This is a genomic window from Microvirga medicaginis (genome assembly GCF_052658925.1).
The window spans coordinates 503,674-619,016 of sequence record NZ_JBQWEL010000001.1; the positions used below are offsets into that span (position 1 = coordinate 503,674).

The following is a 115,343-nucleotide window of genomic DNA, read 5'->3' on the forward strand; positions in this document are numbered from 1 at the left end:
ATGCTGTTCTCGTGGTACGTGGCGAACTTCGGCAGCTACAACGCCACCTACGGCTCGCTCGGCGCAGTGATCGGCTTCATGACCTGGATCCGGATCTCCAGCATCGTCGTGCTGTTGTGGGCTGAGCTGAACTCCGAAATCGAGCACCAGACCGCCAAGGACAGCACGGTCGGACCGGACAAGCCGATGGGCACCCGCGGTGCCACCATGGCCGACACGCTCGGGACGGCGAAGGCCTGAGCGGTCCGAGGCCGCTGCCCACGAGCAAAGAAGCCCCCTCGCCGGCGGGAGCCGGGAGGGGGACAGGATCCAGAGGGAGGAACAGCTCGGAAGTCTTCCTAAGATATCCGTTTAGGCGGCTTGGACCATAACCTGGGTAGAGCGTGGCTGCCGTTGAGAAGGGTGGGCCTTCCGTTGGGGCCATAGGCCGGGAGAACCCAATCCGGATCAAGCGCTCCATGGGCTCGTAGCCACACTCTGACCGAAAGTGCACTCGCCCAGCGGGGTCTCACGGGCGTCATCGTTCCAGTTTTCTTGTTTGGGCATGGCTCTGGCAGTGGTCCCCTTTGGCCCCCCAAATCCGACGAGGGAATCCCCATCCCGCCGCTCGGGCACCAATCTTTCGGTAAATCCAACATGCACACCTACTCTGCTCCGAGCTTAGCCTATGCGGCTTCAACCTCCTCACCGTCGTGGTCTTCGACAGCGTTGGCGTGCTGAACGCTAACGTGCGCAACGTGGTCGATAACGGTGGCAGGGTGGATTTAGGCGGAGGTAAGAGCATACCGAGCTAATTTGTGACCGCGCCAAAGGATCTGTACAGCAACAGGGCCTGTAAGCCCTAGAGCCTCACCCTCCTGCCAGAATACATCCGGCGGCTGCGCGACTTCGGCTTCATCCAATGAGAGGAGAAGATATGGACAAGGAAACGCTAGCTAAGGCTGGCCGCCTGCTTCTCGGCGCGGAATGGCAGCAGCCAATGGCGCGGCTGCTCGGGCCCCGCCATCCGGCTGGGAAGCGGGATAGCCTCGACCCGCGCCTCGTGCGGCGTTGGGCTGCCGGCGAGAGACCTATTCCGGCTTGGGTGTGGCCTGTCCTGGCGGCAATGCTGGAGCGGCGGCGCCGGTACTTTGAGGATCTTGCTGGGCAGTGCGCTAACGTCGCCGAAAGATTGCAGGCGAACGTGGCGGACCACCCGTACGCCTAGACCCGCCTCAAGCGGCGTATGCCTGCCTTTTGGAAAGCCCGTTAGGTTGTTGTCAGGCAGTTCTGTGGCCGAGACCGCCAATTACCCACCATAGAGTCCCTATGAGCAAGTAGAAGCTAACCAAGGTGGCACGAAACACGAGACTTTCAGCACCGTTCCGGCATGGTGTGCCCATCGCACACGTCGGAGACCGAGATGACCAAGAAGGTGACGCGGGAGCAAATTCTCCAACAGAAGGCACGGGCGGCCGAGGCCGAGGCGGCATGTGTCCGGATTGTGAAGGAAGGCAACATCAGCATGGGGACCGGTTGGGTCCGCTGGGTCCAGCTCCCGGATACGGCCTTGAGGCAGCAAGAGGAGTATCAAGAACGCACGAAGATGTGGGGCCTGCTGCGGCACGTAGAGGTAACCGATGAGCTGGACGATGCCTTGGTCGAAGAGGTCTTACGGCAGCAGCTTCGGGATATCCCCGAATACAACAGTGCTCGTGCATGGTGTGACCGCGTCAGGGCGCTGGGTGGCCCCCGCATTTCGGAGCAGTATCTGTGGGAGTTCGAGACGTACCAAAGGCGGATGACGCCCCGACTGCGCAGGGGGGCGGCAGTGTTCCAAGCTGCTTTCCTGGAACGGGCCACCGCTGCATAGCCCAAGGTGAATTCCTCACGTTGGATCCGATGAGACCACGTGCCTTCTGACAGATCATCGACATTGAGGCTCTACATGACTGCTCAATTCCACTTTCTTTGTGAAACGAGGATCGCCGTTAATGCGGCCATCCAGAAGGTCCACGACACCTATGAGCCCGTCAATGATGAATTGAACGCGCTCTTGAACCAAGCGTCCGCTAAACTTAGCGCTCGCTCCGCCGTACCGTTCTACGTCCAGGAGATTGAGTGGCGCATATGGGAGATCCGCCGGCTGTGCATCATTGCTGCGCGTGAGGCGCGCCGGGCAGTTGGTGATAGGTCCGAGGACTACTTCCCGATCATGGACCACAGCACGGTCCCCGAACTTGCTAAAGACTACGCGGCGGGTCGTGCTGCCGCTGAGAGAGATTATCAGCGGCTGCAGGAAGCCAAGAAACAGCGGAACGACGAACACGTTCCCGTAAAGTTCAGGATCACGCCTTGCCGACTCCGCTCCTCAGGGTCGACGACGGTCCGCCGCAGGGCATGGATGCAAGGCCGTGACACCCGTTGGCACGAGCTTCGACGCGACGACGAAGACTACAGACCCGGACGTCTTGGTGAGGATCTGCCATGAGTCGAAACGAGCCCCCAGCATCCTGCAGCAATGACCTCATGATGGAGAACACGATGTCCGGATACCCGGAAGAGATCTGGTCCACGGAAATATGGGAGGACGGGCGTGTATTCCGCCTGAAGAAGGAAGATTGGAGGACAGTGGCATATGAGCTCTCCGGCCCTGAGGGTCGCATCGCTGCTGGAACAACACGAGACAGAGAGGCTGCGCTAGAAGAGGCTAAGGGTTGGCTGGAGGCAAAGTTGGCCAAGGACCTAGACGATGATGAGCTTGGTCCTGCGTTCAACAAGGCGATGGCCGAGGGCAATGGGGTTCGTGCTGGGGCCATTCGTTATGAAGCATGGACCCGAATGTGCGACTATGAGCGGGAGTTGCAGAGTGCTCGCGAAGGTGTTGCCTGCAGAGCCTACCCGCCGGAAATCTTGGAGGAGTTCAGAAACCATCCCAAGTGGATCTCTGCACTTGCATCGATACCTGGCGTTCTGGACTACTAGGCTCCGGATACCTAATCTGCATCCGAAGCGCATTCGGATCCTGCAGCACTTGAGGACATGTCCACGCGGAAGCTCGCCGTACGCGTCCCGCGTGGCGGGCCAGATGCCGCGGATTTGCAGGTCGAGGTAGCCGGCCTGGCGCAGCATCAAGGAAATCAGCGCTGCCGGGCCGCGGGAGCCGCCGCGGTGCGCCGGGAGGAACTGGACGCCACCTAGCGTGAACGGGCTCGGCCGATCAAAGCCTTCGCCCATGGCCTCGACCGGGCGCACTTCCGCCATCTCGGCGACGTCTTTGATGGCGTCGACCAAGGCGGGGAGCAGGTCGTCCTTCAGGTAGGCATCGACGCTGGCGTCGAACGCGATGGTGTCGAGGGAAACGTCGATCTCAAGCATGCCCAGCAGGTTTCCCGCGGGCCGTGCAACGGCCAATCCTAAGGCCAAAACCGCTGGATAAGTCGGACTCGGAAAAACGATTCAGTTGATAGGAGTAACGGGGCGCTCAAGGGGGTGCCCTTTTTGACAACCTCGGACATGTCCGAGAAATCCACCCTTGCGCGGACACCCCGGTCACTACAAGTATAAGCTTGTCAGTACCGAGGAGGCCTTCCGATGCAGCGCCCGACCACCGTTATTGCAGGTGCCGCGATGACCCTGGCTTTGGCGGACGTCGCCCGCCAGCAGGCGGTCCGCGAAGCGCGGGCGGAGGCGGCCTCGCAGGCGAATGCCTTGGCGGCCGTCGAGCGTCTGGGCCGGGAACTCGCGGCTGAGCGCGCGGAGAATGCCCGGCTGCGCGAAGAGCTCGCACAAACCAAGGCCAGGGCATGCCGCGCCGAGGGCGCGCTGATCCGCCTGACCCGGCACTGACCGAATCCCCCAGACATGAAAAAGGCCCGCCGGTGAGCGGGCCTTTTGCTTCTTAGATGGCGAAGGCCGGCTCGCGCTCCGGCTGATCGTCCGGATCCTTGCGGCGCTTCAGCCCCCGGACGGCGGAAGCCTCAGCTGCGCGCGCTTGAGCCACCCGCAGCGGCATGACCGGCGGAAGGTCGCGGATCCGGTCAGCCGCCGATCCGGCGCGGACGTGCCGCTCGATCTGGTGAGGCATGAGCGTGGCGAGCTTCGCGCGCTCGCCATCGGTCAGGGTGGCGAGCCAAACTTGGATGTCCTCCGGCAGAGCGGACACGTCCATCGCCGGGTCTCTTGCATAATGCGCCGCGGCCACCCCGAGCGGGCTCCTGTGCGTCACGCCCGAGATCGCCGACTTGTCCTCAAGATGCTCGGCCACGATCTCGTCGGCCAGGGCCTCGGCCGCGCTGACTGGCGGTTGGATCGCGGGCGGCTTGGGCACGAGCGCCCAGGCGAGTTTCCCTGCTATGACGACCAATTGCCAGGCTACCCGGGTAGCCTCGGCAATCGCCCGGCCGACGGCGGCGAGAAATTTGCGCATGGGAACCTCCTCTTGAACGGCAGGGTCCCTCGGCCGTTGGCAAGGCACAACCTCACGCAGGCTGCTCGATGTCACGCCAGATGCGGTGTTCGAGTTCCGTCCTGATAGTCACCGGGTAAGACTGGTAGTGGCGCGCCCGGCGGTTGTTCTTCACGACATGGCAATGGACGGTCTGCGCTAAGGCCAGCGCGTCTACGCTCCCTGGAGCCTGGTCGACCTCATCACCCGGTACGGTGGCAAGGGCCGGATCGGTCTCTCTGAAACGATCGGGAATTTCGGATCGCTCGGCGACTGGATCCCGGTGCCTGCCGGGCAGGAGCCCCACGGCATCGTGCTCACGCTCGGCGACAACGCCGTCCTTGAGGCCTGCGATTCCGCACCGGCCGACATCTCCGGCTCGATCGCGTCGGACCGCTCCGAGCCCCAGTTTGCGGTCTTCCCTGCCGCGAACACCCCGAAGCACCTGCGGGCGGTCAAGGTCACCCGCGACTAGTCCCTCGCTCGGCATATGGCGCAGCAGTTCCGCGGCGAGGTCCTCAAGGTCATGGACGTGGACGCGATGATGGCGCAGCAGCGCATCCAGCTTGCCCGCGAGAACGCCGGCAAGGTCTTCCTCGACCCAGCCACGAAGATCGAGGAGGCCTGATCATGGGGTATCACTCCGAACCGACACCGTACATTGATGACTTCCTCCCGGCCGATGGCCAAGAGCACGTGACGGTCACGATGCGTTCGGCCACCGGGAAAACCGAACGCATGATCGAGCTCACCCGGCGCAGCGCCAAGGACATCCTGGGCCGCATGGTGCTCGGCGAGGCCATGGTTGCCCTCCTGGAGGGGGAGCGGCCGCAGGCTAGGGATCCGCGTCGGGTGCGCCGGCGCCGGGCCGCCATGGAACGTAAGGGGAGAGGACAATGAGTGACACGATGGCTCAAGCGATCCGGGCAGCCGAGGGTTTCCTGGTCGAGGTCAAGACGCCCCGGCTGCCGGGTGGAAAGACGCCGGCCTGGCCGACCGACTGGCTGAAATGGCACGGCATCGTGGTCTCCCGCGCCGACGGCAACCGGTCGCGGCTACGCAGCCTCACGCTCGCGGCGACGCCTGAGGAACTGGACCGGTCGCAGGCGCTGCAGGCAGAGATCCTGGTGGTGGCGGAGGCCTCGCAGGCGGAGGCGGACGTTCTGGCAGCGAAGCGGTACTGAAAGGCGGACCAGGGACTTCCACCCTAGCCCGCCGCTTCATTCTAGGGCTCGTAGTCGAGCGAGAGCGCCTCTTTCAGCGTTGACAACAGCGTACGAGGCGCGGGCCGGTACACGTCCGGAAGCGTGATCGTTGCCGGGTGGCGGCCGGTCCCCCACCGGAGCGACTGGCCGTCTGCGAAGAACCGGGGGTAGAACGGCTCCGGCTTCCGATTCTCCACGACGGCCTCGCGCCGCGCCTGCTCTTCGGCCTGTGCGTTCGCCCACTTCGCGATGTTGGCCAAGTTGCCAGCGCTGAACGCCTCGGCCAGGGCATCCAGAAGGTCAAACTCGCGGGCGAGTTCGTCGACCTTCTCGGCAAGCTTTCTGAACCCCGTGCTGATTTGGCGAGAGGTCAGCCCGTCATTGGCGAGGGTGATCAGCTCCGCCCGTACTGCCTCGTGGATGGCCTCCAGGCGCGTGCTGATCGGAATGCCGTTCTTGAAGAACACGACGCCGTCGAGTGGGCCGACGTCGAGGTCGACGGATTTGTAGAGTTGCCACGGCTTTCCCGCCGCCTTGGTTTTCCGCCGCTCCTCTTCGAAGCGGTCGCCCAGGCGCTGCTTGCGCTCCCTCTCGGCAGCTTCGTCGCGCTCGATCTTGGTGACCTTGAGCCTCTCGTCCCGGCGGGCGACATCGGCGACGCCGACCGCGACGTATCCGAAGCCTTGGCGCCAGGATTTCATCAGCCGGTCATGGGTTTCGACTGCCGGGTCCGTTTTGAGGTCTGTGAAGTCTTGGAAGATCTTGGGGCGGGCCGCCATCAGGGCGCGGCGCCGGCGGGCGAGGCTCTGTCGCTCGAAGGCTGCCTCGAAGTCGATCAGGTCTTTTTCGAATTCCACGCCGTGGTGGGTGAGGGCGCAGTCGCGTCCCACGAGACGGCGGCCGGACCGGTACCGGACGACGATGCCTTTAAAGTGGTTGGGGTGTTTGCAGTATACGCACCGGACCCGCTCGCCGCGGCCCGCCATGTTGTATCTGAACTCGATCTCGGGATCCTCATCAGGCGGGGGAGGATCTTCGGTAATGCCGTCTAGGCTTTCAGGGTCGGAGGCGGTGAACTGGAAATTGAGGAGCATCTCCTCATTCATGCCACGCCAGGAGCGCTCGGCGCTCTGCTCGAAGAGTGTGTCGACCGTGTTTGTGCTCAAATAACATCCTTCCTAATGATTTATCCTCCCTCTGGTACCGTTTCTTTCTAGTTGAGCGCACGTAGTAACATAGGTGTGGATTCCTCGCAAAGTTATTGCCATCGGGATTCTGTGGATAACGGGGGCATAACGTGAACGGCGCACGAGGAGGTGAGGGCCCATCAAGGGGCCAAAGCTGGCCCCTGCAGCGCGGCGGCCGCAGCCACGAAGGGCTGGAGCCTGTCCCGTAGGATCGCGCAAAGCTCTGGGAACGGCGGCGTCTCGGTCTTGAACTTCTTCGCCGTCTTCTCCTTCTCCCAGTACAGTTCACGCCTGATCGCGTGATCGTGGGCGAGGGCAGCAATGGCGTCCGTCCCATACGGGATCGGCAAGTCGAAGGCCTCGAAGCTTTTCAACATAGCCGGCGCGCAGCGCTCCGGGTCTACGTCCGGGCGGCCGAGGAAGACGTAAAGATCGTACAGGTCGCACAGCCGGTGGTTCGCTGGGCCGTGGCGGACCAGGGCCTGCACCTTGTCGGCGACGACGTGGTTCCAGGCCGGCCTGCGGACCTTCAGCGGTGGCAGGTTCAATATCGACGGGACCGAGGCCTCGACCGTTTCCGCATAGTCGTGGCGGTCGTCGAACGTCACGTCCATCTTGATCTTGTACTGGGCGCCGCCGATGTGGGCCATGACCTCTACCGAGCCCCCGCCGAACTTGCTCGATTCCCGGACGTAACCGGACGCCATCATCGATATGAGGGACGGCGGACAGGACCTCCCGCATGATGGCCCGGAACTCCTCCATCGTGCCGCGGAACTTGGGGACGTTGAGGTCGATGTCGGTCGTTCCGCGCCCGGTGAGGGGCGTCGCATCCTCCGCAAGCATAATCAGGAAGCCGCCCTTTAGGATGAAGGTTTCGGACCAGCGGCTATCGAAGCAGCGCGCGATGAACCTCTCCATGGCGAAGCGCAGGCCGACCTTCTGGAGGTCCTGGCCGGCGGCGCGGGCGGCCTCCTGGAGGGCACGGAAGGACTTGAGGCCGGCATCGGTTTTCAGGGTCATGTCAGGACATCCGCGGGTTGGAGATCGCGGAGAAGTAGGCTTCGAGCCGGGGCTCGATCTCGCCAAGCACGCCGAAGCAATCAGCCAGGGACAGGAGCTCATCGCCGGTGACGCCCTCGTTGAGGGCGGTCGTCAGCGCCGCCCCGGTGTGGTACCGGGACGCCGAAAACCGAAACAGGTCGACGACGGTGCGGGCTGGCGAGGTGATGCGCACGGGCACCCCGAGGACCTGGCGCGTCTCGATGCCTTCAGTGAGGGCGTGCTCCTACCACTCGGGCATGCCGGTGTGGTCGGAGGTGTCGCCCTCGAAGCCAAGGACGCCGTAGGCTCCGTCGGACACAATGCAGTTCGGCGTATCCCAGCGGTCGTAGAAGTCGAGGCTATCACCAAAGAACACGGCTGTTTGCCCGTCCGACCAGTCTGAGGCATCGGGAGCGTTCTCCCGCGTGATCGCCTTGCCGCGGCCCACGGTCGAGGTGGCCTCCCGGCGACGCCTCTTGGTCGCCGGCGTGCCGTCGGCAGGCTCGGTGACGGGGGCCTCTGATGTGGGCGGCAGGTCTGTGATTTCGCTCATTGCGGGACGATACCTAGAGGGAAGACGACCGTCATGCGGGAAGCATCCGTGCGGAAGGTTTTCCACCGGCGGATGTCTCATATTGCTTATGAAGGTCTCAATTTTCTTACCAGGGGCTGCTCCGGTCTCAAATCGCCGACTGATGCAGATCGATTACGGGCGCTGCAAATCCGTTACGCAGCGTCCGCCATGATGCAAAACGATTACGCGCACTTGGCCAGGGCGTCCTCGTCGGCACCCTGGCCGCCCTCCGGACACGCGGGCGGCAGCGTCGCCATGCGGGCACGGATCTGGTCGAGCGAAACCGGCCGGAAATCCCACGCGTCGACGCCGACGTCCGAGCTCTGCGAGCAGCCGGGCAGGGCGCCGTGGGAATGGCCGTACAGGTGCAGCGCCCCCCTCTTCATCTGGTTCCAGACCCTCAGCCCATAGTGGAACAGGACGAGCCGCTGCCCGTCGACCGTGAGCTCCTTGTAGTCCTGCTGCGAGAGCCAAGGCATCCGGACCCCGAGCCTCTCGTGGTTTCCCTTGACCAAATGCTTGCGTCCCTTGAGGCTTTCAAAGATCTGCCGGGCATATTCTTCCGAGCACCGGTACGCAAAGTCGCCCAGGCACCACACCTCATCGTTGGTGCCGACGACCTCGTTCCAGCGCGCGACCATCTCCCGGTCCATCTCCTCGACGGACGAGAAATGCAGGTCGCGCCGGCAGTGCATGGTCGGCTTCAGGATGCCGGCATGTCCGAAATGCCCGTCGGCCGTGAAGAACGTGGCCATGCGGCCCTCCTTTGGAACTGAACCCGAGACACTGCCATGACCGATTCGCAGCTGCAATCAATGCGTTAGCCCGTCCCAAACAAATCCCTGGGCGGATCCCCGCGCTGTGGATAACCGGTCATCCACAAGGACAGTGCTGCCAATCCTTCGGGGCGCTTGAACGGTCCAGCCAAGTCCAGTACGCGTGCCGGCTAACCGCTGATCACATCGTTTCCATCTCCGGTTTGCACATGGTTCTGGCCGCGGGCACGTTCTTCTGGCTCGTGCGTGCATTCTTGGCGCTCAGTCCGAGACTTGCGCTGCTTTGGCCGGTGAAGAAGATCGCAGCGGTTGCCGCCATGATCGGCGCCACGGCCTATTGCATCTTTTCGGGCTCGGACGTGGCCACCGAGCGCTCGCTCATCATGACGCTCGTGATGTTCGGGGCCGTTCTGGTCGATCGTCCCGCGCTGAGCCTGCGCAATCTCTCGATCGCTGCCCTCATCGTGCTCGCTCGTGAGCCTGAAGCGCTGCTGGGTCCGAGCTTCCAGATGTCGTTTGGCGCCGTCGCCGCGATGATGACGCTCGTGCCGTTGATGCAATGGCGAAGAGCGAAAGCCGGACCTGCAATGCTGATCGACAAGGTGCTCTCATGGGCTGGCCGGTCAGCTTTCGGCCTCGTGACGACAACGCTCGTTGCGAGCCTCGCCACGGCTCCTTTCGCGGCCTATCACTTCCAGAGTCTCAACCCTTACGGTCTCATCGGCAATGCGCTCGCTTTGCCGCTTGTGTCTCTCGTGGTGATGCCTGCCGCCGTTCTCGGCGTGCTCGCCTATCCCTTTGGTCTCGATGCGCCGGTCTGGAACGTCATGGGCATCGCTGTCGCAAAGGTGCTCGATGTCTCTGCCTGGGTCGGCGGCTTCAGCGGCTCGACTGTCGTGGTGCCGGCGCTCGGCACCGGCGCATTGGCGTTCCTCAGCGTGAGTCTTCTCGTGCTGACGATCCCAGCCTCGGACTTTCGGTGGCTTGCGCTTATTCCCGCAGGTGCTGGATTGGCCTTTGCAGCAACGCCGCATCGCTACGACATTTATGTTGACCGCGACGGGGCAGGGGCTGCAATCCGCAATGGACTTGGAGAGCTGACGCTCGTCGGAAAGCCTTCCGATTTCGTCGTGGAGCAATGGCTCAGGGCTGATGGAGACGGGCGTCGTTCCGACGATGCTTCACTCAGACAAGCGGCACGGTGTGACAGGCTCGGCTGCGTTGTGGAGATGGAAACGCAGCGCGCCATTGCTTTCGTTCATGAATTTTCAGCGTTCGGGGACGATTGCCACCGTGCGGCGATCATCATCACCCGGCTTGATGCGCCGTCGAACTGTGGAGCACCTGTGGTTCTTGACCGCAAGGCGCTCGCTGAGCGGGGCGCAACCGCCATTCGCCTGAACCCCGAGGCCGCGGAAATCCAGTCGGTGAAGAAGGGGCGGGAGGTTCTGCCATGGATGGCCATGGCAAAAGCATCGCTGCCTCCCACCCGGGAAAGACCGCGCTTGGCGCGGCCTGTACCCGAGCAGGATTTGCCTGAGGAAGAGATCAGTACCGGCGAACCAGACTGACGAGCTTGCCCTGAATCTTGACCCGATCAGGGCCAAGCACACGGGTCTCGTAGGCCTGGTTGGCGGCTTCCAGCGCAATCGAGGAGCCGCGGCGGCGGAAGCGCTTGAGGGTTGCTTCCTCGTCGTCGATCAGCGCCACGATGATGTCGCCCGTATTCGCCGTGTCCTGCTTGCGGATCACCACGAGATCGCCATCGAGAATGCCGGCTTCGACCATCGAATCCCCACGCACTTCCAGAGCGAAATGGTCCCCTTGAGAGAGGAAGTCGCCCGAGAGGGTAATGGAGTGGCTGCGATTCTGGATCGCTGAGATCGGCGTACCGGCGGCAATCCGGCCCATGACCGGGATCGTAGCCGTGTCGCGATAGCGCTCCTCGGCAACCGGCTGCGGTGCGGGCTTCTTGTCGGTGAGGCCGCCCTCGACCACGCTCGGCGTGAAGCGGCGCTGACCGGCGGCTGCACCGACGGATTCGGGCAGGCGGATCACCTCGAGCGCACGGGCGCGGTTCGGCAGGCGGCGGATGAAGCCGCGCTCCTCGAGCGCCGTGATGAGGCGATGGATGCCGGATTTCGACTTGAGATCCAGCGCATCCTTCATCTCGTCGAAGGACGGCGGAACCCCGGTTTCACGCAGCCGCTCGTGAATGAAGCGGAGCAATTCGTGCTGCTTGCGCGTGAGCATGACAGACCCTTACTGCTCCAGGAAAGGAGCGATTCTGGAAAACAAAGCAAGAACAGGGTAGTCGTTCCTGCTGTGTTCTGCAAGCCCATGCTCAAGATCCCGTGGTGATGGAGCAGAAATTGTCGGCCGAGGGGCGCCCAGGCAGCGACAGCCCCGCTCGCGGGAGACACGACGCATCCTCGCTGATCGGCGGCACTCAACTGCACCTGTGCCCAGCTGCGGCTTGTTCGCGTACGTGCCTCAACTGCCACTGCAATCTCTGATGCAACTGAAGCAGGATGTCATGCTCGCGCCGCAGATCTGTACGCCCACAACCGATTGCATTTGAGCAAGATAGCCTTGCAAATCTATATCGTTCTTCGCCTATGAGGCTGTCCATCTCCAGACCGCTGAACAGGCCCTTTGCCATTAGGGCAGGACTAAAAACTGAACAATTTCAAATGTCTATCCTGTTGACAGCGCGAAATGGATCAGCTCATCGGCTTTCAACTTCATTGATTGCTTATGTCTCGCCATGACTACTCCTGGATAGCAAAAGCATGAATCACAACAACCAGTAGTCGATTAAGTATTTTCGCGTTATATCGTTGCCTTGTTCCAGGTTGCGCCTATGTGTTACGTAATATTAAATCATTTCGCCTCGGCCTGCTTGGCTTTGGCGAACGTGCGTAGCGGCAAAGGCGAGGGACGTCACCATGAATAAGCCCGTTTTCGAGAACGTCATCGGCGAAAAGATCGACATCAGCAATGCGCTGGTGGATACGCTCGGCGGTGGAGCGGTCGAGACGGTCGTCAAAGACCGTCAGGCGCAGGAACAAGTTGCATTCGATGGGAACCGCGCGCCGGTTCTCGACGTGACGCAGGATCCGAACGAGGGAAGACGGTCGATTCAGGCGTTTCAGGCTGACGAGACCCATGCGGACGTTAAGGCCCAGGCTCCGGTTCCGTCCGAAACTTCTCCGTCCGACACTCCCGCGTTGAATGGTGAAACGGCCCCTGTCGAAGCGTCGTCCGATGAGATTCAGCTCACGGACAATTCGAGCGCGGCTGAAAATACCTCGATCTCCGATACGGCAGCTTTCGGTTTCGCACAGGATCCCGCGCCCCGTGGCGATGAAGGCGAGGTTTCCTCCTTGAGTGCCTCGTTCGCATCCATCACCGAGCCGGTCATGACGGCTGGTGGTGGGGGTGGCACCGGCGGAGAGCCGGAAGAACAGCCGCCGACAGATATCCGCTACTCCGGTCCCACGACGTTTGCGGAAAACCTCTATAAGACCGGTGATAAGCTCGGTGAGTTGTCGGCGAGCGATGCAAGCGGCATCAAGGATTACGCGATCTCCGGAAGTGCGGCTATCGGCCTTAGGAAGGTTGGCACGATCTGGGAATTATACGTTAAAGACGCTTCTCTGCTGAATTATGAGGCATATCCCGGCACGCACACGTTCGACGTGAACGTAACGGCGACCGACGTATGGGGCAATGCCAGCGCGCCGCAGCTCATCACCTTCACGTTGACGGACGTAGCCGAAGTCCCGACCAATCTGACGTTGTCGGGGGCGCCGATCAACGAAAATCCCCAGCTCGGGGCTTCCGTCGGGACTCTATCCGGAATCTCAAACGAAGGCGGCCCGCTTTTCTGGGAGTTCACCGGTAACGCAGGATCCGCGTTGCGCATCGTCAATAACGGGACAAGCAGCGCATACCTTGAGGTGGTCGATCCCACGGCTTTCGACTACGAGAGCCTGTCGAATGGCCAGTATAAATTCGACATGCGTGCGCGAAGCATGGAGGGCCAAAATTGGGCATCTGCGCAGTTCACCGTTGTGGTGAACAACGTGCAGGAGGATCCTTCGAACATTCGGCTCCTCAACATGCCGAACGGGCTGAGTATCTCTACGGTTTCGGAGAACGTTCAGCCAGGGCAGCGGTTTGCCTACATTTCTGTCGTCGACGACGCCGCAGACAAGCCAAATCTCGAGTACACGATAACGGGACAGGGTGCCGAGTACTTCGAAATCGAGCTTGATTTCTTTACTCGCGAGCCGTGGCTGAAGCTCAAGGACGGCATCGATATCGATGCTGCAACGCTGCAGCACATTTCCCTGACAGTTTCTGTCAGGGATCCCAATACAAATGTAACGGTCTCAAAGGGTTTCGGTCTGTTTGTCTCGAATGATAACGAGGCTCCGACCATCACCGTTGCGGAAGGCAAAGAGGGCACGACCGCGTCGACCATCGGCGACGTCGTGAAACCCTTCACGGGCGTCACGCTGGCCGATCCGGACGATCTTGATGTTCCAAGCGTTCCTAACACCCAGACGCTCAAGATTTCATTCGCTCAAATTCGCGGTGACCTGACCAATGCCGAGGCGGCCACCCGGGTCGAGGTCATCAATGGCGACAAGATCTATACGTTTCAAGGTACGGCGAGCCAACTGCAGACAATCCTGCGCGATATCGGGTTCGATCCTGCGAACAACGCTCCCGGCACCACGTCCTTCACTTTGTCCCTGACGGACGTTTTCGGCTTAAACGTCACCAACACGCAGGTCCATGTCGACGCGCTCGCCAATCATGCTCCGACCCTCTCCATCGATGCGGGCGATGAGCTGGTTTACCTGTCGGACGACGAGGCCGCCGCGCCTGCTTTCGGCAACATCTGGCTCGGAGACGAGGACAACAACGATCTCACGCTGACGGTCTCGTTCCTGGATGCCAACGGCGTCCTGAGCGGTACAGATGGTGGCGTGGATAGGGGCTTGTCCCCCGATGGCCTGACCCGGACCTTCGAGTTCCATGGCAAGGCGGCCGATCTCCAGCAGTTGCTGGCGCAGCTGAAATGGAACCAGACGGACGGTGTCCTCGGCAACACGCGCTTCACCTTGACCCTCTCCGACGGGATCACGACCGTCACGAACGACGCTCGCCAGGTGGTGATCGATCAGGCTCCCACGATCAGAATTGCGCATGGGACGGAGATCACTCCGGCCGTGGACAACGGCCCCGCGGTGAAGCCCTTCCGGGGCATTGACCTGGCCGATCGCGAGAACGACACGCTCATCGTGACCATCTACTTCGAGGATGCCCATGGTGTTCTCGCAGGAGCGACCGGTGCGACCACCACGGTCGTGGACGGGAGACGTGTCTACGAGTTCACAGGCAAGGCGAATGATATCGAAGCGATCCTGCGTCAAGTGACGTTCGATCCGCACAACGGCGTCGCCAACACGACGCAGTTCACCATCAGGGTCGATGACGGCAGGCACGCGCCGGTTCTGAGCGAGCAGATCCAGGTCGTCACCTCGACTGCAGCCGGCAGCGCCAACGCGGCACCGACGATCTACGTCGATCCGGAATTGGACACGATTCCAGCAACGGATACCGGGCCGGCCGTTTCACCGTTCCTGGGCGTGACCCTGCAGGATGCGGAGGACGATATCCTCACAGTCACAGTCTCCTTCAACCGCTATCTCGGTACATTGGTGGGAGCTTCCGGAGGAGTGATCTGGAATGACGACATCACCTATACCTTCAGAGGTACGGCTGCCGACATCCAAGACATTCTGCATGGCCTCCTGTTCAACCCTTCGGATGGTGAGGCCAATGAGACGACGTTCACCATTACGGTGAAGGACGACATTCACCAGGCAGTCAGCAACAATCAGATCAAGGTTGTCACGGAAGTTGCCGGCGGTCCCGGATCCAACCAGCCGCCGGTGCTGAACGTCATCGACGACTTTGAGACCATCCCGGCCACGGATACCGGCTCACCCGTGACCCCGTTCATGGGCATCGAGATACGGGATGCGGAAGACGACGATCTGGAGATCACAGTCTCGTTCCTGAATTCCCATGGCACCCTGGGCAATCTGGATACCTCGTCCGGCTTCTATGCCGGAACGGTTCTCGATGGCGACCTGCGGACCTATTCCTTCCATGGCAAGGCTCTGGCCCTCCAGAATTTCCTGCGCGGATTGACCTTCAACCCAACCGATGGCGTCGCGAACACGACGAACTTCTCGATTACGATCAAGGACACGCTGCACCAGGCCGTCGAAAACCATGACATCAATGTCGAGACTTCGGTAAGTGGCGGTGGCGGCTCGAACATCGCGCCCCTGGTCAGTGTCATACCAGGCTGGGAAACCACCGACGCTCAGGATAACGGTCCTGCCGTTTATCCGTTCTTGGGCGTCCGGATCAGCGATCAGGAGAACGATTGGCTGACGGTTACGGTGTCCTTCCAGGACAACAGCGGCGTGCTCGGCAACGCCGATCTCGGCACGAGCACATTGGTCAACGGCATTCGCACCTACACCTTCACGGGGCGTCCCGGCGATGTTGAGGCGCTTCTGCACCATCTGACCTTCAACCCCACCAATGACTCGGCCGTGGGCGGGCCTGTCTCCACGGGCTTCACCATCACGGTGAAGGACGATCTGCATCAAGCTGTCGGCAACAACCAGATCCATGTTGAGACGAGTCACGGTACCGGCTCCACGAACAATGCGCCGGTCATTTTCGTGCCCGGCACCGGCGAGACGCCTGCGACCGATACGGGCGCTTCCGTGTCGCCGTTCACAAACGTCACCCTGTCGGATTCCGATGGCGACGTCCTGACCCTGACGGTCTCGTTCCGCCAGACGGACGGTGATCTGATCAACACCGGCGCCGCCACCGGGATGTCGGTCTCCGGCGACACGATCACCTATACCTTCTCCGGGACGGCCGGTGTTCTCCAAACGATCCTGCGCGGACTGAGCTTCGACCCGGAAAACGGCGTGGCCAACACCACGATCTTCACCCTCGGGCTGCAGGACCCTTATCACGCGCCCGTGACCAACAGCCGCGTCAAGGTGGTGACCTCTCTGGCCACGCCTCCCTCGAACGACCCTCCGATGATCAGCGTCGCGGCAACCGAGAAGATCTGGAACATCTCCGATATCCAGAACGTGACTCCGTTCCATGGCGTCGATCTTTTCGATCGGGAGAATAACGACCTGACGGTGACGGTGTCGTTCCTCGATGTTCGCGGTGCTTTGACCATCGCGGCGGGAACCGGCGTGGCCGTGACCGACAATGGCGTGGGTCTCGGCGGCATTCGCAGCTTCACTCTCACCGGCAAGGCCGACGACATCGATCAGGTGCTGAAGGCGGCAAACTTCGACCCGGCGGACGGAATCTCGAACTCGACCAATTTCACCATTTCGGTGAAGGACGACTATCACCAGGCTGTCACCAATCAGGACATTGTCGTCAACTCCACGGCCGTCGGCGCGCCGTCGGCGCCGACATGGAGCAACAATCAGACTACAATCTCCATCGACGAGAACTCGACGGTTCTTCCGTTCCGGATCCAGGCTACCGACCCGAACGAAGATCCGATCCACTTCGTTCTTGTGCCCACGCAGGGCAGTCAGAACGGCCTATTCGTCCTCGATCCTGACGGTCAGATCCGGTTGGCACCGAGGGCACGGCTGGATTACGAATCCGGACCCACACTCAACATCTATGTGCGGGCCATCGATTCCAACGGCATGGAGGGCCCGGTTCAGAAGCTCACGATCAGGCTTAACGACATCGACGAGGCTCCGAACGCTCCGCTCGTCGAGGACGGCTACATCAGTGAGAATACGACCGGCTCCGTCACGGTGGCCACTGATTCGGAAGATCCGGAGCAGTGGGGCGTCACCTACGAGTGGGCGGACGGCGTTTCGGATACCCTGAAGGCCCTGTTCAATCTTGATCAGGAAACGGGTGAGATCTCCGTGGTATCTGCACTGAACCACGAGTCGCCCGATCTCCTTACTGACGGGACCAATCGCTACTACGAACTCAAGGTCGTGGCACGGGACGGGACCGACATGCAGGTCTCGGCGCCGACCCTTTTCAGGGTCAATGTTCTCGACGAGAACGAAGCGCTGACCGATGCGGTCTTCAGCGTCGTCTCCTCGATCAGCGAGAACGCGCCTGCCGACACGGTCGTTGCGAACCTCCTGAGAGTAGACGATCCGGATCTTCCCGGTCCGAACGAGAACTTCCGTTTCTCACTCGTGCAGTCCGACGGCACCGCTTATTCAGGTCCGTTCCGCATCGATCCTGCGAACGGTCAGATCAAAGTCTCCGGTACGCTTCCGGATGTGAGCGCCCCAACATCCGTTACTCTCCACGTCAAGGTCGCAGACCATGGCGGCGTCGGCGGCTACAGCATTGTCCGACCGGTGACTTTCACGATCAACCCTGCCAATCCGAACAACACGGCACCGACGATTGACGCTCCGACCGCGACCTTCACGATCGCGGACGACGAGAACGTCAATCTCGTGAAGCCGTTCGCGGGTGTCACCATCTTTGACCCCGATGCGACCGACACAATCACCGTGACGGTCACGATGATTGGGCAATTCGGCGGAAAATTCATAGATGCGGATGGTGTCGAGCACCTGGAGCAGACCTATTCCTTCAGCGGCACGCTGCAGGATGTCCTCAACAAGCTTCATAATCTGAAGTTCAATCCGACCGACCGGCCGGGGGCTCCGAACGGCATCGATTCCACGACCTTCCATATCGAAGTTCAGGACGGCCAGGGCGGATCGGTCAGCATCACGCCGAACATCAGGGTGGATTCCGTTCACGGCAACAATGCGCCGCCAGATGTCAGTGCTAACGGTCCGATCGAATGGACGACGCCTGACAATATCGCGGTTCCGGCCTTCCAGCACCTCGTCTTTACAGACCCGGACACCAACCCCGAGACAGGGCTGGTGACCGTGGAAATCTGGTATGATTCCGGCAACGGCGTTCTGGACAACATCATCGCCGGCGACCACGACCCGTTCAGTGGCCATTACTCGATCACGGGCACCCTGCTGCAGGTCAATGAGGCGGTTGCCGCGCTTCGGTTCCAACCATTTAATCGCCCGAATGGGACGGATCCCGTGACGACCGACTTCCTCGTGCGGATCACCGATGGTGGCAACGCACGTGACGAGATCACCGTGACGGTTCACGCGACCAGCAACGATTCTCCGACGGACGTTCGCCTGGGCGGCGGTGTCACCGATACGGTCGCCGAGAGCCTGGGCGTCGGCCAGGTGGTGGGCACGCTCACTGCCACGGACGAGAGCCCCTCAACACTGACCTATACCTTCGTCAGCGGTTTCGACGGGGCCGGTCACTTCGTGATCGACAACACCACCAAGCAGATCAAGGTGGCGAACGCGCTGAACTTCGAGGATGCGATCACGACCACGCAAGGGGCAGGCCTGGAGCAGGACGCGACCGGCAAATTCTATCGTCTCAAGGTGATGGCCAGCGACGGCGTGAACCAGTCCGCCCCGCAGGAGATCAAGGTCTACGTCACGGACGTGAACGAGGCACCGGACGTGGCCACAGGCAATGCGACGGTGGCGATCGCCGAGACAGCCGTCAACGGCGACGTGTTGGCCACCTTCACGGTGGCGGATGCGGACGCGAACGAGCAGTTCGTGTACGAGCTCTCGGGCGTTCCGGCCGCTATGGCGGGCGCATTTGCGGTCGATACGGTCAATAAGCGCATCGTAGTGGCCGACAGCAGCAAGCTTGCGGTGACGCAGAACGAGACCTTCACGCTCACCCTGACGGTGAAGGACAAGAACGGCGGTGCCGGCTTCCTGACCGACACCCAGGATTTCACCGTTACCATCCTCAACGGACCCGGTGATAGACCTCCGGTCGTCACCCCTCAAGAGATTAATGATGTTCCTGAGGATACCGGCGTAGGCTTCCCCATCGGGGCTCCTCTGAGCGCATCCGACCCTGATGGTGATGCGATCACCGGCTTCAGCCTCGTCGATCCGAACGTCCCGTTCGAAATCCGGCAATCCGGCTCAGAATGGTTCCTGGTGGTCGCCGGTCCGCTGGATTATGAGACAGCTCCGCACCACGACAATGTGACCGGCAGGAGCTGGTATGAGGTTCAGGTCACCGCGACAGCGGGAGGCCAGGCATCCGCGCCGCAGACCATAAGGGTTTACATCAGCGACGTGGAGCCGGATAACACGGCTCCGGTGATCACACTCGCGCCCAACGGCCGGCTGAACTGGACGGTGGATGACGACGCGGTGGTCGATCCGTTCCAGCATCTGAGCTTCTCCGATCTCGAGGATGGCGGGAACGATGACGATCCTAACACCTGGATCGAGGCCCAGATCTACTTCGAGATAGGCCAGGGGGACTTCGAGAACCTGCCGGATATGGCCAATTTCCCGGGCGCGATCCTGACCTATGAACCGGGAGGTAGCCAAGTCATCGTGAGGGGCACGGCCGACCAAGTGACGGCGATCGTCCGGGGCCTGCACTTCCACACCAGGCCGCGTCCAGACGAGCCGGACGATGCGTCGGAGATCACCCACTTCTACGTATTCCTGTTCGATACGATGGGAGCTTCGGCCATACGCGAGCTTACCGTCGATTCTCGGGCCGGTGATGCACATTACAACATGGCTCCGACGGACGTTCGCCTGGACGGCGGTGTCACCGATACGGTCGCCGAGAGCCTGGGCGTCGGCCAGGTGGTGGGCACGCTCACTGCCACGGACGAGAGCCCGACGGCGCTGACCTATTCCTTCGTCAGCGGTTTCGACGGGGCCGGTCACTTCGTGATCGACAACGCCACCAAGCAGATCAAGGTGGCGAACGCGCTGAACTTCGAGGATGCGATTGCGTCAGGCCTCGAGGAGGATGCGAACGGCAACAGGTTCTATCGTCTCAAGGTGATGGCCAGCGATGGCGAGAACCAGTCCTCGCCTCAAGAGATCTTGGTCTACATCACGAATGTGAATGAGGCTCCCACGCTCGCTGTGATGACGGGCGGTGTCATCGACGAAACCCTTGCGGAAGGCGAGGAAGTCGGGGAGCTGTTCGCGACCGATCCCGACGCGGGGGATAGCGTTTCGTTCCGCTTTGGGAATGGGACATTCATCAGTGATGACGGCGCATTCGAAATCGTCGGCAACAAGATCATTCTGCGAAACCCGCAGGCGATCCAGGTGACCAACCCCGATGGTGAGGACCGGGACTACGAGATCGTTGCCTACGACCAGCAGGGAGCGACGTCTACGACCGCCGTCACGATCCATATTAACGACGTGCCGCCGGTGAATGCCGCTCCGACCTTGTCGATCGCTCCCGGCACGGAGACGACGAACGCGACGGATAATGGAATGGCGGTGTATCCGTTCCGCGGCGTCGACCTGTCGGATGCGGAGAACGACAGTCTCACCCTGACGATCTCGTTCGCTGCGGCGGCGGGTGTGCTGGGCGGCACGACTGTGACGGGCGTGCTGTCGCCGGATGGCCAGACCATCGCCTACACCTTCACCGGCACGGCGAATACGATCGACGCGATCCTGCACGGACTGAGCTTCAACCCGAACAACGGTTCGGCGGCGGGCGGCCCGGTAGACACGCCGTTCACCATCTCCGTGACGGACAATCAGACGGGCCATGCGCCGGTGTTAGGTCAGGTTGTGGTGCACACAACCTCTGGCGACGACAGCGGTAACCTGGCGCCGATTCTGATGATTGCGCCGGGTACAGAGACGACGGCAGCGACGAGCGATGGTCCGGCGGTGTATCCGTTCCGCGGCGTGGATATCGCGGACGCCGACAACGACCAGCTCACGCTCACGATCTCCTTCGAGGCGAACGAGGGGCAGCTGAGTGGGGCAGGTCTGCCCACCACGTCGACGGTGACGAACGGCATCCGGACCTACGTGCTCACCGGCTCGGCGGACCAACTGGACGCAATCCTGCGCGGGCTCGCGTTCGACCCGGCGAACGGTACGGCGAACACGACGCCGTTCACCATCTCGGTGCAGGACTCCACCCATGCGCCGGTCACTCGTCAGGTCACGGTCGAGACGAGCACGGGTGGGGCAGGCACCACCAACGAGCCGCCGATGATCGCCATTGCCGACCACTCCACGGATGCGACGGATAATGGTCCTGCTGTGAGGCCGTTCCTCACGGTCGATCTGTCGGATGCGGAGGAAGACATCCTTACTCTGACGATCTCGTTCACCGACAGTCACGGCGTTCTCGGGAATACGAACGGCAATCTCGGAACAGTCAGCGGCGGCGTGCGGACCTTCGTCTTCACCGGTAACGCGGACGCGCTCGATGTCCTGCTGAGCGGCTTGACCTTCGATCCGGCTCCAGATCTGGCCGCTGCGGGTCAAGTGACGACCACCTTCACCATCGCGGTGCAGGATTCCACTCACGCCGCCGTGACCGACACCGTGAATGTGGTCACCCACCACGGTGGCGACCCGGATGGCGGATCCGGCAACGATCCGCTCGACATCACCCTGACGCCGAACTTCGTGGACGAGAACCTGGCTGACCGCGTGGTCGGCACCCTCGCGGCCATCGATCCGGATCTGGGCGACACCTTCACCTACAAGATCGTGCTGGCGGACGGCACGGAGGCTGATACGGACGGCCGCTTTGCGATCGCCAGCGACGGCATCTCCTTGAAGACCGTCGGGGGACTCGACTGGGAAAGCAGCGATCCGCTGCTCAAGACGGACTTCTTCGGCAAGTATTACGAGGTGACGGTTCGTGCGACGGACTCCACCAACCGTTCGCTGACGAAGACCCTCAAGGTCTATGTCACCGATACGGCGGACGATCCGTCGAATGCCGCACCGGTGATTGGCGGAGCCGATACCGATCTCTCGGTTCCGACCGAGGATAATGGCGTCGTCTTGCCCTTCGGCAACGTGACCTTCTCGGATACGGACAGCGACACCATCACGGTGACGATCGCTCTCGACTCGGCCAACGAAGGCTTCTTCGAGGGCTATTCAATCGGCAGCTACAATGAGTTGACCGGTGTCTACACGGTCTCAGGGTTGATCGCGGATGTTCAGAATGCGGTGCGCAATCTGCAGTTCCACGCCGTGGACCGTCCTGAGGATCCCGATGGGACGCCGGTGACCACGAACTTCAGCATTACCGTAAGCGACGGCAATTCCTCGGTGCGCAACACTCACATCAGCGTGGTGTCCACGGCGGTCGGTGATAGCGGGGGCGGAAACGAGGCCCCGACGGCGCCGACTTTGTCGCAAAGCTATGTCTTCGAGTTCGACACAGAGGGCACTTTGATCGGCAACCTTGAGTCGACTGATGGGAATGGGGATCCGATTGAGTACTGGATCATGGATGACCAGGGGCAATTGGTGAAGGATGACGGTCGCTTCAAGATCGTGAACAACGAGCTTCAGGTCTCGAATCCTCTGATGCTCGATGCAGAAGCGAATCCGTTTCACGACATCATCCTGGTTGCGACGGATAATAATGGAGGCGTCAGTGAGGTCGCCAATCATCAGATCAGTGTGCTCGACTGGATTGGTGAAGCCGTCACCGGCGATGATGGCGATAACCTGATCCTCGCCTTCCTGGGGAATGACAATCTCTCCGGTGGTATCGGCAACGACACCTTGTCGGCCGGCATCGGCCGTGACGTCCTGACAGGCGGAGACGGCGCCGACGTGTTCATCTTTGACACGGATGCGGCGGCGAACAACACCGACACGATTGTCGACTTCAAGGTCTCTGATGGCGATAAGATCCACCTGAAGTGGGACATCTTCAGATTGGGCAGCGGCAATGTGGGCCAGACGTTGAGTCTGGCGCAATTCCACGAAGGCTCGCCCACGTCCGAACTGTCGAGCACCACGCGTATCATCTACGAGAAGACGAGCACTGCGGCTCGGCTGTGGTACGATGGAGACGGCAGTGGGACTCGCTTCAGCGCTAAGCTGATCGCCACCTTTACGACCGAGAAGCCGGATCTCAGCATCACTGACTTCCTCATCATCTAGAACGAAGGTTCCGGGCTGAGATCCTCTCAGCCCGGAATCGGGGCCGTGACGGCCAGTCGTGAACTCTCTGTTGTCAGAGTGAAGCAACGCTGTTACGTTGCATCGACATTTATCTCAGTTCCGTATTCAAGGGGGCTTCCATGCCAAGAAATCTTACCATTACCCCTGTCAATCAATCCGTTAGCCTTGGTGTGAACAATGTCGGCTTTGCCGAAAACCATCCTGCCGGATGGGTCATAGCAAAGATTACCGGGTTTCCGGCCAATGAGACCAACATTGGTGGCTTGACCTTCACCCCTGATACGGCAAATGGCGCTCCAGGAACTGACAGTGGCCGCTTCACCGTGATCAAAGCTACAACCGCCGGTGCGGGCTGGAATATCGGCGACTGGGTTCTGGTGGTGGCCGATCCAACGAAGATCAGCTACGAAACGGAAGCTGGCCTCTTCAAGAACGCCTACAAGTTTGTCAGCTCGATGGGCTCGGTTGATAGCTATATTATCAACGGCCGGTGCTCGATCTCGGACGTCAACGATGCTCCTGAAAACGTTCAGGTAGCTAACGACACGATTGACGAGGAGCAGGCAGGGATCGCGATTGGCGTTCTGAGTTCCTTCGACCAAGACGACGATTGGTGGCAGGACCCGATTTCTGGAGAACGACCCCGGGTCTATTCCATCGACACCGGTCTCGACGGAGCGATGTTCGAGATTGATCCTGCGGATGGCAAGACGCTGAAGCTGAAGAGCGGTGTCGAGCTCGATTGGGAGACGATGACCAAGATCGTCAACGACCCTTCCGATCCCAAAAACGGGATGAAATACGTTGAAGTCATCGTCAGAGCGACGGATCAGGGTGGCTATGATGTGGATGGCGTTCCAACCGGCCAGGACGCGCAGTCAACGAGCAAGATTATCCGCGTTTACGCTAATGACGTAATTGAGGGCCCGGCGCCGACGCCCTCGGTTGAGTTCACCGGCACGACGGCGGTGACGGTTGCGGAAGGCACGGGGGCGGGCACGACCACCGTGACCTACACGCTGACCCGCACGGGCCAGGACCTGTCGCAGGCCTCGACGGTGAATTGGGCGGTGGCCGGCACGGGCGCCAACCCGGCGGATGCGGCCGACTTCGGCGGCACGCTGCCGAGCGGCACGGTGACGTTTGCGGCGGGCGAGAGCGTGAAGACGATCTCGTTCACGGTGGCGCGCGATGCGGTGTTCGAGCAGGCCGAAACCTTCCAGGTGAACCTGACGGCGGGCACGAACGCGGTGCTCGGGACGACCGCGACGGCGTCCGGCACGATCACCAACGACGACGCTAACGTTCCGCCGACGATCACGGCGCCGACGGCGGTGGGCTCGGGCACGATCGTGGGCGGCAACGTTCAGGTCAACGAGAACGCCGGCGCGGTTCAGATCTTCGACGTGAACGGTGTGGACACGGACGGCACGATCGTGGGCTACTCGCTCTCGTCGGGCACGGCCACGCCGCTTCCGGCCGGCGCGTTCACGGTTGACGCGAACGGCACGGTGTCGGTGAACACGGCGGCGCTGGGCAACATCACGGCGGACACGACCTACGTGGTGCGTGTGACGACCACCGACAACGAGGGCGCGACGGGCTTCCGCGACGTCAACGTGGTGGTGAAGAACGTGCCGCCGTCGGGCCAGACGCTTGGTCTGACGCTGGTCGGAACTGACGACTTCCCGGCTACGGATTCGGGTCCGAGCGTTGCAGCCTTCGGTGGTTTTACGATCACCGGGGACGGTACGCTCACCCTGAGGATCGCCTTCAACAACCTGCACGGCAAGCTCGAAAATACTGGGGGTGTCGAGCCTGAGGACAGCGGCGGGCAGTACATCTACACCTTCACGGGAACGAAGGAGGTATTGGAGCTTCTGCTCGACAACTTGAAGTTCAACCCGTCCAATCGGGCTATGGCCTCGGAAATCCCGGTGACGACGAACTTCGTCATCACCTTGGATGATGGCGACGCGGCGACGAACAATGCGGTCACCAACACGCAGCTCGATGTCGTCACCCAGATCATCGGCAACCATGCGCCCGTCGTGGATGTGACGGACGGCACCGGCGTGACCAAGATCGTCGATACCGGGCCGGACATCCGGCCCCTGCAGGGTCTCACCTTCTTCGACGACGAGTACGATACCCTGACCGTGACGGTGAAGTTCCTGAAGGATCATGGCGATCTGGTGATCCCGAACGGCATCAGTGTCGTCAAGAGCGTGACCACGATCAGTAACGTCGACTATTACATCTACACCTTCACCGGCGAAGCGGCGGCGCTCGAGGTGATGATGGACGTGGTCAAGTTCGATGCCGCGCCGGTCGCCGGGAATCCGGGCGCGATCCGGAGCACGGATTTCGAGATCACGGTCGATGACGATGCAATGGGCCGCACTCCGGTGGTCGAGCACGTGCAGGTCAAGGCGGTGGCCGGCAGGGCCGCCTTCACCAGCTTCATCGCGCCGCGCGAGCTGGCGGCGGCCGGCACCAAGGTCGGCGACCTCACGGCAGCCGATGCCGACAACAAGGCGTTCTCGTACCAGATCGTGCAGGCCGACGGCACGGCGGCGGCCAGTGACGGGCGCTTCAAGATCGGCGCCGACGGCAAGTCGATCGAGGTGGCGGATGGAACCAAGCTCGATTTCGAGCAGGTCAGGAGCTACGGGCTGAAGCTCAAGGTCACGATCGCCGACGGCGATCAGGATGCGAGCAACAATCTGTGGTTCCTGCAGGACGTCACGATCCAGGTGGCGGACTGGGTCAGCGAGAACGTGGTGGGCACGACCGGCAACGACCGGATCTACGCCAATCTCGGCAACGACGTCCTGAACGGCGGCAGCGGCCATGACACGCTCATGGGCGGGGTCGGCAACGACCGGCTTTATGGCGGCGCCGGCAACGATTGGCTCTATGGCGGGGCCGGCATCGACTACCTGTATGGCACCAAGGGCAGCGGCAGCCGGGACGTGTTCGTGTTCAACACGGCCCTGAACGCCAAGACCAACAAGGACTGGATCAAGGATTGGGAATACCAGTACGACACGATCCAGCTGGAGAACGCGGTCTTCAAGTCGCTCAAGATTCTAGGCAAGCTGAGCAGCAAGAGCTTCAAGCTCGGCGCTGCGGCGGGCGATGCCGACGACTTCATCGGCTACAACGCCAAGACCGGCGATCTCTGGTACGACGCCAACGGCAGCAAGGCCGGTGGCCAGGTGGCGTTTGCCAATATCGGCAAGAACCAGAAGATCTTCTACAGCGACTTCATCGTGATCTGAGCCAGACGTAAACCCGAACCTCAGCCCCGGCAGCAAACCTGCCGGGGTTTTTCGTCTCATCATCTCAGGAGCATGAGCGCAGTCGACCTCACTCATCACGGAAACCGAGTGCCGAGAGAGGTTCGATCAGGGCGTGCTTGTCCTGATCAACCGTTCATCTCTCGTCAGGAAAGCACTGTAGGGCTCGCAATGGGAGGACCGGGGCCGGACCGGCCATAACGGGAGAGGGTGTCATCCCTGTCAGTCTGCAGAATTGGGCAGGCGGTTCACACTCACGTGTTTCGTGATGGAGGGTTCTTTTCCTCCGCTTCACTCCGGCCGATGAGGACATCGATTCACACAATCAGCAAAAGCGCTCCAGCCGAACGATCCGGCAGGGTTCTCCTGCTTGCGCTGCGGGCGCGTGGGGCGGGCGCATCAGCAAGGCGTCCGAGCGTTCGAGAATGCTCAGCATCGACGAGTCCTGGATCAGGTGCGGCGTTGCGACCGGCAGCGGCATGCGCTCGCTGCGCTGGGTGAGGGAGGTTTCGAACTCTTCCCATGCGAGCGAGGCGCGCATGTAGTCCTGCCTTGGGCCGTTGGCGGGGAGGTCCGCCCCAAGGATGGCGGTCTCCGTCGGGTCGGCATCGGGCTGCGCATCGCCAAGCAGCGCGCGAATGGCGGGAATGAGAAACAGGACGGAGCAGACAAGGGTCGAGACCGGGTTACCGGGCAGGCCCAAGAGCAGCATGTCCCCAAGCTTGCCATGCATCAGCGGCTTGCCGGGACGCAGGGCCACGCGCCAGAACCCGAGTTGCATGCCCTGACGCTGCAGCGCTTTCTGCACGAGGTCATGCTCGCCGACCGATGCTCCGCCCAGCGTCACGAGAATGTCAGCTCCGGCATCGCGTGCGGCCTGGATGCGCTCTTCCAGGGATTCGAGCGTATCGCGGGCGATGCCGAGATCGATGGCTTCGGCGCCGACCTTTTCCACCATCACGGCGGTAGCGGGAAGGCTCGAGGCTGTAATCTGATCAGGGCCCGCCGGTTCGCCTGCGCGCACCAGCTCATCGCCGGTGGCGAGAATGGCGACGCGAGGTTTTCTCCGCACGGGCAGCGTGCCATGCCCCATGGCGGCGGCCAATGCGATATGGCGTGCATCGAGGCAAAGGCCCGCCTGGAGCAGCACATCGCCAGCCGCAAAATCGAGACCGGCTTTGCGGATATGCTGACCGTGGCGCGGTTGCTCCTTGACGATCACGCGATCGCCGGAAACCTCCGTGTCCTCCTGGATCACGATGGTGTCTGCGCCATCCGGCAAAGGAGCGCCGGTAAAGATGCGCACGGCCTGCTGCGATCCGACCGTGCCGGAAAAACGCTGCCCGGCCGCACTCGTGCCGATCATCTGAAGAGTTGCTGGCACACGGTCCACATCGACGCTGCGCAGCGCATAGCCATCCATGGCCGAAGCCGGGAAGGGGGGCTGGTCGCGAAGGGCGCTCACGTCCTCAGCCAATGCGCGTCCCGCGCAATGCTTAAGCGGCACATGCTCGATGGAGACCGGCTGTTCGACACTTGCCAGCACGCGGGACAGAGCATCTTCGACCGGGATCAGGCTCATGGCACTTGGTAATCTCCTGAGCGCCCGCCGCTCTTCATGCGAAGCCGAACGTTCTCGATCCGCATGCCTTTATCGGCAGCCTTCACCATGTCGTAGATCGTCAGACACGCGATGGAGACGGCTGTGAGGGCTTCCATCTCGACGCCGGTCTGTCCCGACACCTTCACCTCCGCCGTCACGCGCACGCCGGGAAGATTGTCGTCGAGGGTGCAATCCACTTTCACCTTGGAAATCAACAGCGGATGACAGAGGGGGATCAGTTCATGCGTGCGCTTGGAGGCCATGATGCCCGCCAGCCGCGCGGTGCCCAGCACGTCACCCTTCTTCGCATCACCCTGGCGGATCAGCGCCAGGGTCTCGGGCTGCATCACCACGCATCCTTCGGCAATTGCGGTGCGGCTGGTGATGTCTTTTTCCGAGACATCGACCATGTTGGCCTCGCCGCTCGCGTCGAGATGCGTGAGCTTCGTCATGCCGCTTCGCCGAACAGAAGACGCCTGGTGGCCGCCGTCACATCCGCCTGGCGCATCAGGCTTTCGCCCACAAGGAACGTTTGAATGTTGACGTGCCGGAGCCGCATGATGTCCTCAAACGTGAAGATGCCGCTCTCGCCGACAATGATGCGGTCGGGAGGGATGAGCGGCGCAAGCTCTTCGCTCACGGTGAGGGACACTTCGAAGGTGCGAAGATTGCGGTTGTTGATGCCGATCAGCTTCGTGCCGAGCGGAATGGCGCGTTCCAGTTCCGTGCGGTCGTGCACTTCGACCAGCACATCCATGCCGAGTTCATACGCCGTGCCGATCAGTGCGCGGGCTTCATCGTCGGAGACGCTTGCCATGATAACGAGGATGCAATCCGCGCCCCAAGCGCGGGCTTCATAAACCTGATATGGCTCGAACAGGAAATCCTTGCGCAGCGCTGGCAATCCGGAGGCCTCGCGGGCTTGGGCAAGGTATTCGGGCTTGCCCTGGAACGAGGGCTCGTCCGTGAGCACGGACAAACAGGTTGCGCCGCCTTCCGCGTAAGCTTTCGCGAGGCTCGGCGGGTCAAAATCGGCGCGGATCAGGCCCTTCGAGGGGCTTGCCTTCTTCACTTCCGCGATCAGCGCAGGGCGGCCCTCAGCGAGATGGCATTCGATGGCTTCCGCAAAGCCGCGCGTGGGGGAGGCTCGCAGTGCAAGACGCTTCATCTCTTCCAAGGGAATTGCCGCCTTGGCCGCCGCTATTTCTTGGCGCTTATAGGCTTCGATCTTGCTCAATACGTCGCTCATCGAAAAAGCCTCACGCGTTCGAGACTTTGACGAGACGCTCCAGCGTGCCCTTGGCCGCGCCGCTGTCGAGCGCCTGCGAAGCACGCTCCAGACCGTCACGCAGGTTCGCCGCAGCATCCGCGATCACGAGGGAAGCGGCAGCGTTGAGAAGCGCCACATCGCGATAGGCATTGTGCGCACCGTCGAGAACGGCGCGCAACGCCTTGGCATTGTGCTCCGGATCGCCGCCTTTCAGGTCTTCCAGCTTCGAGGTCGGCAGACCAACCTCCTCTGGCGTCACGGTGAAGCGGCGGATCGCGCCATCCTCGAGCGCCACCACGAAGGTCGGGCCCGTGGTCGTCATCTCGTCGAGACCATCCGAGCCGTGCACGGTCCACACCTTGCGGGAGCCGAGCTCCTTCAGAACCTGGGTCAGCGGCTCCAGCCAAGCCTCTGAAAAGACGCCGAGAAGCTGGTTCTTGGCGCTTGCCGGATTGGCGAGTGGTCCGAGCAGATTGAAGATCGTGCGCGTACCGAGCTCCACGCGGACGGGAGCCACATGGCGCATGGCCGCATGGTGCGTCTGGGCGAACATGAAGCATAGGCCAGCCTCTTCCACGCAGCGCTCCAGGCCTCGCGGGTCGAGACCGAGTTTCACACCAAGAGACGAGAGCACATCCGCCGTGCCGGATTTCGACGAGGCCGCGCGGTTGCCATGCTTGGCGACCGGTACGCCACAAGAGGCGACGATGATCGAGGCAAGTGTCGAGATGTTGTAGCTGCCGGAATGGTCGCCGCCCGTGCCGACGATGTCGATGGCATTCTCAGGCGCTTTCACTGGCAGCATGCGTCCGCGCATGGCCGTGACCGCGCCGACGATCTCATCGAGTGACTCGCCGCGAACGCGCAAGGCCATCAGGAACGCGCCGGCCTGAGCCGGCGTCACCTCGCCGGAGAGGAGATCGTCAAACGCCCATCGCGCTTCGTCACGGGTCAGCGATGCGCCGGTAGCGACTTTAGCGAGATAGGATTTGAAGGATTCCATCGGGTCTATGCCTTGGGGTTAGCGGTGCTTGCGCCGCCGGGGCGATGCTTGGCGTTCCAGGCGGCCGCCAGATCAAAGAAATTGCGCATGATCGTCACCCCGTGCTCCGACAGGATGCTCTCAGGATGAAACTGCACGCCATGGATCGGGAGGGAGCGATGCGACAGGCCCATCACGAGGCCGTCCGCGGTCTCCGCCGTCACGTCGAGGTCTGCCGGGCAGGTCCCCCGGTCCACGATCAGCGAGTGATAACGGGTCGCCCTGAAGGGGCCGTTGATGCCGCGGAACACCGCCTGTCCGCTGTGCTCCACCTCGGACACCTTGCCATGCATGGGCAGAGGGGCGCGGGAGACCGTGCCGCCGAAGACCTGGCCGATGGTCTGAAGACCAAGGCACACGCCGAAGGTCGGGATCGTGGGCGAGGCGCGCTTCACGAGATCGAGGCAAATGCCGGCCTCGTTGGGCGTGCAGGGGCCCGGCGAGAGCACGATGGCGTCCGGCGGGGAGGCCAGCACCTCGTCCGTGGTGGTGGCGTCGTTGCGCACCACCTCCACCGAGGTTGCGAGAGGGCCGAGCAGATGCACCAAGTTCCAGGTGAAGCTGTCGTAATTGTCGATGACGAGAACGCGGGTCATGGCGCACCGACGTTCGCGTATGCGAGACGCCCGGTCAAGGGAAGCGTTGATGCCTTCATTGTCCGATCCTCGCCAGGCTTGCGAACCGCACGGCCTCTTCGGCCGCCCGGAACAGGGCCTTCGACTTGTTGATGCATTCCTGCTGCTCGGAGGCCGGATCGGAATCGTAGACGATGCCTGCGCCCGCTTGGACCGCCATGCGACCGTCCTTCACCACGGCGGTGCGCAGCACGATGCAGGTATCCATTTCGCCATTGGCGCCGAAATAGCCGATGCAGCCCGCATAGGGGCCGCGCTTGTCCTTCTCCAGCTCGTCGATGATCTGCATGGCGCGTACCTTTGGCGCGCCGGAGACCGTGCCGGCCGGGAAACCCGCGATCAGGGCATCGAGTGCATCGAAGGAGGGGTCGAGGCGACCTTCCACGTTCGAGACGATGTGCATCACCTGGCTGTAATATTCGAGGAAGAAGGAATCCGTCACCTGGACGGTGCCCATCTCCGCCACGCGGCCGACATCGTTACGACCGAGATCAAGAAGCATCAGGTGCTCGGCGCGCTCCTTCTGGTCGGCGAGCAGGCTTTCAGCATGCGCGCGGTCCTCGGCCGCCGTCGCGCCGCGAGGGCGCGTGCCTGCGATCGGGCGGATCGTGACCTTGCCGTCGCGCACCCGCACCAGGATCTCCGGCGACGAGCAGACGATCTGAAAATCCTCGAAATCGAGATAGCAGAGGAACGGGGCCGGATTGACCCGGCGCAGCGAGCGGTAGAGCGCGAAGGCGGGCAGGGGGAAGGCTGACTCGAAGCGCTGGGAGAGCACCACCTGGAAGATGTCGCCGGCGCGGATGTATTCCTTCGCCTTCGCCACCATGCCCTCGAACTCCTCCGGCGTGGTGTTCGACACCGGCGGATCGAAATGGATGGACGCGGGATCGCTGCGATCCTCGATGGGCAAGGGCTGTTCGAGCGCCTGCATCACCTCGTCGAGGCGCGAGAGCGCTGCCTCATAGGCTGCCTTCGCTGAAATTCCCGATTGCGGACGCACGGGGGTGATGAGCGAGATCTCGTCCTTCACGGCATCGAACACCACCATCACCGTCGGACGGATGAGGATGGCGTCCGGCACTTTCAGAACGTCCGGGTTCGGCTCCGGCAGCCGCTCCATCAGGCGCACCATGTCGTAGCCGAGATAGCCGAAGAGACCCGCTGCCATGGGCGGAAGATCGTCGGAGAGCGGCAGGGCGCTCTCCTTGATCAGTGCACGCAGGCTATCGAGGACAGGCCGCTCATCGATGACGAAGTGCTTGTCGCGTGTGAGAGCGTTGCGGTCGATTGCAGCGACGCCGTCCTGGCATCGCCACACGAGATCCGGATCGAGACCGATCATCGAGAAGCGGCCGCGCGTGGCGCCGCCCTCGACGGATTCCAGCAGAAAGGCGGAGCCCTTCCGGTGGTGCCGCAGTTTGATGAAGGCTGCGACCGGGGTGAGAAGATCGCCGACGAGAGTGGCGCGCAGGACACCTGCCTCGCCATCCTCGTAGGCCTTCGCGAAAGTCTCGAAATCGGGCGCAATGCTCATGGACTACAATTCACCGCTGCCGATAGCCTGTTGCAGGGCCTGCTGGTTGATGGTGACGCCGAGATCCTGGCGGGCCTGGGCAACGTACTGATTGATCAGATCGTCGCCCATCCCGTTGCGCAGCTGGTTCTCGATGTTCTGCGCCTGCTGCGTCGTGGTGGCCATGGGCGGCACGGTCGCCGCCGTGACCTTGAACACTGCGCGGCTGTCCGCAGCATTCGCCGCATTGCCTGCCTTGCCCACGGGAGTGGCGAAGATACGGTTCACGGCCTCGGCTGAGAGGTCATCCTTGGCGGAGCCGCGGGCGAGATCGGTCGCCGTCTTGGCCGGCACATTCACTTCCTGGGCCACAGCCTCGATGGCCTCGCCCTTCTCGAGACGCTCGGTCAGCTGGCGCGCCTTTTCCGAGAGGCGCTGAGCCACCTGATCCTCACGCCATTGCGTCGCCACCTGATCGCGCACCTCGTCGAGGGTCTTCTCGCGGGATGGCTCGATCCCGGTCACGTCATACCAGACATAGCCGGACGCAACCCGCAGGGCTTCGTTGTCAACGCCGATGTCGGAGGCAAAGGCCGCCTTGGCCACGGCATCGCGCTCAGGAGCGTTCACAGGATTGCCGGCCTTGTCCCGGCCCTGAGCGTCCATGGCCGGGATCTGAACCAGGGTCAGGCCCTTTTCCTTGGCGATATCGGCGAGCGGCTTCGCACCGGCGCGCAGATCCTCGATCTCATCATGGATCTTCTCGATCTGGCTTTGGGCGCGCTCGCGGGCGACCTCCTGGCGGACCTCCGCTGCCACCTCTTCAAAGGCGCGGACGGATTCCGGTTGGATCTGCGTGACGCGCAGGATCACCGGGCCGAAACGGCCTTGAACCGGTTCGCTCACGCCGCCCTGCGGGAGGCTGAAGGCGGCATCGGCCACGGCGGGATCGAGCATTTCGGCCTTCGTGAAGGTGCCGAGCTCCAGGCCCGAGGCGGAGACGCCGCGCTCGGTGGCGACGGCTGCGAAATCAGCACCTTCCTTGATCCGGGTCGAGGCAGCCTGCGCTTCCTCCATCGAGGTGAAGGGGATCTGCTGGATCGTGCGGCGTTCCGGCTGACCATACTTCGCCTTCTGCTGCTCGTAGCGCTGGCGGGCGTCGGCATCCGACACGGCGTCGGGCTTGGCGATGGCAGCCGCATCGAGCGCCATCACGTTGACGGCCCGGTATTCGGGAGCCCGGTAGGTGCCCTTGCGCTCCTCGTAGAAGCTCTGCAGCTGCTCGTCGGTGGGGGTGGGGATGTCGCCCGCGGCAGCCGGGGGCAGCATGAGATAGGCGGCGCTGCGGCGCTCGCTGGTATAGCGGTGCAGGGCCTCCTTGGCGGCTGCCGGAACCGGAACGTCGCCAGCAATCGCCTCGGCGAGATGGAGGCGCGTCATGGCGGCGCGCTGCTCCTGCACGAAGCCGGCCTCGGCGAGGCCAGCATTGCGCAGCGCCTGATCGAACAGGGCACGGTTGAACTGTCCGTCCGCCCCCTTGAAGGCCGGGTTCTCCATGATGGAGCGGGCGACGAGCTCGTCAGAGACGGAGAGCCCCAGGCGCTTGGTCTCCTCGGCCATCACGGCCTCGGTGACGAGAGTGTTGATCACCTGCTGGTCGACACCGAGCATACGGGCCTGCTCAGGGGTAATCACCGTGCGGAACTGACGTCCGAGCTGCTGAAGCTGGTTCGTATAGGCATTGCGAACCTGATGGATGGAGATGGAGGTGTCGCCGACCTCCGCCACCGTCGATTCCGGTCTCGTACGGAAGATGTCGCCGATGCCCCAGATCGCGAAGCTGATGATCAACCCCACGAAAAACACGGTAGCGATGATTTTGCCGACCAGGGTCTGCCCAGCCTTGCGCATGTTCCGAAGCATCGTGAACCCGTTCTCAAAAAACTCGTTTAACAGGCCGATAGCCCATCAAGAGGCCGGGGAAAAGGGCAAGTCCGGTTGAAAGAAGCCTTAAGGCTCTGCTACTGCCAAGTTATCAAGCATGACAGGAGTCCTGGAATGAGCGTCGAATGGCCGCGCCCGTTGGTGGCGGGGAACTGGAAAATGAACGGACTCAAGTCCTCGAACGAGGTCCTGAGCGAGATTCAGATTGGCTATACCCCAGGCCTGAAGGCCAAGGTCGATCTCGTGGTCTGCCCTCCGGCAACCCTTGTGCACAGTTTCGCGGTCGCCTGCGTCGGCTCCCGAGTCGGGATCGGGGGGCAGGATTGCCATGCCAAGGAATCGGGCGCCTTCACGGGCGATCTTTCGGCTGAGATGCTGGCCGATGCCGGCGCGACCTATGTGATCGTCGGCCATTCCGAGCGCCGCCAGTACCACAAGGAAAAGGACTCCGATGTCTGCGCCAAGGCCGTCGCGGCCCACAGGGCCGGCCTGACGGCGATCGTCTGCGTGGGCGAGACCCGGGAGGAGCGTGAGGCCGGCAAGACGCTCGCCGTCGTCCGCAAGCAGCTGCGCGGCTCAATTCCGGTCGATTCCAACAGCCACAACCTCGTGGTCGCCTACGAGCCTGTCTGGGCCATTGGCACGGGCCTGACCCCGACGGCAGCCGACGTGGCCGAGGTCCATGCCGCCATCCGCGAGGAGCTCAAGCGCCTTGTCGGCAAGGTCGACCATACGAAAGTGCGCATCCTCTATGGCGGCTCCGTGAAGCCTTCGAACGCCGCCGAGCTGATGGCTGTGGAGAACGTGAACGGGGCTCTCGTCGGCGGGGCGAGCCTGGTTGCCGCCGATTTCCTGGCCATTGCCGGGGCTTATCTCGGCTAACTCCCACCGTTGTCATTCCGGGACGTCGAGGGCGAGCCCGGAATGACGGGGAGGGCACTTCAACAACAAAAGCGCCCTTGCAGGTCTATGATCCTGCGCCCACCTATGCTACAGGCCGCCGCAACGAACGGATTGCGAGCGGCTGACGCATTTTAGGCGCAGCCGCTTGAGGTTTTTGGAACGATGCAAACAGTTCTCATTATTGTCCACCTGATCATCGTGCTCGCCTTGATCGGTGTGGTTCTCCTGCAGCGCTCCGAGGGCGGCGGCATGGGTCTCGGCGGCGGTGGCGGCGGCGTGTCCGGTTTCATGACCGGTCGCGGCCAAGCCAACGCGCTCACCCGTGCCACGGCGATTCTCGCTGGCCTGTTCTTCCTGACGAGCATTGCGCTGACCGTCATGGCGACGACCGGCCGCGGTCCTCGTTCGATCCTTGACGGCACTGCCCCGACGGCTCCGGCCGGCCAGCAGGCCCCTGCGGCTCCGCAGGGCGGCAATGTGCTCGAGCAGCTGCAACGCCTCCAGGGCGAGCAGCCGGCGAACCCGGCTCCGGCAGCTCCGGGCGCTCCGGCGCCCGCGCCTGCAGCGCCTCAGCAGTAAGCCGAGCAGCAGGGCCGGAACTCCGGCCCTCTTCTTTTGTGGATGGTTTCGGAGTGGCACGATTCGCGGTTGCGAATCGGCGCTCCTTATTGATGGATAGGGGTCCATGACGCGGTACGTATTTATCACCGGCGGCGTGGTGTCTTCGCTCGGTAAGGGTCTGGCTTCGGCGGCCCTGGGAGCGCTTCTCCAAGCTCGCGGCTACAAGGTCAGGCTTCGCAAGCTCGACCCATATCTCAACGTCGATCCGGGGACGATGAGCCCCTATCAGCACGGCGAGGTCTTCGTGACCGACGACGGCGCCGAGACCGACCTCGACCTAGGTCATTACGAGCGCTTCACCGGCGTTCCGGCGTCCAAGGCCGACAACATCACCACGGGTCGAATCTATCTCGATATCATTACCAAGGAGCGGCGCGGCGACTATCTCGGTGCCACGATCCAGGTGATCCCCCATGTCACGAACGCCATCAAGGACTTCGTGCTCACCGGCAATGAGGGCTTCGATTTCGTGCTGGTCGAGATCGGCGGCACGGTCGGCGATATCGAGGGTCTGCCGTTCTTCGAGGCGATCCGCCAGCTCGGCAACGAGCTGGAGCGGGGGCAGGCGATCTATGTCCACCTGACGCTCCTGCCGTTCATCCCATCGGCGGGTGAGCTGAAGACCAAGCCGACGCAGCACTCCGTCGCGGAGCTGCGCTCCATCGGCATCCAGCCCGACATCCTGCTCTGCCGTACGGACCGCGAGATCCCGAAGGACGAGCGCCGGAAGCTCGCACTCTTCTGCAACGTGCGCGAGACGGCCGTGATTGAGGCGCGGGACGCCCGCTCGATCTATGACGTGCCGCTTGCCTATCACGACGCGGGCCTCGACAGCGAAGTGCTGGCGGCGTTCGGCCTGGACAACTCCAAGAGCCCGAATCTGAGCCGCTGGACCGAAATTTCGGAGCGCGTGCACAACCCCGAGGGCGAGGTGAACATTGCCGTCGTCGGCAAGTACACGGGCCTCAAGGACGCCTACAAGTCGCTGATCGAGTCGCTCCACCATGGAGGTATCGCCAATCAGGTGAAGGTGAACCTGCACTGGATCGAGAGCGAAGTTTTCGAGAACGAAGATCCGGCTCCGTTCCTGGAAGGCATTCACGGCATTATGGTGCCGGGTGGCTTCGGCCAGCGCGGCGCTGAAGGCAAGATCCGGGCGGCCCAGTTCGCCCGCGAGCGCAAGGTGCCGTATTTCGGCATCTGCTTCGGCATGCAGATGGCCGTGATCGAGGCTGCCCGTTCGCTCGCCGGCATCAAGGAAGCCAACTCCACCGAGTTCGGGCCTACGCCGGAGCCGGTCGTCGGCATTCTCACCGAATGGCTGCGCGGCAACGAGCTCGAGAAGCGCGTGGCAGGCGGCGATCTCGGCGGCACCATGCGCCTGGGTGCCTATCAGGCGAAGCTTGCACCCGGCAGCAAGGTGGCCGAGATCTATGGCGGAACGGAAATCTCCGAGCGCCATCGTCACCGCTATGAAGTCAACATGTCCTATCGGGATCGCCTTGAGGCCAAGGGCCTGCGCTTCTCCGGCGTGTCGCCGGACGGCGTTCTGCCCGAGATCGTGGAATACGAGGATCATCCCTGGTTCATCGGTGTCCAGTACCATCCCGAGCTGAAGTCGCGTCCCTTCGAGCCGCACCCGCTCTTCAAGAGCTTCATTCACGCGGCCGTGGAGCAAAGCCGTCTCGTCTGATCGCCGAGATGAAGATATCGACCTGCCGAATGGCGGATAGGGCCGTGGCTGAACGCAACTCAGCCGCGGCTTCTTTTGTTAGATCCCAATGAAATCGTGGTAGTAGAGGGTCGTCTTGTTGGTAAGAATGGCGATCTTGACGGCAGCGCTCCGGCCAGTGCCGTCAGCGTCGTAGTACAGACTGCCCGTCCCTTTGTCGTAAATGATACGGTCGTCTGCATCTTTGGCCGCTTTGCCGAGGACGAACGCCTTGCTCGACAGCGTGCCCTTCGGCATCGCCTTGAAGATTGTCCGCTTGAGCTGGAATGCGTCGTAATGGGACGAGAAGTCGGTGATCACGTCGGGGTAGTATCTGTTGGGCGTGGTATCGAACAGGAACACGTCATTGCCGGTGCCGCCGGTGAGCGTGTCCTTGCCTGAGCCGCCGGAGAGAATGTCGTTGCCGCTGCCACCAATGAGGATGTCATTGCCGGCAGCGCCGCCGAGACGGTCATTGCCGCTGCCGCCCACGAACTTATTGGCCGCGGACGAACCTGCCGTCACCTCGGTGGTGCGGTTGCCGATTGCAACGGTCAAATCCTTCTCGAAGCTCAACCCGCCCGCATCTTTGACGCGAACCTTGATCTGATGGGAGCGAACCTGCTCGTAATCGAGCAGCAGCCCGTTCTTCACGACGATCCTGTTGCCACTGAGTGCAAAGCGACCACCGGCGTCGTTGAGCAAGGCGTAATCGAACTCATCCCAGGTGTCGGCATCCTCCGCCAGCAGGGTTCCCACGACGGTACCCGCAGCGGACAGTTCAAGAACACTCCCTCCTGCAAAACCGATATCGGTGGGTTGGGCGTTGGTATAAGTGCCGGTGTTGTCGGTGACCGTTTCGATGCCGTGCTGGAAGAGCAGGCCGCGCTCGCGAACGGTGAAAGCATCACCGACGAGGATCACCCTGTCCGCCGTGCCGGTCGTGCCATCCAGCAAGGATGCGACCGTCTTGTCGTTCACCGTGACGTCCGTACCAGCAGCGTCTGTCAGCTTGATGCCGACATTCAGAAATGTCTTGTTGCTCAGGTCGAAGGCATTACCCGAGAGCTGAAGCACATTCGTCCCGCCGCGTCCGTCGATAACAGCGAACTCCGCCAGCCGGGGTGCATTCGCGACGATCGTGTCATCGCCGGCCGAACCGCGAATGACTTCGAATCCGGACAAGGATGCCGGAGCGGTGATGTCCAGAATTCCGGCCGCACTCATGGCTAGAGTATCGACACCGCCATTGCCTGCGATCCTGTCGCCGGCATTGAGCGTCGTTTGCATCACGAAGAGAGTCTCGCTCGAATCGGCGCCGACCGCGATATCGCTGTTGGCGGTCAGAGCCTCGCCGGACGACGGCGTGAGATGGCGCACGAAAATATCCGGACCGAAGGTTGCCGGATTATACGAGGAATACGCGACCAGCCAGCTTCCGTCCGCCAAGGCGGTGACTTGAGGCGTGGTTTGATCGCCCATGGTCGTCGTCGTGACGAGGGTTTCACCCCCGATCGGTGTCCCATCTGCAAAGTAACGCTGCTGGTAGATTCCGATGCCGGACCCATCCTGCCTGTCGGATTGCCACGTCACGACCCAGCTGCCATCAGCCAAGGCCATGACATTGGGCTTGGTTTGATCGGCGGGAGTCGTCGCATTGACGCGAATGGCGGCACCAAGCGCCGCTCCATTCTGGGCAAAGCGCTGTTGGTAGACGGCCTTTCCCCAGCCGTCCTGGTTATCGACGTCCCATGTCACCACCCAGCCGCCATCAGCAAGAGCCGTCGTGCTGGATGTGCCCACAAGGTCCATCGGACTGACCAGCGCCTCTCCACCTTGCGGGATTCCGGCTTGCGAATAGCGCTGCTGTTTCAGATATCCGCCCGAGGTCCAAGTCACGATCCAGCCGTTGTCCGCCAGCGTCGTCACGCTTGGGTTCTGCTCTGAATTGATCGCGCTCGTGTTGATCTGTCGTTCCGGGCCGACAGCAGTGCCATCGGCCGCATAAACCTGCTGAAAGACCTCCCAGCTGCCGGTCGTGGCGTGCTGGCCCTCCCAAGTGACGATCCATCCACCGCCTGAGCCGTCCTCATTGAACGGAATCGCGGTGACGCTCGGATTCTGCTGGTCGCCGGCGACAATCGTGTTGATCAGCCTGTCTGCCGGGTTGCCCGTGCCGTCCAGAAACTGGGGTTCGCCAGCGGCGTTGAAGCGCTGCTGGTACACGCCATAGGTGCCGGCAGAATCCTGGCTGCGCGAGTGCCAGGTGACAAGCCAGCCTCCATCCGGAAGCGCCGTCAGGATGGAATCTCTCTGGTCGGCTGCAGTCGTGACATTGACGCCGGTCTGCCCGCCAACCGGGTTTCCTTGAGAGTCGTAACGCTGCTGATAGAGATTTGCACCCGTTCCGTTATAGTCGATCCCCGTCCAAGCAACGACCCATCCGCCACCAGCGAGTGCTGTAACGGTCGGCTCATATTGTTCATTCGCGGTGACGGTGTTGACCAGCGTCTCGACGCCGGCCGTAATAACTGAGATGGTCAAAGGATTCTCGCCTCTAAGAAACGCGCAGCCAAGCCGCAGGTCGGAAATTCGAATGACGTTATAATATGTCGGTAAACGCTCGCAACTCCCTTGATCGAACTCATTCTATTCTCGACCTCCTTGCCGCCACGCCGCTGAGACTCAGATAGGGGATCATGACCCGCCGGATCGACCACCTCGTCATCGCCGTTCACGACCTCGACAAAGCCGCCGACTTTTATCGGCGTCTCGGCTTCCAGATCGGTGCCCGCAACCGTCATGCATGGGGAACGGAGAACCGGATCGTCCAATTTCCCGGCACGTTCCTCGAGCTGATCACGGTAGGCGAGGGGGCTCAGATCCCGCCGCACAAGTCGGGACACTTCAGCTTCGGAGCCTTCGTTCAGGATTATCTGCGGAATCGTGAAGGACTCGCGATGCTGGTCCTCGATAGCCAGGATGCGAAGAGCGATGCGGCCGCCTTCGCACGGAGGGGGATCGGCGCGTTCGAGCCGTTCCATTTCGAGCGGGCCGGCAGGAAGCCCGACGGCACCGCGACGAAGGTGGCCTTCACGCTGGCCTTCGCGGCCGATCCGACGGCGCCGAAGGCAGGTTTCTTCGTGTGCCAGCAGCATTACCCGGAAAACTTCTGGAATCCGGCTTTTCAGGTGCACGAGAACGGGGCCACGGGTCTGGCGACGGTCGCTCTCGCGGCTCCCGATCCGGACCGTTGCAAGAAATTCCTGACGGACTTTACCGACTCAATTCCGACCAGTCCGGCTCTCCATGATCTCTCGTTCCGGCTCGTCGATGCGCATCTCGATGTAATGACGCCGGACGATGCGGGTGAAACCTATATCTCGGTCGAGGCCGAGCTGGACCAGCCCTCCTTCGTCGCATTCGCCGTGCGGGTGGAGAAGATCGACGCTCAGGCCAAGCGCCTCGATGCGGCGGAAATTCCTTACCAGCATGTGGGCAGCCGGCTTGTGGTGCCGGCGAGCGCGGCCTTCGGCGTTGCGATCGCCTTCGAGGCTGCACAATAAATTAACCATAGCCCTGTAACGATATAAGAAGTTCATCGTAGAGGGCTGATCGTGACTTCAATTCTGGCGGGCTTGCTCGACTTCCTGATCTTCTTCGTCATCGCCATTGCGCTCGTTGCCCTGTATCTCGGTGTCTATACGGTGGCGACGATGCACAACGAGTTCGCCCTGATCCGTCAGAACGTGATCTCGGCCTCGACAGCCCTCGGTTTCAGCCTCGTCGGCTTTGCTCTTCCGCTCGGAAGCGCCATCGTGCACGCGCAGGGCATTCCCGATCTGCTCGTCTGGGGCCTCGTGGCGTTGGCGGTTCAGATCGTCGTGTACTGGCTCGTGCGCATCGTGATGCCGAATCTCTCCCAGCGGATTGCGGCCGGCGAAATGGCGGCGGCTCTGTTCCTGGGCGCAGCCTCCCTGTCGGCCGGCATCATCAATGCGGCGTCGATGACGTTCTGACACGCTCATGTCATCCCCGGCGCGCGAAGAGCGGGAAGGGGATCCATAGCACAGCGCCTGATCGCGGATTCCCTTCCCCTCCGCTGCGCTCTGTCTGGGAATGACACTGAGCGGGCTGGGATGACACAACACCGCTTTCCGTCCAGCGCGAAAGGGAGTAGGTGACGGGGCCATGACTGATACGAAAACCACCCCCGCCGTCGTCGAGGCCGGCTCCGTCCGCTTCGGCAATCATCTGCCGCTCAGCATCATTGCGGGCCCCTGCGCCATGGAAAGCCGCGACCACGCGCTTGAAATGGCGGCAGCCCTCAAGGAGATCACGGTCAAGCTCGGCCTCGGGCTCGTCTACAAGTCGTCCTTCGACAAGGCGAACCGGACCTCGATTTCGAGCGCCCGCGGCATCGGTCTCGACAAGGCCCTGAGCATCTTCGCCGAGGTGAAGGAAAAGTTCGACCTGCCCGTCATCACCGACGTGCACGAGAACGATCAATGCGCGCCCGTGGGCGAGGTGGTCGACATTCTCCAGATCCCGGCCTTCCTGTGCCGCCAGACCGATCTTCTCGTCGCCGCCGCCAAGACGGGCCGGGTGGTGAACGTGAAGAAGGGCCAGTTCCTGGCCCCCTGGGACATGGCGAACGTCGCCGCCAAGGTGAAGGCGGCCGGCAATCCGAACGTGATGCTCACCGAGCGCGGCGCCTCCTTCGGCTACAATACGCTCGTCTCCGACATGCGCAGCCTGCCGATCATGGCGGAAACCGGCGCGCCGGTGATCTTCGACGCCACGCATTCCGTGCAGCAGCCCGGCGGCAAGGGCACGACTTCGGGCGGTCAGCGGGAATACGTGCCGGTTCTGGCCCGTGCCGCGGTTGCCGTGGGCGTGGCGGGCGTCTTCATCGAGACGCACCAGGACCCGGACAAGGCTCCCTCCGACGGCCCCAACATGGTGCCGCTCAAGGAGCTTGAGGGCCTGCTCGCCCAGCTGAAGGCGTTTGACGCGCTCGCCAAGGGCAGGGCGGCTTAACCGTTCCATGCCGCTACGGTGGGGCAGATGTGCATTTCTGTCCCTCCCGCTGAAAAGGGGCCGTGATATGGAGCGATAAGGCTCCATCTCGCGGCCTTCTTCGTTAGAGCGTCATGTCCTCCCGCAATCTCATCCTGATCCTCGCCGTCAGCGGCTTTGCCAGCACCTTCTCCGCCCGCGCGGTCGAGCCCATGGTTGGAGTGATTGCCCGAGACCTCAACTCCACGCCTCAGACCATCGCGCTGCTCTCGGCAGCCTTCGCGCTGCCTTACGCCTTCATCCAGCCGATCTTAGGCCCTATCGGCGACGCGCTCGGCAAGGAGCGTGTGATGAAGGTGGCTCTGTCGCTTCTCTTTCTGGCGCTCGCCGGTTCCTTCTTCGCGCCCAATGCCGAGACGCTCTTCGCCCTGCGCATCGTTGCAGGAGCTGCCGCCGGCGGAGCGGTGCCGCTGTCCATCGCGCTCATCGGCGACCGGGTGGAGATGGCCCAGCGCCAGATTGCGCTCAGCCGCTATCTCGTGGCCGTCATTGTGGGTCAGTTGGCGGGTTCGTCGCTCGCGGGCCTCTTGGCGGAATGGATCGGCTGGCGCGGCGTGTTCGGCCTGTCCACGATCATGATGGCTCTCGCGCTGACCGCCACCGTCCTCGGTTTCCGCGGAGCCTTGCCCGGCGGCAAGTTCGATCCGCGCACGGCGGTCCTGCGCTATCGGGACATTCTGTCCAATCCCCGCGCACTGTTTCTCTTCGGCTCCGTCTTCGTGGAGGCCATCGCGATTTTTGGGATCTTCCCCTATGTCGCGCCGCTCCTCGAGGAGCGTGGCGGAGGCGGGGCGACCGAGGCGGGCTTCGCCATCGGCGGCTTTGCGATTGGCGGTCTCGTCTATTCCGCCCTCGTGACCTGGATGCTGAAGAATCTGGGGCTCAGCCGCATTCTCATCGGCGGTGGCCTCTTCGCGGCGGCTGCCTTGGTCGCTTTGGGGTTCGTAGGAGACTGGAAGCTCGATTTCCTGGCCCTGCTTCTCATGGGCCTCGGCTTCTACATGCTCCACAACACCTTCCAGGCTCAGGTGACGGAGGTCGCTCCGGGAGCGCGCGCCTCGGCGGTCGCGCTCCACGCGTTCTCGTTCTTTTGCGGCCAGGCACTCGGCGTCGTGCTCATGGGCTTCGGCCTGCGCCATATCGGCCTCACGGCCTCGACCGCCATCGCCGCTCTCATCATCCTCGCCGTGGGCCTGAACGCCTCGTTCGTTCTGAGGCGTCCGACTCCTCAGCGGGCGCGATAGGGCGCGACGCCCTGATCGGGCAGCCAGAGGTTCTTGGGCAGCTCGCCGGTCTGCCAGAACACGTCGATCGGAATGCCGCCGCGCGGATACCAATAGCCGCCGATGCGCAGGTAGCGAGGCTCAAGCAGCTCGGCGAGACGCTTGCCGATGGCCACCGTGCAATCCTCGTGGAAGGCGCCGTGATTGCGGAAGCTGTGCATATAGAGTTTCAGGGACTTCGATTCGACGAGCCACGGGCCCGGCACGTAGTCGATCACGAGGATCGCGAAATCGGGCTGGCCGGTCACCGGGCAGAGCGACGTGAATTCCGGCACGGTAAAGCGGGCCAGGTAATCCGTGTCGGGATGCGGGTTCGGCACCCGGTCGAGCTGCGCTTCTTCAGGTGTCTGAGGCAGGGCGCTCGCCTGGCCGAGCTGGAGATGGGTCTCCGTCATCATATTTTCACCTTGGATCAAGACCTTCTAGATTGCTCTCGTCCTTGCCCGGTTCAGCATTTCGGTCAATAAGCCATTTCATGACGTGAGGCCGCACCCGTAGCCACGGGACGCAACGGTCGCCCTTCAGCCCCAGGAGTCTGTTTAATGACTGCGATCATCGACGTTTTCGCCCGCCAGATCCTCGATAGCCGTGGCAATCCCACGGTCGAGGTGGATGTCACCCTCGAAGACGGTTCCATGGGCCGTGCGGCCGTTCCCTCTGGCGCGTCCACCGGCGCTCATGAGGCAGTCGAGCTGCGCGACGGCGACAAGTCTCAATATCTCGGCAAGGGCGTGCTGAAGGCCGTGGAGGCCGTGAACAACGAGATTCTCGAGGCCATCGGCGGCATGGACGCCGAAGAGCAGGTCGCCATCGACGAGACCATGATCGAGCTCGACGGCACCCCGAACAAGAGCCACCTGGGCGCCAACGCCATCCTCGGCGTGTCGCTCGCCGTCGCGAAGGCCGCCGCCGAGGCTTCGACCCTGCCGCTCTACCGCTATATAGGCGGCACGCAGGCCCGCGTTCTGCCGGTTCCGATGATGAACATCATCAACGGTGGCGCGCATGCGGACAACCCCATCGATTTCCAGGAATTCATGATCATGCCGGTCGGCGCACCGACCCTGGCTGAAGCCGTGCGCATGGGCGCGGAGGTGTTTCATACCCTCAAGAAGGCCCTGAAGGATGCCGGGCACAACACCAATGTGGGCGATGAGGGCGGCTTCGCCCCGAACCTGCCCTCCGCCGAGGCCGCGCTCGACTTCATCATGAAGTCCATCGAGCAGGCCGGTTACAAGCCAGGCACCGACATGGTGATCGGCCTCGACTGCGCCGCCACCGAATTCTTCAAGGACGGCGCCTATCACTATGAAGGCACCGGTCAGAAGCTCTCGCCGCAGCAGCAGGCCGAGTATCTGGCGAAGCTCGTGTCGGCCTATCCCATCGCCACCATCGAGGACGGCATGTCCGAGGACGATTGGGAGGGCTGGAAGGCCGTGACCGACCTCATTGGCTCCAAATGTCAGCTGGTGGGCGACGACCTCTTCGTCACCAACGTGAATCGTCTCTCGCAGGGCATCAAGCAGGGCGTTGCCAACTCGCTCCTCGTCAAGGTGAACCAGATCGGCTCGCTCACCGAGACCCTCGATGCCGTCGATATGGCTCAGCGCGCCGGCTACACCGCCGTCATGTCCCACCGCTCGGGCGAGACGGAGGATTCGACGATCGCCGATCTCGCCGTTGCCACGAATTGCGGTCAGATCAAGACCGGCTCGCTCGCCCGCTCGGACCGGCTGGCCAAGTACAACCAGCTCATCCGCATCGAGGAGGAGCTGGGCTCCCAGGCCAAGTACGCAGGACGCGCGGCGCTGAAGGCTTTTATGTAAGATAACTACATTTCAGTTGATTCAAGGAAGGGCCGCGTTTTGCGGCCCTTTTTGTTGTGCCGCCGCATTGCTCGCAAGGGTCGCACTGAAGTTGATACACTCGAACTCTGAAATGATTTCGCAACATCATTGTGTTTCATTTCTAGCGCACTATATAACAGATCGTGTCTGGGCGCGCAGGTGCTCATTGTTCAATTCATCGATAAGGCAGGTCTCACCTCGTCCGTGTTGTTCGTGGCTTGATCCTTGCGATGAAACGTAATGACATTGGAGAACATCATGGCTTTTTACTACTACGATACGACAAACCAGCCGCCTCCAACCTCCGTGGCAGGCGATCATGCCGTTGATCTGTCCGCCGGCGATTCACTCATCCTTGCCGCGGGAGCCGTGATTAGAGCTTCTGGTTCTGGTGCAGATGGGATCAACTCAGCAGGTGGGCCTATAAACCTTGCCATCCAAGGATCAGTCGTCGCCAGTGCGAGTTATGGAATCCGAATTGGCGCCAACAGCAGAATTCAGGTGGAGTCGACAGGGCTTGTAAGCGGCTCAACCGGGATCTTTGTAAGCGGCGATAACGCCACCATCAACAACAAGGGGCTGATTCAAGGTAACACGGGCCTTCAACTCAGCGGAGGAATCAATGTCGTCGAGAATTCCGGCACGATTTGGGGAAGTGGAAGCGGAATCTCATCTCTCGGCGGCTCTCTTACGCTCCTAAATCGGGGCGAAGTTTTTGGCGGTGGGCTCGTAATCGAAGGCAGCAATCAGCGTGATGTCATCACTAATCTAGGGTCGATCCGCGGCAATTACCTTTTGCTGAATGACGGCGACGATCTTTATGACGGCACGGGCGGGTATTGCTCCAGCCTCATATGGCTCGGCAGAGGTGACGACATCGCCTTGGGCGGCAATGGCTCCGAACGATTTTACGGTGGAGACGGCAACGATTACATCGATGGGGGAGCGGGAATCGACACTCTCGAATATATCGGGACTGCCCCGCTTACGGTCGATCTGCGCATCAAAGGACCGCAAAATACGGGCGAGGGATGGGACACTCTCGTCAATATCGAAAATATCGACATGCGGAAGACGGGAGTCACGGCCGATCGCCTGACGGGCAGTGAGATCGCCAATCAGCTTTACGGTGGGAGTGGCGACGATACTCTGGAAGGCGGGCTGGGGGACGATCTTCTCGATGGCGGCGCGGGCGACGACACAGCCCGCTACAGCGGCAGCGCCGCGGCCATCGTCAGCCTCGCGCTGCAGGGACAGCGGCAGAATACCGGCGGCTATGGCTTCGACACGCTGATCGGCATCGATCACCTTGAGGGCGGCTCGGGCGCCGATCAGCTGACCGGCAACGGCGAGGACAACCGACTCAGCGGCAATGCCGGCAATGATGTGTTGGTCCAGAAAGAGAACGATGGCAACGACGTTATGAGCGGCGGCAGCGGCATCGATACCGTGAGCTTCTCCGGCACCGCCGGCGCCACCATCAACCTTGCCCTCACCTCAGCCCAAATCACGGCTTATGGTACCGATACCCTGACCGGCATCGAGAACCTGTCCGGCGGCTCAGGGAATGATCGCTTCACCGGCAACACGCTCGCCAACATTCTCAAGGGCAACAGTGGCAACGACACGCTGGATGGCGGCTATGGCAAGGACGTGCTCTATGGCGGGTCAGGCAAGGACATCTTCGTGTTCACCACCAAGCCGTCCTCGTCCAACTATGACAAGATCGCCGACTACAACTGGAGCGACGACACGATCTATCTGGAGAACGGCGTCTTCACCAAGCTCGGCTCCGGCTCGATCACGAGCCCGAAGAAGCTCGCCTCCTCGGCCTTCTGGACCGGCGCCATGGCGCACGATTCGAGCGACCGCATCATCTATGACAGCGCCAAGGGCTATCTCTACTACGATGCGGACGGCACCGGCGCGGCCAAGCAGGTGCTGATCGCCACCATGGCGAAGGGCCACAATATGACCTATGCCGAGTTCTACGTCATCTAACGAGACGCAAGACGACACGGGTGAAGGAAGGGCCGTTTCACGCGGCCCTTTTCTTTGAGAAAGACTATCTTCGTCATGGCCGGCACAAGGCCGTCCATCCACGTCTTGGGAAGCACACCGGTCAAAACCGTGGGTTCCCGGGACGAGCCCCCAAGGATGACGAGGACAGACCGGGAAGGACGGGAAAGGCAGGGCGGTGCCGGTTCCCTAACGGGTTCTTAACCATGCCGGGTGTAGAACGCACTTATGGTGATCCGCAGACGATTGAGACGGTTTTTGATTCCGCTGATGCTCTACAGCATCTCTGCGGCCGTCGCTGCGTACTTCGTTCACCACGCCCATAGCGGTGCGCGCGGAATCGAGGCTCAGCAGAAATACGAGGCCGAAGTGGCCGAGTTGAACAAGGAGCTCGACACTCTCAAGACGGAGCGAACGAACTGGGAGCGCCGTATCGCGTTGTTGAGAAGTGATCAGATCGACCGCGATCTCCTGGAGGAGCGGGCGCGCGTCATGCTGGGTCGTGTACATCGTAACGATCTGGTCATCATTCAGCCCTTTAACCAAAACTAGCCCATAAGAACTGCTTAACTGAATTTCTGTTAATCGTAATTTTGTGTGACTCTACAGAAGCTTGCACGATTCATTGTGCAGCGCAAAACATCGTTTGGGCCTCTCGCTTTCCGAATCCGACTGCGCTAGAACTTTCGTCGAGGAAACCCTTCGGAGGAACCGATGGCTGTTGCTGCCCGCAAGGCGGGCCGTGCCGGTGCAGGCGCGGCTAACAAGTCCACTTCCAGCAAAAGCTCCGTGCGCGGAGCTGCTCCCAACACCCCCCAATTCGACAAGAACCAGGATCTCGCAGCCTATAACGACATGCTGCTGATTCGTCGCTTCGAGGAGAAGTCCGGCCAGATGTACGGCATGGGCCTCATCGGCGGTTTCTGTCATCTCTACATCGGTCAGGAGGCTGTCGTCGTCGGCATGCAGATGGCGACGAAAGAGGGCGATCAGGTGATCACCGGCTATCGTGATCACGGTCACATGCTGGCCTGCGGCATGGATGCGAAGGGCGTCATGGCCGAGTTGACGGGACGCCGCGGCGGCCTGTCGAAGGGCAAGGGCGGCTCCATGCACATGTTCTCCAAGGAGAAGCATTTCTATGGTGGCCACGGCATCGTCGGCGCGCAGGTGTCGCTCGGCACGGGCATCGCGTTCGCGAACCATTATCGCGAGAACGGCAATGTCTGCCTGACTTATTTCGGTGACGGCGCTGCCAACCAGGGCCAGGTCTACGAGAGCTTCAACATGGCGCAGCTCTGGAAGCTGCCCGTTGTCTACGTGATCGAGAACAACCGTTATGCCATGGGGACGGCGGTGAACCGCGCCTCGGCGCAGACCGATTTCTCGAAGCGCGGCGTGTCCTTCGGCATTCCGGGCGAGCAGGTCGACGGCATGGATGTCCGCGCGGTCTACGCCGCCGGTCAGCGCGCCGTCGAATACGCCCGCTCCGGCAAGGGCCCTTACATCCTCGAGATGCAGACCTACCGCTACCGCGGCCACTCCATGTCGGATCCGGCGAAGTACCGCACGAAGGACGAAGTGACCCGCATGCGCGAGGAGCACGATCCCATCGAGCAGGTGCGCCGTCGTCTGCTGGAGAGCTGGAAGCTGTCGGAGGACGAACTGAAGGCGATCGACAGCAAGGTGCGCGAGATCGTGAACGAGGCGGCCGAATTCGCCACGCACGATCCCGAGCCCGATCCTTCCGAGCTCTACACGGATATCCTTCTCTAAGTCTCGGCGGCGCGTCCTGCGCCGCTCCTAAAACTTTCGCCGCAGCGACAATCAACACGAGTCTTTCATGGCGACCGATATTCTCATGCCTGCCCTCTCGCCCACCATGGAGCAGGGCAAACTGGCCAAGTGGCTGAAAAAGGAAGGCGACAAGGTCAAGCCCGGTGACGTGCTGGCCGAAATCGAAACCGACAAGGCGACCATGGAGGTCGAGGCGATCGATGAGGGCATCCTCGCCAAGATCCTGGTTTCCGACGGCACCGACAATGTGGCCGTGAACACGCCCATCGCCATTCTGGCGGGCGAGGGTGAGGATGTCTCGTCAGCAGCTGCAAAGGCGCCAGCCGCTCCCGCGCCGGCTGCGCAGCCCGCGCCGACTCCGGACATGCAGGCCGAAGGCCTCGCTGATCGTCCCGCTCCCACCGAGCGTCCTCAGCAGACGGACCTCTCGATGCCAGCGGCTCCCTCGGTGATCACGAACCGCACGGCCTACAACGCTTTTGCCGAAATCCCGGAAGGCACTGAGATGGTCAACATGACCGTCCGCGAAGCTCTCCGCGACGCCATGGCTGAAGAGATGCGCAAGGACGAAAGCGTCTTCGTGATGGGCGAGGAGGTGGCCGAATACCAGGGCGCCTACAAGGTCACTCAAGGGTTGCTGCAGGAATTCGGCGCAAGGCGCGTGATCGACACGCCGATCACCGAGCACGGCTTCGCCGGCGTCGGCGTCGGCGCGGCGTTTACGGGCCTGCGCCCCATCGTCGAGTTCATGACCTTCAACTTCGCCATGCAGGCGATCGATCAGATCATCAACTCGGCGGCGAAGACCCTCTACATGTCCGGCGGCCAGCTCGGCGCACCGATCGTGTTCCGCGGCCCCAACGGTGCTGCGGCCCGCGTGGCGGCGCAGCACAGCCAGGACTTCTCGGCCTGGTACTCGCAGATCCCGGGCCTCAAGGTTGTCGCGCCTTACTCCGCTTCCGACGCGAAGGGTCTGCTCAAGAGCGCCATTCGCGATCCGAACCCGGTGATCTTCCTCGAGAACGAGATTCTCTACGGACAATCCTTCCCAGTGCCGAAGCTCGACGACTTCACCGTGCCGCTCGGCAAGGCGCGCATCCATCGCGAAGGCAAGGACGTCACCATCGTGTCCTTCTCCATGGGTATGAGCTATGCGCTCAAGGCCGCCCAAGAGCTGGAGAAGGAAGGAATCGACGCCGAGGTGGTCGACCTTCGTACCATCCGTCCCATGGACACGGAAACCATCGTCGCTTCCGTCATGAAGACGGGCCGCTGCGTCACGGTAGAAGAGGGCTACCCGCAATCGGGCGTCGGCGCGGAGATCGCCGCGCGCATCATGGAGAACGCATTCGATTATCTCGATGCGCCCGTGCTCCGCGTAACCGGCAAAGACGTGCCGATGCCGTATGCCGCAAATCTCGAAAAGCTGGCGCTCCCGTCAGTGGCAGAGATCGTGCAGGCCGTGAAGGCCGTTTGCTACAGGTGAGATCATGACAGCGCGGAAATTCGAAGCTCTCAATGCTCCGCCTGATGCGCTCGAAAAGGGCGGCATCGAGATCCTGAGGGCTTCGGTGGTCGACGGGGCGGTGAGCATCGCGCTCCGCCGCGCCTTCGACGATCCGTTCACCTGGGGCGTGCTCCTGGTGGATCTCGCCCGTCACGCCGCGCGTGTCTACGCCATGGAAACCGACCTCTCGGAGGAAGAGGCCCTGGCGGAGATCGTCTCAGGCATTCAAGCCGAGCTGGACAATCCGAGCGATCCCGGCTCCTCGCAAGCCGTCAACTAATTCAGATCAGGATCCAACACGCCATGCCCATCAATATCCTGATGCCCGCACTTTCTCCCACCATGGAAAAGGGCAACCTTGCCAAGTGGCTGAAGAAGGAAGGCGATACGGTGAAATCCGGCGACGTGATCGCCGAGATCGAAACCGACAAGGCCACCATGGAAGTGGAAGCCGTGGACGAAGGCGTCCTCGCCAAGATCGTCGTGCCGGAAGGCACGGCGGACGTGCCCGTCAACCAGGTGATCGCGCTGATCGCCGGCGAGGGCGAGGACCCGAAGAGCATTACGACTCCGGCAGGCGGCGGCGCTCCGGCGCCCGCACCGAAGGCCGAGGCCGCACCGGCTCCGGCTCCGGCTGCACCGCAGGCGAACGCCGTTCCCGGCGATCAGTCAGCTCACCTGGGCTATGCCCGCGTCGATCAGGCACCGGCCGGTCCCGCGCAAGGCGCGAAGCCGAATGGGGCAGGGCAGGTTGCGGCAGGCAATCGCGTATTCGCCTCGCCGCTCGCCAAGCGCATCGCGAAGGATTCCGGCATCGACATCGCGTCCATCCAGGGCTCCGGTCCGCATGGCCGTATCGTCGAGAAAGATGTGCGCGCGGCTCTTCAGGGAGGTGGTGCGAAACCTGCCGCGGCGCCGGCTCCTGCCGTCGGTGCTCCCGCTGCAAAGCCCGCAGCACCGCAATTGGCTCCGAGCATGGGCGCCGATCAGGTCAAGGCCATGTTCGAGGCCGGGACCTACGAAGAAGTGCCGCTCGACGGCATGCGCAAGACCATTGCCAAGCGCCTCGTGGAGTCGAAGCAGACCGTTCCGCACTTCTACCTGTCGCTCGATTGCGAGCTCGACGCGCTCATGGCCCTGCGCGAGCAGATCAACGCCGCTGCGGGCAAAGACAAGGACGGCAAGCCCGCCTACAAGCTCTCGGTGAACGACTTCGTCATCAAGGCGCTCGCCATTGCGCTCCAGCGCGTGCCGAATGCCAACGCTGTCTGGGCCGAAGACCGCATCCTGAAGATGAAGCACTCGGATGTGGGCGTTGCCGTCGCGATCGAGGGCGGTCTGTTCACGCCGGTTGTGCGCAAGGCCGAAGCCAAGACGCTCACCGCCATCTCGGCAGAGGTGAAGGACATGGCGGGCCGTGCCCGCAACCGTCGCCTGAAGCCGGAGGAATACACGGGCGGCTCCACCGCCGTGTCGAACCTCGGCATGTACGGCATCAAGGACTTCCAGGCCGTCATCAACCCGCCGCACGGCACGATCCTCGCTGTCGGCGCGGGCGAGCAGCGCGTGGTGGTGAAGAACGGCGCTCCGACCGTCGTGCAGGCCATGACCGTGACGCTCTCCTGCGATCACCGCGTGGTCGACGGCGCGCTCGGCGCGGAACTGCTGGCGGCCTTCAAGCAGCTCATCGAGAACCCGATGGGGATGCTGGTTTAGGAAATGCTCGCACTCTTTTCCCTCCCCGCAAAGGGGAGGGGAAATGGAGATATAAATGGCAAACCAATACGACATCATCGTCATCGGCGGAGGGCCGGGGGGCTATGTGGCCGCGATCCGCGCGGCGCAACTCGGGTTCAAGACCGCGGTCGTGGAGCGCGAGCATCTGGGCGGCATCTGCCTCAACTGGGGTTGCATTCCGACCAAGGCGCTGCTGCGTTCGGCGGAAATCTACCACTACATGGAGCATGCCAAGGATTACGGCCTCTCCGCGCAGGGCATCGGCTTCGATGCCGCCGCCATCGTGCAGCGCTCGCGCGGCGTCTCGGGCCGTCTCAACGGCGGCGTTGGTATGCTGCTGAAGAAGAACAAGGTCGACGTGATCTGGGGCGAGGCCGCAATCTCCAAGCCTGGTGAGGTCGTGGTCACCGCCACGAAGAAGCCCGCCATGCAGCCGCAGACGCCGGCTCCGAAGGGCATCCTCGAGCCCGGCACCTATCAGGCGAAGCACATCATCGTCGCCACCGGCGCACGTCCGCGCGTGCTGCCCGGCATCGAGCCGGACGGCAAGCTGATCTGGACCTATTTCGAAGCCATGGTTCCGCAGACCATGCCGAAGTCGCTGCTCGTCATGGGTTCGGGCGCCATCGGCATGGAATTCGCTTCCTTCTATCGCACGCTCGGCGCGGACGTGACCGTGGTCGAGGTGCTGCCGCAGATTCTGCCCGTCGAGGATGCCGAGATTGCAACGCTTGCCCGCAAGCGCTTCGAGAAGCAGGGCATGAAGATTCTCAGCGGCGCGAAGGTCACGAAGGTGGAGAAGGGTTTCAACTCCATCACCGCCACCATCGACGACGGCAAGGGCGGCACGCAGACGATCACTGCCGAGCGGATGATCTCGGCGGTCGGCGTCGTCGGCAACATCGAGAATCTCGGCCTCGAAAAGATCGGCGTGAAGATCGAGCGCGGGACAATCGTCACGGACGGTCTCGGCCGCACCAACGTGCCCGGCATCTACGCCATCGGCGACGTGGCGGGCGCACCCATGCTCGCGCACAAGGCCGAGCACGAAGGCGTGATCTGCGTCGAGACCATCAAGGGCCTGCACACGCACGCCATGGACAAGGCGAAGATCCCCGGCTGCACCTATTGCAATCCGCAGATCGCGTCGGTCGGCCTCACGGAGGCGAAGGCGAAGGAGCAGGGCTACGACATCCGCGTCGGCCGCTTCCCCTTCGTGGGCAACGGCAAGGCGATCGCGCTGGGCGAGCCGGAGGGTCTCGTGAAGACGATCTTCGACAAGAAGACGGGACAACTCCTCGGCGCGCACATGGTCGGTGCGGAAGTGACCGAACTCATTCAGGGCTTCGTGATCGCCATGAACCTGGAGACCACGGAAGAGGATCTGATCCATGCCGTCTTCCCGCACCCGACTCTCTCAGAAACGATGCACGAGAGCGTCATGGATGCCTATGGACGCGTGATCCACATCTAGTCCAGGATCGCCGAAAGTGTCATAGTACCAAGCTGTTGCGGCTTGAATTTATAGCGACCGACCAACTCAGTTAAACGGCTGGCGGTCGTTTCATTTGGACTTGGCCCCAATGAATTGCGCCCAGGTTGTGCCCATAAAGCCAAGAGCTATCCCCACTGTGGAACAAGGCTGAACAAAGGTTGAGCGATCGGCTCTCAGTTTTTGCAGCAAAATGAAAAGCCCCGCTGGAGCGGGGCTTCTCTGTTCGTGGGGTCAGACGATCCAGAAGTCTTTATTGGTCAATGTGAGATTCTTGCTAATTGTCGCAAAGTGGACGGCTGCGCCGCTTCCTGTTCCGTCAGCATCGTAGAAGAGCTTGCCCGTATCCGTTTCGTACATGATCCGATCCGAGGAATCATGGGCTTTTCCAGTCGTGCTTTTCCAAAAGGCCCCGGACGAAAGAGCTCCCGCAGCAAGCCTAGTGTAAATTGCATTCTCCAATACGATCGTATCGTACGTAGTGCTGAAGTCCACGATCGTGTCGACGTTGGAGGTGCTGGCTTTGGTGTCGAAGATAAACCAATCTTCGCCCGTACCTCCTTTGAGAACGTCATTATTCATGCCGCCTAACAGGTAGTCGTCACCGGCGTCGCCGTAGAGCGTATCCTTGCCTGACTCGCCCCAGAGGAAATCACCGTCATTCCCACCGTAAAGTGTGTCATCTCCAGTCTGGCCCACGAGACTGTCAGCACCTGCCTCACCGTAGAGCCGATCGTTTTCCGTTCCGCCCCAAGCGTAATCGTCTCCGATCCCGCCATAGATTATGTCCGCGCCAGCCTCGCCTATCAGATCATCATCACCAGCATCGCCGTAGAGTCTGTCATTTCCTGTTCCACCCCAAGCTGTGTCATTCCCGTCCCCACCATAGAGGACGTCAATTCCGTCTTCGCCGTCCAAGCGGTCATAGCCTCCATTGCCATAGGCGATGTCGTTCCCACTCCCGGCAATGATGTAATCGTCGTAATTATTGCCGAAGAACCTGTCATCGGCTGCCGTGATGCCGTTCAGCCACGAGCCATCCTGCCAGCTCGCATAGGTTGTCCCGTGGTTAATGCCGGTAATGGCGAAAATCTGATAGTAGGAGCCCGTAGGGATGTTTCCAGCGTCGTATTCAATGTACGAACCATAGACAGAGCCCATCTCGGGACTGCCGTTGATGTCTTCGTATCCTATTGTGAGCGTGTTGAAGACGATATTGCCCGCTAGATGAGTAACCTGGACATTCGGTGTCGGAGAATTCTGACCATTGATGGTGCTGCTCGGGTCAACGAGACCCCAGCCAGCCAGAGTCATATCAAACCCGGTCAAAGCATCGTCGTAAAGCTTGAAAGTACCCATTGTTGCCCCCCTGTTCTTATGTAGAACGTGCCGACTTTGAAGGCTGATTTAAGCCTGACCTTGCGTCAATGGACGGTGGGTCAGGCTTTCCACGTCTTTGTGGGAAACTGTCGGAGGAGGATCCGGCAGACTGGTGCCATTGCAAGAATGGTAGGCTCCCACACCCAGAGAGCGTTGAATTGATCAGCCTGAGCAGCGGGACGAGGCTGGCTCACATTGCCGATCCTCGCCTGAAGCCGAGCTTCCTTGGTGAAAGCCATTTTCTTGGCACCGGCGGTACACATTATGGTCAAGGTCTCGGCTAGGCTTCCCGTATCGACGTGGAGGACCTTGCCATGAGAACTCTTAGCACGCCGCTCTTCCTGGTTGTGTCAGCCGCTATCCTGATACCGCTCCTCACTTTGTTGACCTACATCGCAAGCGTGCTGGTCTCAGCTTTGGTGCTCCCCTGAGGCTCCCGCTGCGTCTCTCCATTTCCAGTGTGATTTCATGGCGAGCGATGCGGACAGGCATCACCGATGCGCATCAATGCGCTGCGCCAGCGGTGATCGAAAAAGCCTGGGCTTCAGTCAGCCTTCCTGCTCCCTAAGGAGCGGCCTACCTCAAAATAGTCTCAGCCGCAGACGTTCTTATTCACCTATGTGAAGGTGGCTATGCCGAGGTGGAGCGAGGCTGCTTTCCCTGCAGATCTGGAGAACGCTGGAGAACGCTCATGGGGACGTGACCAGCCTCGTTTGCTTCCACGCTCTTCATGAGGCGAATTGTGATCTGGAAAAAGCCCGGCTCAGATACCGGGTCGCTGCTCATGCCCTGAGAACGATCCGTGAGAGACTGGATGAGGCGTTGGAGCAGGCCTATCGGCAGCAATCATTCGGCCCTCTTGGAGACCTGTTCGATGAGGAAGAGACGACGTTGGCAGTCTATGAAAAGGCTTCTGCCAACGTTGCCGAGGCCGAAGAGCGGTGGTGTATGCTCAGAGCCGCCTTGGCTTACGAGAAAGAACTGATGCAGGCAGGACCGCTGTCTCTCAAGCGTCTGAACTGATTTCACGGCCCGGAGGATGTAATCCTCAAGAGCACAATACGGCCGCGGCTTCATTGGTTAACGTATTGATGCCATGCCCAATTACGATCTTTACGTCTGCACCCGATCCCGTCGTACGAAGTATCCGAGGAGCCTGAACCTCCCGAGCCTCGAGGCGGCGCATGAGGTTGCATTGAGGCTGGCCCGGATTCTCGTCGAGGGCAGATCGTGCTGGAATGGCCTTGCTATCGCATCTTACGATGACTTTACGGTCGAGGCCGCCAACGAGGCAGGTCAGATCGTTCTGACAATTCCGGGGCGATGGATGTGGGCCTATCTTGTCCAGAGCCAGGCTAACGCGAATCATAACCGACCCAGGGCGTAACCGGATTCAACAACGGCGGGCCTCCGATACGGCGGCCAGCCTGTCTTCCATCCTTGACGGCCAGCTCTCCGAGACCAGTCTAATGATCTCCATGATCGTTTCTGCCGATGCTCCGGAATGGGGTGATCGCCATGAAGACCGTGAGCCTGACGCTCGTCGCCGCAATCTCGTTCGCCACCGGAGCTTTGGCCCAATCGAGACCGCAGACGATCGGGATGAGCTGTGGTCAGGCGCAATTCCTCGTCGCCAATCGTGGCGCCGTCGTTCTGAGTACAGGACAGAACACTTTTGATCGCTACGTGAGCAGTCAGGCCTCCTGCCTGTCGGGCGAGTTCACGCGACCTGCTTGGGTGCCAACGGCTGATACTCCGCAATGCTTTATCGGATACACCTGCGTGGTGAGTCCGCCGGATATCGGATGGCTTTCTCTGCCCCATCAGCAGGGCTCGTCGAGCTGAGCCGCTGAAATTGTGGGCGGAATTCATCGTCGTCATCTGATCCTGCTCGATGACACCTGCCAGGCCCCCCCAAGGAACCTTGCCTGGTGGCACCTCTTTTCCACCTGCAAGCGGATATGGAGCGTGAGATGCAGCGCCTTCTCTCAAGCCTTGTCTTCCTCCTGATTTCAACCTTGGCCTATGCGCAGCAGAGCGTGCCGTCCGTCCCGTCAGCGGAAGAAGCGGGGACACGCGGCGATGCATGGCTGTACCCCCTGGTGGCGATTGCCGCCGTGGTTGTTGCCATCGGTGTGTACTTCTTCGTCAAGCGGGGAGGGCGCATGAAGCTGTGATCTCACTGCATTGACGCGTGTCCCAGGCCGCTCGGACTTTGCCCGCTGCAACTGATCGCGTGGTCACGCGGCACTTGTCCTGATGAAAGAGTGTGCGCGGGATCACAGAGACATCGGGAAAAGCGGCGTATTGCTAGGGGTGCATTGACCGGGAGGCCTGCACCCATGGCGACGATCCCCGATGCGCAACGCTCAGGACTTGCTCGATTCCACGGCCTGACGGGCGTGGGCGGCGTCCTGATTCTCGCGGTCGGTCTCTTCAAGAGCATCACGGCCGTAACGCAGCCCGCGACGGGCCTTCCTCCGCAAACGCTGCAGGAGACCGGCCTCTACGCGGATTTCGCAACCCTGCAGATCGATCCCGATCACCTTGCATTCTCGCCGCAATATCCGCTCTGGAGCGATGGCGCCACCAAGCGCCGCTGGATCTCGCTGCCGCCGGGCTCCGCTATCGACGGCTCGAATCCGGATTCTTTCGTCTTTCCCGTCGGCACGCGGTTCTGGAAGGAGTTCTCCTTCAACGGCCAGCGCGTCGAGACACGCTACCTGGAACGCCAAGCTGACGGGCAGTGGCTTTACGCGGCTTATGCCTGGAGCGCGGATGGCCGCGAGGCGCAGCTCGTTTCGCCGAAAGGCAAGCGCGGTGCTTATGCTTTCGCGGGTGGGAGAACGCACACTATTCCGGGTGTCAACGACTGCAAGGCGTGTCACCAAGGGGTTCCCTCCGAGGTGTTGGGATTCAGTACTCTTCAGCTCTCGCCTGATCGCGACCCCCATGCGCCGAACGCCGAGCTGAAGCCCGACCGGGGCGTCGATCTCAAGGACCTCGTTGATCGCGGCCTGATCGTCGGCCTCCCGGAATCGTTGCTGGATACGTCACCTCGCATCAAGGCCGCAACGGCCACGGAGCGCGCCGCACTTGGCTATATGCACGGCAATTGCGGCCAATGCCACAACGCGCAAGGCCCGCTGCAGAATGTCGGCCTCTTCCTGCGCCAGAGCGTGGTGGGCGCCGATCAACCCGCCATCGCGACCACGGTCGGTCACGCGGTGAAGAAGCCGGCTCCCGGCCAATCTCCTGATGCCGTCAACCGCGTCGAACCGGGGTACCCCGAACGCAGTGCCCTCTTCCAGCGCGTCTCGTCCCGTTATTCCCCCTTGCAGATGCCGCCATTGGGGACTGAACTCGTCGATGATGAAGCCGTGGCGTTGCTGTACCGCTGGATCGCCGAGATGGGCGAACCCCGCAAAGAGGCTCGCCTCCATCATGAAGGACGATGACGATGCGCGTTGCTCTCCCTCTGCTGACGATGGTCCTGCTGGTGCAAGGGCCCGTGTTTGCGCAAGACGATAAGAGCGCGCAGGTGAAGCGCGGCCAATATCTCGTGACGGTCGGCGGCTGCAATGATTGCCACACGCCCTTGATCATGGGCTCGAACGGCCCGGAGCCTGACATGAAGCGCATGCTCTCGGGTCATCCGCAGGATCTCGTCGTCAAAGCGCCGGCCAGCGTCTCCGAACCCTGGGGTGGCGCCATGACGCCCACATTGACGGGCTGGTCGGGCCCCTGGGGCGTGAGCTTCGCTGCCAATCTCACGCCCGACCCGGAAACCGGCGTGCTGCGCGATTTCACGGAGCAGCAATTCATCCAGACCATGCGCACGGGACGGCATCAGGGGCAGGGCCGCCAGATCCTCCCGCCGATGCCGTGGCCGAATTACGGGCAGATGACCGAAGACGACCTGAAGGCCGTCTTCGCCTATCTCCGGCAGATCCCGCCCGTAAAGAACAAGGTGCCCGATCCGCTGCCGCCGACGGCGCAGCGGTGAGACAAAAAGGCCGATGACGCAGGCAGACCGCGCCGAACTGACGATCTGCATCATGACCCGCCATGACCTGGATAGGGCCATCGACTGGGCTGCCGCCGAGGGCTGGAACCCCGGCCTCAAGGATGCCGATTGCTTCATGGCCGTTGATCGAACCGGCTTCCTGGTCGGCTGCCTCGGCGATGAGCCGATCGCCTCGATCTCGGTCGTCCGCTAGTCCGGCGCGTTCGGCTTCCTCGGCTTCTATATCGTCCGGCCGGATCAGCGCGGACGCGGTTTCGGCTTTCGCCTCTGGCAGGCCGGCATGAACTATCTCGAAGACCGTACGGTCGGCCTCGATGGCGTCGTGGCGCAGCAGGAGAATTATGCCCGGTCCGGGTTCGTGCTGGCGCATCGCAACGTGCGCTATGGCGGAAGCCCGCAGATCGATCCTCCCTCGGACGCGCGCCTGCGGCCGGTGAGCCCCGACATCATCGAAGCCGTCCTGGCCTACGACAGGCCGTTCTTCGCAGCCCCCCGCGAGACCTTTCTGCGCTGCTGGCTTCAGCCCGATGCGCGCACGGCCATGGCCTTCGTCGAGGACGGGAAGGTGAGGGGCTACGGCGTGATGCGAGCCTGCCGAAGCGGCTACAAGATCGGACCGCTCTTCGCCGACGGCGAACGCGAGGCCGATCTGCTGTTCCAGGCTCTCGCATCGCAGGCAAAGGGCGCATCGGTGTTTCTGGATCTGCCCGAGCCGAACCAGGCTGCCATCCGGCTTGCCTCGCAATACAACCTGTCGCCCGTGTTCGAGACGGCCCGGATGTATCGCGGTGAAAAACCGGACCTGCCGCTTTCGCGAACCTATGGGATCACGACGTTCGAGTTGGGGTGATGGATCTCGTTAGTGGAAGCGATCAGGCAACTCCCGCAGTCAAGTCAATCCCGCAGGTGGTCAATGAGCTTTGCGTCGGTGAAACCCTCCACCGTCATCCCCGAGGAGGCGGGGATCCATAACCACGACATGATGGGGGAAAGGCCCAGCGGCACACGCTCACTTCATTCTGTACCGCTAGCGGATATGGATTCCCGCCTACGCGGGAATGACAGTGTTGAGTTCCTGTGCCTCACTGGTTGAGCACCAAATACAAATCCTCCCACTCGGGATTCATCTCTTCGATCAACCGGATCTTCCAATCCCGCCGCCATTTCTTGAGAGCCTTCTCCCGAGCAATGGCTTCATCGATATGCGCATAACTTTCATCCCAAACGAGACGCGTCATCCTTGAGGAACGCTATCTTAGGCATTGAGCGCTGAATTCGTAGTCTAGCAAGTCCTGATGCTTTACTGGCTTCCTTCTCGAGCAGGTCGAGAACCCTGATGATCCAATCTTTTTCGGGTTTTAGCTCGCGTTCTAGAATGCCGCCCTCATAACGATCCCTTAATGCACCAAAGATCCAATACCAATTTGATTTATGTGATCGCATCCATGCATCAACAAAATCCTCTGGTGCGATCGCGTTGAGGATGGGTATCATGACATACTTGTTGCTTCCCCCACGCGTGTAGCAAACTTGCTCATAAAATTGCTGTCCATCAGACTCTAAGATTGTAAGCAATTCTGATGCAAGTTTAGGGAACGTTAGTTCGAGGGATCGATTTCTTGCATCGAGCAGGTGGTTGAAGACTGACTCGAATTCGGCCTTGTACTCGTCATGTACCCAGTAAGCTATTCCATAAGCCGATGTTGCAAAATCATCATACCAACGATAGTCAAGCTCTCTTGGAGGGAGGCTTTGCATTCGAAGTAAGTCATCAATGTAGGCTTTGCATTCTTGTTCAGTCTCTTTGATGTTTTTGTCGAGTACGCCTTTGCTGGACATCATCATCCTAAGGGCAAATATGTGAAGCATCTCGCCTGAATCGGATACTTCGCGCCGATCGAATTGCTCCTGCATTCTCGCAAGACCCTGGGTCACAACAGAATCATCAAGTTTGTCGAAGCTGCCAACGATTTGCCACGGTGGTGAGATCTGAGGTTTTAAGAAGTAAGGGCTTGCCTCTAAAGAGGCTTCAATCGCGGCTTTGTCATATCGGCCTTCAACGAGCACTTGGTATAAAACCTCATCTTGAAGAATAGTGCTGGTAAGATCGATGGACTTATAGCGCTCGTTCGAGAGAACAATTTTAGGCTTCCCTTGCTCGCCGTCATTAGGGGCGAAATGAAACGCGTACTCTGTCTTTTGGCGGTCGCGAAGATCGAGAGGTCCTAATCGCCTCGCTCGCCATTCTATATTTAACGCACAAAAAGTCTGAACGAGTTCACTCATAGCTTGATCATGGGACCGGTATCTCTCGTCGAGACTGCCTACCAAACGAGCCAAGTCTTGAATAACGTGCCTTAGAATTCGAAGTGACGGCACACCGGAATCGATTTGCAAGCGGATTATTACATCTTTAAACTTCTGAATGAACTCCTTTTGAGTATCTATCGATAGCTCAGACAAGAAGTCAGAGAAGGCCTCTTCGAGCTGAGGCTCGACTCGTATAGTCTGACCAAATATTTTTTCCTTGGTCTCGCCGAACTCTTCGGTAAGTTTTTCGTCATGTGCAATGACAATTACGCGACAGCCGTGATGCTCTACATACAGATTGATTATGCCCAGAGTTTCTTTTGGGCCTAAGCCACAACGCTCTAGATCATCAAAAATAATTGGCTTGTCAGTGCTCACTTCTTGACGCAGAAAAGCTCCAACCAGTCCTGACGTGAGACCACTAACTGCCAGTGATCCGAGGCCGGAGACCTCCGCACTCATCTCACCTATGCTATCCGCGATATTCTTAATCCGCGCTTTTCCAGGGAACATGGCAGCGTAAACCGCTGCTACAATATCATCTGTACTGTTGAGCCCGAAAAGGCTCACGTAATACGCCTTGTCATCGGGGAGTGCTTTGCGAACCTGAAAGGTTTTGCCGGTACCCCAATCACCAGTCACCAGAACTGCGTAACGTGGGTCTTTACAAGAAGTGTAATATGCTAGGTAGCTCTCCAAGTGTGACTGAGAAGATTCTATAAGGACTTGCTTCTCTGCGTCCTGGATTGCTTCTGTTTTCGGGATGCCGTCTTCTGAAGGTTGAGCGGTTCCAAAAATCAGCTTTAGAAACTTCACCTTTTGTACCCCTAGATTGACTGCGGTCTCGCACACGAGCTTCCTAAAGCCTCGGTCTGCGGCGAGCCTCAGATTCGCAGCCTTAATTGAGTTAAGATAATAATCTACATACCCATAGGTTGAGCCTCACTTATTGATGCTGGCGAACATAAGTTAATGTTCCGTATTTGTTCTTGACTTCTGTCCTAGTCTGAACTATGTTGCCTTTGTCCTGACCTGCCGAGGGCGCGCTCGCGAGGCGTCGCAAGAGTGGGGTCGGGACACGGTCTCGCGGGTGAGGTCACGCAGCCTCATCCGGCGGGAGGCCCAGGCTGTGCGGCTGGGCTCAGGATTGGTCGCAAGCCGCCCGCAGGTCCCTGTGACCGATGCGGTGTCCGCTTGCGGCAGTTCGGGAGCCAGCGCCGCCTGTCCGCCTAAAAAAGCCGTGCGCGAGGTGACATCCGGCTCTCACGCTACATTACATAGGATCGAGCCGGGCTGCACGTCGCGCCACCCTCGGTTTCCCTTCCAGGCTCCCGGCTGTTTCAGCCCGGAGCCCGAAGGCGCATGCTTTTTCCAAAGAAGGCGCATGCTTTTTCCAAAAAATTCATTCCAAGCCATTCATTGCCATAGGAGATCATCTCATGAGCCGTGTCCGGGACTATCTGTCCAAGCTTCCCGATTGCGACGACGCCCTGCGTCGTCTGGCCGATGTGCTCCAGGTGCCCGCCACCTGCCGCAAGAGCGCCTGCCGCCGAACGGAACGCTGCCGGGGCGGCTATGGCCCGCCGTGCTATTTCGAGCGGCGCAAGTTCTTCGCCGATGCGGTGCTGGACGACATGCATACGTATCGCGAGCGCTGGGCCGACCGGCGCAGGAGCATCGAGGCTCTGTTTCGGGGAGAGGAAGTCATGAAGACGGACCTCGGCCGGTGAGGAGGGGTGATTATGACTCAGCCGTCATGGCCGGGCTTGGCCCGGCCATCCACGTCTTTTGGCCGAAACGCAGCAAAGGCGTCGATCCCCGGAACAAGTCCGGGGATGACGAGAGGGAGGCACTGCCAGCGCGGCGAGGGGCCGGAATCGAGCACCATTCTCGTCATGCGATCCCGGGTTCTGCCCCGCAGCCACGGGAGGACGCCCGGAGGAAGTCGGCACTTCTGTCCATGCCAACCGGGTGGGGACTTTGCTGGAGCTCAGGCGTTTACCGTTTGGAAAGTCACAGGGTGCGTTTGACGGGTCGGAGCTGAAGGCAGACGCGCCACCTCGATAGGCCTGGCCTTCGAGAAAGAGACGGTCTTGATCCATTTCACATAGGCCCTTTGCCATGACGACCATTTCCGCCACCGCTGATCGGGCCGAGGTTCCCGTCCGCACCCGCAAGCCCTGGTACAAGGTTCTCTACATCCAGGTGCTGATCGCTATCTTCCTCGGCGCGCTTCTCGGCTGGCTTGCGCCGGATATCGCCAAGAACGACTGGATCAAGGCGCTCGGCGACGGCTTCATCAAGCTCATCAAGATGGTCATCGCGCCCATCATCTTCTGCACCGTCGTGTCGGGCATCGCCCATATCCAGGACGCGAAGAAGGTGGGCCGCGTCGGCATCAAGGCGCTCGTTTATTTCGAAGTCGTCTCCACCTTCGCGCTCATCATCGGCCTTCTCGTCGGCAACCTCGTGAAGCCCGGCGCAGGCTTCTCCGGTACGCCGGACCCAGCGGCGGTCGCGAACTACGCGAAGGCGGCCGCCGAGCAGAAGCCGGTGGATTTCGTGCTCCACATCATCCCCGACAGCGTGGTGGGCGCCTTCGCAGCTGGCGACATTCTCCAGGTGCTGCTGTTTGCCATCCTGTTCGGCTTCGCGCTGCTCGTGCTGGGTGAGCGCGGCACGACGGTCCGCAATCTCATCGACGACGTGGCCCATGCCATGTTCGGCGTGATCGCCATCGTCATGAAGGCAGCCCCCATCGGTGCATTCGGCGCCATGGCCTACACCATCGGCCGCTATGGGCCGTCCGCGCTCGGCAATCTCTTCGGGCTGATCGCCACCTTCTATGCCACGGCCGCGCTGTTCGTGTTCATCGTGCTTGGGCTCGTGGCGCGGATTGCCGGCTTCTCGATCTTCAAGTTCATCGGCTACATCAAGGACGAGCTTCTGATCGTGCTCGGCACCAGCTCCTCCGAGAGCGCACTGCCGCAGCTCATGGAAAAGCTGGAGCGGCTGGGTTGCTCCAAATCCGTCGTCGGTCTCGTGGTGCCGACCGGCTATTCGTTCAACCTCGACGGCACGAATATCTACATGACGCTCGCGACCCTGTTCATCGCTCAGGCGCTCGGCGTCGATCTCACCTTCAGCCAGCAGCTCACGATCCTGCTCGTGGCGCTCCTGACCTCCAAGGGAGCCAGCGGCGTCACAGGCGCAGGCTTCATCACCCTCGCGGCGACGCTCGCCGTGGTCAATCCGGCACTCGTACCCGGCATGGCCATCATTCTCGGCATCGACAAGTTCATGAGCGAGGTGAGGGCGCTCACCAACATCACCGGCAACGGCGTGGCCGCCGTCATCGTCGCCTGGTGGGAGAACGAGCTCGACCGCGAGAAGCTCAATGCCGGCCTCAACCAGCAGATCGACCCGTCCGATATCGAGACGGCGGTGACCACTGATTGAGGTGAATCGTCAAGCTTTCGAAGCGGTTATGGCCGGGCTTGTTCCGGCCATGCTGATTGAAGGGAGGAGCCTTGGAATCTGAGCATTTGCGAAAGGACGGCAAAACCCTTAAATCAGGCGCAACCGGAAGGGCAGGGTTCCTTCCTCCAAAGGGTTTAGCTTCATGGCCGTCGTTCTCGACCTTCTGAACAAGGATAACCGCCCCCGCCACCCGGAAAAGGCGCACCGGCCGGACCAGCCTGTTCAGAGCCGAAAACCCGATTGGATCCGCGTGAAGGCTCCGGGCTCGCCCAAATGGGCCGAGACCAACAGGATCGTGCGCGAGAACAAGCTCGTCACCGTCTGCGAGGAGGCCGGCTGCCCCAATATCGGCGAGTGCTGGGAGAAGAAGCACGCCACCTTCATGATCATGGGCGACACCTGCACCCGCGCCTGTGCCTTCTGCAACGTGAAGACCGGCCTGCCGCAGGCCCTTGACCCGAATGAACCCGAAGGCGTGGCGACGGCGGTCGAGAAGCTCGGCCTTGAGCACGTGGTCATCACCTCGGTCGACCGTGACGACCTTGCCGATGGAGGCGCTCAGCATTTCGCGGACGTGATCGCCGCCATCCGCGCCCGCAGCCCGAAGACCACCATCGAGGTCCTGACGCCCGACTTCCTGAGGAAGCCCGGTGCGCTCGAGATCGTGGTCAAGGCCAGGCCCGACGTGTTCAACCACAATCTCGAAACCGTGCCGTCGAAGTACCTGAAGGTCCGCCCCGGCGCGCGCTATTTCCACTCCATCCGCCTGCTCCAGCAGGTGAAGGAAATGGATCCGACCATCTTCACCAAGTCCGGCATCATGGTCGGCCTCGGCGAGGAGCGGAACGAGGTTCTCCAGCTCATGGACGATTTGCGCTCCGCGGATGTGGATTTCATGACCATTGGCCAGTACCTCCAGCCGACAAAGAAGCACCACCCGGTCATCCGCTTCGTCACGCCGGACGAATTCAAGGCCTATGAAACCACCGCCTATGCCAAGGGTTTCCTCCTCGTCTCCTCGACCCCGCTGACGCGCTCCTCGCATCACGCGGGAGAGGACTTTGCCAAGCTCAAGGCGGCCCGTCTCGCCAAGCTCGGCTAAAGTTAGCTTCGGATGGGGGCATGCAGCGCATTCTCGTCATCGGCAGCCCGGGTGCGGGCAAGAGCACCTTGGCGCGGCGCCTCAGTGAGCGGCTCGATCTGCCGCTGATCCACCTTGACCGGGAGTATTTCGGTCCGGGCTGGACCATGCCGCCACGGCCCGAATGGCGCGAGCGGGTGAGGGCGCTTGCCGCTCGGCCCGTCTGGGTCATGGACGGCAATTACGCCAGCACCTTCGACATCCGCGTTCCCCGCGCCACGGCCATCGTCTGGCTCGATCTGCCGCGCTGGCGCTGCTTGCTGGGTGTCTTGTGGCGCGTGGCAAGAAACTACGGGCAGGTGCGCTCCGATCTCGGCCCCGCCGGTCCGGAGCGCTTCGACTTTTCCTTCATGCGCTGGATCTGGTCTTATCCCCGAAAGATGCGTCCCAAGACGGCCCGCATGATCGAGCGTCTTCGGCCCGACCAGCGGGTTTTCGTCCTGCGTTCGCATTCTGAAATTCCGGCCCTGGAGGCCGCTCTCACTCTCGCCAAGGAGGCCGCCTGAATGCCGACCTTTCGCATGACGCGAACCGTCAAGCACAAGCCGGCCCAGATGTTCGCACTTGTCGCGGACATAGAGCGCTATCCCGAGTTCCTGCCGCTGTGCGAGGACCTGCGCATCATCCGTCGCGTGCAGAGCGGGGAGGGCATCGAGACGCTCGTCGCTACCATGAGCGTCGGCTACAAGGCCATCAATGAGAGCTTCACCACCCGCGTGACCCTCGACGAGCCGCGCCTGCGCATCCAGGTCGAATATGTGGATGGGCCCTTCAAATATCTCGAGAACCGCTGGACTTTCCGCGATGCTCCCGCGGGCTGCGAGGTGGAGTTCTACATCAACTACGAATTCAAGAGCTTCGCGCTCGGCATCCTCATGGGCAGCGTCTTCGACAAGGCGTTCCGCAAGTTCACCGAGGCGTTTGAGCAGCGGGCGGATACGGTTTTCGCAGGCCGATCAGAGATCAGAGCGTAAGGGCGTGTTCGAGAAGGGCCAAGGCGTCCTCGACCGCGCTCCGGCGCACTGCCTCCCGCCCAAGGTCGCCATAGCGGCGCTCGAGATGGACTGTAGCAAAGCCGTTGCGGGCCAGACCGAAATGCACGAGGCCCACGGGCTTTGTGGCCGTTCCTCCGCTGGGACCGGCGATCCCCGTGATGCTGACGGCCACTTCGGCGCGGGAACGGGCCAGCGCTCCTTCGGCCATGGCCCGGGCCACGGGCTCGCTGACCGCGCCATGGGTGGCGATAAGATCGGCCGGGACGCCGATCAACTCCGTCTTCGCCTCGTTAGAATAGGTCACGAAGCCGCGCTCCACGACCGCAGAGGAACCCGCAATCTCCGTCAGGAGCGCCGCGACGAGCCCGCCCGTGCAGGATTCCGCAGTAGCGATCTTCAGGCCCTTCCGCTCAAAGGCCTTGAGGAGCGCCGCCGCACGCTGCTTCAGTTCGGGAGTCATGCTGACACCTCCGGCAGGCGGATCGTGGCTGCGGCCTGGGCGGCAATGCCTTCGCTCCGGCCGGTGAAGCCGAGCTTTTCCGTCGTCGTAGCCTTGAGCGACACCTGATCGAGCCGGAGGCCGGCGAGTTCCGCAATCCGCTGACGCATCGCTTCCCGATAAGGGCCGAGGCGCGGCCTCTCGCAAAGAAGCGTCGCATCGAGATGATCGATCAAGCCGCCACGGTCTCTCACCAGAGCCGCCGCATACGCCAGGAATTGGTCGGAGGAAGCGCCACGCCATTGCGGGTCACTCGGCGGGAAATGCGTGCCGATATCCCCATCCGCGAGTGCCCCAAGCAGGGCATCGGTCAGGGCGTGAAGAATGACGTCACCATCCGAATGGGCCACCACGCCCCGGTCGTGGGGCACCCTGATCCCGCCCAGCCAGACATGATCGCCGTCGCCGAAGGCATGCACGTCGAATCCGGTCCCCAGCCTGGTTACATAAGTCATCGATGAGCCTTTCAAGCGCCTCTCGGCCTCCGGGAAGTCGGACGCATGGGTGAGTTTGATGTTGAGGGGATCCCCCTGAAACACATGTACCGAGAGGCCGGCCCATTCCGCCAAAGCGCCATCATCCGTAAAGTTTCTGAGGCCGGCGGCGGCCGCCTTCCTATGGGCGGCAAGCAGGGCCGCGAAATGGAAGACCTGGGGTGTCTGCACAGCTCTCAGGCTGGCTCGATCCGGCGTCGACACGACTTCACTCTGGGGACCGATCACCTTGATGGTGTCGGTTACGGCAATACCTGGTACGGCCGCTTCCCAATTTTCGGTCGCTTCCAGAGCGCGCCCGATCAGAGCCCCGGCTGCAAAAGGACGGGCCGCATCGTGAATCAGGACGTGAGCGGGGGCGAACTCAAGGAGAGTTTCCAGCCCATTGCGAACTGAATCCTGGCGCGTTTCTCCGCCATGGGCCACGGGGAGCAGGCGCCCAGTCAGCTCATCGGGGAGCGCGGCGATACTTTTCCGATAGAGGTCCTGATCGTCCGGGTGGATCACCGCGAGCGTTCGTTCGATTCCCGGATGACGAAGGAAGGCTTCCAGAGTGAGGGCGAGCACGGGTTTTCCACCCACGAACCGGTATTGCTTGGGGATTCCCTCGCCGGCTCTCGACCCACGTCCTGCGGCAACGATTAGAGCGGCGACTGACATCGGGCGGGTTCTCCACGGCACGCGTTCTCCTAAGCGTGACTTGAAAATAAGGCAAATTTCTCTGGTGGGGACTTGCGCTCGGCACTGTAATGGCTAGTAAATAGGCATAATGAAACTTGATCAAAAAATAGGCGAAGATGTGCAGGTGGGGCCGATCAAGGTCGATGCCCCGGCAGTACTCGCGCCGCTCTCCGGAGTCACGGACGTGGTCTTCCGGCGCATCGCGAAGCGCTTGGGAGCGGGGCTTGTCGTTTCGGAAATGGTCGCGTCCGATGAACTGGTTCAAGGATCTGAGGAGGCACAACTCCGGGCCGAGGGTGCGGGAATCGAACCCCATGTCGTCCAGTTGGCTGGCTGCGAACCTCGCTGGATGGCCGAAGGAGCCAAGGTCGCCGAGGCAGCAGGGGCCCGGATCATCGATATCAATATGGGCTGCCCCGCCAAGCGAGTCATCGGAGGCTACTCGGGCTCCGCTCTGATGCGCGATCTCGACCATGCATGCCGCCTGATTGAGGCGACCGTCCAAGCCGTCTCTGTGCCCGTGACAGTGAAGATGCGGCTCGGGTGGGACCACACCTCCCCGAATGCCCCGGAACTTGCCCGGCGAGCAGAGGGGCTTGGCGTCAAGGCGGTGACGGTACACGGTCGGACACGCCAGCAATTCTACAAGGGACAGGCCGATTGGACGGCCATCGCACCCGTTGTGCAGGCCGTCAGCATTCCCGTGATCGCCAATGGCGATATCGGCTCTCTCGAAGATGCCAACAAATGCCTCACCCTCTCCAGGGCCAAGGCCGTGATGATCGGCCGTTCGGCTGTCGGCCGTCCGTGGATCGTCGGCCAGATCGGCGCCGCTCTCCAGGGAAAGACGATCCCTGAGCCAACTCCAGGCGAGAAGACGGAATTGGTGTTGGAGCATTATGACGGGCTGCTTTCGCTCTATGGCGCGAAGGTCGGGGTTCGGCATGCCCGCAAACATCTTGCGGCCTATGCCGATGCAGCGATCGAGGCCGGTTTCCACGTCGCTCAGAATGTTCGGACCGGGTTGGTCACGTCGGATGATCCAGCGGCCGTCATATCGCTGTTGCGCTCCCTCTATATCCATCAGGCTCAGGAAGCGGCATGACAGTGGCGATTAACGACCTCATCATGAATGCGTTGCCGCTGCCGGTCCTGACCATTGGCAGGGAACACAGCATCGCCCATGCCAACGCTGCAGCAGAGGCATTTTTCGAAGTGAGCCTGCGCAAGATGCAGCGCCAGAAGCTCACCGACTTTCTTCCTTTCGGCTCTCCGGTTCTGTCCCTCGTGGAGGATGTCCGACAGAGGGGCGCAAGCGTCAGCGAACACCGTGTCGATATCGGCAGCCCGCGTCTGGGGCCAGAGCGAATCGTAGATGTTTTCGCAACGCCGCTAGGTGACGACAGCGACAACGTGGTTGTGATGCTGCAGGAGCGCACGATCGCCGACAAGATGAACCGGCAGCTCACCCATCGTGGAGCAGCCAGATCGATCACGGCGCTTGGTGCATTGCTGGCACACGAGATCAAGAATCCACTCTCAGGCATTCGAGGCGCTGCGCAGCTCCTTGAACAATCGGCAGATGAGAACGACAGGCTCCTCACCCGTTTGATCTGCGATGAGACGGATAGAATCGTGAAGCTCGTCGAACGTATGGAGCTCTTCGGCGAGGAGCGGCCGGTCGAGCGCGGTCCCGTGAACATTCACGGTGTCCTCGATCATGTGAAGCGCCTTGCCCAATCCGGCTTTGCCCGTCACATCCGCTTCGTCGAGAACTACGATCCTTCCTTGCCGCCTGTGTTGGGAAATAGGGACCAACTGATCCAGGTCATCTTGAATCTTGTGAAGAATGCTGCCGAAGCCGTTGGGATCGATGCGACGGATGGGGAGATCACGTTATCCACGGCATTCCGGACTGGTGTCAGGCTGCAAGTGCCAGGATCGCAGGAACGTGTGAGCCTGCCTATCGAGTTGAGCGTCAGCGATAACGGCCCCGGAATTCCTCCGGAACTGATGAGCGATCTTTTCGATCCCTTCGTCACCACCAAGGTTCAGGGCAGTGGCCTGGGTTTGGCGTTGGTGGCGAAGATCGTCGGCGATCACGGTGGCATCATCGAATGCGAACCCGCGCCGAGACGAACGACTTTCCGAATTCTCCTGCCCATGCATCGCGCCACCTCTGGCAGTGATGCAGATATGTGAGGCTAAGACATGCCAAGCGGACAAATTCTTCTCGCCGACGATGATGCCGCCATCAGGACTGTCCTGAACCAAGCCCTGTCCAGGGCAGGATATGAGGTCCGCTCCACCAGCAATGCGGCAACGCTCTGGCGCTGGGTGGCCCAAGGGGAGGGCGACATCATCATTACCGATGTGATGATGCCTGACGAGAATGCCTTTGATCTCCTCCCGCGCATCAAGAAGCTGCGGCCGGAACTTCCCATCATCGTCATGAGCGCACAGAACACGTTCATGACAGCCATCAAGGCTTCCGAGCGCGGTGCATACGAGTACCTGCCGAAGCCTTTCGATCTCAAGGAATTGGTCGCGGTCGTAGGACGCGCGCTCTCCCGTCCTCGGACGGCTGTATCCAGCGCGAGCCCTGTTGAGAACGAGGATATTCCCCTGGTCGGGCGCTCCCATGCCATGCAGGAAATCTATCGGGCCTTGGCCCGTCTGATGCCGACGGATCTCACCGTGATGATCACGGGCGAGTCCGGCACGGGCAAGGAACTCGTTGCGAAAGCGCTGCACGATTACGGCAAGCGTCGCCAAGGTCCGTTCGTGGCCGTGAACATGGCGGCCATTCCACGTGAACTCATCGAATCCGAACTCTTCGGTCATGAGAAGGGGGCTTTTACCGGAGCCACCGCCCGCAACACCGGGCGCTTCGAGCAGGCCGAGGGCGGCACGCTCTTCCTGGATGAAATCGGCGATATGCCCATGGAGGCGCAGACCCGTCTCCTCCGGGTCCTTCAGCAGGGCGAGTACACGACGGTTGGCGGCAGGGTGCCGATCAAGACCAATGTCCGCATCGTCGCGGCGACGAACAAGGACTTGCGGGTGCTTATCCAGCAGGGCCTGTTCAGGGAGGATCTTTATTTCCGCCTCAACGTCGTCCCTCTGCGCCTGCCACCTCTTCGCGAGAGGGTGGAGGATATCCCGGATCTCGCCCGGCACTTCTTTACGCTCGTGGAAAAGGAGGGCCTTTCGCGCAAGCAACTCGATGTGGAGGCTATGGATCGCCTGAAGCGGTACCGTTGGCCCGGAAACGTCCGTGAACTGGAAAATCTTGTTCGGCGCCTGGCGGCGCTCTATCCCCAGGACACGATCACCGGCGCCATCATCGATGCCGAACTCGATTCCCAACCTCTCCTGCCGTCCCAACCAGCCGGCAAGCCAGCTACACAGGCACAGCAGAGTTCGGAAGGGCTTTCCGAGGCTGTCGAGCGGCACTTGGCGGAGTATTTCTCGGGGTTCCGCGATAACTTGCCGCCTCCGGGCCTCTATCACCGGATCCTGCGGGAGATCGAAGGTCCTCTGATCGGCGCAGCCTTGGCTGCAACCCGAGGTAATCAGATCCGAGCCGCCGAGCTCCTCGGGGTCAATCGCAACACCTTGCGCAAAAAGGTGCGTGATCTGGAGCTCATGGTGGTTCGAACCAATCGCTCCTGAGGCGATAGCTGTAATAATTTGACCACAGTGTTGTGTTGGTGCATCACCCTTTAAAGGGTGCTGGATCGAAGCACCCGGTTTTGTGGGGCTTCACGTCTTGACCGACCAGAGCATCAATGAACAGCGCCAGGGGGCCGAACAGGCCCAGGGTGGCCTAGGCTGGCTAGGCTATGTTGCCGTTCTGGCGGCTCTGGGCTCGGCCCTCACGACCTTTCTGGTGCTTGCCGGCGCGACGCCCATTCTGCCGACGCATAATGTTGTCGTCTGGCTGTTTATCCTGAACGGAATCCTGATCGTCCTGCTTCTCGGCATTGTTGCCTGGCAGGCGCGAAAACTGGTGCGTGAACACCGTGCAGGAGCTGCTGCTGCCGGTCTGCATGTCAGAATCGTCGGCCTCTTCAGCCTTGTTGCTGTCCTGCCCGCAATCCTTGTCGCCGGCGTCGCAACCGTGACCCTGGAGCGAGGCCTGGATCCCTGGTTTACCGGCTCACTTAAGGAGCTGATGACCAATACAGTTGAGATCGCGCGCTCCTATCGGGAAATGCAGTGCAGAACGCTGGCGCGTGAGACGCAGCTGATGGCCGCAGATCTCAATCGTGCCAAGGTCCTCTATGACGCGGATCGCAAACTATTCCGGGAGTTCATGAATTCCCGTGCCGTCTTCCTCGGCTTTCCCTTGGCCGTGATCCTTGAGCCCGACGGTACGGTTGTCGAACGAATAGAGGCCAAGAAGCTCGAAGGCGTTCCTGACGCGAAACCGGAGGATCTCCAGGAGGCGAGCAATGAGGCTCTCTGCCTGATTCCGCGAACCGGCAACATCTTTCGTTCCGTCCTTAAGCTCGAGGCGCATGGAGGGCGCATTCTCTATATCGCGAGAGAGGTCGATCCACGTGCCATCGAGTTCCCGCCTGTGGCTGAAGCTGGGGTTGCACTGTATGAGGCTCTCGACCAGAAGAAGGCAGGCATCCAGATTGCCTTCGCCTCCATGTTCACTCTCATTGCACTCATCGTGCTTCTCTCGGCCATTTGGTTCGGATTGAACTTCGCAAACCGTCTCGTTGCGCCTGTCCGGCGGCTGATCCATGCGACAGACCAAGTGGCGACCGGCAATTTCTATGTTCAGGTCCCTGTGAAACGCGGCGAGGGCGATCTCGGCCACCTGGGCGAGACCTTCAACAAGATGACGTCGGAGTTGCGCCGTCAGCATGATGGTCTGACAGCCGCCAGTGAAGTGATCGACCGTAGGCGACGCTTTACAGAGGCTGTCTTGGCAGGTGTGTCGGCGGGCGTTATCGGCATCAACGCACGAGGCCTGATCACGATCGTGAACCCCTCTACGGAAGCGCTGCTCCAGACATCCCGCGAGGAATTGGTTGGCCGCCCGATTACTGAAGTGCTGCCTGAGGTGACCAAACTCCTTCTGGAGATGATTCAGGGGCGCCAGCGCCTGATGCAAGAGCAAATCCAGATTTCCCGGAAAGGGAAGGAGCGGACCATTAACGTGCGCGTGACCAGCGAGCAAACGCGCAACGACAAACGCGATCTCGTGATCACGCTCGATGATATTACGGATCTTGTCGTTGCGCAGCGCACGTCCGCTTGGGCTGACGTGGCAAGGCGCATCGCGCACGAGATCAAAAATCCCCTGACCCCAATCCAGCTCTCGGCCGAGCGTATCCGCAGGAAGTACGGCAAAGTCATCACCACCGATCGCGAGGTATTCGATCAGTGTACCGACACGATCGTGCGGCAGGTGGATGATATCAAGCGCATGGTCGATGAGTTCTCATCCTTTGCGCGCATGCCGAAGCCCACTATCGGGCAAGAGGATCTGGCCGCGACCATTCGCCAAGTCGTCTTTATGATGCGGATCGCGCACCCCGAGATTGAATTTGTCGATCAGTTTCCTTCTGAGCCCGTCGTTGCGCCCTTCGACCGACGTCTCATCTCGCAAGCGGTCACGAACATCGTCAAGAATGCGACCGAGGCTATCGCCGCCGTTCCCGAGAATGAGCGTGGCCAGCCGCAAATCACTGTGACGCTGGATGACACGCATCCCGATTACCTGATCCTTGCGGTGACCGATAACGGCAAGGGTTTCCCGGTCGAGGGGCGACAAAGATTGCTGGAGCCATATATGACGACCCGCGAAGGTGGTACCGGATTGGGCCTCCCAATCGTCGCGAAAATTTTGGAAGACCATGGGGGAGGTATGGACCTTGTCGATAACCCCGCAGGACGGGGCGGACAGGTTCGGATGTGGATCCCGAAGACGAAGCAGGTTGCTGAAGAGGTCTCTGCTGCCTCGGATCGCAACGAAACGAGCAGAGCAAGCCTATGAGCGCTGATATTCTCGTCGTCGACGACGAAGTCGACATTCGTGAGCTTGTGGCCGGCATCCTCGAAGATGAGGGCCATCGCACACGTACGGCTGGAACCTCGGATGAGGCCTTGGCGACTATCGAGGCACGACGTCCGCATCTCGTCTTTCTCGATATTTGGCTGCAGGGCAGTCGTCTCGACGGCCTGCAGGTGCTGGAGATTATCAAGGCGCAACATCCCGATTTGCCCGTTGTGATGATTTCAGGACATGGCAACATCGAAACGGCGGTTTCAGCCATTAAGGCCGGGGCCTATGATTTCATCGAAAAGCCGTTCAAGGCCGACCGCCTTGTTCTCGTGGCGGAGCGTGCTCTTGAAGCATCTCGTCTCAAGCGAGAAGTGCGTGATCTGCGATCCCGCTCGGTTCAGGCGAACCGCATCGCAGGCAAATCGATCGTCATCAATCAGCTGCGGCAGGCTGTGGAGCGAGCTGCGCCGACCAATGCACGCATTCTGATTACCGGCGCCCCAGGCTCCGGCAAGGAGTTGACGGCCCGCACCATTCACAGCATGTCCACCCGAGCCAATGGCCCCTTTGTGGCGATGACGGCTGCAACCATCACACCTGAAACGATGGAAGCCGAACTCTTCGGCACCGAAGGCGGGGAGGGTGGAGGACGTCGTGTCGGTGCCCTTGAGGAGGCTCACGGCGGCACACTTTATATTGACGAAATTGCGGATATGCCGCGGGAGACGCAGAATCGAATCCTACGGGTTCTCGTGGATCAGAACTTCCAGCGCGTGGGTGGTACGACCCGCGTTCATGTGGATGTTCGTATTATTTCCTCGTCTAGCCGCGACCTGCCCTCTGAAATTGCAGCCGGAAACTTCCGCGAAGATCTCTTCCATCGCCTTGGCGTTATTCCGATCCGTGTGCCGTCGCTGGCAGAAAGGCGCGAGGATGTGCCGGAGCTGATTGAATTCTTCATGGACCAGATCTCGTCTACCACGGGTCTGCCGAAGCGCCGGATCGCGGAGGATGCCATGGCGGTTCTGCAGTCTCATGACTGGCCGGGCAACGTTCGCCAGCTTCGCAACAATGTTGAACGTTTGATGATTCTCAGCTCTGGAGATCCGGATGCGGAGATTACAGCTGACATGCTGCCATCGGAAATCGGAACCCTTGTGCCGACGACCCCGGGTGGAGCAGGGGGGGAGAAGCTCATGAGCCTGCCCCTGAGAGAGGCGCGCGAGATCTTCGAGAGGGAGTATCTCTTGGCGCAGATCGCTCGCTTCAGCGGCAACATCTCCCGAACTGCAGAGTTCATTGGGATGGAGCGCTCGGCCCTTCACCGGAAGCTGAAATCGCTTGGTATTGGCAGCTAAAGGCCGTCTTCTCGCTCGCGAGAGGATTGTTTGAGAAGCAGGCTTAACCTTTTGCAAACCCTCATCCACGGAAAATATGCTTCTAAGGGGGTAGAACGGTCGAGGCCCTCTTGCCGAATGGTCAACTTCGCCCTGTAATATGCATGCCGGTTAACGACCGCACGATAGCGGACAACCATATACAAGCGGCCCAATAGCCAAGACCGGCGGTGATGGGCTGGCGAGGCAACTTCAATGGCGGGCGATCGCGCGCAAAATCTGCAGGACACCTTTCTCAATTACGTCCGGAAGCAGAAGATTCCCCTGACGATATTCCTTGTGAACGGCGTAAAACTTCAGGGCGTCGTCACCTGGTTCGACAATTTCTGCGTTCTCCTGCGCAGGGACGGTCATTCTCAGCTGGTTTACAAACACGCCATTTCCACCATCATGCCCGGACAGCCCGTCCAATTGTTCGACCAGATCGACGAGGCTGGCGAAAAGGCTTGAGGTGACTGAACCACGCACTCCGGGGGAACACCGTCTCGCAGAACTGGCCGAACCTGAAAAAGAGGTCGCTGCCGGCACCAGGACGCTCGTGGTCGGCCCCTATCTGACCCGCAAACGCCGGCTAGGTGCGGGCGATCCCGAAGGTGAGGCATCCAACCCTCGTCCGCCGGAAGCGCGGTTGGACGAGGCTTCCGGGCTTGCGTTGGCCATTGACTTATCCGTTGTTCAATCCTTGATCGCTCCACTCTCATCACCCCGTCCTGCCACCTATATCGGCAGCGGCAAGGTTGACGAGCTGGCAGCCCTGATCCGGGCCGAGGAGATCGGCCTTGTTGTTATGGATTGTGCGTTGAGCCCTGTGCAGCAGCGCAATCTGGAGAAGGCCTGGGGTGCCAAGGTCATCGACAGAACCGGCTTAATCCTCGAGATATTCGGACGGCGCGCCCGCACGAAAGAGGGCACGCTTCAAGTCGAGCTGGCGCACCTGTCTTATCAGAAGGGCCGCCTGGTTCGGTCCTGGACCCATCTTGAGCGTCAGCGCGGTGGCTTCGGCTTTCTCGGCGGCCCTGGTGAAACGCAGATCGAGGCAGACCGGCGGCTGATCCAGGAACGGATGAACCGGATCGAGCGGGACCTCGAAAGCGTTGTCAAAACCCGGTCGCTGCACCGGACCAGCCGGAGGAGGGTGCCTTATCCGATCGTGGCTCTCGTGGGCTACACCAACGCCGGCAAATCGACGCTTTTCAATCGCATGACGCGGGCAGAAGTGCTGGCCGAAAACATGCTGTTCGCCACCCTCGATCCGACGACGCGCGCAATCGACCTTCCACACGGTGAAAAGGCGATCCTATCCGATACGGTCGGCTTCATCTCTGACCTGCCGACCATGTTGGTGGCCGCCTTCCGGGCGACCCTTGAAGACGTGGTCGAGGCGGATGTTCTGCTGCACGTCAGGGACGTCTCTCACGGCGAGACGGAAGCCCAGGCAGGGGATGTGGCGGTGGTCCTGCGTGAGCTTGGTATTGACCCTGACGATACTCGGAGGATCATCGAGGTTTGGAACAAAGCCGACCTGCTCTCGCCTGAGGACCGCGAACGGCTGACGACCACCTCTCATCGCAGCGGTGTGGAGCTACGGCCCATTCTGATTTCGGCACTGACCGGGGAGGGTGTGCACGAACTTCTCGAAACCATCGAGCAGCACCTTGCCATGGGCAGGAAGGCCTATGAGGTCGATGTGGCTCCCGAGGACGGACGGGGCTTGGCATGGCTCCATGAGAACACGGAAATTCTGGAGCGCAGGACCATGGAGAATGGCCATACCCTCCTTCAAGTGCGCCTCGTCGCGGGCAAGGAGCCCCGTTTTCTGAACCGCTTCCCGACTGCCAGAGTGATTTAGGGATTCCGCTCGGCAAGCTTTGCCCGAACCCAGAGCTCTTCCATCTCCTCCAGCGAGGCGTCATGCAAGCTGCGCCCTTGGTTCTGGAGCCCCTCCTCGACGGCCCCGAAGCGGCGCTCGAACTTTGCATTCGTACGCCTCAGCGCTGCTTCCGGATCGATTTCGAAGTGGCGTGCGAGATTGGCGACAGAGAACAGAAGATCGCCGATTTCATCCTCGATGCGCTCTCTCTTTCCAGTTGAGTATGCGTCTTTAACTTCCTCTAATTCTTCATGGATTTTCCCGATTACCTGCTCTGGATCTGGCCAATCGAAGCCGACTTTCGCAGCCTTGGTCGTCAGCTTTTGAGCGCGGGTCAGTGCAGGCAGAGCCGTTGGAACTCCGCCGAGAAAGCCGGCTTCATGGGCCTCTGGCGACAATCCCATCTTTTCCCGAACTTGTCGGCGTTCGGCCTTTTCCGCTCTCTTGATCTCATCCCAGAGCGCTTTCACCTGTTTCGGCGCCAGATCCTTGGTTTCACCGAATACATGAGGGTGACGGCGGATCAACTTGCGGGTGATGGCCTCAACGACATCCGGGAAAGCGAAGACACCTTTTTCTTCGGCCATGCGGGCATGGAACACGACCTGAAGCAGCAGATCGCCCAGCTCATCCTTAAGATTGGCCAGATCGCCACGCTCGATGGCATCCACGACCTCATAGGCCTCTTCAAGCGTGTAGGGCGCGATGGATGAGAAATCCTGCTCCAGGTCCCAGGGGCAACCTGTCTCGGGCGTCCGCAGGGCCGCCATGATCTCCAGGAGCCGTGCGATATCAGAAGAAGGCTTCATTGCGGATTTCCTTGCACGCGGTGGCGCTACATAACCCGATTCCGGTGGGGAATCAGGATAAAAGATGTTCAACGAATCTCAGTCACGTGGAGAAGAGACATGAAAGCACGGATCAAATGGGTCGACGGCATGATGTTCGTTGGGGAATCTGGCAGTGGGCATGCCGTGGTGATGGATGGTGCCCCGGAATATGGTGGGCGTAATCTCGGAATTCGCCCCATGGAAATGCTGCTGATCGGCTTAGGCGGGTGCACAGCCTTCGACGTGGTGCAGATCCTGCGCAAGAGCCGCGAACAGGTCAGTGATTGCGAGGTCGAGGTTTCGGCCGAGCGGGCCGAGACGGATCCCAAGGTCTTCACCGCGATCCATGTCGATTACCGCGTTAAGGGTCGCAATCTGGCACCGGCAAAGGTCGAACGCGCCATTGAGCTCTCCAAGGAAAAATATTGCTCGGCATCGATCATGCTGGGCGCCGTTGCCAAGATCACTCACAGCTGGACAGCCCTCGACGAGGCCACAGAGGCTGAAGCAGCTTCGTAAGGGTGAGACTGAGGGAGGGCCACATCAGATGCCCGGTCTGCGGCCCTTCTGCGAATTTCGATTGAGATTGGGATGGACCAATCGTTGAAACGCCAGAAATATGGGACTGGATTCAGGTGCCGTGGCGGCGTCGGGTCTTCCCGAGCAGAGTCTGAAGCGTCGCTTCAAGGCCGCGACGGGAACGACGCGCATCAACCACGTACTGCACCAACCTGCGCTTCATCACCTCCAGACTGAACGGACGCGCGCTGAAGGTGCAGGTCGAGGGGCAGCTCGAGTGTACAGCGCAGACCCGAGGGCTCGAAGTCTAGCTTGACCGTGCCTTGCAGATCATGGGTCACGCTGCGCTTGATCAGTCGGGTGCCGAAGCTGCGTTTGACAGGCGGCGTAACAGCCGGCCCCCCGCTCTCGATCCAATCGATCTGGAGAACGTTGCCCAGGCCGGAGCGCGTTTCCTCGATAGTCCAATGCACCGTCACCCGACCCTGTCCAGGAGATAACGCGCCGTACTTTGCTGCATTGGTCGTCAGTTCATGCAGGACCAGGCCAAGTGCAAGCCCGACCCGCGGCTCCAGCATGATGTCCGGACCTCCCAGGCGAACCCGGCTGGCCGCGTCACCACTGTAGGGTGTCAGCTCCTGCCGGATCAGCTCGTGCAGGCAGACTCCGGTCCAAGAGTGGCGTGTCAGAAGGTCGTGCGCCTTGCTCAGGGCCAGAAGCCGGGGTTCGAAATTTCCGGCGAAGGTCGAGAGATCCGCTGCCGACCGGAGGGTTTGGGTGGCAATCGACTGCACGGTGGCCAGCGTGTTCTTCACACGATGGTTCAGCTCGTCAATCAACAGTCTCTGCTGTTCCTCGGCTCGCTTACGCTCACTGATATCGACCAGCATGTTGACCGCACCGACAATGTGACCGTCAGCATCCCGTAGCGGTGTCGGGAACGGGATGAAGGGAACACGGGTTCCGTCCGGGCGCTCGGCCACAGCCTCGGCACCGCGGATCGGAATACCCTCTCGTAGGGAAACGGCCATTGGACATTGGTCATGGGGCAGGAGGCGGCCATCCGGGGTGTAGAGGCGCCAGCTCACGCACCATTCATCCGTGCCAAGGACCGGAGTACGTCCGGAAAATGCGACGGCGGCCTGGTTGTAGTAGGTGATCCGGCCCTGCGCGTCGGTGGTATAAACGGCGGCGGGGAGCGCCTCCAGCAGGTCACGAACCGAACGCTCGCTCTCGCGCAAGCGCTCCTCCGCACGCAGCCGCTCGGTGATGTCCTCGATTACCCGAATGCCATACCTGAACCGCCCATCCTGATCGAGCACGGACGAGCTGAGGACGTTGACGAACACCATTCCGCCATCCTTGTGGCAAAATCGCTTCTGCGTCGCGTATTGCTTGACCTCGCCGCGAACCTGGCGACCGAAGCTGTCCGCATCGATCTGCCGATCCTCGGGATAGGTCAGCTCGATGAAGGAGCGTCCGAGGAGTTCATCGGGCGCATAGCCGATGAGGGCCGAGAGAGCGGCGTTGACCCGAGCAAACCGCCCTTGCGCATCCACCTCGGCGATGCCCACAGGGGCTTGGTCATAGGTGATGGCCAGACGCTGCTGGCTTTCGCGCAGAGCCTCGTCGGCCTTGAACTGCTCGGTGACGTCGACAGTAAAGCAGCGGGTGTTGCGGAACACGCCGTCGTGAAACTGGACGCTTGACGTGATCTGAACATGCTTGATCGAGCCGTCCTTCGCCTTCAGGCGGGCTGGGTACTTGTCGAGCCTCTCACCGCGGGACAGGCGCCGGAGAATGTCCGTGATCACTGGTGCGTCGGCATGAAAGTCGGCGATGGGGCGTCCGATATATTCGTCTGCCGTGTAGCCGAGGAGGTCGAGCTCAGCTTGGTTGGCGCGCAGGATCGTCCCATCCGCGCCAACGAGATGCAGCCCCACGGCCCCGTTCTCGAAGAAGTCCTCGAGATCCTGCCGGCTCTGGCGCAACTCGGTCTCCATAGCCTTCCGGTCGGAAATGTCCTGGAAGCAGTTGATCGCTCCAAGGACGCCGCCCTCGTCGTCCAGCAGCGGGTCTATGTGAACCAGGATGATGCGGTGGCTTCCGTCTGGACGCTCGACGACGACCTCCTGCCCGTGCGCCGACTGCCCCGTGCGAAGGACCACCGCCATCGGCGTCTCGGCGTGTGGGAGCGGGTACCCGTCGGGGTGATAGAGACGGTGGGAACCGCAGTAGCGCTCGCCATTCTCCCCAGGACGGGGGCCGCGTCCCCATAGATCGGCGGCCAAGCGATTGTAGCGCAGAATGCTCCCATCCGCCGCGCAGAGATACATGGCCGTGGGCATAGCATCCAGCACCGCCTGACTGACGGTGGCGAGTTCCTGGAAGATGGACGGGGGCAAAGGAGCGATAGAGGGCAGGGCGGCCGCGGTCATCAAGGTTGAGCTTTCATTGGGCTAAATTGCCTCCCGTGAACGCACACACCAAAGGCTAACCGATACAACGCCCCTGATGGGGATACGTTCCGGTCTGCATTCTGCATGCGGTGCCATTGGCATAATTATCCTAAAACTGGTTGATGAGTCTGCGACAGGGCGTTCTCGGCGGCTCCGGTAATCCGGTCAATTTCGCTTCTTCGATTTCCGCATTCCGTCGCCGCACTTTGCAAGGAATGCCTGCCCGCCTATTCCCGCGCGTGACTCATTGCGCCTGAAAAATGACTATCCCGGCCAGAGAACAGGATTCGCGGTGTCGGCGCAACGAGGCCGCCATTGGCAATGCCGTTCGATTTCATGGAGGAATATCTGACGGGTCGCACCGACCTCGAGCCAAACGGGCCATTGTTGCAGATCCTGGATAGCCACCGGCAAAAAGGTACGTGGAGCCTGATCCACACGCATGAGAGATAAACGGCGGCGCCCGGAATTGGCTTTCCGTCAAACCGCTCGATCTCCGCGAAGCCTGCACATCGGGATCGGGAATCACCGCGGGTTGTCCTGCAGGCGTTGCTCGGTGTACACAACCCGGGTTCAACAGACTCGGTCGGGCGCAAGCTCTGGATGACCTGTAGGCGGGCCTGAGGGATGGCCTGGTGCGGATTGCCACCAGCAAGGGAAAACTTGCAAGCGGCGGTTAGGAGCAGAGCAGGGCGTTTAAAATCCTTTTCGCTTTGAATGGCTCAATTCGAGTGAAGATTCAGCCTTCCTCCATTTCTCTCAAATATCAAATTCGCATAAGATATATTATGGAACTGAACTCTATGGGGGCAGGCAGTGTCTTTGCGTCACAGATGCCATCTCCTTAGCGCGCCTTTCCAGCCTAGGCCGGATGGTCGAGTTGAATTCGAATCTCGTCTGATCGTGTATGGCATTCGGCATGAAATCTCGCGTGCCTGCACTCTCTTGGACGCCAGACACACTAAATGATTTTCGAAACCATTGAAGCCGCACGGGCATCCTCCGCAAAAGGCGCAAGATACATTCACGTCATTGGGCTCGCCTTAGCCGTGCTGCTCCTGATCAAGATGGTCCAGATTTCCAGTCTAACCCAAGGTGCCGCTCCTCGTCCTTTGGTCGATTTCGATGTCTTTCACATCGTCGCCCAGATGGTCTGGCGTGGCGAAATCAAGCAGGCTTATCATTTCACCACCATGCTTGAAGTCCAGAGGGCGGCTTCCGGCACCGAATCCTTCATGCCCTGGACCTATCCGCCGCAATTCGATTTGATCATTGCGCCGCTGGCCTTTCTACCTCGCGGGCTGGCCTACGGCCTTTTCACTGTGGGAACCTTTGTCGCCTATCTGGCAACCCTGAAAAGGATTGCAGGCGAGCACCTGCCTCTGACCCTGGTCGTTCTTTTTCCGGCGATAACCATTACGATTGCCTGCGGACAGAATGGATTTCTCACTGGAACACTTATCGGCCTTACCTGTCTTGGCCTTCAAAGCAACCAAAGAGTTGCCGGGCTGCCGCTGGGATTGATGGTGATCAAGCCTCATCTCGCCATCGCCTTCGCCGCCTATACCTTGCTTTCTCGACGCTGGGGCGTGGCTGCTTTAGCCGGGGCAATTGTCATAGCAACATCCCTTCTTGTGACGGTCCTGTTCGGAGCGGATATCTGGGCAGCCGTGCTGTCCGGCGCGAAGGAAGCCCGGGTTTATCTGGAGCATGGAATGTACCCATTGTTCCGGATGGTCTCGATTTATGCAGCTCTTTACACTCTTGGCCTGCCAGCCAATGCGGCCTTTGTCGCGCAGTTCCTGGTCGCAGCAATCTCACTGGCGATGATTGTTCATGCCGTTTATCGCCGGATGCAGCTCCGGCAGGTGCTCGGCTTAACGGCGATCGCATCCCTCCTGGTCAGCCCCTATGCTTATGACTATGACCTGCCGATCTACGGAATTGGGCTTGCCCTCCTCCTGCCCGACCTCCTCCGTCTGGCGAAGGAGAATGAGCGGCTCACCCTGTATGGGCTCAGTTTTGTCACAGGTCTTTTCGGTTTGGTGCAATCATTCCGGCAGGAGACCTTGTACGGCTCGCATGGAGCGGAGTCTATCGTTGCCGGGCACTCCAGCCATCTCTCGATCGCCGGCCTGACGCTCGTCGCGCTCCTGGGCCTGTGCTGGCATATTCTGCAGCGCGACCGCAGCAGCAAGCTCAGTATGAGCGACAGTGTCTAACAGTCGGCATTCGCAACCTAATCGATTGCGATCTGCATACCGTCATAAGCCGGCTCTACCTGCGGAGGCAGCTCGCTGCGCAGAGTCTCGTAGTCAAGATCCGTATGCAGGTTTGTCAGGATGGCACGTTTCGGCCGCACCTTCGCGATCAGCTCCAGCGCTTCGGCAACAGAGAAATGCGTCGGGTGCGGCGTGTAGCGCAAAGCGTCGATGATCAGGGCATCGAGACCTTCGAGATAACCAAGGCTCTCCTCTGGCATGTGGCTGACGTCGGGGGCATAGGCCACGTTGCCGAACCTGAAGCCCAAGGCTTCGATGTCGCCATGAATCATTCTGAACGGCATCGCCTCAACCGGACCGGCCGGCCCTGGTATGGTGATCATGACGCCGGGCTTCAGGTGACGCATTTCCAGGATCGGCGGATAGCCGCTTCCGGCCGGCGCCTCGAAGCAATATCCAAACCGGATCTGCAGCAACTCTCCGGTCATCCGGTCGGCATAAACGGGGATCCGCTTATGCATGACGATCGCCAGCGGACGCAGATCGTCAATGCCGTGAATATGATCGGCATGCTCATGGGTATACAGAACAGCATCCAGACGCCTCACGTCGATGCTCAGTAGCTGATCGCGGAGATCCGGTGTCGTATCCACCAGAACGCTCGTTGCAGCGCCAGCCGTTGCCCTCTCGACAAGAATCGAACAGCGACGACGGCGATTTTTGGGATTCTTTGGATCGCATGCTCCCCAACCGACGCCTACGCGCGGCACTCCTGCCGAAGAACCGCAGCCCAATATGGTTAATTTCAGCGTCATGATGCGTGCGCCTGCTCCCGAGCGGTATCGGCCTGCGCGGCCTTGGAAAACAGACGATAGAAGTTGTCGGTCGTGATCCGGGCAATATCACTCTCGGTCACGCCGATAACGTCAGCCAAAACATGGGCTGTGTGCGTCACATAGGCCGGCTCATTGGTCTTGCCTCTGAACGGTACCGGAGCGAGATAGGGCGCGTCTGTCTCCACCAGCAGGCGGTCACGGGGCGTGGCAGCCGCGACCCGGCGGATCTCTTCCGAATTCTTGAAAGTCAGGATACCGGAAAAGGAGACGTAGAGCCCCAGTTCGACGCCGACCTGAGCGAGCTTTTCACCTGAGGAGAAGCAGTGGAGCACTGCGCTGAACCGCCCTCGCCTCATTTCATCCGACAAGATCTCGATCATGTCCTCGTCGGCGTTGCGCGCATGAATGACGAGCGGAAGGCCAGTTTCGCGCGCAGCCTCGATATGAGTGCTAAAGACTTTCCGCTGCACATCCCGAGGGCTCTTGTCGTAATGGTAATCGAGGCCTGCCTCTCCAATGGCGACACAGCGTGGATGGGCTGAGAGCTCGACCAGGCGCTTTGCCGGCACGTCCGGCTCCTCAGCTGCATTGTGCGGATGGGTCCCTACCGTGAAGAAGACATTGCCATGCGCCTCGGCTAGGGCCTGATAGGTCTCATAGCGCGCCACATGGGTCGAGATCGTGACCATCCGGCCCACCCCAGCGGCTGTGGCGGCCGCCAGAATATCGGGAAGGCGGGCCTGAAGATCCGGAAAATCCAGGTGGCAATGGCTGTCGACCAACATCGGTGAAAGCGCCCTCCTCCGAGGCCGTTAACTCTTTGGGCTCCATAGATCGGATTGATTGCTTCGTCTAGCGACCAACATTTTTTGCTGTGGCGACCGGCTCCTCGTCCTCTCGAGCCTCCGTATGTCGCATCGTGCGAAGCTTCTCCTGATTTCGGACAACGTGGGCCTCCCACACTTCCTGAGGCGGCACGACAGGAATCGTCAGGCACACGCTTTGGGCGGGCAGGACATGGCACCAATCCTCGATAAGCTTTTTGTAGCAACGCCCCACGGGACGGATATTGCGATCAAGGTCATAGAGGCCCACTGGGGTGGGACGGTTGTTCTCCTCACGGAGGGCCACATCCCAATCCATCTGGTCCGTCAGGGAGTACCAGGTGAAGCCGACGATCGGCACACCGGTGTTGCGTACCAAGAGAACGTTGGCCCATTGTTTCCAGAGCCAGTCGACGGCCTCGTCACCCCTTGGACCTTCCATCAGGTTCGTTTCGGTGTGCATGACGGGGAGTTTGTAGCGGTCGTAGTACTGTCGCGTGATCTCATCATAGCCGAAAACATCGCCTGCAGAGGCCGTCGTGCCATCCGCTCGGACGCGATGCTCATTCGTGACGTAGTAATCGTTCCCCATGATGCTATGGTGGCGCAGGGATGATCGGTTGAGGAAGAAATGGTATTCCTCCCGGGTCATTCCGCCATCCATCAGGAACTCGTACATCTCCGAGTCCACGCGGCGGCCATAATTCAGATCGAGCGAGAGAAACCGCCGGGCATTCATGATCTCGGCAGGCTTGATGGCTTTAGGGTTCTCCGCGTGGAAATATTCCGAGGACTCGCTCTGGATGAAGAGCGAGTCCGGGCGAACCTTGAGAATCTGCTCCATCGCGAGAACATTCGCCTTCACAAGGTGCTTGAGAGCCGTGACGAATGCGCGGTCGCTGCGCATCTGCTCGTTCCACCAGCCGTAAGCAGCGGAGAACTGGGCACAAATGAACATCTCGTTGATCGGCGTATAGAGCTGCACCCAGGGAAAGCGGCGAGCGAAAGCTGCGGCGTAACTAGCGAAGAGTTCAGGAAAATCCGGATTTTGGAAATTGCCGATCCAGTCTGGGACGCCAAAATGACACAGGTCGACAATGGGGATGATATTGCGGCGTTCGAGTTCACCGAAGGTTACATCGGCGAACGACCAATCGTAACGGCCCGGTCCGAGGAACGTCGTATGGAGCGGCGGCCCGTAGCGCAGGACCTGAATGTCGAGCTCATCCAGCAGATCGAAATCGGTCTGCCAGTACCTGTAATGGCCGCATTTTTCCATCTGGTCGATGCGGGTGCGGCCATTGTTGATGGTCGGGATGCTATTCTCGATCCCCGTCGCGAACATGAAGGTCTTAAACATCGCCTGCTTCCGCTGGAGGCCCCAAGGGACCCCTCAAAGCGGAAGCGTCAGGATGCTTCCGCCTCGATATAACGCGGGAAAATCGGCGCAGGTTGCGGGAGGGCTGTCCCCGCCGCCAGTCGGTGATCGGGGCCCACAGCCGCCAGGACACGCTTCTCGGAGGGAACCGCCAACAGATCCAGAAGCTTGGCCGCAGCGGTCGGTACGAACGGCTGCGCCAGAATGCCGACAGCGCGCAGAACCTCGGCCGTTACATAAAGCACTGTGTTCATGCGGGCAGGATCACTCTTGCGCAATACCCAGGGCTCCTGAGAGGCGAAGTATCGGTTAGCTTCCGCCACTACAGCCCAGATCTCGGCAAGCGTGGTGTGGACGGCAAAATCCTCGATCGCCGCCCTCGCCTTCGCGGGCAGCGCGTCCGCCAACCACAGAATGTCCTGATCGGCCTGGGTGAACGCGCCGGGCTGCGGCACAGCAGCATCGCAGTTCTTGGCAATCATGGAAAGCGAGCGCTGCGCCAAGTTACCGAGGTCGTTCGCCAGATCCGCATTGATGCGGTTTACAATGGCCTCATGCGAGTAGTTGCCGTCCTGACCGAAAGGCACTTCACGCATGAAGAAGTAGCGGATCTGATCGACACCATAGGTATCGGCCAGGTCGAACGGATCGACCACGTTGCCGACCGACTTCGACATCTTCTCGCCCTTGTTGAGCAGGAAGCCGTGGCCGAACACGCGCTTGGGCAGAGGCAGGCCCGCCGATATGAGGAAGGCCGGCCAATAGACCGTGTGGAAACGGACGATGTCCTTGCCGATGATGTGAACATCGGCCGGCCAATAATGCCAGCGCGGATTGTTCTCGTCCGGGAAGCCGCAGCCGGTCAGATAGTTATTGAGGGCATCGATCCAGACATACATCACATGCTTCGGATCGTTCGGAACCGGCAGACCCCAATTGAAGGTCGTGCGGCTGATCGAGAGGTCTTGCAGGCCGGAGCGCACGAAGCTTGTGATCTCGTTGCGGCGCGTCTCGGGGCTGATGAAATCCGGGTTCGCCGCATAATGCTCGAGCAGGCGATCCTGGTAGGTAGAGAGGCGGAAGAAATAGCTCTCCTCCTCGATCCACTCGACCGGCGTGCCTGTCGGCGCACGCCAGCTGCCGTCCTGCTGCTTGGTCAGTTCGCTCTCGTCGTAATAGGCCTCGTCGCGAACCGAGTACCAGCCGGAATACTTTGAAAGGTAGATATCCCCCCTCTCCTGCATCCGGCGCCACAGTTCGTGTGTGGACGGCAGATGGTCCGCATCCGTCGTGCGGATGAAGCGGTCGTAGGAGCAATCCAGCCGGTCGGCCATGGCGCGGAACTTCGCGGCCATCTCATCCACGAATGCCTTCGGCGTTGTGCCGTTGCGGTCCGCTGTCTGCTGGATCTTGAGGCCATGCTCATCGGTACCGGTCATGAAGAACACGTCATAGCCGTCGATGCGCTTGAACCGGGCAATAGCATCGGCAGCGACGACCTCATAGGCATGGCCGATATGTGGCGCGCCATTCGGATACGAGATAGCCGTGGTGATATAGAATTTCTGTTTGTCGGCCATGGCGGATCCTTAAAACTCTGAAATCTCGAACGCAGCGCCCAACGCGAGCTTAGGCCGTTCGCCGAACCGCGTCAGCCAGGTCGTCGAACAGCGTGAGGATGAAAGGCCGGCGATCGAGGTTGAACACGTCGATTTCGCGAGCCGTCCGGGCGATCTTCTCACACACCTCCACCAAAGGCGCAAGGCGTGTCGGGCCCAAGCTGGCACGCTCGCGCAACTTGCCGGAAACCCAGCGCTCCACGGTCTCCAGGGTCAGTTCATAGCTGTCGTCGGCATCCCGCTTCGCGAGCGCCTCGGCCAAGGCATAGATCTGCTTGGTGTCAGCTCTCGGCAGACCCTCCAGGAGCCGTGTAACCTCCTCAATGAAAGCAACTTTTTCCTCGTCCAAAAGCTCGAGGGTGCGCCGGACCGAGCCTTCGCCGTAAGGGAGAGCCTGGTCGAGAAGCTCTTCCGAAACACCGCTCCACGCCCCCCCTAGCGAATGAATGGCGGCCTTGATGTGAGCTTCCTCCAGCGGTCGCAGGAGCAGACGCCGGCATCGGGAGCGTATCGTCGGCAGCACACGTTGAGGGGCGTGGCTCACGATGAGGAACAGAGAGCGCGGCGGCGGCTCCTCGATCACCTTGAGGAGCGCATTGGCGCTCGAAATCGTCAGATCCTCGGCGCTGTCCACGATGCAGACCCGATAACCTCCATCGGCTGCGGTCGACCCGAACATGTTGAGCGCCCTGCGGACAGCATCAACAGGGATGGTTGTCGAAGCCGCCTTCTTGTCCGTCGCAGGAGCCCGCCGGAGCACCGAGAGGTTCGGATGGGACAAGGCCGAGACCTGCCGCGCCACGGCCGATTCCGGCGAGACCTGCAGGTTGTCGATGAACCGGTCATTGACCTTCGCAGGGTCGAGAACGGCCCGGGCGACCCGATAGGCCAGGGTCGCCTTGCCGATTCCTTGAGGGCCGCCGATCAGCCATGCGTGGTGAAGCCTGCCGTTGCGCAGACCTTCCAGGAAGGCCCCCTCGCCGTCCTTGTGGCCGAACAAGGCAAACTGATCTCGCGGGTGCGGCGCCCCGTCGAACTGATCTGGCTCGACGACATCCTGATTGTCACGCGACATCGAGAGGCCTCTCGGAGCGTTCGGTCAGGTCAGGCTGGCGGTCTCGCAGGGTCGCCCAAATGGCTGCTTCGACCTCATCTGGAGACTGATCGGCATTGATCACGGCACAGCGCTGGGGGTTGGACTTCGCAATGGCGAGATAGGCTTGGCGCAGAGTTTGGTGGAAGGCGAGCCCCTCATCCTCGAACCTGTCTGTCCCCTCGCCCTTCCGAGCCTGCCGTTCGCCGGCCCTAGCAAGACCAATCTCGGCAGGAAGATCGAGAATGAAAGTCAGGTCCGGCTTCGTGCCGGCAAGCGCTACCCGTTCCAGATCATCGATCACCGAAGGGGCGATCGCCCCGGATGAGCCCTGATAGGCGCGTGTCGAATCCGCAAAGCGGTCGCAGAGCACCGTAGTGCCGTTCTTGAGTGCAGGCTTGATCGTTTTGTCGAGGTGATCGATCCGGGCGGCGGCAAACATCAGGGCTTCAGCAAAGGGCCCCAGCGGCTTAGCGCGCCCGGACAGGATGAAGGAGCGGATTTCCTCCGCCAGAGGCGACCCGCCAGGCTCGCGCGTCACGAGGACCGGGTGACCGAGTTGTTCCAGCCGGTCTTTAAGCCTAGCGATCTGGGTCGACTTGCCCGCGCCCTCCCCGCCTTCAAACGTAATGAACCGACCTGCCATCAAATTCTTTCGATGACACTCGTAAATGCGCGCCGCACCCAGCCCGTGCTGAATTCCAAAAGGCCGTCCAGAGCGCGTTGGCTCAGGCTGCCTTCCTGAATGTCTTCATTGGCATAAAGCGGCATTTCGAGCGCCTGCATCTCACCACGGTTGACCTGAAGCCGGGCGACTTCAGCTCCCTTCTGGATCGGGGCCTTGAGCGGACCGGTGTAGATGATGCGAGCCGTCACCCGCTCGCCGTCCCCACGAGGCACCAGTACACGAATAGGCTTCCTGGATACAAGCGGCAGGGAACGCTTGCTGCCGCCGAAGACCTGGGCCTCGCCGACCACCTGTCCCGCAGCGAAGAGTTGCTGTGTTTCAAAGGCCCTGAAACCCCAGTCGAGGAGCTTTCGGGATTCGTTGGCCCGGTCTTTGGCGGTCTTGAAGCCATTGACAACCACCACCAGCCGCTGGCCGTTCTGCACGGCGGATCCGATGAGGCCATAGCCGGACTCCTCGATGTTTCCGGTCTTCAAGCCATCTGCGCCAATATCCATCGCCAGCAGCGGATTGCGATTCTGCTGGCGAATCTTGTTCCAGGTAAATTCGCGCTCCCCGAAGATCTTGTAGAGATCGGGGTAGGTTTCGATAATGTGGATGGCGAGCTTCGCAAGATCCCGGACAGTGACTTTCTGTTCAGGGTGTCCATAACCCGTCGCATTGCGGAAGGTGGATTTCGTCAGGCCGATCTGTCGGGCCCGTTCGTTCATGAGCTTCGCGAAGTTCTCCTCCGTGCCGGCAACGCCTTCGGCGATGGCGATCGCCGCATCATTGCCGGACTGTATGATGAGCCCGCGCAGCAGGTCTTCGAGGCGGATCGTGCTGTTGACCTGGGCAAACATCGACGAGCCGCCCGAACCGCCCCCTCCCTTGCGCCATGCATTCTCGGAGATCGTGAAGGTACTGTCGAAGGACAGGCGCCCATTCTTTATCTCGTTGAAGACCACTTCCACCGTCATGGTCTTGGCCATACTGGCGGGAGCGGTCAGTTCGTCAGCATTCTTTTCGAAGAGAACCGCATGACTGTCTGCGTCCACCAGGATCGCCGTCGGCGCACTCGTCTGGAAGGTTTGCGCCCTTGCTTCGTATGGAAGAGCCCTGGAGCAAGCCAGGGCAGCGAAGGCAAAAACGGTTAACGTGAAAAAGCGGGCAGGCAGCAGTTGACGCATCGTAAATTATCCGGGCTCTTCCCTTAGGAGAGCCAGAATCTGTAGCGCGTCAACGTCAAATCAACGTTATTCCAGGATAACGTGTGTGCGATCACACTGATGGAAGCAGCAGGCAGCCCTCAGACGGCTCCGAACTCAACGAACCACGAACTTCGACTGATCCAGGGTGTTGAACCGGCTTCCCTTCTGGAAGCCTGTCTGAGTGCTTTCAGGCGAAGCATAGTACAGCCCGGCCACGACAGGGCGCGACGGCGGGATCACACTCGGAGCAGCGGAGCTCAGGTTCATCCCAGGAGCCGCGGCGCCGGGAATCGTGCCGAGGTCGAATGGGCGTTCGGGCGGGAGCGGGACATTGCTCCGGAGCGGAATTGCGGAAGAGGCAACCCGCTGAGCGGCCGGTCCAGCAACAGGTGCAGCCTCGATTTCATCCTCGGGCTCATAAGAGTTGATGCCGATGGCTTGGCGTGGCGCATTCGCAGGGCGAGGAGTGGCCTGAGCGATCATTGTCGGAGCCGCATTGGTGAGGCTTGCAGGCTGACCATCGGTCCGAAGGCTTGCGAGCAGGATGCGGTCATCGCTGCCGTTCGTGGAAGCGCGCCCCACGTATTCCACACGAACCTTCGCCGTTCCTTGGTTCCTGAAACCCAGGGCTGCAGCCGCACGCTCGGAAACGTCAATGACACGGTTGCCATGGAAAGGTCCGCGGTCGTTGACACGAACGATCATGGAGTGACCGTTCTGGAGGTTCGTGACACGCGCATAGCTCGGAAGCGGCATGGTTGTATGGGCTGCTGCGATCGAGTCGCGATCGAAAATCTCGCCATTAGCGGTCATGCGACCATGGAAGTTGGAACCGTACCAGGACGCGAGCCCCTCGGCGGGGCGAGGCGTTTCGGACGGAATGTAGGTACGACCTGCAATCGTATATGGCTTGCCGACCATGTCTCTGCCGCCGCCCTTGGGAACCGGCTGGCCATCGGCGATAACCTTTGGGCTTGGGGCAACACCATATTTGGGGTCGATTCCGCCCACCTTGGAGGAGCAATTCGCAACGGTCAGGGCGATAGCCGCGACACCCGCAATCCGGACGAGAGCTTGGCAGTCGAAGGAGTCTCCTCCCTTCAGACCGCTCTTCGCTTCAGCGCGATCCCAATGCATATTGTTCCGCATCCTCTTCTTCGCACTGCGCATGGTGGCGTCAGAACCTGCCCCGGACAGCCAACCAAAGTGCGGTTATCCCCTTAAAAGGAAGTTAAACAGCCTCGCTTGTCAATCGCAAAGCTACTATGTTGTTAACATTATTGCGTCTAGATAAATGTGATTGTTAATCAATTACATAGATGGGAAACTTCACCTTAGCTTGTCTGGTTCTCACGGTTCGGCTTAGTTTATTTCCCTATCCACGGAAGCGCGCTTCCTTCATCCTGCCACGAAAATGCGGTCGAGCGGCTCTGAATTTTCCATCCGATCTCACCAGTTCAGCAGGTTGAAGTTGACGGGAACGGGTTCCCAGCCTTAGAGAACCCTGCAAGCTCAATCAAGCCTCAAAGGGCTTGGGCTTTGCGGGAGAGGTGGCCGAGTGGTTTAAGGCAGCGGTCTTGAAAACCGCCGTGGGTGCAAGCCCACCGTGGGTTCGAATCCCACCCTCTCCGCCATATTACTCACTAAGTTCCTGAAAACGGTATATAATTAGGTTTGGGTGCAGTCGCCCCACATCTTCTAAGCCCATACTTTGAAACCTTGGCTGATACCCGGAGCTATACCACAGGATTGTGCTCGCAACGGAGGCCAACCTGAATCCTCCCCCGTACGTGTGGTTATCTAGGCGGCCTCAGCACATTGGAGCAAGCCTGTTCAATTGTAGAGTTTCGGGCGGTCCTGAAACTTGACGCTCGCCGTCTGCCCCAACTGGAGCGCCTCCCAACATGCTGCTGCGGTGGTCGTTGCAGCATAGCCGTCCCAAGCGCTCGCCCCGGCAGGAATGCCGGTCTGGATCGAACCCACCCAAGCTCGAAGCTGGTTTCTGTAGGCGACCGAGAAGTGTGCCCGCCAATCATCTGCGAAGCTTGAAATCTCTTGCCCTGAGGAGCGAATAAGCAGAGGAGGACGAGGCGCGAGCGTCAGGGTACCATTTTCGCAGACCAGTTCCGCGCGGACATCGTAGCCGTAGCGAGCATTCACGAAAACCTCGATATCGACGAGAGTGCCCTGCCGGCTTTCCATGACGATGAACTGCGGATCGATCAAGGCGGCGGAATCAAGCGGGCGTCGTTTGAAGACCGTCACGGACGTGAATTCGTCATCTAAGAGCCACCGCGCAATATCGATTTCGTGGACAGCCGAATTGCTGATGAGCATCCCGGAGTTAAACCAAGGGGGAGCACTCGCATTGCGGTGGATACAATGCATCAGAAGAGGGGCGCCGACCTGACCACTCTTCAGGGCAGACTGCATGGTGACATAGCCGGGGTCGAACCGTCGCATGAAGCCTACCTGAACCAGGCGCTTCCCCAATGCAGTCTCGGCTTCGATGATGCGCAAGCAGCCCTCGACTGTCGGAGCAAGCGGCTTCTCGCACAGTACGGGTTTGCCTGCCGCCAAACAGGCCAGAACCAGCTCCTCATGGGTCGCATCCGGAGAAGCAATCAGGACCGCGTCGACAGCAGAATCCTCGATCAGAGTGCGCGCGTCGGCATGAATGCGCTCGACCCGGGTTGCCGATGCGACGGCCTCTGCTCTGTTCACGTCCACGTCCGACACGGCAACGAGAGCGGCACCCTGGATGAAATCTGCGAGGGTGAGGGCATGATCCCTGCCCATGACCCCGGCTCCTATCACACCTATTCCGATGACCATCCAACCCTCTCCCAGGGCAAGGCTTTCGCGAATGTCATGTCAGCCGGCGCCAACTCCATGATTCGAGGGCTTTGTTGAAGACTTCCGGTTCCCAATCCTCCGCTAAGGCCTGCGTCATGAGGGCCTGCTGCGACTGCGGTGCGAGCCCGCCTATGGGTGGATCGCGGTCGAGATTCGTCGGGAAAGAATAGCCTTCCGCGCAGGCGGCTACTGCGTTGTCCCCTTGTTCGGGCGTCAATCGGCCCGAGGACAGCATGGATCTGAGCGCTGGATAGAGCGCGGCGCTCATTCGAACCCGGTCAACGCTTTCCATGGCACGGCCATAAGCGGATGAGACCTGGAGCAGGTTCGCCATCCGGCGGATATCCTTGGATCGGTTGGTGCCGGCCGCGTGGAAAACGGCAGGGTTGAAAAATGCCGCATCACCTTTGGACAACGGCAACTGCACATGGTGTCGCTCAAAATAGTCCCGGAACTCCGACCTGGCGGTGGCGAGATAGCCCGGCAGATATAGTTGCGAGTAAGGGAGATAAAGCGTCGGCCCCGTTTCGACCGGCATGTCGCAATGAGCGACTGCGCCCTGAAGCGTGAGGACCGGGGAAAGACGGTGCACGTGGGCCGGAAAGCGCGAACCAGTTTCGGGAGTCTGGAAACCCAGGTGATAATCGCGATGGACCGACTGTGCCGTTCCTCCCGGATTGACCACGTTGAGCTGCGATGTGATCTGGTAGGCGGGTCCAAGCCATGCTTCGCTGACAAGCGCGATGACTTCGTTTCCGTAATAGGCCGCGAACACCTCCGGAGCACGCAGGCAGAGCTTTTCAAGGGCATTCCAGACGCGATCATTGGCACCCGGCTTGGCGAAGTGATCGCCACCGCCCGTGTTGCTCGCGCGCTGCTCCTCTATCATGGCCCAGAACTGCTCCGTAGCGGCGTCCAGGCGAGCGAGATCGGCAAAGGCACTGCGGATGACGATGATGCCTGGTCCCTCGGCCATGGCCTCGATCCACTCGGCCATGAGCGCCTTGCGGCTCTCGGGTGTCGAGGCTGCATTGCGCACTGCAGCGCCATCGTAGACCAGTACGTTCGAAGCCACCTCGCTGGCAAAAGGATAGTCCTCGATATCGGTCGTGCGCTCCACCAGGGCCGTGAAGTCGTCGAGATCGCATTCGTCCGAGCTCAGCCAGACCCGATCACTCCTGAGTTGGGAAACGTTGTTGGTCTTCATGAACTCCTCCCTGGCCATGAACGTCGATGGGACCACGCGGCAAGGACATGCCTGGAGTTCATTCAGGCATGCTTTCTCGATGTGCTGCCCGAAGCGCTCTGGTTATCGCGAGCAGTCGGGCAGTGGATGCGGGCTCTCATGCAGGCCCCTTGTCAAGGCAGTCAGCATGGGAGCGCCTCGGGAGTTGCCTCGCGAGGCACTCGCTGCGCGGTGAGCGCGAGGATCAGGACGAGCCGCCGATGCAAGTCGCCACGTTCTGGGGCGTACAGACGTCGAGACCCGTATAAGTCGGATCCTGAGGCGCCGGTTTGCCGTCCTTGATGTCCTTCAGGAAAAACATGGTCTTGTAGCCCATCTCGAACGGACGTTGGCCGACCTGCCCTTTCGAAAGGCCCGCCTTCAGGAGGTCAAGTTGCACGGGAAGCGTATCGGCGACGACGAGTGCCAGCGAGTTGCTGTCGATGCGGCCCTTATATTTCTCCGCGACCTTCCGATACGCCTGCGGGATGAACTGAGGGAAGCCTCCGGTCGGAATGAAGGCGTCGAGTTGCGGGTACTTGCCCAATGTGTCTTCCATCTGCTGAACGGAGAGCGGGAAGTCGTCATTGGTATAGAGAGGACAGCCGTCGACCTCGCGCCAACCGTTCTGGCCTGTCAGCCGCGCGCCGGGAGCGGAATCTGATTTCGCGCCCGAAAGCGTGTCTCGAATGCCCTGCATGCGTTCATTGTGGTTGGCGGCCGCAGCGCCACCGGATTGGATGCAGATCGTTCCGCCGCTGGGTTTGATCTGCATGGCGAGCTTCGCAAGATTCACGCCGATGTCGTAGTTGTGCGTACCGACATAGGCGATGCGCAAAGCCTTGTCCTTTTCGAGAAGATCGGAGTCCCAGGTCAGGACCGGGATTCCTGCCTTCTTCGCACCCTCAAGCGCCTTGCCCATGGCAGCAGCATTTGAAGGTGAAACGGCAATGCCGTCGACCTTCTTCGCGATCAGGTCGTTCACGACCTGAACCTGCTCGTCGCCGCCACCGTGCTCGCCGGGGCCGATATACATGCACTCGATGGCGCCGTTCGACTCCTTCTCGGCCTTCTTGCAGCCGTCACGCGCCTGATCGAAGAACGGGTTGTTCATGTTCTTCGGCACCAGCGCAAAGGTGTATTTCTTTCCCTGCGCATGGGCGCCAGCGCCCATGGCGAGGAGCGCGGCAGCGGCCACGCCTAATGTCAGAGCTCTCATTGGTGTTCCTCCTGGTGGTTATTATCGTTCGGCATTGCTCTTTAAGCCGAACGTTTGCCGCGGATCCGCTGGAGCAGAACCGCCAACACGATGAAGAGACCGACGAAGGCGCCCTGCCAATTGGCATCGACGCCCGCCATGAGAAGAGAGTTGCGGATCACCTCGATCAGCGCCGCGCCGACCACGGCGCCGTATGCGCCGCCTTGACCTCCCATGAGGTCGGCCCCGCCGATGACGGTCGAGGCGATCACGCGCAACTCATAGCCCTGCCCAAGGGCATTGATGGCCGATCCCTGCCAGCCGACGATCAGGATGGCGGCGAGGGCAGCCGTAAGACCTGAGACGATATAGGCCTGGAGCTTCATGCGTCGCACCGGAACACCAGTGAGACGGGCGGCATTCTCGTTGCCGCCAATGGCGTAAAGGTAATTGCCCCAGGACGTGAAGTTGAAGACGAAGCCGAAGACCAGCGCCAGGATCAGCAGTGCCCAGACGGGATTGGCGATGCCGAGAATCGCGCCGCCGCCAATGTCATTGAAAGTATCGCCCCAGGGGCCGAAATCATAGATCATCTTGTTCTCGGACAGGACGATGGCGAGCGACCGGGCGATTGACAACATGCCAAGGGTCACGACGAAGGCCGGAAGTCCCACATAGGCGATGAGGATGCCGTTGACCGCGCCTGCGGCCCCACCTGCGAGAAGCCCTCCCAGGACGGCAATGGACCAGTGATAGCCGGCCTGCAGGATGAGGCCGCAAACCACGCCGACGAGTCCCATCAATGATCCGACCGACAGATCGATGCCCCCCGTGAGGATCACGGCAGTCATGCCGACCGCCATGATTCCGATGAAGGCGAAGTTGCGAGTGATGTTGTAGAAGTTATCGGCTGAAGCGAAGGCCTGCGGCTGATCCCAAGTCATCACCGCGCACATCAGGATAAGAGCGATGGTGACCCAGAAAGGTTGGCTCGACAGAAGTCTTTGACCAAGGCTTCGTTCCTTGAGGCCCGTGATATCCTCAATCGCGACACTGCTCTGGAGGGGGCGGCTTGGGACGGTTGCCATGGGACCTCGGATCGTTAGGCGGTGTGAATGGCTCCTGTGATGAGGCCAGTGACCTCTTCAGGGGAGGTTTGATGGACAGGTTTATCGGCGACCTTCGTGCCGCGGCGCATTACGACGATACGATCGCACACGGCGAAGACATCAGGCATCCGGTGGCTGATCAGCAAGACGGCGATGCCCCTGTCCTTCAGGCGCCGGATGAGATCGAGCACCTCGGCGACCTGACGGACACTGATCGCCGCCGTCGGCTCGTCCATGAGCACGATACGCGCGTCGGAGAGGCGCGTGCGTGCGATGGCGACCGCCTGGCGCTGGCCTCCCGACATCTGCTTGACCAAGTCGCGGGGACGCGTCTCCGACTTGAGCTCCCTGAAGAGTTCGGCGACGCGGGTGTACATGGCCGGGTAGTCGAGGATCTTGAGCGGGCCGATCTGACGCTTGAGTTCCCGGCCGAGAAAAACGTTAGCGGCAGCCGTGAGATTGTCGCAAAGGGCGAGGTCTTGATAGACCACCTCGATCCCTTCGGCGCGGGCGTCTACGGGTTTGTGGAAATGCTTGACTTGGCCCTGGATCCGGATTTCCCCCTCGGACGGGCGGAAATTTCCTGCGATGACCCGCACAAGAGTGGATTTGCCGGCGCCGTTGTCGCCCATGAGGCCAACCACTTCGCCAGCTTCAATGGAGAAATCGACGCCTTTCAGTGCCTCGATGGCACCGAAATGCTTGGCAATACCCTGAAGCTCCAGGAGCGCCATTCGTCCTCCCTAAATCGGTTTTGATCGAACCGATGCGCCCTTCTGCCGGGGCACAGATTGACGATAGAATTAGCGTTCTGAATGAATCGGTAAAGCCCCCTTCCCTGCGGCATTCGGCACTACATTCAATGATTTAACCTCATACTACCTTTGCGCCGAAGGTTTCGGAGCATCGAACTGTCCACCGCCTGCCGGTCCCCGCCCCATGAACCCGCGCGAGATGGGGCCGCTTGGGCTTGTGCGATGGTTGTATCCGCGCCCTTAAGCCGACGAAACTAGTCAACTCTCGCAGGACGGAGTAAACTCGGGCGCCTCGCCTGGGCGGGGGTGATGGACGTCGCTCAAACCCATCCGCCGTCGACCACGTATTGCTGATTGGTACAGGCCGAAGCCTCGTCGGAGGCCAGGAACACCGTAAACCTTGCGATCTCGTCAGGCACCAACTTCCGCTTGAGACACTGGCGCTGCATCAATTCCTGCTCACCTTCCGGGGTAAGCCACTTCTCCACCTGACGCTGTGTCATGATCCAACCTGGCGCGATCGCGTTCACGCGAATGTTGAAGGGGCCGTAGTCGCGGGCAAGTGAACGGGTAAGCCCAAGCACGGCGGATTTAGCGGCCGTATAGGCCGCCATCCCTCCCTGCCCGACCATCCACGAAACCGATCCGAAATTGATGATGACGCCCTGGTTAGCTGCCTGCATATCGGGCAGGACTGCCTGGGCTGCGAAGAACTGATGCTTCAGGTTCACAGCAATGCGGTCATCCCAGTATTCCGGCGTGACATCCGGCGTAGGGTGACGCTCGTCATGAGCGGCATTGTTGATGAGGATCTGGATCGGACCGAGTGCGTCCCTTACCCGGCCAACAGCAGTCCGTAGCGCTCCGATATCCGTCAGATCGGCATGCTCGAAGCGCACGTCGAGGCTCTGATCCGTCAGATCTCGGACCAGCCTCTCCGATACGTCGCGCGCAATGTCGATGAAGGCAACTTTGCATTGCTGCTCGGCAAAGCGGCGGACGATTGCTTCGCCAATGCCCGAACCGCCGCCGGTGACGAGCACCACTTTGCCTTCCAAGTCGCTATACGTTGCAGCCATGTTCCTCTCCCTTATCTGGACAGTTTTAGAATGCCGATAAATTCTGGCCGAGTTTGCTCTGCGTGCAAGTGCGCTTGTGACCAGACCGGGAGCCAAGGAGCCCATGATGCCGAAGAAGAGGTTCAGTTTCGGGGCAGGTTAGCGCCAAGCTGCGCCTGATCGAGGTGCAATTTGCCCAAGGCAAGGAGGAAACGGCGGCCCGGGTCGATGCGGCGTGTCCAGGCTTGCCGGATAGGCAGAGAATGCTCCTCAGCAATGGTCTGCGTGCACTCGCCCGCTTTACCGAAAGCTGACCTGGTGCCGCTGCGATCCAAGCATCCATTTAGCCCGGTGGCTTCCACTTGGGATATCTGAAGCGCTTCCCGAATGCGTGGGGATGGCCGACGAGAAGCGCGGCTTCGAACGGGAGCTCACTATCGCCGATGCGCTCGAAGCCCGCTAATGCGCTCAGCAGAGCCGGATCGGGAAGGCTGGCGAAGAGTACGCCTGGGCCCGAGCCGGAGGTACCCACCAGCATCATTTGTTCCGGGCACCCGAGCTTCACGAACAGGTTTTCGAATTGGTCCTGGGTTTCGTTCCACTCGGTCGGATCGATGGCCCTGCGAGCCCAGATCATGGGGCGTCTCCCGGCCTAGGTGATCACGACAACAACCGGAACACCGCTGGGGCGTTCCTTGAAGCCAGCCCGTATCTGGAAAGCACGAGAGAATTTCCGCGCCCTCTTCGTGATACGCGCGACAGCTTAACCCGCTGCAGCCGTGATCATGATCTCGACCAGAGTATCCTCGCCAAGATCTGCAACTCCCACAGTGGCGCGGGCAGGGAAATCCTCCGGAGCGAGCCACCGCTTCCAAGCGCTATCCATCTCGGATTTCAGGCTGAGATCCGTCAGAAAGATGGTCGCAGACAGCAAGCGGGTTTTGTCCGTGCCGGCTATCCTGAGGTACTCGTCGAATTTGGCGAGAATCTGCTCCGTTTGCCCCTCGAGTCCCACAGACATATCATCGGCGACCGTTCCGCCGACGAAGACAAGTCCGTTGTGCACGACGACACGATGCATGATGGGCGTTTGAATATGCCGCTTAGTCATTTGGAGTTTCCTCGGCTAGTGAGACTTCGAATGGTGCGTGTCGGCGAGATCCGCCAGGACTGCGACCTTGGCAGCATCCGATTGCGGCAGAGAGGCAAGCTCGCGCAATCTCAGAGGCTTGATGGGGAAACGCAGTCTATAGTAACCGACCTTCTCGGGGCTTACGCCACGCTCATCGGCAATCAGTTCCGTGACGGTCAATCCGCAGAGGCGACCCTGGCATGGCCCCATGCCGGCTCTTAGGAACACCTTCATTTGATTCGGCCCGGCAGCGCCTGCACTGGCCGATGCGCGAATTTGGCCTGCGGTCACCTCTTCGCAGCGGCAGACGATCGTTTCAGGCCTCGCGGGGATCCGGAAGGCTCTTGCGGGCTTGTACAACGCCTCGATGAATGTGCGCCCGCGCGTGGCTTTCAAGAGCTGCGCGTTCAGACCTACGGCTCGCTTATCTCGTGTCTCTTGGTCGATCAATCCAAGGCGGAAGGCGCAGCCGAGCCCTGCTAATGCGCCCTGAACAGCAGCAGCTTCGGCGCCGCGAATGCCCGCACCGTCTCCAGCGACGGCAAGGCCCGGGACGGAGGTTTCATACCACGCGTCGATGCGCGGACGGAAAGCGAGTTGCGCTTCATCCCAAACATGCACGCAGCCTGCGGCATTCGAGAAATTGACGTTGGGCACGACGCCCTGATGCAGCAGCAGGAGGTCCGCAGGCATGCGGTGTTCCTGCCCTCCGGAGGTCCACACAACCTCCTTCAGTGTCCCCTCTCCCTCAGCAGTCACGGCAGTAACCCAGCGCATGACTTTCGTGCGGCGTTGCACGGCGCTGAGGAGCTTCAGCCCTTTGCCGAAATAAGGAGACGTCAGGAAACCAGGAAGATGGCGCAAGATCCTCAGCCAATTCTCCCGCGGAGTCGTGTCGAGAACCGCCGCAATCGTCGCACCTGCCTCGATCAACTGAGCGGCTAGGAGATAAAGAAGCGGTCCTGTTCCGGCAACGACGACCCTGCCCTCGGGAATGAGGCCGGAGGCTTTGAGTGCGATTTGCGCCGCACCCGCGGTCATGACACCGGGCAAGGTCCATCCGGGGATCGGGAAGGGCCGTTCGAGGGCACCCGTTGCGAGCACCACCTGCTTAGTCCGGATAAGGCGCGCCTCTCCGGCTCCCGAGAGACCGACCTCGTGACCGACAGCTCGCCCGGTTTCGTCCTGGTACGGACCGACGCTCCATGCGGTCGTCGCGGGAGCATAGTGAACATCGGATTGGAGGAATGTCTCAGCAAGCGCCCGCCCCTTCCAGTAATCCGGACCGAGGCGCTTCTGATCTCCCTCCTGCGCAAGCAGCACAGAGCGATAAATCTGACCGCCAGGTGTCTGGTTCTCATCAACAAGCAGGGTATGAGCGCCGAATTCCGACGCGATGGTCGCCGACGACAAACCGGCCGGCCCTGCACCGATGACCACGAGGTCGTAATCGGCGTCAAGATCCCTGACCGCGCGGACGTTCTTGCTTCCGGTCGCGGGCGTCATTCTGTCGCCTCTGCCGGCAGAATGTGCGATCCCTGCTGGGTTTCCACGTGCATCCCGTCCTGGACAGGAACAAGACAGCCCTGCCTATTCCCGACCCCGTCAATTCTGACGAGGCATTCGAAGCAAACGCCCATCATGCAATAGGGACCCCGCGCTGCGCCGGAGACCGGGGTTGTACGGCAGACACGAATTCCTGCAGCAAGCAGCGCAGCCGCGACACTGTCTCCGGCTGCGGCTCGGATCGGCTGCCCATCAAAGGTGAACGTCACCAGGTTCTTCGTTCGATCAGGCGCGCGCCGGAACATGAAACCTCCTGATTCCGAAGGCCAAGATATCGTCCGGGATGGAGCCGGCTGCGATTGCGGTCGCGAGATTGTAGGCGTGCTGGGGCGCCAAAGTGACTCCCGAATGCGCCATTGCCATGAAGGCGCCCGGATGGGCCTCAGATCGCTCGTAAACGGGGCAGCCATCCAGCGTCATCACGCGAAGGGCCGACCAGGTTCTGACCACGTTGAGATCCCCGAGCAGCGGAAACATGCGGATGGCGCGATCCGCCATGACCGAAGAGATCCCATGATCGGTTGCAAGACTTGCACTGGTCGCCTCCTCGCTGTCGCCAATCATAACGCCGCCCTCGTCGGTTTGGCGGATGGTGACGACCGGATAGTGCAGAAAGGGAGAAGCCTTCTCTGTGACGATGATTTGCCCGCGGCTCGGTTTCAGCGGAGCCTCAAGGCCCACCATGGGAGCAAGCCGTGCATTCCCCAAGCCGGCTGCCAGAACAAGCTTCGGAGTGAATATCTCGCCCCAGGAACCCTTCACCAGAAATCCGTCCGCCTGCGGCTTGATTTCGCCGACGGCATGATCGGCTCGGTAGTCGACGCCTTGAATTTTGAGCGCCGCATGAAGGGCTCTGAAAAGACGCAGCGAATTCACGTGGCCATCCAACGGGCAGTAGATGGATCCGCTCACGTCGGGACCAATCGCAGGGAGGAGCGCCTTCGTCTGGGAATGATCGAGGATCTCATAGGGATGCGAAACGGCATGAGGCTGATTGTGCAAGCGCTCGAGAGCATCCACGTTCGCCTGCAGTTCGCGATCCGACAGACACAGGGTAAAGCCTCCTGGCTGGTCGAGGCTCACATCGATGCCTGTCTCGACTTCAAGCTCCGAGGCCAGGCGAGGCCAAGCTGCTGAAGCAGCTTTTGTCCAGGCGGTATATTCAGGAAAGCCGAGGCCCTTTCCCTGAACCCAGATCAGCGCGAAGTTGGCGCGGGATGCCCGCAGGGCAATGTCGCCTTCGTCCAGTACGCAGACGCGAAGACCTTTCCGCGCAAGGCCCCAGGCCAAGGAAGCGCCCATGAGGCCGCCGCCGACAACGACGGCGTCATGCTCACTATGTTGTCGATTAAGCGTCATTCCCTGTCACCTGGAAGCGCGGGGCGCTCTTGCGAGCACCCCGCCCTTGGGATGAGCATCAGCCCTTCGGGGTGATGTCGATCTTGAACCACTTCATGGAGAGCTTGCTCACCGAGCCATCCTTGATGGCGGCCTGGATGGCCTCATCGAGGGCTTTCTTCAGGTCCTGGTCTTCCTTGCGCAGACCCACCGCGATGCCGGCGCCGAGAACACCGCCACTGAGCTTTGGACCGACAACCGTGTAGTCCTTGAATTCCGGCTTCTCGAGCGTGCCGATGATCTGCGCGGCGCCGGCAAAGACGGCATCAATACGTCCAGCCGAGAGGTCGAGATCATGGGCTTCGGTGGTCTTGTACTCGCGGATCTCAGCCGCACCCTTCAGGTACTTGTCGGCAAAATTGGCCTGAATGGTCGAGCCCTGAACACCGATGGTCTTGCCTTTGATAAACGACTTGATGTCCTCGATCACCTTGTCGGCAGCAGCCTGCTGCGAGTTGAGATTGAGGGTCTCGCCCGTGCCGGGCATCTTGGCAAGCGGCGAGTCTTTCGCCACCAGGAAGGTGCTCGGAGCATTCGCGTAAGGCTCGGAGAAGCTGATCACCTCCTTGCGCTTGTCGGTGATTGTCATGGCGGCCATGATGGCATCGTACTTCTTGGCCTGAAGCGCCGGAATGATGCCGTCCCAGTCCTGAGCCACGATCTCGCACTTCACCTTCATGCGCGCGCACAGGTCGTTGGCGAGGTCGATCTCGAAGCCTTCCAGCTTGCCGCCCGCGCCCGTGAAGTTCCACGGCGCATACGCGCCCTCGGTCGCAATCTTGACGGTCTTTTCCTGCGCAGACGCTCCGCTGACGGCCACCAACACCCCGAGGGCTGCCGCCCCCAAAAATCCCAAGGTCTTCATCTCTTCCCTCACTGTCTTCGAGATCAAGGGTCAGCTGGGCACAGCTCGGGCATCCCTTGAGACTCCTAGAGGGACAATCAAGCATGGCTTTGCATAAGGTCAAATCAGATTTATTAATCTCAGCATGCTGTAATGTTATGCTGGGATGAGTACGCAGTGGATATCAGCTCCCGCCAGATTGAGGCTTTTCGCATGGTGATGCTCACCGGGAGCATTACGGGAGCGTCGGAGGCGCTGTTTGTAACGCAACCGGCAGTCAGCCGTCTGATCCAAAGCCTCGAGGACACAACAGGACTCAAGCTGTTCGAGAGACGCGGAAATCAAATCGTTCCAACGGCGGAAGCGACAGCCTTACTGGCAGAAGTCGAACGATCATTTATCGGGCTGTCGAGGATCGGAGCTTTTGCCCAAGCTCTGCGTGACCAAACAGCCGGATCGCTCAGGATCGCCGCCATGCCGGCTCTTGCAAGCAGCATCCTGACACGATTCGCAGCTCGGTTCTCTGTGCGGCGCCCGGACGTCCATATCTCGATCAGCGGAATTCCATCCCATCTGGTGATAGATGCAGTAGCGAGCGGTCAAGCTGATTTCGGATATGCGGATGGACCGTTGGACCGGATCGGATTGGAGGTTGAATCCTTTCCGGTGGCTGCAGTTGTGATCTTGCCGAAAGATCACCGCTTGGCAGGGCACGACCGCATTACTCCAGCGGATCTTGGAAGCGAGCGCTTCGTCGGGATCGGTCGGGGAACGCTCTTTCGATCGAGGATCGACACGGCTCTTGCGGGAATACCACGGACGATCTCTCTCGAAACTCCCTTGTCCCACATTGCTTGCCTTCTCGTGGCCGAAGGCGTTGGCGTCAGCCTCGTAGACCCTTACTCGGCCCAGGAGTTTCTCGACAAAGGCATTATTGCGAAACCGTTTATCCCGTTCATCGACGCGGGCTTTGTTGGTTTGCGCTCTCCCCAGCACTCCTCATCTGCATTGGCCGCGACATTCATGCAGGAATTCCGCGAGCATGTTGAATGCTGGACATTGACGTGATCTCGACCTGGCTCGTCCTTCCCAGGACCAAGTCTACGCCCGTTTCCTCTTTTTGAACCACTGTTCAGTCGGTGCCGCCAGTACGGTGGTCAGGACCACGACGGCTGCGCCGAAGCACAAGGACGGCGATGGAATTTCTCCAAAGAACAGCCAGCCTGCAAAGCCTGAGAAGACGATCGACAGATATCCAATGGGGGCCAGAAGCCGTGCTTCCTGCTTCTGGTAAGCCTGGAGCCAGCAATATTGCCCCAGCTGCGCCAGGACACCGACGAGGATGATGTTCGGCGCCTCGGACCAGGGGACCGGCACCCACACGATGGCCGCAGGAATGGATGTCACGACAGTCAGGCCGACCGTGTAGAAGAGCATGAGCACGGCGGTGTTCTCGCCGGCAAGGCGCCTCGTCTGAACCACTGCCAGAGAGCCGAAGAACACGGATCCAAAGGCCGCGACCAATCCCATGTTCCACGGGATCGTATCTGGCCGGATCATGATCATGATCCCGAGAAATCCGATCGCCGTGAATACATAGCGGGTCCTGCTGACGCTCTCCCCGAGCATGAAGGCCGCCATCACCAACAGCACGAGCGGCCGAGTAAAGCCGATTGCGGTGACCAGCGCGAGGGGCAGCGCCGCGAAGGCGGCGAAATTGAGCGTCAGTGCGGCGGAGTTGAATCCAACCCGTGTAAGATGACCGCGGATGTTTGTCAGGTTCGTCAGTTTGGCACGATAACGCCACATCAGCGGCGCCACCGAAATAAATCCGACAAGCGAGCGCAGGAAAACGAGCTGAACGGCCGGATAGGTTTCGCCTTCGGCCTTGACGATGGCCTGCATGGTCGTAACCAGCGCCATGTCGATCAACAGCCAGCCTGCGCTCCTCCACAGCGGGATCGGAGACGGAGGCGTGTCGATTCCAGGTTCAGCCACCATGTCCTTCTCAGGCTGGCTGAACGAGGTTCGCCAGAAGACGGAAGGCGCCGGGAACCAGCTTGTCCAGCTGATGGTGCAGCACGAGCGCCACATGAGTATGGCGCCCCCGCCCGATGCGGGCCGAAATGAGAGAACCTTTGAGCGGGCTCTCTCCCGGATCGTTCAAGGTGAGCAGCTCTTCATAGGCAGGATCGTACTCTGCCGCGAAATAGAGTCCCCTCTCCTTGTCCCAATCCTGCCAGTCACTCGTCTCGATTCGGTTTGGATATGTCAGCAAGGGACTATCCGGCTTCAGCACCGTGACCGGGGCGGCGGGATCGGTCACGCGCCATCGGAGCGACGGCGAGCCGATGGCCACGCGGCGCGGCGGCGTGTGATCGGGATCCCAACCATCCGTAGGGCGGTGGTAGAGCGTCACCAGATGTCCACCCTCCTCCACGAAGCGATGCAGGCGCGCGGTCGCAGCCTGGAGGTCCCGCCTGAGCCCGAACGCGAAGATGCCAACGACGATGGTCGTAAACTCCGAAAGCGAGCCCGCTTTCAGATCGGCTTCCGCGAGATCCGTCACGTCGAGACCAAGGCGGCGCATATGGGTGCCGACATTGTCGCTTCCGCCTCCCACATATCCAATGCGCGCACGGGTCGGAAGAGCGATATCGAGCGTAAGAGCCTTGAGTTCCGCCAGCGCAATGAACGACGTGGGCCGGATATGAGGATAGGCGATGGCTTGGACCGAACTCGCCGGCCGGCCATCGACGATAGGGATGAGCCTTGAAATTCCGGCACTCGCCCGTTGTGGCGGATCGATGATCCAACCGCCATCCTCCGGTCGAACATTCCAGCCTTCCGGCGCCTGCCATTTCATGGGGGCAGCCCCTACAGTTTGAACACGGATGCTGGACGGATGATCTCCGGTCCTGACGACGGCAATGGCGGGATCGAGACACAAGGATTGAAGAGGGCCGATCTTCAGAGGCTCCTCAGGATCCAGATCAAACCTGATGGTGCGTCCTTCCACATCGCCCGAGACGATAACACCGGCCTCACCATTGCCGCCCATGGAGTCGTAAGCCTCGGAGTAATTGCCCGTATGAGATGCCGATGTTGGAATGGTGACTGCATACTCGATACGCCCCGGTTGCCTGGCCGTCTCGACGACTTCTGTTCCGTCAGGAAGACGGGGTGAGACTGTGAGGTTCGCAAGACCAGGCGCGTCGGTATGGATGTCCAGGGTCATCCGCGCTCCCGGATGGCACGAGCCCTTGAAGACAGCATGTGCTGTATTCGCATGCACCTCGAAGAGAGTGGCATCAATTTCCCTCAGCTTGCGGTCGAGGCGATGTCCCATCCGGTCGACGCTCTCCCGACCCAGGTCTTTTTTTGCGATCTCGATCAGGTGCGCCGTTCGGGCGAGAGCCTCGCTGATCCGCTTGCGATCCGGGAACACGGCAATGGCGGCATTGAGGTGCTCCTGCGCCTCTCGCAGAGCCATGGCCGCAGCCTCGGTCAGGCCCGGTGCGGCAGCAAGGTCGGCAAGGCTTGCAGGCAGGTGATCGCAAATGTCGCTTTCGGGTCCCGATGGACCGTCGGCCCGAAGCTTCAGGTGAAGGTTCCATTGATCGACAGGATTGTCACGCCATACACCCATGCCCTGGGATGCATGCGCGGCGCGGGACCACTCGCCGAGCTGGCGGTATGCCAAACCGGTGACTTCATCGCCTCCGGCAACCTGAATGCTGAGCGTCGCGGGCGGTGGCGGCACTTCATCGTCATACGCATAACCTGCACCCGACCATGCAGGGAGATAGAACTTCGAAACCTGCCACGGCCGGAGGCCCGAATCCGCATGCTCCGGAAAGGCTAAAGGATCGGCCGCCAAGACGAACGCTCGTTCGGCCGCCCGTGTCATTGCCCGGTGGTGACCGTGCTGCCCCGGCACATCCAGGAATGTCGGGATAACGATATCCGGCCGGTACTGCCGATAGGCCCTAACGATCCGCTCGATAACGCGTTCCTCGCCCCAGCGCCGAAGCGTATCATCCCCGTTCTTGGAGAAGCCGAAATCATGAACCGGATCGTCCGGTCCATGGCCGAGCCACACGACATCGGCATCGATGCGGCGGGCGGCCTCTTCCATTTCGGCAGTTCTCAGCACCCCAAGGGCACCGCCTCGTTCCGACCCGAGCGCATTCTGGCCGCCCTCACCGCGTGTCGAGCAAGCCACGACGACGCGCATGCCATAGGCGAACCGCAAGGCGGCCAACATGCCGTTAGCCTCGTCGTCCGGATGGGCTCCGGTGTTCATCACGGTCACTGTGGATTTCAGCCGGCTCAGGGTGCGATGCAGACGGACAAGGGCTGGCTGATGGACGGCGCGGGCAAGACGGCAATGGTCATCCAACAAGAGAAATCTCCTCGCTCGGTTGCTCCCTGTGCGCCGCCTGGGCGGTGTCGAGCCGGGGCGTCATCGCTTCCAGGAGAGGCAGGGCGGCGGCGCCGAGAGCGGCGGTCAGTCGTCCTGTCCGCCCTTGGATCAGGCGGGCTTCGTTCCGGTTCCTGCGGAGCGCGACCGACAGGGGAAGAGGCTGCATGGCTTGGGTGAGATCCTCCAGAAGGCCCGGCGGAAGAGCACCGCCGATCACGATGGCCTCGGGATCGAAGAGGTTCTCAAGCATTGCGATCTGAGGCGCGAGATAACCGGCCGCCTCCTGGACCCACGCTTCGACGACCGGATGCTTCTCCTGATGAAGCCGCTCCAGATGCGTATAATCGATGTTTCGGATTCCGGCCGCAGCCAGTCTTTCGGTTAAGGCATGGATGGACGCATAGGCCTCGAGGCAACCGTTCTGACCGCATGAGCAGAGGCGCCCACCCTTCTCCACCAGCACATGTCCGATCTCGCCCGCATTGCCGTTGGCCCCACGATAGGGGCGCCCATCGATCATGATGCCTAAGCCCAGCCCCTGCCCGAAATAGATCAGGCAGAAGTTCTTCAGGTCCTTGGCAGCGCCGTGAAGTCGCTCACCGACGGCTGCAGCGGTTGCGTCGTTCTCGAGCGTGATCGGAGAGCCGAGCATATGCCCGATTCCAGCCGTTGCGTCGAAATCGAACCACCCGGACAGAGTCGTCGGACCGACAGAGGTCATACCTTCCACATTGAACGGACCCGGCATCACGACTCCGATGCCAAGAAGCTGCGGCACAGGAGGCTTCAACTGCGCCTGCGCCGCCTCGATTTCCGCTTTGATGACCGGAAGCACCGCCTCAGGGTCGTTCTGCTGGATCGACAAGGTTCGCTGGGCGCGAACGCGGCCGCCGATATCCACGAGAAGGGTAGAGATGTGATCCGCGGCGATTTCAATTCCTGCGGTCATCCCGCCGTTAGGATTGACTGCGAACTGGATCGGCGGCAGACCGCGCCCTGCCCTGAGCCGCCCCGTCCTGATGAGCAGGCCATCCGCGACGAGTTCCTCGACGATGTTCGAGACAGCTTGCGTGCTCAGATGAGCGTGACGAGAGATTTCCATTCTCCCGACGGGACCTAGCTGACGCACGACATCCAGCACGACACGGCGATTGTGAGAGCGATTGCGCTCCGGATTGCTTCCGATCGTCGATTGCGCCCCGGCTTTGGATTTTCTCGGCATCTCCGGCACTCCATGGCATCACGATGAACTGAGGCAATGAATAACTCAAGTGAATTATCTTATTGACAGCTTGGTGACTCTAAGGGAGCCTTGAGGCTGGAACGGTCCTTCTGATGGCCGCTACCGGAGAAAAGTCGGCGCCTCGCGCCCAGCAATAATGGAGAGGGATATGCGTTTTCGTCATCTGCTTGCGAGCGTCGCCATAGGCTTCGCCACCCTGGCCGCGACCGGCGCCAAGGCCGTTGAGATCGAGTACTGGCAGTACGTGTTTGACACGCGCGTCAAGGCGATGAACCAGCTGATCACCAAGTTCCAGGAGGCCAACCCGGACATCAAGGTCAAGCAGACTACCTTCCCTTATGCGGACTACCAGACGAAGGTCGCCGCTGCGATTCTGGCAGGCCAGGGACCGGACGTGGTGCAGCTCTTCTACGGCTGGACCGACAACTTCATCGCCGGCAAGATGATCCGCCCCTTGCGCGCGGAGGCGTTCCCGACCGCCGATATCGAGCGTGACTTCTTCCCGATCGTGAGCGCGATGAAGCGCGGAAATGACTATTACGGCCTGCCGACGGCCGTGCGCTCCCTGGCGCTGTTCTACAACAAGAAAGCCTTCAAGGATGCGGGCCTCGATCCCAACAACCCGCCCAAGAACCTTGAAGAGCTCGTCGCCGCCGCTGAGAAGACCACCAAGCGGGACGGCAGCGGCAATATCGTCTCAGCCGGCATTACGCTCGATATGGCCGGACAGGATCACCAATGGTGGCGCGAAGTGCTGGTTCGCCAGTTCGGCGGCGTGCCTTACACGGATAACGACACGAAGGTCGCCTATAACGACGAGGCCGGCCTGAAGGCACTCACCTTCTATACGGACCTCCAGAAGAAGCATAAGGTTGGCCAAGTGGGCTTCATGGATGAGGGACAGGCCGCTTTCCGGGCGGGCCTTGCCGCCATGACCATCGATGGAACGTTCCGGCTCGGCTCCTTCAACACGATCAAGGGCTTCGAATGGGGCGTGACCGAGCTTCCCGCCAACGCACAGGGCCTGCGTAGCAACTACGCCAGCTACTTTGCGAATGCGATCACCACGAAGGCGGAGGGCGAGAAGCTTGCGGCAGCCGAGAAATTCCTGGCCTACGTCTCCTCGCCCGAGGCCATGAAGATCTGGTTGGAGGTCGTGGGCGAATTGCCGGCGCGTCGCACGGCGGCTCTCACCCCTGAGAACATTGCTCACCCGGTTTATGGCCCCTTCCTCAAGGGCCTGGAATACGCCCACACGACCCTGTTCAAGGATGAGGCTGCCCAGCGGCAGACGGCCATCGACATGGCCAACCGCGTTCTGATCGGCGGTGAAGATCCGAAGACTTCGCTCGCCAAGGCGGCCGAGGCCGAGCAGGCGATCATCGACCGCGCCAAGCGCTAAGCCAAGACCGCGAGGAAACCGCTGATGTCCGCTGTCACGCATCGAGAGGCCGCCCCTGGCGGCCTCTGGTCAAGGGTGAGCCTCGGCCAGAAACAGGTGATATGGGCGTGGGGTTTCCTCGCGATTCCGCTGGTCTTCTATGTGGTGATCCGCTTCTGGCCGACCTTCCAGGCCTTCTATTTGTCGGTCACCGACTGGACCATCACGAAGCCAGCCTCTTTCGTCGGGCTGGAGAACTACAAGAGGCTGTTGGCGGATCCCCTCTTCTGGCAGGTGTTCCGCAACACCTTCATGTATCTGATCCTCGGCACGCCGATCAGCCTGCTGATCTCCTTCGTCGTGGCCTATTATCTCGACCGGGTGCGGTTCATGCACTCGTTCATCCGTGCGCTGTATTTCCTGCCGTTCCTGACGACGGCGGCAGCCATGGCATGGGTCTGGCGTTGGTTCTATCAGCCCGTTCCCATCGGCGTGATCAACGATATCCTTTCGAGCTTCGGAATTCCTCAACAGCCCTTTCTTCGCTCGACCTCACAGGCGCTACCGGCCGTACTAGCGCCAGCCGTCTGGGCGGGCCTTGGCTTCCAGATCATCATCTTCCTTGCGGGCCTTCGGGCTATCCCGGTCACCTATTACGAGGCCGCACGCATCGACGGTCTTTCGGAGGCAGCGATCCTGCGAAAGATCACGATTCCACTGCTCAAGCCGACCCTCGTCTTCCTGGTGGTGTTCTCGTCGATCGGCTTTTTGCGCATCTTCGACCAAGTCTACAACATCAACACGAACGATCCCGGCGGCCCTCTGAATTCGACCAAGCCCCTGGTGCTGATGATCTACCAGACGGCATTCAGCTCCTACGAGATGGGATATGCGGCTGCGCAGACCGTCGTTCTGTTCCTGATCCTGCTCGTGATCTCCCTTGTTCAATTGCGCCTCATGAGAGACCGCTGATGAAAGACGCTGCTTCCACTCAGGGGCTCCCCATGTCGCGGATCCGACCCGGCCGGATCGTCGCGTGGACGCTCCTGTTCATCGGTGGCGTCATCATGGTGACGCCCCTCCTGTTCATGCTCTCGACTTCCCTGAAGGACGCCTCGCAGGTCTACGATCTGCGTGTGATCCCGGTAGCGCCGACGCTCGACAACTACATCGAGATCCTGAGCGATGGACGCTTCACGCGCTGGTTCATCAACTCGATGATCGTGGCGGTCATCGTCACCCTCTCGAACGTGTTTTTCGACAGCCTCGTTGGCTACACGCTGGCGAAGTTCCGGTTTCGGGGTCGGTACATCGTGTTCATCGCGATCCTGTCCACCCTGATGATTCCGACCGAGATGCTGGTCCTGCCCTGGTATCTCATGGCGAGCCAGTTCGGCTGGCTGGACAGCTATTGGGGCATCATGTTCCCCGGGATGATGACGGCCTTCGGGACCTTCCTGATGAAGCAATTCTTCGAAAGTGTGCCGGATGACTTCCTGGAAGCAGCGAGGATCGACGGTCTCAACGAGTTCACCATCTGGTGGAAGATTGCCATGCCCCTGGTGACCCCTGCCCTGTCGGCCCTTGCGATCTTTACCTTCCTCGGCAACTGGACGGCTTTCTTCTGGCCGCTCATCGTGACGACGAGCGCCGATCTCTACACTCTGCCCGTCGGTCTCTCGAGCTTCGCGGTCGAGCAGTCCATTCAGTGGGAGAAGATCATGACGGGCGCGAGCATCGCGACCTTGCCGACTCTCATCATCTTCCTGTTCCTCCAACGCTACATCGTCCGGGGCGTGATGCTGGCCGGACTTAAAGGCTGAAGCCTATGACTGCAGGCACCTTCAAAGACACCTCCATCTTCCCGGATCCGGTCTACAAGGAGACCGTACTTCGCCCGCTCTTCGACGGTGCGAAGGATCACCATGTCGATGGCTTTCGCCTGATCGACCGGGCGCATCTCGTCATGCTCCATGAGACCGGGATCCTGACCATCGAGCAGGCTCGTCCGATCGCCCAGGCTCTCGAGGCCATCGACCGCGAGATCGATGTCAGCACGCTGACCTATACCGGTGAGGTGGAAGACTTCTTCTTCCTGATCGAAAAGGAGCTGCGCAAGCGGCTGGGGCCGGATCTCGCGGGCCGCCTGCACACGGCGCGCTCCCGTAACGACATCGACCACACCCTGTTCAAGCTTGGTCTTAAAGATCGGATCGATCCTCTGCTGGAACGCTTGGTGCGGCTGGCCGAAACCCTGGCATCCGTGGCGGAGCGCGAGAGCAACACGCTCATCGTCGCCTATACTCATGGGCAGCCGGCGCAGCCGACCGTGTTCGGCCATTATCTCTCCGCCGTCCTGGAAACCCTGCTGCGAGACATCGCCCGGCTGGAGGCCGCACGTGACATCGTCGACAGATCTCCTATGGGAGCCGCCGCGATCACCACGAGCGGTTTTCCCATCGACCGGGACCTGATGGCCCATCTCCTCGGCTTCAGCCGCCCGCTGCAGAATTCCTATGGATGCATCGCGTCCG

Annotated in this window: 97 protein-coding genes, 1 tRNA gene and 3 pseudogenes (2 of these 101 only partly in view); 53 read left to right on the plus strand and 48 right to left on the minus strand. The window is 60.9% G+C overall.

Annotated features, from left to right (window positions below; genetic code table 11):
- The 4 genes from ACUXUR_RS02475 to ACUXUR_RS02490 all read left to right on the plus strand — a co-directional run.
- Positions 1–240: the 3' portion of a YihY/virulence factor BrkB family protein gene (locus ACUXUR_RS02475; protein ID WP_445500732.1), read on the plus strand. 939 nt of this gene lie to the left of the window's left edge; the window shows 240 of its 1,179 coding nt (coding positions 940–1,179); its start codon lies off the left edge, out of view; the stop codon is at positions 238–240.
- A gap of 661 nt (positions 241–901) precedes the next feature.
- Entirely contained in the window at positions 902–1,207 is a 306-nt protein-coding gene (locus ACUXUR_RS02480) for a hypothetical protein (RefSeq protein ID WP_445500733.1), read from the plus strand.
- Between the two features lie 195 nt (positions 1,208–1,402).
- Entirely contained in the window at positions 1,403–1,852 is a 450-nt protein-coding gene (locus tag ACUXUR_RS02485) for a hypothetical protein (RefSeq protein ID WP_445500734.1), read from the plus strand.
- 75 nt (positions 1,853–1,927) lie between these two features.
- Positions 1,928–2,470 carry a hypothetical protein gene (locus tag ACUXUR_RS02490; protein ID WP_445500735.1) on the plus strand — a complete coding sequence of 181 codons (543 nt, stop codon included), beginning with the start codon at positions 1,928–1,930 and terminating at the stop codon, positions 2,468–2,470.
- Positions 2,471–2,724: 254 nt separating this feature from the next.
- Here the strand turns inward: ACUXUR_RS02490 and ACUXUR_RS02495 are convergent, their stop codons facing one another.
- A complete protein-coding gene (locus tag ACUXUR_RS02495; RefSeq protein ID WP_445500736.1) occupies positions 2,725–3,357 on the minus strand; it encodes a hypothetical protein in 633 nt (210 codons plus the stop codon).
- 216 nt (positions 3,358–3,573) lie between these two features.
- Between ACUXUR_RS02495 and ACUXUR_RS02500 the strand changes: the two genes are divergently transcribed.
- A complete protein-coding gene (locus ACUXUR_RS02500) occupies positions 3,574–3,828 on the plus strand; it encodes a hypothetical protein (protein ID WP_445500737.1) in 255 nt (84 codons plus the stop codon).
- Between the two features lie 52 nt (positions 3,829–3,880).
- On the opposite strand, the gene ACUXUR_RS02505 is transcribed toward ACUXUR_RS02500, so the two are convergent.
- On the minus strand, positions 3,881–4,408 hold the full coding sequence (locus ACUXUR_RS02505; RefSeq protein ID WP_445500738.1) for a hypothetical protein: 528 nt from the start codon (positions 4,406–4,408) through the stop codon (positions 3,881–3,883).
- A gap of 52 nt (positions 4,409–4,460) precedes the next feature.
- Positions 4,461–4,916, minus strand: a complete 456-nt coding sequence (locus tag ACUXUR_RS02510) for a hypothetical protein (protein ID WP_445500739.1) — start codon at positions 4,914–4,916, stop codon at positions 4,461–4,463.
- On the opposite strand from ACUXUR_RS02510, the gene ACUXUR_RS02515 reads away from it, so the two are divergent.
- Genes ACUXUR_RS02515 through ACUXUR_RS02525 form a run of 3 tightly spaced genes read left to right on the plus strand, consistent with a single transcriptional unit; the run spans position 4,917 to position 5,610 of the window.
- Positions 4,917–5,054 (plus strand): hypothetical protein, encoded by a 138-nt coding sequence (locus tag ACUXUR_RS02515; protein WP_445500740.1) that lies wholly within the window; start codon positions 4,917–4,919, stop codon positions 5,052–5,054.
- Positions 5,055–5,056: 2 nt separating this feature from the next.
- Entirely contained in the window at positions 5,057–5,326 is a 270-nt protein-coding gene (locus tag ACUXUR_RS02520; protein ID WP_445500741.1) for a hypothetical protein, read from the plus strand.
- Positions 5,323–5,610 (plus strand): hypothetical protein, encoded by a 288-nt coding sequence (locus ACUXUR_RS02525; RefSeq protein WP_445500742.1) that lies wholly within the window; start codon positions 5,323–5,325, stop codon positions 5,608–5,610. Before ACUXUR_RS02520 ends, ACUXUR_RS02525 begins: the two co-directional genes overlap by 4 nt.
- 41 nt (positions 5,611–5,651) lie before the next feature.
- Here the strand turns inward: ACUXUR_RS02525 and ACUXUR_RS02530 are convergent, their stop codons facing one another.
- The 5 genes and pseudogenes from ACUXUR_RS02530 to ACUXUR_RS02550 all read right to left on the minus strand — a co-directional run bounded on the left by ACUXUR_RS02530 (position 5,652) and on the right by ACUXUR_RS02550 (position 9,191).
- Entirely contained in the window at positions 5,652–6,797 is a 1,146-nt protein-coding gene (locus tag ACUXUR_RS02530) for a hypothetical protein (RefSeq protein ID WP_445500743.1), read from the minus strand.
- Positions 6,798–6,958: 161 nt separating this feature from the next.
- Positions 6,959–7,943 (minus strand): annotated as a pseudogene (locus ACUXUR_RS02535) (nucleotidyl transferase AbiEii/AbiGii toxin family protein).
- On the minus strand, positions 7,843–8,055 hold the full coding sequence (locus tag ACUXUR_RS02540) for a hypothetical protein (protein ID WP_445500880.1): 213 nt from the start codon (positions 8,053–8,055) through the stop codon (positions 7,843–7,845). The pseudogene ACUXUR_RS02535 and the gene ACUXUR_RS02540 overlap by 101 nt, the downstream one beginning before the upstream one ends.
- 51 nt (positions 8,056–8,106) lie before the next feature.
- Positions 8,107–8,415 (minus strand): hypothetical protein, encoded by a 309-nt coding sequence (locus ACUXUR_RS02545; RefSeq protein WP_445500744.1) that lies wholly within the window; start codon positions 8,413–8,415, stop codon positions 8,107–8,109.
- A 203-nt stretch (positions 8,416–8,618) separates the two neighbouring features.
- Complete coding sequence (locus ACUXUR_RS02550; protein WP_445500745.1) at positions 8,619–9,191, minus strand: metallophosphoesterase family protein; 573 nt, start codon at positions 9,189–9,191, stop codon at positions 8,619–8,621.
- Positions 9,192–9,202: 11 nt separating this feature from the next.
- Here ACUXUR_RS02550 and ACUXUR_RS02555 point away from each other — a divergent pair, with 11 nt between their 5' ends.
- Positions 9,203–10,783 carry a ComEC/Rec2 family competence protein gene (locus ACUXUR_RS02555; RefSeq protein WP_445500746.1) on the plus strand — a complete coding sequence of 527 codons (1,581 nt, stop codon included), beginning with the start codon at positions 9,203–9,205 and terminating at the stop codon, positions 10,781–10,783.
- Here ACUXUR_RS02555 and lexA read toward each other — a convergent pair.
- On the minus strand, positions 10,761–11,465 hold the full coding sequence (lexA, locus tag ACUXUR_RS02560; protein WP_445500747.1) for a transcriptional repressor LexA: 705 nt from the start codon (positions 11,463–11,465) through the stop codon (positions 10,761–10,763). The genes ACUXUR_RS02555 and lexA overlap by 23 nt on opposite strands.
- A 695-nt stretch (positions 11,466–12,160) precedes the next feature.
- Between lexA and ACUXUR_RS02565 the strand changes: the two genes are divergently transcribed.
- Both ACUXUR_RS02565 and ACUXUR_RS02570 read left to right on the plus strand, forming a co-directional pair.
- Complete coding sequence (locus ACUXUR_RS02565) at positions 12,161–23,332, plus strand: cadherin domain-containing protein (RefSeq protein ID WP_445500748.1); 11,172 nt, start codon at positions 12,161–12,163, stop codon at positions 23,330–23,332.
- 140 nt (positions 23,333–23,472) lie between these two features.
- On the plus strand, positions 23,473–26,637 hold the full coding sequence (locus tag ACUXUR_RS02570) for a Calx-beta domain-containing protein (protein ID WP_445500749.1): 3,165 nt from the start codon (positions 23,473–23,475) through the stop codon (positions 26,635–26,637).
- Positions 26,638–26,980: 343 nt separating this feature from the next.
- Here ACUXUR_RS02570 and ACUXUR_RS02575 read toward each other — a convergent pair whose 3' ends face one another.
- From ACUXUR_RS02575 to ACUXUR_RS02605, 7 genes are read right to left on the minus strand one after another with little or no spacing between them, the layout of a single operon-like run.
- A complete protein-coding gene (locus ACUXUR_RS02575) occupies positions 26,981–28,237 on the minus strand; it encodes a molybdopterin molybdotransferase MoeA (RefSeq protein WP_445500750.1) in 1,257 nt (418 codons plus the stop codon).
- A complete protein-coding gene (gene moaC, locus ACUXUR_RS02580) occupies positions 28,234–28,710 on the minus strand; it encodes a cyclic pyranopterin monophosphate synthase MoaC (protein WP_445500751.1) in 477 nt (158 codons plus the stop codon). Before moaC ends, ACUXUR_RS02575 begins: the two co-directional genes overlap by 4 nt.
- Positions 28,707–29,507 carry an indole-3-glycerol phosphate synthase TrpC gene (gene trpC / locus ACUXUR_RS02585; RefSeq protein WP_445500752.1) on the minus strand — a complete coding sequence of 267 codons (801 nt, stop codon included), beginning with the start codon at positions 29,505–29,507 and terminating at the stop codon, positions 28,707–28,709. The genes moaC and trpC overlap by 4 nt, the downstream gene beginning before the upstream one ends.
- A 10-nt stretch (positions 29,508–29,517) precedes the next feature.
- Positions 29,518–30,531, minus strand: coding sequence for an anthranilate phosphoribosyltransferase (gene trpD, locus ACUXUR_RS02590; protein ID WP_445500753.1), 1,014 nt, complete (start codon positions 30,529–30,531; stop codon positions 29,518–29,520).
- Positions 30,532–30,536: 5 nt separating this feature from the next.
- Positions 30,537–31,166 carry an anthranilate synthase component II gene (locus ACUXUR_RS02595; RefSeq protein WP_445500754.1) on the minus strand — a complete coding sequence of 210 codons (630 nt, stop codon included), beginning with the start codon at positions 31,164–31,166 and terminating at the stop codon, positions 30,537–30,539.
- Positions 31,167–31,221: 55 nt separating this feature from the next.
- Complete coding sequence (gene trpE, locus ACUXUR_RS02600) at positions 31,222–32,742, minus strand: anthranilate synthase component I (protein WP_445500755.1); 1,521 nt, start codon at positions 32,740–32,742, stop codon at positions 31,222–31,224.
- A gap of 3 nt (positions 32,743–32,745) precedes the next feature.
- On the minus strand, positions 32,746–34,644 hold the full coding sequence (locus ACUXUR_RS02605) for a SurA N-terminal domain-containing protein (protein ID WP_445500756.1): 1,899 nt from the start codon (positions 34,642–34,644) through the stop codon (positions 32,746–32,748).
- A 135-nt stretch (positions 34,645–34,779) separates the two neighbouring features.
- Between ACUXUR_RS02605 and tpiA the strand changes: the two genes are divergently transcribed.
- The 3 genes from tpiA (at position 34,780) to ACUXUR_RS02620 (ending at position 37,882) form a co-directional block, all read left to right on the plus strand.
- On the plus strand, positions 34,780–35,547 hold the full coding sequence (gene tpiA, locus ACUXUR_RS02610) for a triose-phosphate isomerase (protein ID WP_445500757.1): 768 nt from the start codon (positions 34,780–34,782) through the stop codon (positions 35,545–35,547).
- Between the two features lie 183 nt (positions 35,548–35,730).
- Complete coding sequence (gene secG, locus ACUXUR_RS02615; protein WP_445500758.1) at positions 35,731–36,147, plus strand: preprotein translocase subunit SecG; 417 nt, start codon at positions 35,731–35,733, stop codon at positions 36,145–36,147.
- A gap of 106 nt (positions 36,148–36,253) precedes the next feature.
- Positions 36,254–37,882, plus strand: a complete 1,629-nt coding sequence (locus tag ACUXUR_RS02620; RefSeq protein ID WP_445500759.1) for a CTP synthase — start codon at positions 36,254–36,256, stop codon at positions 37,880–37,882.
- Positions 37,883–37,960: 78 nt separating this feature from the next.
- Here ACUXUR_RS02620 and ACUXUR_RS02625 read toward each other — a convergent pair whose 3' ends face one another.
- The gene (locus tag ACUXUR_RS02625) at positions 37,961–40,444 is read right to left on the minus strand and encodes a cadherin repeat domain-containing protein (RefSeq protein WP_445500760.1); all 2,484 of its coding nucleotides are present in this window, start codon (positions 40,442–40,444) and stop codon (positions 37,961–37,963) included.
- 155 nt (positions 40,445–40,599) lie between these two features.
- Between ACUXUR_RS02625 and ACUXUR_RS02630 the strand changes: the two genes are divergently transcribed.
- The 4 genes from ACUXUR_RS02630 to ACUXUR_RS02645 all read left to right on the plus strand — a co-directional run bounded on the left by ACUXUR_RS02630 (position 40,600) and on the right by ACUXUR_RS02645 (position 44,223).
- Entirely contained in the window at positions 40,600–41,466 is an 867-nt protein-coding gene (locus tag ACUXUR_RS02630) for a VOC family protein (RefSeq protein ID WP_445500761.1), read from the plus strand.
- A gap of 51 nt (positions 41,467–41,517) precedes the next feature.
- Entirely contained in the window at positions 41,518–41,919 is a 402-nt protein-coding gene (locus ACUXUR_RS02635; RefSeq protein ID WP_445500762.1) for a DUF350 domain-containing protein, read from the plus strand.
- Positions 41,920–42,091: 172 nt separating this feature from the next.
- The gene (kdsA, locus tag ACUXUR_RS02640) at positions 42,092–42,940 is read left to right on the plus strand and encodes a 3-deoxy-8-phosphooctulonate synthase (protein ID WP_445500763.1); all 849 of its coding nucleotides are present in this window, start codon (positions 42,092–42,094) and stop codon (positions 42,938–42,940) included.
- Positions 42,941–43,053: 113 nt separating this feature from the next.
- Entirely contained in the window at positions 43,054–44,223 is a 1,170-nt protein-coding gene (locus ACUXUR_RS02645) for an MFS transporter (RefSeq protein ID WP_445500764.1), read from the plus strand.
- Here the strand turns inward: ACUXUR_RS02645 and queF are convergent.
- Positions 44,208–44,657: a preQ(1) synthase gene (queF, locus tag ACUXUR_RS02650; RefSeq protein WP_116529590.1), complete on the minus strand. Its 450-nt coding sequence runs from the start codon at positions 44,655–44,657 to the stop codon at positions 44,208–44,210. The genes ACUXUR_RS02645 and queF overlap by 16 nt on opposite strands.
- A gap of 147 nt (positions 44,658–44,804) precedes the next feature.
- Between queF and eno the strand changes: the two genes are divergently transcribed.
- From eno to lpdA, 8 genes are all read left to right on the plus strand, one after another.
- Positions 44,805–46,088: a phosphopyruvate hydratase gene (gene eno, locus ACUXUR_RS02655; RefSeq protein WP_445500765.1), complete on the plus strand. Its 1,284-nt coding sequence runs from the start codon at positions 44,805–44,807 to the stop codon at positions 46,086–46,088.
- Positions 46,089–46,610: 522 nt separating this feature from the next.
- Positions 46,611–48,110, plus strand: a complete 1,500-nt coding sequence (locus ACUXUR_RS02660) for a calcium-binding protein (protein WP_445500766.1) — start codon at positions 46,611–46,613, stop codon at positions 48,108–48,110.
- Between the two features lie 246 nt (positions 48,111–48,356).
- On the plus strand, positions 48,357–48,680 hold the full coding sequence (locus ACUXUR_RS02665) for an FtsB family cell division protein (protein WP_445500767.1): 324 nt from the start codon (positions 48,357–48,359) through the stop codon (positions 48,678–48,680).
- Between the two features lie 162 nt (positions 48,681–48,842).
- Entirely contained in the window at positions 48,843–49,904 is a 1,062-nt protein-coding gene (pdhA, locus tag ACUXUR_RS02670; protein WP_445500768.1) for a pyruvate dehydrogenase (acetyl-transferring) E1 component subunit alpha, read from the plus strand.
- 67 nt (positions 49,905–49,971) lie between these two features.
- On the plus strand, positions 49,972–51,411 hold the full coding sequence (locus tag ACUXUR_RS02675) for a pyruvate dehydrogenase complex E1 component subunit beta (RefSeq protein ID WP_445500769.1): 1,440 nt from the start codon (positions 49,972–49,974) through the stop codon (positions 51,409–51,411).
- A 4-nt stretch (positions 51,412–51,415) separates the two neighbouring features.
- Positions 51,416–51,712 (plus strand): DUF5076 domain-containing protein, encoded by a 297-nt coding sequence (locus ACUXUR_RS02680; protein ID WP_445500770.1) that lies wholly within the window; start codon positions 51,416–51,418, stop codon positions 51,710–51,712.
- Between the two features lie 23 nt (positions 51,713–51,735).
- Positions 51,736–53,148, plus strand: coding sequence for a pyruvate dehydrogenase complex dihydrolipoamide acetyltransferase (locus ACUXUR_RS02685; RefSeq protein ID WP_445500771.1), 1,413 nt, complete (start codon positions 51,736–51,738; stop codon positions 53,146–53,148).
- 55 nt (positions 53,149–53,203) lie between these two features.
- A complete protein-coding gene (lpdA, locus tag ACUXUR_RS02690) occupies positions 53,204–54,643 on the plus strand; it encodes a dihydrolipoyl dehydrogenase (protein WP_445500772.1) in 1,440 nt (479 codons plus the stop codon).
- 252 nt (positions 54,644–54,895) lie between these two features.
- On the opposite strand, the gene ACUXUR_RS02695 is transcribed toward lpdA, so the two are convergent.
- The gene (locus tag ACUXUR_RS02695; RefSeq protein WP_445500773.1) at positions 54,896–56,020 is read right to left on the minus strand and encodes a calcium-binding protein; all 1,125 of its coding nucleotides are present in this window, start codon (positions 56,018–56,020) and stop codon (positions 54,896–54,898) included.
- An 843-nt stretch (positions 56,021–56,863) separates the two neighbouring features.
- Here ACUXUR_RS02695 and ACUXUR_RS02700 point away from each other — a divergent pair.
- The 7 genes and pseudogenes from ACUXUR_RS02700 to ACUXUR_RS02730 all read left to right on the plus strand — a co-directional run bounded on the left by ACUXUR_RS02700 (position 56,864) and on the right by ACUXUR_RS02730 (position 60,918).
- Positions 56,864–57,064: a hypothetical protein gene (locus ACUXUR_RS02700; protein WP_445500774.1), complete on the plus strand. Its 201-nt coding sequence runs from the start codon at positions 56,864–56,866 to the stop codon at positions 57,062–57,064.
- Positions 57,065–57,137: 73 nt separating this feature from the next.
- A complete protein-coding gene (locus tag ACUXUR_RS02705; protein WP_445500775.1) occupies positions 57,138–57,428 on the plus strand; it encodes a DUF6894 family protein in 291 nt (96 codons plus the stop codon).
- A gap of 131 nt (positions 57,429–57,559) precedes the next feature.
- Positions 57,560–57,886: a hypothetical protein gene (locus tag ACUXUR_RS02710; protein ID WP_445500776.1), complete on the plus strand. Its 327-nt coding sequence runs from the start codon at positions 57,560–57,562 to the stop codon at positions 57,884–57,886.
- An 86-nt stretch (positions 57,887–57,972) separates the two neighbouring features.
- Positions 57,973–58,218, plus strand: a complete 246-nt coding sequence (locus ACUXUR_RS02715; protein ID WP_445500777.1) for a hypothetical protein — start codon at positions 57,973–57,975, stop codon at positions 58,216–58,218.
- Between the two features lie 165 nt (positions 58,219–58,383).
- Complete coding sequence (locus tag ACUXUR_RS02720; RefSeq protein ID WP_445500778.1) at positions 58,384–59,499, plus strand: hypothetical protein; 1,116 nt, start codon at positions 58,384–58,386, stop codon at positions 59,497–59,499.
- Between the two features lie 2 nt (positions 59,500–59,501).
- Positions 59,502–60,047 (plus strand): c-type cytochrome, encoded by a 546-nt coding sequence (locus ACUXUR_RS02725; protein ID WP_445500779.1) that lies wholly within the window; start codon positions 59,502–59,504, stop codon positions 60,045–60,047.
- A 13-nt stretch (positions 60,048–60,060) separates the two neighbouring features.
- A pseudogene (locus ACUXUR_RS02730) lies at positions 60,061–60,918 on the plus strand (GNAT family N-acetyltransferase).
- Positions 60,919–61,150: 232 nt separating this feature from the next.
- On the opposite strand, the pseudogene ACUXUR_RS02735 reads toward ACUXUR_RS02730, so the two are convergent.
- Positions 61,151–61,300, minus strand: a pseudogene (locus tag ACUXUR_RS02735) (GIY-YIG nuclease family protein); the annotation flags it as partial.
- The gene (locus tag ACUXUR_RS02740) at positions 61,284–63,194 is read right to left on the minus strand and encodes a hypothetical protein (RefSeq protein ID WP_445500780.1); all 1,911 of its coding nucleotides are present in this window, start codon (positions 63,192–63,194) and stop codon (positions 61,284–61,286) included. The pseudogene ACUXUR_RS02735 and the gene ACUXUR_RS02740, both read right to left, overlap by 17 nt.
- A 623-nt stretch (positions 63,195–63,817) precedes the next feature.
- Here ACUXUR_RS02740 and ACUXUR_RS02745 point away from each other — a divergent pair.
- The 5 genes from ACUXUR_RS02745 (at position 63,818) to ACUXUR_RS02765 (ending at position 67,973) form a co-directional block, all read left to right on the plus strand.
- Complete coding sequence (locus tag ACUXUR_RS02745) at positions 63,818–64,108, plus strand: hypothetical protein (protein WP_445500781.1); 291 nt, start codon at positions 63,818–63,820, stop codon at positions 64,106–64,108.
- Between the two features lie 391 nt (positions 64,109–64,499).
- Positions 64,500–65,837 carry a dicarboxylate/amino acid:cation symporter gene (locus ACUXUR_RS02750; protein WP_445500782.1) on the plus strand — a complete coding sequence of 446 codons (1,338 nt, stop codon included), beginning with the start codon at positions 64,500–64,502 and terminating at the stop codon, positions 65,835–65,837.
- Between the two features lie 163 nt (positions 65,838–66,000).
- Complete coding sequence (gene lipA, locus ACUXUR_RS02755) at positions 66,001–66,960, plus strand: lipoyl synthase (protein ID WP_445500783.1); 960 nt, start codon at positions 66,001–66,003, stop codon at positions 66,958–66,960.
- Between the two features lie 20 nt (positions 66,961–66,980).
- Positions 66,981–67,505, plus strand: a complete 525-nt coding sequence (locus tag ACUXUR_RS02760) for a P-loop NTPase family protein (protein WP_445500784.1) — start codon at positions 66,981–66,983, stop codon at positions 67,503–67,505.
- Entirely contained in the window at positions 67,506–67,973 is a 468-nt protein-coding gene (locus ACUXUR_RS02765) for a type II toxin-antitoxin system RatA family toxin (protein ID WP_445500785.1), read from the plus strand.
- Here ACUXUR_RS02765 and ACUXUR_RS02770 read toward each other — a convergent pair.
- Together ACUXUR_RS02770 and ACUXUR_RS02775 are read right to left on the minus strand one after the other, a co-directional pair.
- Complete coding sequence (locus ACUXUR_RS02770; RefSeq protein WP_445500786.1) at positions 67,963–68,454, minus strand: CinA family protein; 492 nt, start codon at positions 68,452–68,454, stop codon at positions 67,963–67,965. The genes ACUXUR_RS02765 and ACUXUR_RS02770 overlap by 11 nt on opposite strands.
- Positions 68,451–69,647 carry a bifunctional 2-C-methyl-D-erythritol 4-phosphate cytidylyltransferase/2-C-methyl-D-erythritol 2,4-cyclodiphosphate synthase gene (locus ACUXUR_RS02775; RefSeq protein ID WP_445500787.1) on the minus strand — a complete coding sequence of 399 codons (1,197 nt, stop codon included), beginning with the start codon at positions 69,645–69,647 and terminating at the stop codon, positions 68,451–68,453. The genes ACUXUR_RS02770 and ACUXUR_RS02775 overlap by 4 nt, the downstream gene beginning before the upstream one ends.
- A gap of 109 nt (positions 69,648–69,756) precedes the next feature.
- Between ACUXUR_RS02775 and dusB the strand changes: the two genes are divergently transcribed.
- From dusB to hflX, 7 genes are all read left to right on the plus strand, one after another.
- Complete coding sequence (dusB, locus tag ACUXUR_RS02780) at positions 69,757–70,773, plus strand: tRNA dihydrouridine synthase DusB (RefSeq protein ID WP_445500788.1); 1,017 nt, start codon at positions 69,757–69,759, stop codon at positions 70,771–70,773.
- Positions 70,770–71,870 carry a two-component system sensor histidine kinase NtrB gene (locus ACUXUR_RS02785; protein WP_445500789.1) on the plus strand — a complete coding sequence of 367 codons (1,101 nt, stop codon included), beginning with the start codon at positions 70,770–70,772 and terminating at the stop codon, positions 71,868–71,870. Before dusB ends, ACUXUR_RS02785 begins: the two co-directional genes overlap by 4 nt.
- A gap of 9 nt (positions 71,871–71,879) precedes the next feature.
- A complete protein-coding gene (gene ntrC / locus ACUXUR_RS02790) occupies positions 71,880–73,343 on the plus strand; it encodes a nitrogen regulation protein NR(I) (RefSeq protein WP_445500790.1) in 1,464 nt (487 codons plus the stop codon).
- Between the two features lie 97 nt (positions 73,344–73,440).
- Positions 73,441–75,684 carry a sensor histidine kinase NtrY-like gene (locus tag ACUXUR_RS02795; RefSeq protein ID WP_445500791.1) on the plus strand — a complete coding sequence of 748 codons (2,244 nt, stop codon included), beginning with the start codon at positions 73,441–73,443 and terminating at the stop codon, positions 75,682–75,684.
- Positions 75,681–77,051, plus strand: coding sequence for a nitrogen assimilation response regulator NtrX (gene ntrX / locus ACUXUR_RS02800; protein WP_445500792.1), 1,371 nt, complete (start codon positions 75,681–75,683; stop codon positions 77,049–77,051). The genes ACUXUR_RS02795 and ntrX overlap by 4 nt, the downstream gene beginning before the upstream one ends.
- Before the next feature lie 234 nt (positions 77,052–77,285).
- Positions 77,286–77,540, plus strand: coding sequence for an RNA chaperone Hfq (gene hfq / locus ACUXUR_RS02805; protein ID WP_009491222.1), 255 nt, complete (start codon positions 77,286–77,288; stop codon positions 77,538–77,540).
- 1 nt (position 77,541) lies between these two features.
- Positions 77,542–78,939 (plus strand): GTPase HflX, encoded by a 1,398-nt coding sequence (gene hflX, locus ACUXUR_RS02810; protein WP_445500793.1) that lies wholly within the window; start codon positions 77,542–77,544, stop codon positions 78,937–78,939.
- Here the strand turns inward: hflX and mazG are convergent.
- The gene (gene mazG / locus ACUXUR_RS02815; RefSeq protein WP_445500794.1) at positions 78,936–79,769 is read right to left on the minus strand and encodes a nucleoside triphosphate pyrophosphohydrolase; all 834 of its coding nucleotides are present in this window, start codon (positions 79,767–79,769) and stop codon (positions 78,936–78,938) included. The two genes, hflX and mazG, sit on opposite strands and share 4 nt — an antisense overlap.
- Before the next feature lie 99 nt (positions 79,770–79,868).
- On the opposite strand from mazG, the gene ACUXUR_RS02820 reads away from it, so the two are divergent.
- Positions 79,869–80,309, plus strand: coding sequence for an OsmC family protein (locus ACUXUR_RS02820; RefSeq protein WP_445500795.1), 441 nt, complete (start codon positions 79,869–79,871; stop codon positions 80,307–80,309).
- A gap of 191 nt (positions 80,310–80,500) precedes the next feature.
- On the opposite strand, the gene ACUXUR_RS02825 is transcribed toward ACUXUR_RS02820, so the two are convergent.
- Positions 80,501–82,747: a PAS domain-containing sensor histidine kinase gene (locus tag ACUXUR_RS02825; protein ID WP_445500796.1), complete on the minus strand. Its 2,247-nt coding sequence runs from the start codon at positions 82,745–82,747 to the stop codon at positions 80,501–80,503.
- A 986-nt stretch (positions 82,748–83,733) separates the two neighbouring features.
- Here ACUXUR_RS02825 and ACUXUR_RS02830 point away from each other — a divergent pair.
- Positions 83,734–84,990 carry a glycosyltransferase family 87 protein gene (locus ACUXUR_RS02830; protein WP_445500797.1) on the plus strand — a complete coding sequence of 419 codons (1,257 nt, stop codon included), beginning with the start codon at positions 83,734–83,736 and terminating at the stop codon, positions 84,988–84,990.
- Positions 84,991–85,007: 17 nt separating this feature from the next.
- Here ACUXUR_RS02830 and ACUXUR_RS02835 read toward each other — a convergent pair whose 3' ends face one another.
- The 8 genes from ACUXUR_RS02835 to ACUXUR_RS02870 form a co-directional block, all read right to left on the minus strand.
- Complete coding sequence (locus ACUXUR_RS02835; RefSeq protein ID WP_445500798.1) at positions 85,008–85,805, minus strand: MBL fold metallo-hydrolase; 798 nt, start codon at positions 85,803–85,805, stop codon at positions 85,008–85,010.
- Entirely contained in the window at positions 85,802–86,611 is an 810-nt protein-coding gene (locus ACUXUR_RS02840) for a TatD family hydrolase (protein ID WP_445500799.1), read from the minus strand. The genes ACUXUR_RS02835 and ACUXUR_RS02840 overlap by 4 nt, the downstream gene beginning before the upstream one ends.
- Positions 86,612–86,678: 67 nt before the next feature.
- Positions 86,679–88,010, minus strand: a complete 1,332-nt coding sequence (locus ACUXUR_RS02845; RefSeq protein ID WP_445500800.1) for a family 1 glycosylhydrolase — start codon at positions 88,008–88,010, stop codon at positions 86,679–86,681.
- A 47-nt stretch (positions 88,011–88,057) separates the two neighbouring features.
- On the minus strand, positions 88,058–89,608 hold the full coding sequence (gene metG, locus ACUXUR_RS02850) for a methionine--tRNA ligase (protein WP_445500801.1): 1,551 nt from the start codon (positions 89,606–89,608) through the stop codon (positions 88,058–88,060).
- Between the two features lie 49 nt (positions 89,609–89,657).
- Positions 89,658–90,722, minus strand: coding sequence for a DNA polymerase III subunit delta' (locus ACUXUR_RS02855; RefSeq protein WP_445500802.1), 1,065 nt, complete (start codon positions 90,720–90,722; stop codon positions 89,658–89,660).
- On the minus strand, positions 90,712–91,386 hold the full coding sequence (gene tmk, locus ACUXUR_RS02860; protein WP_445500803.1) for a dTMP kinase: 675 nt from the start codon (positions 91,384–91,386) through the stop codon (positions 90,712–90,714). Before tmk ends, ACUXUR_RS02855 begins: the two co-directional genes overlap by 11 nt.
- Positions 91,386–92,597, minus strand: coding sequence for a D-alanyl-D-alanine carboxypeptidase family protein (locus tag ACUXUR_RS02865; RefSeq protein WP_445500804.1), 1,212 nt, complete (start codon positions 92,595–92,597; stop codon positions 91,386–91,388). The genes tmk and ACUXUR_RS02865 overlap by 1 nt, the downstream gene beginning before the upstream one ends.
- A 135-nt stretch (positions 92,598–92,732) precedes the next feature.
- Positions 92,733–93,767, minus strand: coding sequence for a septal ring lytic transglycosylase RlpA family protein (locus ACUXUR_RS02870; protein ID WP_445500805.1), 1,035 nt, complete (start codon positions 93,765–93,767; stop codon positions 92,733–92,735).
- A 395-nt stretch (positions 93,768–94,162) separates the two neighbouring features.
- On the opposite strand from ACUXUR_RS02870, the gene ACUXUR_RS02875 reads away from it, so the two are divergent.
- A tRNA-Ser gene (locus tag ACUXUR_RS02875) sits at positions 94,163–94,252 on the plus strand.
- A 199-nt stretch (positions 94,253–94,451) separates the two neighbouring features.
- Here the strand turns inward: ACUXUR_RS02875 and ACUXUR_RS02880 are convergent.
- The 12 genes from ACUXUR_RS02880 to ACUXUR_RS02935 form a co-directional block, all read right to left on the minus strand.
- Complete coding sequence (locus ACUXUR_RS02880) at positions 94,452–95,453, minus strand: Gfo/Idh/MocA family protein (protein WP_445500806.1); 1,002 nt, start codon at positions 95,451–95,453, stop codon at positions 94,452–94,454.
- Between the two features lie 34 nt (positions 95,454–95,487).
- On the minus strand, positions 95,488–96,681 hold the full coding sequence (locus tag ACUXUR_RS02885) for a phytanoyl-CoA dioxygenase family protein (RefSeq protein WP_445500807.1): 1,194 nt from the start codon (positions 96,679–96,681) through the stop codon (positions 95,488–95,490).
- A gap of 223 nt (positions 96,682–96,904) precedes the next feature.
- A complete protein-coding gene (locus tag ACUXUR_RS02890; RefSeq protein WP_445500808.1) occupies positions 96,905–97,918 on the minus strand; it encodes a sugar-binding protein in 1,014 nt (337 codons plus the stop codon).
- A gap of 41 nt (positions 97,919–97,959) precedes the next feature.
- Positions 97,960–98,985 carry an ABC transporter permease gene (locus ACUXUR_RS02895; protein WP_445500809.1) on the minus strand — a complete coding sequence of 342 codons (1,026 nt, stop codon included), beginning with the start codon at positions 98,983–98,985 and terminating at the stop codon, positions 97,960–97,962.
- Positions 98,986–98,999: 14 nt separating this feature from the next.
- On the minus strand, positions 99,000–99,740 hold the full coding sequence (locus tag ACUXUR_RS02900; RefSeq protein WP_445500810.1) for an ATP-binding cassette domain-containing protein: 741 nt from the start codon (positions 99,738–99,740) through the stop codon (positions 99,000–99,002).
- 341 nt (positions 99,741–100,081) lie between these two features.
- Positions 100,082–100,840 carry an SDR family NAD(P)-dependent oxidoreductase gene (locus ACUXUR_RS02905; protein WP_445500811.1) on the minus strand — a complete coding sequence of 253 codons (759 nt, stop codon included), beginning with the start codon at positions 100,838–100,840 and terminating at the stop codon, positions 100,082–100,084.
- Between the two features lie 322 nt (positions 100,841–101,162).
- Positions 101,163–101,456 carry a hypothetical protein gene (locus ACUXUR_RS02910; RefSeq protein ID WP_445500812.1) on the minus strand — a complete coding sequence of 98 codons (294 nt, stop codon included), beginning with the start codon at positions 101,454–101,456 and terminating at the stop codon, positions 101,163–101,165.
- Between the two features lie 126 nt (positions 101,457–101,582).
- The gene (locus tag ACUXUR_RS02915; protein ID WP_445500813.1) at positions 101,583–101,930 is read right to left on the minus strand and encodes a RidA family protein; all 348 of its coding nucleotides are present in this window, start codon (positions 101,928–101,930) and stop codon (positions 101,583–101,585) included.
- Positions 101,931–101,945: 15 nt separating this feature from the next.
- A complete protein-coding gene (locus ACUXUR_RS02920; protein WP_445500814.1) occupies positions 101,946–103,457 on the minus strand; it encodes an FAD-dependent oxidoreductase in 1,512 nt (503 codons plus the stop codon).
- Entirely contained in the window at positions 103,454–103,762 is a 309-nt protein-coding gene (locus ACUXUR_RS02925; RefSeq protein WP_445500815.1) for a (2Fe-2S)-binding protein, read from the minus strand. The genes ACUXUR_RS02920 and ACUXUR_RS02925 overlap by 4 nt, the downstream gene beginning before the upstream one ends.
- Positions 103,743–104,876 carry an NAD(P)/FAD-dependent oxidoreductase gene (locus ACUXUR_RS02930; RefSeq protein ID WP_445500816.1) on the minus strand — a complete coding sequence of 378 codons (1,134 nt, stop codon included), beginning with the start codon at positions 104,874–104,876 and terminating at the stop codon, positions 103,743–103,745. The genes ACUXUR_RS02925 and ACUXUR_RS02930 overlap by 20 nt, the downstream gene beginning before the upstream one ends.
- Before the next feature lie 58 nt (positions 104,877–104,934).
- A complete protein-coding gene (locus ACUXUR_RS02935; RefSeq protein ID WP_445500817.1) occupies positions 104,935–105,780 on the minus strand; it encodes a lysine/arginine/ornithine ABC transporter substrate-binding protein in 846 nt (281 codons plus the stop codon).
- A 156-nt stretch (positions 105,781–105,936) separates the two neighbouring features.
- Here ACUXUR_RS02935 and ACUXUR_RS02940 point away from each other — a divergent pair, with 156 nt between their 5' ends.
- Positions 105,937–106,827: a LysR family transcriptional regulator gene (locus tag ACUXUR_RS02940; protein WP_445500818.1), complete on the plus strand. Its 891-nt coding sequence runs from the start codon at positions 105,937–105,939 to the stop codon at positions 106,825–106,827.
- Positions 106,828–106,860: 33 nt separating this feature from the next.
- Here the strand turns inward: ACUXUR_RS02940 and ACUXUR_RS02945 are convergent, their stop codons facing one another.
- From ACUXUR_RS02945 to ACUXUR_RS02955, 3 genes are read right to left on the minus strand one after another with little or no spacing between them, the layout of a single operon-like run.
- Positions 106,861–107,760 (minus strand): DMT family transporter, encoded by a 900-nt coding sequence (locus ACUXUR_RS02945; protein ID WP_445500819.1) that lies wholly within the window; start codon positions 107,758–107,760, stop codon positions 106,861–106,863.
- A 7-nt stretch (positions 107,761–107,767) separates the two neighbouring features.
- Complete coding sequence (locus tag ACUXUR_RS02950; RefSeq protein ID WP_445500820.1) at positions 107,768–110,164, minus strand: PIG-L family deacetylase; 2,397 nt, start codon at positions 110,162–110,164, stop codon at positions 107,768–107,770.
- Positions 110,154–111,407: an ROK family transcriptional regulator gene (locus tag ACUXUR_RS02955; RefSeq protein ID WP_445500821.1), complete on the minus strand. Its 1,254-nt coding sequence runs from the start codon at positions 111,405–111,407 to the stop codon at positions 110,154–110,156. The genes ACUXUR_RS02950 and ACUXUR_RS02955 overlap by 11 nt, the downstream gene beginning before the upstream one ends.
- A 157-nt stretch (positions 111,408–111,564) precedes the next feature.
- Here ACUXUR_RS02955 and ACUXUR_RS02960 point away from each other — a divergent pair, with 157 nt between their 5' ends.
- The 4 genes in view from ACUXUR_RS02960 to argH are tightly spaced (at most 24 nt apart) and all read left to right on the plus strand, a layout consistent with a single transcriptional unit that may run on beyond the window.
- A complete protein-coding gene (locus tag ACUXUR_RS02960; RefSeq protein ID WP_445500822.1) occupies positions 111,565–112,830 on the plus strand; it encodes an extracellular solute-binding protein in 1,266 nt (421 codons plus the stop codon).
- Positions 112,831–112,854: 24 nt separating this feature from the next.
- Positions 112,855–113,781, plus strand: a complete 927-nt coding sequence (locus ACUXUR_RS02965) for a carbohydrate ABC transporter permease (RefSeq protein ID WP_445500823.1) — start codon at positions 112,855–112,857, stop codon at positions 113,779–113,781.
- Positions 113,781–114,632, plus strand: coding sequence for a carbohydrate ABC transporter permease (locus ACUXUR_RS02970; RefSeq protein ID WP_445500824.1), 852 nt, complete (start codon positions 113,781–113,783; stop codon positions 114,630–114,632). Before ACUXUR_RS02965 ends, ACUXUR_RS02970 begins: the two co-directional genes overlap by 1 nt.
- Positions 114,633–114,637: 5 nt before the next feature.
- Positions 114,638–115,343 carry the 5' end (the start) of an argininosuccinate lyase gene (gene argH / locus ACUXUR_RS02975; protein ID WP_445500825.1) on the plus strand. 803 nt of this gene lie beyond the right edge of the window, so 706 of the gene's 1,509 nt are visible here — the first part of the coding sequence; it begins with the start codon at positions 114,638–114,640; its stop codon lies beyond the right edge, outside the window.

Excerpts from the sequence above, each read along its gene's own strand:
- ACUXUR_RS02480 (WP_445500733.1), top strand. The coding sequence starts at position 902 with ATGAGAGGAGAAGATATGGACAAGGAAACGCTAGCTAAGGCTGGCCGC.
- ACUXUR_RS02485 (WP_445500734.1), top strand. The coding sequence starts at position 1,403 with ATGACCAAGAAGGTGACGCGGGAGCAAATTCTCCAACAGAAGGCACGG.
- ACUXUR_RS02490 (WP_445500735.1), top strand. The coding sequence starts at position 1,928 with ATGACTGCTCAATTCCACTTTCTTTGTGAAACGAGGATCGCCGTTAAT.
- ACUXUR_RS02495 (WP_445500736.1), bottom strand. The coding sequence starts at position 3,357 with ATGCTTGAGATCGACGTTTCCCTCGACACCATCGCGTTCGACGCCAGC.
- ACUXUR_RS02500 (WP_445500737.1), top strand. The coding sequence starts at position 3,574 with ATGCAGCGCCCGACCACCGTTATTGCAGGTGCCGCGATGACCCTGGCT.
- ACUXUR_RS02505 (WP_445500738.1), bottom strand. The coding sequence starts at position 4,408 with ATGCGCAAATTTCTCGCCGCCGTCGGCCGGGCGATTGCCGAGGCTACC.
- ACUXUR_RS02510 (WP_445500739.1), bottom strand. The coding sequence starts at position 4,916 with ATGCCGAGCGAGGGACTAGTCGCGGGTGACCTTGACCGCCCGCAGGTG.
- ACUXUR_RS02515 (WP_445500740.1), top strand. The coding sequence starts at position 4,917 with ATGGCGCAGCAGTTCCGCGGCGAGGTCCTCAAGGTCATGGACGTGGAC.
- ACUXUR_RS02520 (WP_445500741.1), top strand. The coding sequence starts at position 5,057 with ATGGGGTATCACTCCGAACCGACACCGTACATTGATGACTTCCTCCCG.
- ACUXUR_RS02525 (WP_445500742.1), top strand. The coding sequence starts at position 5,323 with ATGAGTGACACGATGGCTCAAGCGATCCGGGCAGCCGAGGGTTTCCTG.
- ACUXUR_RS02545 (WP_445500744.1), bottom strand. The coding sequence starts at position 8,415 with ATGAGCGAAATCACAGACCTGCCGCCCACATCAGAGGCCCCCGTCACC.
- ACUXUR_RS02550 (WP_445500745.1), bottom strand. The coding sequence starts at position 9,191 with ATGGCCACGTTCTTCACGGCCGACGGGCATTTCGGACATGCCGGCATC.
- lexA (WP_445500747.1), bottom strand. The coding sequence starts at position 11,465 with ATGCTCACGCGCAAGCAGCACGAATTGCTCCGCTTCATTCACGAGCGG.
- ACUXUR_RS02565 (WP_445500748.1), top strand. The coding sequence starts at position 12,161 with ATGAATAAGCCCGTTTTCGAGAACGTCATCGGCGAAAAGATCGACATC.
- ACUXUR_RS02570 (WP_445500749.1), top strand. The coding sequence starts at position 23,473 with ATGCCAAGAAATCTTACCATTACCCCTGTCAATCAATCCGTTAGCCTT.
- ACUXUR_RS02575 (WP_445500750.1), bottom strand. The coding sequence starts at position 28,237 with ATGAGCCTGATCCCGGTCGAAGATGCTCTGTCCCGCGTGCTGGCAAGT.
- moaC (WP_445500751.1), bottom strand. The coding sequence starts at position 28,710 with ATGACGAAGCTCACGCATCTCGACGCGAGCGGCGAGGCCAACATGGTC.
- trpC (WP_445500752.1), bottom strand. The coding sequence starts at position 29,507 with ATGAGCGACGTATTGAGCAAGATCGAAGCCTATAAGCGCCAAGAAATA.
- trpD (WP_445500753.1), bottom strand. The coding sequence starts at position 30,531 with ATGGAATCCTTCAAATCCTATCTCGCTAAAGTCGCTACCGGCGCATCG.
- ACUXUR_RS02595 (WP_445500754.1), bottom strand. The coding sequence starts at position 31,166 with ATGACCCGCGTTCTCGTCATCGACAATTACGACAGCTTCACCTGGAAC.
- trpE (WP_445500755.1), bottom strand. The coding sequence starts at position 32,742 with ATGAGCATTGCGCCCGATTTCGAGACTTTCGCGAAGGCCTACGAGGAT.
- ACUXUR_RS02605 (WP_445500756.1), bottom strand. The coding sequence starts at position 34,644 with ATGCTTCGGAACATGCGCAAGGCTGGGCAGACCCTGGTCGGCAAAATC.
- tpiA (WP_445500757.1), top strand. The coding sequence starts at position 34,780 with ATGAGCGTCGAATGGCCGCGCCCGTTGGTGGCGGGGAACTGGAAAATG.
- secG (WP_445500758.1), top strand. The coding sequence starts at position 35,731 with ATGCAAACAGTTCTCATTATTGTCCACCTGATCATCGTGCTCGCCTTG.
- ACUXUR_RS02620 (WP_445500759.1), top strand. The coding sequence starts at position 36,254 with ATGACGCGGTACGTATTTATCACCGGCGGCGTGGTGTCTTCGCTCGGT.
- ACUXUR_RS02630 (WP_445500761.1), top strand. The coding sequence starts at position 40,600 with ATGACCCGCCGGATCGACCACCTCGTCATCGCCGTTCACGACCTCGAC.
- kdsA (WP_445500763.1), top strand. The coding sequence starts at position 42,092 with ATGACTGATACGAAAACCACCCCCGCCGTCGTCGAGGCCGGCTCCGTC.
- ACUXUR_RS02645 (WP_445500764.1), top strand. The coding sequence starts at position 43,054 with ATGTCCTCCCGCAATCTCATCCTGATCCTCGCCGTCAGCGGCTTTGCC.
- queF (WP_116529590.1), bottom strand. The coding sequence starts at position 44,657 with ATGACGGAGACCCATCTCCAGCTCGGCCAGGCGAGCGCCCTGCCTCAG.
- eno (WP_445500765.1), top strand. The coding sequence starts at position 44,805 with ATGACTGCGATCATCGACGTTTTCGCCCGCCAGATCCTCGATAGCCGT.
- ACUXUR_RS02665 (WP_445500767.1), top strand. The coding sequence starts at position 48,357 with ATGGTGATCCGCAGACGATTGAGACGGTTTTTGATTCCGCTGATGCTC.
- pdhA (WP_445500768.1), top strand. The coding sequence starts at position 48,843 with ATGGCTGTTGCTGCCCGCAAGGCGGGCCGTGCCGGTGCAGGCGCGGCT.
- ACUXUR_RS02675 (WP_445500769.1), top strand. The coding sequence starts at position 49,972 with ATGGCGACCGATATTCTCATGCCTGCCCTCTCGCCCACCATGGAGCAG.
- ACUXUR_RS02680 (WP_445500770.1), top strand. The coding sequence starts at position 51,416 with ATGACAGCGCGGAAATTCGAAGCTCTCAATGCTCCGCCTGATGCGCTC.
- ACUXUR_RS02685 (WP_445500771.1), top strand. The coding sequence starts at position 51,736 with ATGCCCATCAATATCCTGATGCCCGCACTTTCTCCCACCATGGAAAAG.
- lpdA (WP_445500772.1), top strand. The coding sequence starts at position 53,204 with ATGGCAAACCAATACGACATCATCGTCATCGGCGGAGGGCCGGGGGGC.
- ACUXUR_RS02695 (WP_445500773.1), bottom strand. The coding sequence starts at position 56,020 with ATGGGTACTTTCAAGCTTTACGACGATGCTTTGACCGGGTTTGATATG.
- ACUXUR_RS02705 (WP_445500775.1), top strand. The coding sequence starts at position 57,138 with ATGCCCAATTACGATCTTTACGTCTGCACCCGATCCCGTCGTACGAAG.
- ACUXUR_RS02710 (WP_445500776.1), top strand. The coding sequence starts at position 57,560 with ATGAAGACCGTGAGCCTGACGCTCGTCGCCGCAATCTCGTTCGCCACC.
- ACUXUR_RS02720 (WP_445500778.1), top strand. The coding sequence starts at position 58,384 with ATGGCGACGATCCCCGATGCGCAACGCTCAGGACTTGCTCGATTCCAC.
- ACUXUR_RS02725 (WP_445500779.1), top strand. The coding sequence starts at position 59,502 with ATGCGCGTTGCTCTCCCTCTGCTGACGATGGTCCTGCTGGTGCAAGGG.
- ACUXUR_RS02745 (WP_445500781.1), top strand. The coding sequence starts at position 63,818 with ATGAGCCGTGTCCGGGACTATCTGTCCAAGCTTCCCGATTGCGACGAC.
- ACUXUR_RS02750 (WP_445500782.1), top strand. The coding sequence starts at position 64,500 with ATGACGACCATTTCCGCCACCGCTGATCGGGCCGAGGTTCCCGTCCGC.
- lipA (WP_445500783.1), top strand. The coding sequence starts at position 66,001 with ATGGCCGTCGTTCTCGACCTTCTGAACAAGGATAACCGCCCCCGCCAC.
- ACUXUR_RS02760 (WP_445500784.1), top strand. The coding sequence starts at position 66,981 with ATGCAGCGCATTCTCGTCATCGGCAGCCCGGGTGCGGGCAAGAGCACC.
- ACUXUR_RS02765 (WP_445500785.1), top strand. The coding sequence starts at position 67,506 with ATGCCGACCTTTCGCATGACGCGAACCGTCAAGCACAAGCCGGCCCAG.
- ACUXUR_RS02770 (WP_445500786.1), bottom strand. The coding sequence starts at position 68,454 with ATGACTCCCGAACTGAAGCAGCGTGCGGCGGCGCTCCTCAAGGCCTTT.
- ACUXUR_RS02775 (WP_445500787.1), bottom strand. The coding sequence starts at position 69,647 with ATGTCAGTCGCCGCTCTAATCGTTGCCGCAGGACGTGGGTCGAGAGCC.
- dusB (WP_445500788.1), top strand. The coding sequence starts at position 69,757 with ATGAAACTTGATCAAAAAATAGGCGAAGATGTGCAGGTGGGGCCGATC.
- ACUXUR_RS02785 (WP_445500789.1), top strand. The coding sequence starts at position 70,770 with ATGACAGTGGCGATTAACGACCTCATCATGAATGCGTTGCCGCTGCCG.
- ntrC (WP_445500790.1), top strand. The coding sequence starts at position 71,880 with ATGCCAAGCGGACAAATTCTTCTCGCCGACGATGATGCCGCCATCAGG.
- ntrX (WP_445500792.1), top strand. The coding sequence starts at position 75,681 with ATGAGCGCTGATATTCTCGTCGTCGACGACGAAGTCGACATTCGTGAG.
- hfq (WP_009491222.1), top strand. The coding sequence starts at position 77,286 with ATGGCGGGCGATCGCGCGCAAAATCTGCAGGACACCTTTCTCAATTAC.
- mazG (WP_445500794.1), bottom strand. The coding sequence starts at position 79,769 with ATGAAGCCTTCTTCTGATATCGCACGGCTCCTGGAGATCATGGCGGCC.
- ACUXUR_RS02820 (WP_445500795.1), top strand. The coding sequence starts at position 79,869 with ATGAAAGCACGGATCAAATGGGTCGACGGCATGATGTTCGTTGGGGAA.
- ACUXUR_RS02825 (WP_445500796.1), bottom strand. The coding sequence starts at position 82,747 with ATGACCGCGGCCGCCCTGCCCTCTATCGCTCCTTTGCCCCCGTCCATC.
- ACUXUR_RS02830 (WP_445500797.1), top strand. The coding sequence starts at position 83,734 with ATGATTTTCGAAACCATTGAAGCCGCACGGGCATCCTCCGCAAAAGGC.
- ACUXUR_RS02835 (WP_445500798.1), bottom strand. The coding sequence starts at position 85,805 with ATGACGCTGAAATTAACCATATTGGGCTGCGGTTCTTCGGCAGGAGTG.
- ACUXUR_RS02840 (WP_445500799.1), bottom strand. The coding sequence starts at position 86,611 with ATGTTGGTCGACAGCCATTGCCACCTGGATTTTCCGGATCTTCAGGCC.
- ACUXUR_RS02845 (WP_445500800.1), bottom strand. The coding sequence starts at position 88,010 with ATGTTTAAGACCTTCATGTTCGCGACGGGGATCGAGAATAGCATCCCG.
- metG (WP_445500801.1), bottom strand. The coding sequence starts at position 89,608 with ATGGCCGACAAACAGAAATTCTATATCACCACGGCTATCTCGTATCCG.
- ACUXUR_RS02855 (WP_445500802.1), bottom strand. The coding sequence starts at position 90,722 with ATGTCGCGTGACAATCAGGATGTCGTCGAGCCAGATCAGTTCGACGGG.
- tmk (WP_445500803.1), bottom strand. The coding sequence starts at position 91,386 with ATGGCAGGTCGGTTCATTACGTTTGAAGGCGGGGAGGGCGCGGGCAAG.
- ACUXUR_RS02865 (WP_445500804.1), bottom strand. The coding sequence starts at position 92,597 with ATGCGTCAACTGCTGCCTGCCCGCTTTTTCACGTTAACCGTTTTTGCC.
- ACUXUR_RS02870 (WP_445500805.1), bottom strand. The coding sequence starts at position 93,767 with ATGCGGAACAATATGCATTGGGATCGCGCTGAAGCGAAGAGCGGTCTG.
- ACUXUR_RS02880 (WP_445500806.1), bottom strand. The coding sequence starts at position 95,453 with ATGGTCATCGGAATAGGTGTGATAGGAGCCGGGGTCATGGGCAGGGAT.
- ACUXUR_RS02885 (WP_445500807.1), bottom strand. The coding sequence starts at position 96,681 with ATGAAGACCAACAACGTTTCCCAACTCAGGAGTGATCGGGTCTGGCTG.
- ACUXUR_RS02890 (WP_445500808.1), bottom strand. The coding sequence starts at position 97,918 with ATGAGAGCTCTGACATTAGGCGTGGCCGCTGCCGCGCTCCTCGCCATG.
- ACUXUR_RS02895 (WP_445500809.1), bottom strand. The coding sequence starts at position 98,985 with ATGGCAACCGTCCCAAGCCGCCCCCTCCAGAGCAGTGTCGCGATTGAG.
- ACUXUR_RS02900 (WP_445500810.1), bottom strand. The coding sequence starts at position 99,740 with ATGGCGCTCCTGGAGCTTCAGGGTATTGCCAAGCATTTCGGTGCCATC.
- ACUXUR_RS02905 (WP_445500811.1), bottom strand. The coding sequence starts at position 100,840 with ATGGCTGCAACGTATAGCGACTTGGAAGGCAAAGTGGTGCTCGTCACC.
- ACUXUR_RS02910 (WP_445500812.1), bottom strand. The coding sequence starts at position 101,456 with ATGATCTGGGCTCGCAGGGCCATCGATCCGACCGAGTGGAACGAAACC.
- ACUXUR_RS02915 (WP_445500813.1), bottom strand. The coding sequence starts at position 101,930 with ATGACTAAGCGGCATATTCAAACGCCCATCATGCATCGTGTCGTCGTG.
- ACUXUR_RS02920 (WP_445500814.1), bottom strand. The coding sequence starts at position 103,457 with ATGACGCCCGCGACCGGAAGCAAGAACGTCCGCGCGGTCAGGGATCTT.
- ACUXUR_RS02925 (WP_445500815.1), bottom strand. The coding sequence starts at position 103,762 with ATGTTCCGGCGCGCGCCTGATCGAACGAAGAACCTGGTGACGTTCACC.
- ACUXUR_RS02930 (WP_445500816.1), bottom strand. The coding sequence starts at position 104,876 with ATGACGCTTAATCGACAACATAGTGAGCATGACGCCGTCGTTGTCGGC.
- ACUXUR_RS02935 (WP_445500817.1), bottom strand. The coding sequence starts at position 105,780 with ATGAAGACCTTGGGATTTTTGGGGGCGGCAGCCCTCGGGGTGTTGGTG.
- ACUXUR_RS02945 (WP_445500819.1), bottom strand. The coding sequence starts at position 107,760 with ATGGTGGCTGAACCTGGAATCGACACGCCTCCGTCTCCGATCCCGCTG.
- ACUXUR_RS02955 (WP_445500821.1), bottom strand. The coding sequence starts at position 111,407 with ATGCCGAGAAAATCCAAAGCCGGGGCGCAATCGACGATCGGAAGCAAT.
- ACUXUR_RS02960 (WP_445500822.1), top strand. The coding sequence starts at position 111,565 with ATGGAGAGGGATATGCGTTTTCGTCATCTGCTTGCGAGCGTCGCCATA.
- ACUXUR_RS02965 (WP_445500823.1), top strand. The coding sequence starts at position 112,855 with ATGTCCGCTGTCACGCATCGAGAGGCCGCCCCTGGCGGCCTCTGGTCA.
- ACUXUR_RS02970 (WP_445500824.1), top strand. The coding sequence starts at position 113,781 with ATGAAAGACGCTGCTTCCACTCAGGGGCTCCCCATGTCGCGGATCCGA.